99 protein-coding genes, 1 tRNA gene, 1 other RNA gene, 4 pseudogenes, 1 CRISPR repeat array and 1 riboswitch (2 of these 107 running past the window's edge) are annotated in these 114878 nt (G+C 59.2%); of the genes and pseudogenes, 40 read left to right on the top strand and 65 right to left on the bottom strand.

Features of this window, described 5'->3' with window-relative positions; all coding sequences use genetic code 11:
- From DMR_RS23240 to DMR_RS06935, 3 genes are all read right to left on the bottom strand, one after another.
- Window positions 1-1939, bottom strand: the 5' portion of a protein-coding gene (locus tag DMR_RS23240; protein ID WP_081429587.1) for a TOTE conflict system archaeo-eukaryotic primase domain-containing protein. 458 nt of this gene lie to the left of the window's left edge; only the first 1939 of its 2397 coding nucleotides appear in the window; its start codon is at window positions 1937-1939; its stop codon lies off the left edge, out of view.
- Window positions 1940-2027: 88 nt separating this feature from the next.
- A complete protein-coding gene (locus DMR_RS06940; RefSeq protein WP_043600228.1) occupies window positions 2028-2336 on the bottom strand; it encodes a helix-turn-helix domain-containing protein in 309 nt (102 codons plus the stop codon).
- A gap of 1 nt (window position 2337) precedes the next feature.
- Window positions 2338-2664 carry a type II toxin-antitoxin system RelE/ParE family toxin gene (locus tag DMR_RS06935; protein ID WP_043601562.1) on the bottom strand — a complete coding sequence of 109 codons (327 nt, stop codon included), beginning with the start codon at window positions 2662-2664 and terminating at the stop codon, window positions 2338-2340.
- 675 nt (window positions 2665-3339) lie between these two features.
- Between DMR_RS06935 and DMR_RS24375 the strand changes: the two genes are divergently transcribed.
- Window positions 3340-3951, top strand: coding sequence for a hypothetical protein (locus tag DMR_RS24375; protein ID WP_015860195.1), 612 nt, complete (start codon window positions 3340-3342; stop codon window positions 3949-3951).
- A gap of 359 nt (window positions 3952-4310) precedes the next feature.
- Here the strand turns inward: DMR_RS24375 and DMR_RS06925 are convergent, their stop codons facing one another.
- From DMR_RS06925 to DMR_RS06875, 11 genes are all read right to left on the bottom strand, one after another.
- Window positions 4311-4571, bottom strand: a complete 261-nt coding sequence (locus DMR_RS06925) for a hypothetical protein (RefSeq protein WP_043600224.1) — start codon at window positions 4569-4571, stop codon at window positions 4311-4313.
- A 103-nt stretch (window positions 4572-4674) separates the two neighbouring features.
- Window positions 4675-5616, bottom strand: a complete 942-nt coding sequence (locus DMR_RS25130) for a hypothetical protein (protein ID WP_043600222.1) — start codon at window positions 5614-5616, stop codon at window positions 4675-4677.
- Window positions 5600-6259: an isoamylase early set domain-containing protein gene (locus tag DMR_RS06915; RefSeq protein WP_015860193.1), complete on the bottom strand. Its 660-nt coding sequence runs from the start codon at window positions 6257-6259 to the stop codon at window positions 5600-5602. Before DMR_RS06915 ends, DMR_RS25130 begins: the two co-directional genes overlap by 17 nt.
- Window positions 6256-6822 (bottom strand): RNA polymerase sigma factor, encoded by a 567-nt coding sequence (locus DMR_RS06910; RefSeq protein WP_015860192.1) that lies wholly within the window; start codon window positions 6820-6822, stop codon window positions 6256-6258. Before DMR_RS06910 ends, DMR_RS06915 begins: the two co-directional genes overlap by 4 nt.
- 650 nt (window positions 6823-7472) lie before the next feature.
- Window positions 7473-8732 (bottom strand): serine hydroxymethyltransferase, encoded by a 1260-nt coding sequence (gene glyA / locus DMR_RS06905; RefSeq protein ID WP_015860191.1) that lies wholly within the window; start codon window positions 8730-8732, stop codon window positions 7473-7475.
- Window positions 8733-8767: 35 nt separating this feature from the next.
- Window positions 8768-8850: riboswitch (ZMP/ZTP riboswitch) on the bottom strand.
- A gap of 53 nt (window positions 8851-8903) precedes the next feature.
- A complete protein-coding gene (gene cyoE, locus DMR_RS06900) occupies window positions 8904-9809 on the bottom strand; it encodes a heme o synthase (protein ID WP_015860190.1) in 906 nt (301 codons plus the stop codon).
- An 11-nt stretch (window positions 9810-9820) separates the two neighbouring features.
- The gene (gene cyoD / locus DMR_RS06895) at window positions 9821-10144 is read right to left on the bottom strand and encodes a cytochrome o ubiquinol oxidase subunit IV (RefSeq protein ID WP_015860189.1); all 324 of its coding nucleotides are present in this window, start codon (window positions 10142-10144) and stop codon (window positions 9821-9823) included.
- Window positions 10141-10773, bottom strand: a complete 633-nt coding sequence (gene cyoC, locus DMR_RS06890; protein ID WP_015860188.1) for a cytochrome o ubiquinol oxidase subunit III — start codon at window positions 10771-10773, stop codon at window positions 10141-10143. The genes cyoD and cyoC overlap by 4 nt, the downstream gene beginning before the upstream one ends.
- Before the next feature lie 40 nt (window positions 10774-10813).
- A complete protein-coding gene (gene cyoB, locus DMR_RS06885) occupies window positions 10814-12799 on the bottom strand; it encodes a cytochrome o ubiquinol oxidase subunit I (RefSeq protein WP_015860187.1) in 1986 nt (661 codons plus the stop codon).
- 18 nt (window positions 12800-12817) lie between these two features.
- Entirely contained in the window at window positions 12818-13777 is a 960-nt protein-coding gene (cyoA, locus tag DMR_RS06880; RefSeq protein ID WP_015860186.1) for a ubiquinol oxidase subunit II, read from the bottom strand.
- Window positions 13778-13840: 63 nt separating this feature from the next.
- A complete protein-coding gene (locus DMR_RS06875; RefSeq protein ID WP_015860185.1) occupies window positions 13841-14470 on the bottom strand; it encodes a hypothetical protein in 630 nt (209 codons plus the stop codon).
- Window positions 14471-14732: 262 nt separating this feature from the next.
- Between DMR_RS06875 and DMR_RS06870 the strand changes: the two genes are divergently transcribed.
- Window positions 14733-15737 carry a zinc-binding alcohol dehydrogenase family protein gene (locus DMR_RS06870; protein ID WP_015860184.1) on the top strand — a complete coding sequence of 335 codons (1005 nt, stop codon included), beginning with the start codon at window positions 14733-14735 and terminating at the stop codon, window positions 15735-15737.
- 197 nt (window positions 15738-15934) lie between these two features.
- On the opposite strand, the gene DMR_RS06865 is transcribed toward DMR_RS06870, so the two are convergent.
- On the bottom strand, window positions 15935-17047 hold the full coding sequence (locus tag DMR_RS06865) for a glycosyltransferase family 2 protein (protein WP_043600219.1): 1113 nt from the start codon (window positions 17045-17047) through the stop codon (window positions 15935-15937).
- A 219-nt stretch (window positions 17048-17266) separates the two neighbouring features.
- Between DMR_RS06865 and DMR_RS06860 the strand changes: the two genes are divergently transcribed.
- The gene (locus tag DMR_RS06860) at window positions 17267-18643 is read left to right on the top strand and encodes a LysM peptidoglycan-binding domain-containing protein (RefSeq protein WP_015860182.1); all 1377 of its coding nucleotides are present in this window, start codon (window positions 17267-17269) and stop codon (window positions 18641-18643) included.
- Between the two features lie 73 nt (window positions 18644-18716).
- On the opposite strand, the gene DMR_RS06855 is transcribed toward DMR_RS06860, so the two are convergent.
- From DMR_RS06855 to DMR_RS06825, 7 genes and pseudogenes are all read right to left on the bottom strand, one after another.
- A complete protein-coding gene (locus DMR_RS06855) occupies window positions 18717-19613 on the bottom strand; it encodes a DMT family transporter (RefSeq protein ID WP_015860181.1) in 897 nt (298 codons plus the stop codon).
- Between the two features lie 409 nt (window positions 19614-20022).
- Window positions 20023-21123, bottom strand: a complete 1101-nt coding sequence (locus DMR_RS06850; protein ID WP_015860180.1) for a protein jag — start codon at window positions 21121-21123, stop codon at window positions 20023-20025.
- Between the two features lie 58 nt (window positions 21124-21181).
- Entirely contained in the window at window positions 21182-22780 is a 1599-nt protein-coding gene (gene yidC / locus DMR_RS06845) for a membrane protein insertase YidC (protein WP_015860179.1), read from the bottom strand.
- 35 nt (window positions 22781-22815) lie between these two features.
- Window positions 22816-23070 carry a membrane protein insertion efficiency factor YidD gene (yidD, locus tag DMR_RS06840; RefSeq protein ID WP_052278965.1) on the bottom strand — a complete coding sequence of 85 codons (255 nt, stop codon included), beginning with the start codon at window positions 23068-23070 and terminating at the stop codon, window positions 22816-22818.
- Window positions 23055-23435, bottom strand: a pseudogene (rnpA, locus tag DMR_RS06835) (ribonuclease P protein component); the annotation flags it as partial. The pseudogene rnpA and the gene yidD, both read right to left, overlap by 16 nt.
- 14 nt (window positions 23436-23449) lie before the next feature.
- Window positions 23450-23587 (bottom strand): 50S ribosomal protein L34, encoded by a 138-nt coding sequence (rpmH, locus tag DMR_RS06830; RefSeq protein ID WP_006918232.1) that lies wholly within the window; start codon window positions 23585-23587, stop codon window positions 23450-23452.
- Between the two features lie 58 nt (window positions 23588-23645).
- Window positions 23646-23915, bottom strand: a complete 270-nt coding sequence (locus DMR_RS06825; protein ID WP_052279058.1) for a hypothetical protein — start codon at window positions 23913-23915, stop codon at window positions 23646-23648.
- A 119-nt stretch (window positions 23916-24034) separates the two neighbouring features.
- Here DMR_RS06825 and DMR_RS06820 point away from each other — a divergent pair.
- The 4 genes from DMR_RS06820 (at window position 24035) to DMR_RS22350 (ending at window position 27338) form a co-directional block, all read left to right on the top strand.
- Window positions 24035-24111 (top strand) — tRNA-Met (locus DMR_RS06820).
- 231 nt (window positions 24112-24342) lie between these two features.
- Window positions 24343-25047, top strand: a complete 705-nt coding sequence (locus tag DMR_RS24365; protein WP_148208379.1) for a hypothetical protein — start codon at window positions 24343-24345, stop codon at window positions 25045-25047.
- 189 nt (window positions 25048-25236) lie between these two features.
- Window positions 25237-25443 (top strand): helix-turn-helix transcriptional regulator, encoded by a 207-nt coding sequence (locus DMR_RS06815; protein ID WP_015860176.1) that lies wholly within the window; start codon window positions 25237-25239, stop codon window positions 25441-25443.
- Between the two features lie 11 nt (window positions 25444-25454).
- A complete protein-coding gene (locus tag DMR_RS22350; RefSeq protein WP_015860175.1) occupies window positions 25455-27338 on the top strand; it encodes an AAA family ATPase in 1884 nt (627 codons plus the stop codon).
- Here DMR_RS22350 and DMR_RS23230 read toward each other — a convergent pair.
- A complete protein-coding gene (locus tag DMR_RS23230) occupies window positions 27248-27625 on the bottom strand; it encodes a hypothetical protein (RefSeq protein ID WP_015860174.1) in 378 nt (125 codons plus the stop codon). The genes DMR_RS22350 and DMR_RS23230 overlap by 91 nt on opposite strands.
- Before the next feature lie 1058 nt (window positions 27626-28683).
- Here DMR_RS23230 and DMR_RS06790 point away from each other — a divergent pair.
- Window positions 28684-29571: a helicase RepA family protein gene (locus DMR_RS06790; RefSeq protein WP_015860171.1), complete on the top strand. Its 888-nt coding sequence runs from the start codon at window positions 28684-28686 to the stop codon at window positions 29569-29571.
- A 42-nt stretch (window positions 29572-29613) separates the two neighbouring features.
- Entirely contained in the window at window positions 29614-30459 is an 846-nt protein-coding gene (gene repC, locus DMR_RS23225) for a replication protein C, IncQ-type (RefSeq protein ID WP_268741128.1), read from the top strand.
- Between the two features lie 1114 nt (window positions 30460-31573).
- Here repC and DMR_RS06785 read toward each other — a convergent pair.
- The 3 genes and pseudogenes from DMR_RS06785 to DMR_RS24360 all read right to left on the bottom strand — a co-directional run bounded on the left by DMR_RS06785 (window position 31574) and on the right by DMR_RS24360 (window position 33802).
- The gene (locus tag DMR_RS06785) at window positions 31574-32626 is read right to left on the bottom strand and encodes a TOPRIM nucleotidyl transferase/hydrolase domain-containing protein (RefSeq protein WP_015860168.1); all 1053 of its coding nucleotides are present in this window, start codon (window positions 32624-32626) and stop codon (window positions 31574-31576) included.
- A 53-nt stretch (window positions 32627-32679) separates the two neighbouring features.
- Window positions 32680-32894, bottom strand: a pseudogene (locus DMR_RS25755) (hypothetical protein); the annotation flags it as partial.
- 98 nt (window positions 32895-32992) lie between these two features.
- Window positions 32993-33802, bottom strand: a complete 810-nt coding sequence (locus DMR_RS24360; protein WP_015860167.1) for a DUF5677 domain-containing protein — start codon at window positions 33800-33802, stop codon at window positions 32993-32995.
- 180 nt (window positions 33803-33982) lie between these two features.
- Between DMR_RS24360 and DMR_RS06780 the strand changes: the two genes are divergently transcribed.
- The 5 genes from DMR_RS06780 (at window position 33983) to DMR_RS23215 (ending at window position 38566) form a co-directional block, all read left to right on the top strand.
- Window positions 33983-34534: a tyrosine-type recombinase/integrase gene (locus DMR_RS06780; RefSeq protein ID WP_015860166.1), complete on the top strand. Its 552-nt coding sequence runs from the start codon at window positions 33983-33985 to the stop codon at window positions 34532-34534.
- Window positions 34525-36261: an Eco57I restriction-modification methylase domain-containing protein gene (locus DMR_RS06775; RefSeq protein WP_232502889.1), complete on the top strand. Its 1737-nt coding sequence runs from the start codon at window positions 34525-34527 to the stop codon at window positions 36259-36261. The genes DMR_RS06780 and DMR_RS06775 overlap by 10 nt, the downstream gene beginning before the upstream one ends.
- Entirely contained in the window at window positions 36251-36991 is a 741-nt protein-coding gene (locus DMR_RS06770; RefSeq protein ID WP_015860164.1) for a PaeR7I family type II restriction endonuclease, read from the top strand. Before DMR_RS06775 ends, DMR_RS06770 begins: the two co-directional genes overlap by 11 nt.
- A gap of 85 nt (window positions 36992-37076) precedes the next feature.
- Complete coding sequence (locus tag DMR_RS06765) at window positions 37077-37835, top strand: hypothetical protein (RefSeq protein WP_015860163.1); 759 nt, start codon at window positions 37077-37079, stop codon at window positions 37833-37835.
- Window positions 37832-38566, top strand: coding sequence for a DUF6602 domain-containing protein (locus DMR_RS23215; RefSeq protein WP_015860162.1), 735 nt, complete (start codon window positions 37832-37834; stop codon window positions 38564-38566). Before DMR_RS06765 ends, DMR_RS23215 begins: the two co-directional genes overlap by 4 nt.
- A gap of 530 nt (window positions 38567-39096) precedes the next feature.
- Here the strand turns inward: DMR_RS23215 and DMR_RS24355 are convergent.
- A complete protein-coding gene (locus DMR_RS24355) occupies window positions 39097-40986 on the bottom strand; it encodes a type IV secretory system conjugative DNA transfer family protein (protein ID WP_015860161.1) in 1890 nt (629 codons plus the stop codon).
- 141 nt (window positions 40987-41127) lie between these two features.
- Here DMR_RS24355 and DMR_RS24350 point away from each other — a divergent pair, with 141 nt between their 5' ends.
- Complete coding sequence (locus DMR_RS24350) at window positions 41128-41694, top strand: restriction endonuclease subunit S (RefSeq protein WP_015860160.1); 567 nt, start codon at window positions 41128-41130, stop codon at window positions 41692-41694.
- A 262-nt stretch (window positions 41695-41956) separates the two neighbouring features.
- Here the strand turns inward: DMR_RS24350 and DMR_RS06755 are convergent, their stop codons facing one another.
- Window positions 41957-44800 (bottom strand): AAA family ATPase, encoded by a 2844-nt coding sequence (locus DMR_RS06755; protein ID WP_015860159.1) that lies wholly within the window; start codon window positions 44798-44800, stop codon window positions 41957-41959.
- Window positions 44801-45121: 321 nt separating this feature from the next.
- Here DMR_RS06755 and traD point away from each other — a divergent pair, with 321 nt between their 5' ends.
- Window positions 45122-45619, top strand: a complete 498-nt coding sequence (gene traD, locus DMR_RS22345; protein ID WP_015860158.1) for a conjugal transfer protein TraD — start codon at window positions 45122-45124, stop codon at window positions 45617-45619.
- A 33-nt stretch (window positions 45620-45652) separates the two neighbouring features.
- Here traD and DMR_RS24345 read toward each other — a convergent pair whose 3' ends face one another.
- The 11 genes from DMR_RS24345 to DMR_RS06710 all read right to left on the bottom strand — a co-directional run bounded on the left by DMR_RS24345 (window position 45653) and on the right by DMR_RS06710 (window position 54592).
- Window positions 45653-47770: a hypothetical protein gene (locus DMR_RS24345; RefSeq protein ID WP_148208378.1), complete on the bottom strand. Its 2118-nt coding sequence runs from the start codon at window positions 47768-47770 to the stop codon at window positions 45653-45655.
- 61 nt (window positions 47771-47831) lie between these two features.
- On the bottom strand, window positions 47832-48839 hold the full coding sequence (locus tag DMR_RS06745) for a site-specific integrase (RefSeq protein ID WP_043600211.1): 1008 nt from the start codon (window positions 48837-48839) through the stop codon (window positions 47832-47834).
- A 127-nt stretch (window positions 48840-48966) separates the two neighbouring features.
- Window positions 48967-49308, bottom strand: a complete 342-nt coding sequence (locus tag DMR_RS06740; RefSeq protein WP_015860155.1) for a hypothetical protein — start codon at window positions 49306-49308, stop codon at window positions 48967-48969.
- A 3-nt stretch (window positions 49309-49311) separates the two neighbouring features.
- The gene (locus DMR_RS06735) at window positions 49312-49890 is read right to left on the bottom strand and encodes a phage protein GemA/Gp16 family protein (protein WP_015860154.1); all 579 of its coding nucleotides are present in this window, start codon (window positions 49888-49890) and stop codon (window positions 49312-49314) included.
- A 64-nt stretch (window positions 49891-49954) separates the two neighbouring features.
- Window positions 49955-50020: hammerhead ribozyme type II (locus tag DMR_RS22770), an RNA gene on the bottom strand.
- A 3-nt stretch (window positions 50021-50023) separates the two neighbouring features.
- Window positions 50024-50557, bottom strand: a complete 534-nt coding sequence (locus DMR_RS06730) for a host-nuclease inhibitor Gam family protein (protein ID WP_015860153.1) — start codon at window positions 50555-50557, stop codon at window positions 50024-50026.
- Window positions 50550-51173 carry a hypothetical protein gene (locus DMR_RS06725; protein WP_015860152.1) on the bottom strand — a complete coding sequence of 208 codons (624 nt, stop codon included), beginning with the start codon at window positions 51171-51173 and terminating at the stop codon, window positions 50550-50552. The genes DMR_RS06730 and DMR_RS06725 overlap by 8 nt, the downstream gene beginning before the upstream one ends.
- Complete coding sequence (locus tag DMR_RS06720; RefSeq protein WP_015860151.1) at window positions 51170-51892, bottom strand: AAA family ATPase; 723 nt, start codon at window positions 51890-51892, stop codon at window positions 51170-51172. The genes DMR_RS06725 and DMR_RS06720 overlap by 4 nt, the downstream gene beginning before the upstream one ends.
- Window positions 51889-53988, bottom strand: a complete 2100-nt coding sequence (locus tag DMR_RS06715; RefSeq protein WP_015860150.1) for a Mu transposase C-terminal domain-containing protein — start codon at window positions 53986-53988, stop codon at window positions 51889-51891. The genes DMR_RS06720 and DMR_RS06715 overlap by 4 nt, the downstream gene beginning before the upstream one ends.
- Window positions 53989-54017: 29 nt before the next feature.
- Window positions 54018-54236: a DNA-binding protein gene (locus tag DMR_RS23210; protein WP_081429585.1), complete on the bottom strand. Its 219-nt coding sequence runs from the start codon at window positions 54234-54236 to the stop codon at window positions 54018-54020.
- On the bottom strand, window positions 54233-54592 hold the full coding sequence (locus DMR_RS06710; RefSeq protein ID WP_232502888.1) for a hypothetical protein: 360 nt from the start codon (window positions 54590-54592) through the stop codon (window positions 54233-54235). Before DMR_RS06710 ends, DMR_RS23210 begins: the two co-directional genes overlap by 4 nt.
- Window positions 54593-54897: 305 nt before the next feature.
- Between DMR_RS06710 and DMR_RS06705 the strand changes: the two genes are divergently transcribed.
- From DMR_RS06705 to istB, 4 genes and pseudogenes are all read left to right on the top strand, one after another.
- Window positions 54898-55671 (top strand): phage repressor protein, encoded by a 774-nt coding sequence (locus DMR_RS06705; RefSeq protein ID WP_070098049.1) that lies wholly within the window; start codon window positions 54898-54900, stop codon window positions 55669-55671.
- Between the two features lie 1245 nt (window positions 55672-56916).
- Window positions 56917-58647, top strand: coding sequence for a hypothetical protein (locus tag DMR_RS06700; RefSeq protein WP_015860147.1), 1731 nt, complete (start codon window positions 56917-56919; stop codon window positions 58645-58647).
- Between the two features lie 246 nt (window positions 58648-58893).
- A pseudogene (gene istA / locus DMR_RS22765) lies at window positions 58894-60409 on the top strand (IS21 family transposase).
- Window positions 60410-60422: 13 nt separating this feature from the next.
- Window positions 60423-61199, top strand: coding sequence for an IS21-like element helper ATPase IstB (gene istB / locus DMR_RS06685; protein ID WP_015860144.1), 777 nt, complete (start codon window positions 60423-60425; stop codon window positions 61197-61199).
- Window positions 61200-61324: 125 nt separating this feature from the next.
- Here istB and DMR_RS06680 read toward each other — a convergent pair whose 3' ends face one another.
- The 13 genes and pseudogenes from DMR_RS06680 to DMR_RS06625 form a co-directional block, all read right to left on the bottom strand.
- Window positions 61325-62680, bottom strand: a complete 1356-nt coding sequence (locus tag DMR_RS06680; RefSeq protein WP_015860143.1) for a transposase — start codon at window positions 62678-62680, stop codon at window positions 61325-61327.
- A 79-nt stretch (window positions 62681-62759) separates the two neighbouring features.
- A CRISPR array of direct repeats spans window positions 62760-64803; the repeat unit is 32 nt; unit sequence GTTTCAATCCACGCCCCCGCGCAGGGGGCGAC.
- Between the two features lie 178 nt (window positions 64804-64981).
- A complete protein-coding gene (gene cas2, locus DMR_RS06675; RefSeq protein WP_015860142.1) occupies window positions 64982-65272 on the bottom strand; it encodes a CRISPR-associated endonuclease Cas2 in 291 nt (96 codons plus the stop codon).
- A 3-nt stretch (window positions 65273-65275) separates the two neighbouring features.
- Window positions 65276-66307, bottom strand: coding sequence for a type I-C CRISPR-associated endonuclease Cas1c (gene cas1c / locus DMR_RS06670; protein ID WP_015860141.1), 1032 nt, complete (start codon window positions 66305-66307; stop codon window positions 65276-65278).
- Window positions 66304-66936 carry a CRISPR-associated protein Cas4 gene (cas4, locus tag DMR_RS06665; protein ID WP_015860140.1) on the bottom strand — a complete coding sequence of 211 codons (633 nt, stop codon included), beginning with the start codon at window positions 66934-66936 and terminating at the stop codon, window positions 66304-66306. The genes cas1c and cas4 overlap by 4 nt, the downstream gene beginning before the upstream one ends.
- A gap of 14 nt (window positions 66937-66950) precedes the next feature.
- Window positions 66951-67820 (bottom strand): type I-C CRISPR-associated protein Cas7/Csd2, encoded by an 870-nt coding sequence (cas7c, locus tag DMR_RS06660; RefSeq protein ID WP_015860139.1) that lies wholly within the window; start codon window positions 67818-67820, stop codon window positions 66951-66953.
- A gap of 3 nt (window positions 67821-67823) precedes the next feature.
- Window positions 67824-69533 carry a type I-C CRISPR-associated protein Cas8c/Csd1 gene (cas8c, locus tag DMR_RS06655; protein WP_015860138.1) on the bottom strand — a complete coding sequence of 570 codons (1710 nt, stop codon included), beginning with the start codon at window positions 69531-69533 and terminating at the stop codon, window positions 67824-67826.
- Window positions 69530-70186, bottom strand: coding sequence for a type I-C CRISPR-associated protein Cas5c (cas5c, locus tag DMR_RS06650; RefSeq protein ID WP_015860137.1), 657 nt, complete (start codon window positions 70184-70186; stop codon window positions 69530-69532). The genes cas8c and cas5c overlap by 4 nt, the downstream gene beginning before the upstream one ends.
- A 309-nt stretch (window positions 70187-70495) precedes the next feature.
- Window positions 70496-72721 carry a CRISPR-associated helicase Cas3' gene (gene cas3 / locus DMR_RS06645; protein ID WP_268741124.1) on the bottom strand — a complete coding sequence of 742 codons (2226 nt, stop codon included), beginning with the start codon at window positions 72719-72721 and terminating at the stop codon, window positions 70496-70498.
- Between the two features lie 247 nt (window positions 72722-72968).
- A complete protein-coding gene (locus DMR_RS06640; protein WP_015860135.1) occupies window positions 72969-73229 on the bottom strand; it encodes a DUF2442 domain-containing protein in 261 nt (86 codons plus the stop codon).
- A gap of 3 nt (window positions 73230-73232) precedes the next feature.
- Window positions 73233-73493, bottom strand: coding sequence for a DUF4160 domain-containing protein (locus DMR_RS06635; RefSeq protein WP_015860134.1), 261 nt, complete (start codon window positions 73491-73493; stop codon window positions 73233-73235).
- A gap of 3 nt (window positions 73494-73496) precedes the next feature.
- Window positions 73497-74693, bottom strand: coding sequence for a tyrosine-type recombinase/integrase (locus tag DMR_RS06630; RefSeq protein WP_015860133.1), 1197 nt, complete (start codon window positions 74691-74693; stop codon window positions 73497-73499).
- A gap of 580 nt (window positions 74694-75273) precedes the next feature.
- The gene (locus DMR_RS25280) at window positions 75274-75546 is read right to left on the bottom strand and encodes a transposase (protein ID WP_232502919.1); all 273 of its coding nucleotides are present in this window, start codon (window positions 75544-75546) and stop codon (window positions 75274-75276) included.
- A 265-nt stretch (window positions 75547-75811) separates the two neighbouring features.
- Window positions 75812-75946 (bottom strand): annotated as a pseudogene (locus tag DMR_RS06625) (helix-turn-helix domain-containing protein); the annotation flags it as partial.
- A gap of 227 nt (window positions 75947-76173) precedes the next feature.
- Here DMR_RS06625 and DMR_RS06620 point away from each other — a divergent pair.
- Window positions 76174-76791 carry a tetratricopeptide repeat protein gene (locus DMR_RS06620; protein ID WP_148208376.1) on the top strand — a complete coding sequence of 206 codons (618 nt, stop codon included), beginning with the start codon at window positions 76174-76176 and terminating at the stop codon, window positions 76789-76791.
- Window positions 76792-76802: 11 nt separating this feature from the next.
- Window positions 76803-77192, top strand: a complete 390-nt coding sequence (locus tag DMR_RS06615; RefSeq protein WP_015860130.1) for a hypothetical protein — start codon at window positions 76803-76805, stop codon at window positions 77190-77192.
- A gap of 262 nt (window positions 77193-77454) precedes the next feature.
- Here the strand turns inward: DMR_RS06615 and DMR_RS06610 are convergent, their stop codons facing one another.
- The 3 genes from DMR_RS06610 to DMR_RS06600 all read right to left on the bottom strand — a co-directional run bounded on the left by DMR_RS06610 (window position 77455) and on the right by DMR_RS06600 (window position 81325).
- A complete protein-coding gene (locus DMR_RS06610) occupies window positions 77455-78417 on the bottom strand; it encodes a glycyl-radical enzyme activating protein (RefSeq protein WP_015860129.1) in 963 nt (320 codons plus the stop codon).
- A 65-nt stretch (window positions 78418-78482) separates the two neighbouring features.
- Complete coding sequence (locus DMR_RS06605) at window positions 78483-80873, bottom strand: glycyl radical protein (RefSeq protein ID WP_043600201.1); 2391 nt, start codon at window positions 80871-80873, stop codon at window positions 78483-78485.
- Between the two features lie 53 nt (window positions 80874-80926).
- Complete coding sequence (locus DMR_RS06600; protein ID WP_015860127.1) at window positions 80927-81325, bottom strand: GlcG/HbpS family heme-binding protein; 399 nt, start codon at window positions 81323-81325, stop codon at window positions 80927-80929.
- Between the two features lie 507 nt (window positions 81326-81832).
- Between DMR_RS06600 and DMR_RS06595 the strand changes: the two genes are divergently transcribed.
- Window positions 81833-83809 carry a PocR ligand-binding domain-containing protein gene (locus DMR_RS06595; protein WP_148208375.1) on the top strand — a complete coding sequence of 659 codons (1977 nt, stop codon included), beginning with the start codon at window positions 81833-81835 and terminating at the stop codon, window positions 83807-83809.
- A complete protein-coding gene (locus tag DMR_RS06590) occupies window positions 83799-85259 on the top strand; it encodes a sigma-54-dependent transcriptional regulator (protein WP_015860125.1) in 1461 nt (486 codons plus the stop codon). Before DMR_RS06595 ends, DMR_RS06590 begins: the two co-directional genes overlap by 11 nt.
- A gap of 422 nt (window positions 85260-85681) precedes the next feature.
- On the opposite strand, the gene DMR_RS25670 is transcribed toward DMR_RS06590, so the two are convergent.
- Complete coding sequence (locus DMR_RS25670) at window positions 85682-85957, bottom strand: zinc finger domain-containing protein (RefSeq protein WP_148208521.1); 276 nt, start codon at window positions 85955-85957, stop codon at window positions 85682-85684.
- Between the two features lie 208 nt (window positions 85958-86165).
- Here DMR_RS25670 and DMR_RS06580 point away from each other — a divergent pair, with 208 nt between their 5' ends.
- The 9 genes from DMR_RS06580 to DMR_RS22760 all read left to right on the top strand — a co-directional run bounded on the left by DMR_RS06580 (window position 86166) and on the right by DMR_RS22760 (window position 96170).
- Window positions 86166-87104: an IS630 family transposase gene (locus DMR_RS06580; protein ID WP_015860123.1), complete on the top strand. Its 939-nt coding sequence runs from the start codon at window positions 86166-86168 to the stop codon at window positions 87102-87104.
- A 268-nt stretch (window positions 87105-87372) separates the two neighbouring features.
- Window positions 87373-89637, top strand: a complete 2265-nt coding sequence (locus DMR_RS23195) for a glycosyltransferase family 39 protein (protein ID WP_015860122.1) — start codon at window positions 87373-87375, stop codon at window positions 89635-89637.
- A 709-nt stretch (window positions 89638-90346) separates the two neighbouring features.
- The gene (locus DMR_RS06575; RefSeq protein WP_015860121.1) at window positions 90347-90589 is read left to right on the top strand and encodes a hypothetical protein; all 243 of its coding nucleotides are present in this window, start codon (window positions 90347-90349) and stop codon (window positions 90587-90589) included.
- Window positions 90590-90772: 183 nt separating this feature from the next.
- Complete coding sequence (locus DMR_RS06570) at window positions 90773-92887, top strand: sensor histidine kinase (protein WP_015860120.1); 2115 nt, start codon at window positions 90773-90775, stop codon at window positions 92885-92887.
- Window positions 92859-93515: a response regulator gene (locus tag DMR_RS06565; protein WP_015860119.1), complete on the top strand. Its 657-nt coding sequence runs from the start codon at window positions 92859-92861 to the stop codon at window positions 93513-93515. Before DMR_RS06570 ends, DMR_RS06565 begins: the two co-directional genes overlap by 29 nt.
- Window positions 93516-93698: 183 nt before the next feature.
- On the top strand, window positions 93699-94112 hold the full coding sequence (locus DMR_RS06560) for a TadE/TadG family type IV pilus assembly protein (RefSeq protein WP_015860118.1): 414 nt from the start codon (window positions 93699-93701) through the stop codon (window positions 94110-94112).
- Complete coding sequence (locus DMR_RS06555) at window positions 94109-94510, top strand: TadE/TadG family type IV pilus assembly protein (protein WP_015860117.1); 402 nt, start codon at window positions 94109-94111, stop codon at window positions 94508-94510. Before DMR_RS06560 ends, DMR_RS06555 begins: the two co-directional genes overlap by 4 nt.
- Window positions 94511-94520: 10 nt before the next feature.
- Complete coding sequence (locus tag DMR_RS06550) at window positions 94521-95696, top strand: pilus assembly protein TadG-related protein (protein WP_015860116.1); 1176 nt, start codon at window positions 94521-94523, stop codon at window positions 95694-95696.
- Between the two features lie 36 nt (window positions 95697-95732).
- Window positions 95733-96170, top strand: a complete 438-nt coding sequence (locus DMR_RS22760) for a PilZ domain-containing protein (protein ID WP_043600199.1) — start codon at window positions 95733-95735, stop codon at window positions 96168-96170.
- Between the two features lie 156 nt (window positions 96171-96326).
- Here the strand turns inward: DMR_RS22760 and DMR_RS06540 are convergent, their stop codons facing one another.
- On the bottom strand, window positions 96327-96827 hold the full coding sequence (locus DMR_RS06540) for a C-GCAxxG-C-C family protein (RefSeq protein ID WP_015860115.1): 501 nt from the start codon (window positions 96825-96827) through the stop codon (window positions 96327-96329).
- A 135-nt stretch (window positions 96828-96962) separates the two neighbouring features.
- On the opposite strand from DMR_RS06540, the gene DMR_RS06535 reads away from it, so the two are divergent.
- From DMR_RS06535 to DMR_RS06525, 3 genes are all read left to right on the top strand, one after another.
- Complete coding sequence (locus tag DMR_RS06535) at window positions 96963-97961, top strand: LysR family transcriptional regulator (protein ID WP_232502886.1); 999 nt, start codon at window positions 96963-96965, stop codon at window positions 97959-97961.
- Between the two features lie 311 nt (window positions 97962-98272).
- Window positions 98273-99073: a L,D-transpeptidase family protein gene (locus tag DMR_RS06530; RefSeq protein ID WP_015860113.1), complete on the top strand. Its 801-nt coding sequence runs from the start codon at window positions 98273-98275 to the stop codon at window positions 99071-99073.
- A gap of 171 nt (window positions 99074-99244) precedes the next feature.
- A complete protein-coding gene (locus DMR_RS06525; RefSeq protein ID WP_015860112.1) occupies window positions 99245-100804 on the top strand; it encodes an MFS transporter in 1560 nt (519 codons plus the stop codon).
- Window positions 100805-100919: 115 nt separating this feature from the next.
- Here DMR_RS06525 and DMR_RS06520 read toward each other — a convergent pair whose 3' ends face one another.
- The 5 genes from DMR_RS06520 to DMR_RS06495 form a co-directional block, all read right to left on the bottom strand.
- Window positions 100920-102446, bottom strand: a complete 1527-nt coding sequence (locus DMR_RS06520) for a class I adenylate-forming enzyme family protein (protein WP_015860111.1) — start codon at window positions 102444-102446, stop codon at window positions 100920-100922.
- A 79-nt stretch (window positions 102447-102525) separates the two neighbouring features.
- Window positions 102526-103020 carry a hypothetical protein gene (locus tag DMR_RS06515; RefSeq protein ID WP_015860110.1) on the bottom strand — a complete coding sequence of 165 codons (495 nt, stop codon included), beginning with the start codon at window positions 103018-103020 and terminating at the stop codon, window positions 102526-102528.
- Window positions 103021-103304: 284 nt separating this feature from the next.
- Window positions 103305-104678 (bottom strand): glycosyltransferase, encoded by a 1374-nt coding sequence (locus tag DMR_RS06510; protein WP_015860109.1) that lies wholly within the window; start codon window positions 104676-104678, stop codon window positions 103305-103307.
- Complete coding sequence (locus DMR_RS24335; protein ID WP_052278960.1) at window positions 104675-107644, bottom strand: methyltransferase domain-containing protein; 2970 nt, start codon at window positions 107642-107644, stop codon at window positions 104675-104677. Before DMR_RS24335 ends, DMR_RS06510 begins: the two co-directional genes overlap by 4 nt.
- A gap of 69 nt (window positions 107645-107713) precedes the next feature.
- Complete coding sequence (locus tag DMR_RS06495; protein ID WP_043600192.1) at window positions 107714-108559, bottom strand: DMT family transporter; 846 nt, start codon at window positions 108557-108559, stop codon at window positions 107714-107716.
- Window positions 108560-108702: 143 nt separating this feature from the next.
- Between DMR_RS06495 and DMR_RS06490 the strand changes: the two genes are divergently transcribed.
- The 4 genes from DMR_RS06490 (at window position 108703) to DMR_RS06480 (ending at window position 111666) form a co-directional block, all read left to right on the top strand.
- Window positions 108703-109248 carry a class IV adenylate cyclase gene (locus tag DMR_RS06490; protein ID WP_015860106.1) on the top strand — a complete coding sequence of 182 codons (546 nt, stop codon included), beginning with the start codon at window positions 108703-108705 and terminating at the stop codon, window positions 109246-109248.
- Window positions 109245-109367, top strand: coding sequence for a hypothetical protein (locus DMR_RS25575; RefSeq protein WP_268741123.1), 123 nt, complete (start codon window positions 109245-109247; stop codon window positions 109365-109367). Before DMR_RS06490 ends, DMR_RS25575 begins: the two co-directional genes overlap by 4 nt.
- A 349-nt stretch (window positions 109368-109716) precedes the next feature.
- A complete protein-coding gene (locus DMR_RS06485; protein WP_015860105.1) occupies window positions 109717-110034 on the top strand; it encodes a hypothetical protein in 318 nt (105 codons plus the stop codon).
- 114 nt (window positions 110035-110148) lie between these two features.
- On the top strand, window positions 110149-111666 hold the full coding sequence (locus DMR_RS06480; RefSeq protein ID WP_015860104.1) for a sigma-54-dependent Fis family transcriptional regulator: 1518 nt from the start codon (window positions 110149-110151) through the stop codon (window positions 111664-111666).
- A gap of 99 nt (window positions 111667-111765) precedes the next feature.
- On the opposite strand, the gene DMR_RS06475 is transcribed toward DMR_RS06480, so the two are convergent.
- The 3 genes from DMR_RS06475 to DMR_RS06465 all read right to left on the bottom strand — a co-directional run.
- Window positions 111766-112518, bottom strand: coding sequence for a DUF6125 family protein (locus DMR_RS06475; protein ID WP_015860103.1), 753 nt, complete (start codon window positions 112516-112518; stop codon window positions 111766-111768).
- A 198-nt stretch (window positions 112519-112716) separates the two neighbouring features.
- Window positions 112717-114525: a methyl-accepting chemotaxis protein gene (locus tag DMR_RS06470; RefSeq protein ID WP_043600190.1), complete on the bottom strand. Its 1809-nt coding sequence runs from the start codon at window positions 114523-114525 to the stop codon at window positions 112717-112719.
- A 124-nt stretch (window positions 114526-114649) separates the two neighbouring features.
- A protein-coding gene (locus DMR_RS06465) for a hypothetical protein (protein WP_006921294.1) crosses the window boundary here: on the bottom strand, window positions 114650-114878 show its 3' portion. 65 nt of this gene lie beyond the right edge of the window; 229 of the gene's 294 nt are visible here — the last part of the coding sequence; its start codon lies beyond the right edge, outside the window; its stop codon occupies window positions 114650-114652.

Raw genomic sequence — 114878 nt, 5'->3', positions numbered from 1 at the left:
CTTTAACGATAAATCTATTTCTCTTGCCATCACTAACTAATCTCCGAAAAACTTCTTGAATAGGCACCCCCTCTTGAACATCTGGCGCAGCAAGAAACCGTGGAAATACTTCAAGTCGTGAAGGTGCATTCTCAGATCGAGCGGCGGTGTACCTTATTGGCCCACACTGCATAAAAATAATCGGATCCTGGCCATCGCGTCTGATCGGAGTGGCGGTCAACCCGACAATGTATTTTGACTTTGCTTGCTTAAGTATGCTTTCAAATGAAAAAGCAGAAATATGATGACACTCGTCGACGATGATCTGGCCATAATTATCGAGCAATTCGCCAAGGCCATCTTGCCGAACAAGAGATTGCATAACTGCGATATCAATTTCACCTGAGAACTTTTTCTTTCCTCCTCCAATGAGCCCAATCCCCCCCGTTGGGATATTAAGAAATCCCGTCAACCGTTCAGACCACTGCCTCAACAATTCCGTGCGGTGAACCAAAACGAGGGTGCGAAGCTTTCGCCGAGCAATCAACGCCGCAGCCGTAATTGTTTTACCGAAAGCCGTTGGAGCGCACAAAACGCCAATGTCATGCCGAAGCATCGCGCGAACAGCCAATATCTGCTCTTTTCTCAGCGTCCCAAGAAATTTTACCGATATTTTACTCCCCTGGATGCGCTCCTCTTGCAAATGAGGTTCGATGCCATTTTTCTGTAATAGATCGAGCACCGACTCAAGGCACCCCCTTGGAAGACCAATATGCTGTGGAAAATTCTCAGCACAACCAATGACACGAGGCTTATCCCACACAGGAAGGCGCATTGCCTGTGCCTTATAAAATTCTGGATTTTGGAAAGCGGCCAACCGTATCAGGCGATTTGCGAGTTGCTGCGGCAGATCAGACTTGGAAATAAAAATCTGGTTCGCGAGCACCAGTGCCAACGATTTAGGAAGTGGACCGGCAACCTGGCGAACCTCCCGATTCGGCCTCTGCCATGGCAATACATCATTTTCCTCAGATGTGTACGCGACATCCAATGGATGTCTACCGCCACATGCCCGTAAAATAGCGGCCTCTAATTCCGCTGCCGACATCTGACGAACGGAGGCAAGAAGAGCCCACTGATCAACAAAAGGAATAAGGTTCTCATCAACAAAGACACTGCGCCCAGCATTACGAGGCACTTTCTGCAATGGCAACGCGATCAGATTCCCAAATCCGCCTTTGGGCATGATATCTTGATTGGGAAATAACCGGTCGTAGCTTGAAAGGGAAAGTTGACGTGTGCGATCACAGGTATGGCTGATCAAAGCCGCGCCAAGTTGTCGTGCCTCACGCGCCGAAACTGCTTCGAGGAAGAAAATCCATACATGCGCCCCTTTCCCGGATCGAGATATTTCCAGGTAAGCAGGGACATTGAGTTCCTGACAAGATTGCATGAAAGCTTTGGAGTCCTCTTGCCAAGAATCATCATCAAAATCAGCGGCTAAAAAATAGCACGTATCATCTGACAACAGAGGATACACACCGATGGTGCACTTCCCAGAAAGATGAGCATAGAGCACTTGATCCGTTATGGGCAACAACACACGATGACTACATTCCCCGCATTTCAGCCGAGGTTTTTGACAGACTCCGCGCCGCCATTCATTTTCACAGACTGGAGAATATCCTGACTTCCCCTTGGCGGACTCCCAACGCTGTGGATAAACATCATTTCGTCCACGAAACAGCTTTCGAAAAAGGGAAATCTTATCTGCAGAACTTTGTGGGACCGGCAAGGAGCGTTGCCCTACAGGGGATAGCGCAATTTCAGTAGCAGAAGATCCTTCCGATGAGATATTGTGACGCGCAAGCAATTCTCTAAGGCGAGCATTTTCCTCTCGTAGCTTTCGCAACTCCTCAAGTTCGGACGTGTGAGAAGAGTCGCTACCACTTGTGATCATGACATACAAACCGCCAAAGCATTTTCAACTCGCCAACGCTCCACCCGAGCTCGGAGGGTTGTGAAAAAGCATGGGGAATACGGTTGAATCATTTCCGCAGTTGGCGCTGTTCCGCTTTGCCCGGTTCAATGACGATCTTGAGTCTGCCGCCGGTCGCCTTGGCGTAACGCCGCAACGTCTCCAGGGAGACATTCTTTCCGGATTCGATGCGAGCGACACGAGGCTGACTCACCCCCATGGCCTTGGCCACGTCCGCCTGGGTCATATTCGCCTGCGTGCGCGCCTCGATCATCGCCTCGATGAGGGCGAACTCTTCGCCCAACGCGCCGTATTCTTTCCGAAACTCAGGGTCGGCCATCATTCGTTCGCGAACCCTGCTGAAAGGAACGGTAGCCATATCACTCGACCTCACTAAGCCGCTTCAATGCTATTTCGATTTCCACGCGCGGAGTTTTTTGTGTTTTCTTGATAAATGACCGCAGGATCAGGAGACGCCGCCCCGACGCAGCCACATAGAGGCTTCGCCCGATACCGTCTCGTCCCGTAGCCCGAAGCTCCCAAACCTTCCCTTCCACATGCCGAGCCAAGGGCATCGCCAACACCGTAATCCCCTTTGCCCGCAGCAAATCCAAGGCACGGGTCAGTTTCGCCCGGATATCGATAGGGAGGGCCTCAAACTCGGCCTCTGCCAACTCATTGATGAAATGCGCGTCCCATTCGCTCATGGCACCCGTCATATAATATTTATATTATAACCTGGCAAGGGGGCGCTCCCCCAACCTGGGTGGCCGTCTACCGACTCTCGTGCCCCAATCCCAGACAGTCTTTTTTAAGTCCGTCCCCACCCCTGTATGACTAACCTCCGGATAACCGCCAGGGGCCGGGTGTCTAGCAGCCTGGCAAAATCGTAGCTTTCTCAAAAGGGTGCGGGAACACGTCCCATGCGTCCCAACCTGTCCGCAGCGCCAAGCCACCGAGGGTAAAGCCAGCCTGTTTCCGTGCTTTGAAAACGCACCTTGTCGCCATGGAGAAAGGGCGAGGATCACATCATCCAGCCAACACCCCCCATAAATCTCAACTTTCCGGACCCGGCAAAGCGGGGTTCCGTGCCCTAATTTCTTATAGTTGACAGTGTATCAGCTTTGGGGCGTTGCTGGGCCTCATTGGCCGAGGCAGCTTTGTCTCTACTCGATGACAGACTCCACTGGTTCGCCCTTGGTCAGTCTATCAAACGACTGGCCTCCCCCCATTTAGAGTGGACATTTTTTCCGAATCGCGGGTATAAGAGAATCGCTTCCGGTCTAGAGAGGGCCGAAGTTCAAAATGTAACTTTATGTCTATAACTACAGAAAGCGACATACATATTGCACGCAACAGGCAAACAATTACACGATGAAACAATGATTAATCTAGAAGGCTTGCTTGTAGTACTACTTTTGGGGTGTTTTTATGTTTATATCTATAGAAAGATAAAAAATGAACGGCTAGAACTGTTTGAGAAAAAAAAGAGAACAATAAAACGATCGTACGACTTCGACCCTAGAGATGTTATTTTACATGAGACCCTAAGGCATGATTCAATAGATAGCTATGAAGTTAAATGCAGTATTGGAAGAAGAAAGCTTAGGCTTTTCCAGAAAAATATCCAAAAAATGTCGATGTACTTAAACAACGACATTCAGTTTAGTTCTTTTATAAATAGCGAGCACAACTCGATTGAGGTTCAAGTCAACAGAGAGCAGTACTACTTGCTTGTTAAGCCGCAGACATTTTTTCGCAGAAAGAACGTATTCGCAAAATCAATCAAGACAAGATTTGTTCTTGTGCTCAAGCATCGCGCAGTCGTATTATTTGAAGACGAAGATGTTTATTTGGTTTTCAAGATGTTTATTAGGTCGATAGTCAAAGAAATAGGACACAGGAGATTGTTTAAGGAGAGAAAAATAATCAAAGGAATGACTCGGGAAGACTTTTTGGCACAAAAAGCGTTGGCACTTTATGTCAAAAAATAACTTAAAACGAAAACAACAGGGCTATGCCACACTCTCAAACCAAGCCATGGGCAAAGCTGCACTTGTCAGAGGAGGCGTACCTTTCAAGAAAACCTTGGCGTAGCTTTGGGATGAACCGGGAACAGTTTGAGGCAAAGCTCATGAGCGGCACTGTTGAATATCTCGACCGCATCCGCATCCAATCGATAGCGACGTGGACTTTGTCAGATTGTCCACCCGGTGATAGCTGAACTGTCACGTCTCAGAGTAGCCACTTTGCCCGGCAACGAGAAAGCGGCCCACCTCACCCGGAGACAGGCCGCCCATGATCCGATTGCCGAAATAACGACTGCGGGGGCTAGTTCTTTCGTAGTAAGATATTATCGGTTTGTCGGCGCGCCAAAACCCGTTCCATCTTGAGGCCTCGGCTCCGTACCATCCCCAAAACCAAACATGAGGCCAAGTTCAAGGCCCGTACCGTTGCCCAACTGGCAGGTTCCGTTGCCACCAACCCCTGCACCTCCGGCAAGCTGCCCCTGATAACCACCTGCATTAAAGCCGAAACCATTTTGTGCAAAGACGTTTGTGGCCATGAATCCAAAACAACACATTGCGACAACAATCATCATTTTTCTCAGCATAACTTCCTCCTTTTCGCTATTTATATTGATATACGAGGGAGACGAGAATTTGGTCACCTAGGTTTCATTTTTTTTGCGCGAAAATCACTTGCCATATTAACTTTCAATTTCGGCCACCACCGCCCCCTCTTCCTCCGCCGCTACCCGAACCACCGCCGCCCCCGCCACTGCCGCCGGAGCCGCTTCCTCTCGAACCGCCCCCAGAGCTATTTCCGCCACCGTTCCCACTCCCCTGCCCATACCCTTTACCCGAACCAACACCTGCGCCAGCAGACTTGCCCTGGCCACTGCCGGCGATTGATGCCCCGTCTGCTGAAGCCAAGCCCAGTGCTCGTCGCGCCTGAGCAACGCTCATATCTCCCGTGATCACCTTGGCAGCATCTTCCGCCACCAAGGCATCGAGATTGCCACCCTGCTTCGCATCGCGAACGAACCTTGCTATATCCAAAAGCCCAGAGGGAAAATTTTTGGCTTCAAGCACTTGTGCAACCAAACTGTTCCCTAGGGCGGGAGGGAGTCCGGCTTGACGCACGGCCGCCATAAATTCCGCAGTCAAAACGACTTGCTGCGCCGAATGATCGGGGTGGGAGAGACAGATATCAATATCGCCCCGTGAGAGCCCCATGCGTAACGTCTGGGCCAAACGCTCGTTCAAAGCTGCTGTCACTCCAGGACGGTTTGCCAGCTGCCACTGAGCGAAGGCAAAATCCTCAAGCTGGTTCCGTACGGCCTCTTCAATGCGAGAAATCGGGACATGCTTGGCCAACCCCTCTTCAATCTTGTCCATCACGAAGGCCGTGTTGCCTCCTGAGGACGAAGCCTTGCCCCCGATCATAAGAAAAACCGCCGTATCAGATTCGCTTAACCCAAAACGGTAGCCAAACCCCAAGACGCGATCGATATCGACTCGCGAGAGGCCGGCGGTCCTCGCGGCCTCCATCGCTTCAACGAGTCCCACGCGGTCTTCTGATAAGCCCGCAGAGGGCCAGATACAGGTCATGGCAAGGACAACTCCCGCAATCAAAAGATTAAAGCGGACGAGCATGACGTTCCCCTGCCTGCTGGCGGCCGTTGTCATCCTCAATGATAAGGACAGAGTTGGTATGGCCAAACCCGTCGTCTTCCTGAAGCAAAGCGCTGGAATCCGTCTCCAGGAGCGTGCCGTCCACGAGGAAAGCATAAACATACCGCCCGGAAGGCAAGTTGACTGTCAGTGAGAAGACATCACTTCCCAGGGCCTTGTGCATGACGTGACGCCCAGGCATCCAGTCATTAAAGGAGCCGATCACGGCCACTTGCTGCGCGCCGGGGAACCGCGCCACAAAAGTGACTTCCTTTGCCTGTCCGGCTCCGCTGCCGGCAAGTCGCCATCCAGTCGATTCCGATGCGACCTCCTTCCCAGTAGGCGAAGTGGGTTGGGAAGTATGACGCATGGAGGTGCTTGCCGACCAAATCAGCATTGCCACGGCAAAAGCTGTCGCGCCACCAATGGCGACTCCCCGGGAGCGACGCAACCACCGCTGCACCCATCTCCAGCATCGACGCGAAGGAGATGGTTCTTTGGGGCCAATGCGGGCCATGATCTGCGGCAAAAGCCGTTCCGGGAGATCCGATCGCGGCAGGCCAGCAATGGCACCGGCCAAGCGTTGTAAGTCCCGCGCCGCTTGTTCCTCATTTTTCTTGTTCATGCTTCTTGCCCACCGATGGAATCCACAAATATTACGCGCAATCGTTCAAGCCCCCGGGAAATGCGCATTTTGACGGCGCTCACCGATATTTTCAGGGCATCCGCGATATCTTGAATGGACAAGCCCTCTTGGTAGCGCAGGATCAACACTTCCCTCGTTTCCAGGCCGAGCGCGTCCATTGCAGCGAAAAGCTTTTCACTATCGATCTTTTCGATCAGAGCATCATCCGCTGTTTCATCCTGTATGTTCTCCATGAAACCATCATGTAACGCAGACGCCGGTATTTCCACGCGCCCCTGCTTGCGGAGATGGTCGCGCGCAATATTGAGACTGAGCGTGTAAAGCCAGGGGAAAAACCGCGCCCCAACCTTGAACTTTTCGAGTTTTTCGTAAGCCACGACAAAGGCTTCCTGGGTCAGGTCGCTGGCATCTTCGGGATTGCGGCACATGCGCGACATGAGTCCATGAATCGGCGACTGGTAACGACGAACCAACACGGCGTACGCGGCGGCCTCCCCATCAAGGATGTCTTCGATAAGCTGTGTTTCGTCATCGTAGTTCATAAATTGCCTGGAGCTCTTTTATTCCTATACGTTTGCCAGAGGCTTTTTGTCACAAGGATCGCGCGAACAATTTACACAGAATAAAATTTGGGTTCCATGTGTCCCCTGGGGATCCGACCAGCTCACCGCCCCCAGCCCCGCTCCTTTTCTGCAGAGGATGCGAAAAATGCGTCCCATATGTCCCTGTTCCTCTGGCCCAATATTTCCTACCTGATAACGCGGAAATATGGTTCTCCAGCCCGGATAACCGCTGGATTTGGATAACTTTTGGAGAATCGGGAATGTCCTGGAGAAGATCGCTTTTGTCCGACGGGGCTTATCCCACACCAAGAAATCATCAATCATTTCAAAGGATACAGACGGCCAGTGCGGCTTTGGGAGCAGGATGCCGGGTGTTCAAATCACCTCGCCCCGACCATATATTTCAAGGGGATAGGCCGTATTCGACCTATCCCCTTTTTCATTTGGACAACCGGGTTGGAGAACCTCTTGGCCAACCCTACAGGATAACGAGGGAATTTTGAATCACATTCGGGCAGGATGCGGCCCGCAAAAGGACAGGGTGCGGGCTGTCCTACCCAAGGCCCTGTGAAATGGGATCAGCAGGCCCGCCTCCGGCCTCGCCCGCTGCCGTTATTCCGCCCTCTCCCCTACTCCAGCCCCGGCACCGGAAACCGTCCGCACAGCTGCGCCACTTCCGCCCGCACGGCGGCGCGCTTGGCCGCGTCGGTCGGGCTGGCCAAAACCTCGGCGATCCAGCCGGCGAGCTTGACCATCTCCGCCTCGCCCATGCCGCGCGTGGTGGCCGCCGGCGTGCCCAGGCGGATGCCCGAGGGCCTAAGCGGCGGGTTGGGATCGTCCGGGATGATCTGCTTGTTGGTGGTCAGCCCGGCCTCGTCGAGCAACTCCTCGGCCGTGCGCCCGTCCAGGCCGAAGCTCGCCTGGGTGTTGGCCACCAGCATGTGGTTGTCCGTGCCGCCCGTGATAAGCGACACGCCGCGCCCAGCCAGCTCCGCGCCCAGACGGCGGGCGTTGGCCAGCACCTGGGCGGCGTAAACCTTGAACTCCGGGGCGAGCGCCTTGCCCAGGGTGATGGCGATGCCGGCGATGACGTTCATGTGCGGCCCGCCCTGCAAGCCCGGGAACACCGACTTGTCGATGGCCGGACCAAGCGCCTTGCGGCACAGGATCATGCCGCCGCGCGGACCGCGCAAGGATTTGTGGGAGGTGGTGGTCACCACGTCGAAGCCCGCGTCAAAGGGATTGCGCATGACGCCGCCGGCCACCAGCCCGGCATAGTGCGAGGCGTCGCACATGGTGTAGGCCCCGACCTCGTCGGCGATGGCCTTAAACGCCGCGTAGTCGAGGTCGCGGGGGTAGGAGGTGTAGCCGCACAGCACGAGCCGGGGTTTATGCTCCCGGGCCAGGGCGCGCACCACGTCGAAGTCGATGGCCCCGTCGCCGGGATTGGTCTTGTAGCGCACGAAGTTGAAAAGCCGCCCCATGTGGGAGACCGGCGCGCCGTGGGTGAGATGGCCGCCGTGGGACAGGTCCATGGCGAGAATCGTGTCGCCCGGCTCCAGCAGACCGAGGTATACGGCCTGGTTCATGGGCGAGCCGGACAGGGGCTGGACGTTGGCGTGCTCGCAGCCAAAGACCGCGCAAGCCCGCTGCCGGGCCAGATTCTCGATCTGGTCCGTGAACTCCTGGCCGCCGTAGTAGCGCCGACCGGGGTAGCCTTCGGAGTACTTGTTGGTAAACACGCTGCCGAGGGCGGCCAGCACTTCGGGATAGGTGTAGTTCTCGGACGGAATGAGTTCGATGCCCAAGCGTTGGCGGTTTTCCTCGCCGGCAAGGGTGGCGAACACTTCGGGATCGGTGGCGGAAAGGAGATCGTAGAACGCGCGCATGGGCTCCTCCTGGTCGGGAAGGTTGGCGTCGGTGACGACGCAGCCCAGGCGAGCGGCTATGGCAGGTTTCGCGCTTCCTCGTGGTGTCCCACTGTTCTCGCCAGTCACGCGAAACGGATTATTAAGGCGGTTTCTCTCTAGCGCCGGGACGGGCGGGCCGTCAAGGGGCGATCAGCTTTGGGCGGTCGGGGCGTCGGCCAGACTGTCGCCCGCATCACCGCGCTTGGCCGGGTCCAGGGCCAGGGCCAGGGCCAGCAGGCAGACCACCACGATGGAGGCGAGATAGACCCGCCGGCCCCAGCCACGGGCCAAGGCGTCACTGTAGCCGTGCAGGGCCACGGCCAGCCAGCACGCGCCCGAAACCGTAGCCACGGCCAGATAGGCCTGGCCGGCGTAGCCGAGCACACCCAACAACACGGCGGCCAGGACAAAGGCGGCGATGTGCCAGACGATGTGGCGGCGCGTGGCGTCAAAGCCTTGCCTGACCGGCAGCACCGGCAGGCCGGCGGCGGCATAGTCGTCAAAGCGGTGCAGGGTCACGGCGTAGGAATGGGGCACCTGCCACAGGCAAAAAAGGGTCAGCACCATGACCGCGCCAAGGTCCAAGTCTCCCCCGGCAGCGCAATAGGCGGCGAGCGGCGGGGCCGCGCCGGCCAGGCTGCCGACCACGGTGCTGGCCGGCGAGCGGCGCTTGAGCCAGGCGCTGTAGACCCCGACATAGACCACGAAGCCGCCCAGGGTGACGGCGACCGTGGCCGGCGTCGTCCAAACGGCCAGCACGGCCGTGCCGAAAAAACCCAGAACGGCGGCGTAGGCCAGGCCGACCCAAAGCGGCATCCGGCCGGCGGCCATGGCCCGGCCGCGCGTGCGGGCCATGGCCCGGTCCAGGCGGCTGTCGATGCCGTTGTTGGCGACGCAACCCGAGGCCACCACCAGCCCGATGCCGGCCAGGGCCGCGAAAAACGTGCCCCAGGCCACGGCCCCGCCGCAACCCAGGAAAAACCCGGCCCCGGCCGTGACCAGATTAGCCGCCGTCAGCCACGGCTTGGCCACGCCGACAAAATCCCGAAAACCCACCCCGCCTCCGCTTACATCCGCTCGTGCAGGCCGTACATGATCCAGATGGAACCGCCGATGAACAGGAACATGAGGAAGAAGGTGAAAAGCAGCGCCATGAGGTTCCAGTACATGGCCGACGACCGGTCCACGTGCAGGAAATAGCGCAGCTGCACGAAAAGCTGGATCACGGCCAGGGCGAAAAGGGCCAGGATCAGCGGCAGGCGCGGCAAGGCCCCGCCCATGACCAGGCCAAAGGACACAAGCGTCAAGACGACGGAAGCGGCGAATCCCAGGGCGTAGGACTTGACCGTGCCCACGGCCGCGCCGGCGTTGTCGGTTGGCGAGTGGCTCATTGCACGACCCCCAGCAGGTAGACGACGGTGAAAACGCCGATCCAGACGATGTCGAGAAAATGCCAGAACATGCCCAGGCGGGTAAGCCGCCCCTTGACCGGGGCGGTGAGGCCCTTGGACGCAAGCTGGGCCAGCATGACCACGATCCACAGCAGGCCAAAGGTCACGTGCAGGCCGTGGGTGCCGACCAGGGTGAAAAAGGCCGAGAGAAAGCCGCTACGGTCCGGGCCGGCCCCGATCCCGATAAAATGGTGGAACTCGGCCAGTTCCATGACCAGAAACCCCAGCCCCAGGGCAAAAGCGGCCACAAGCCCCAGGCGCACGGAGCGCAGGTCGCCCTTGTGCATGGCGACCATGGCCAGGCCGTAGGCCGCGCTGCTGGTTAAAAGCAGCATGGTTTCCACGAGCACGGCCGGCAGCTCGAAGAGGTCCTTGGGCGTGGGTCCGCCGGCGTAGTTGTGGGCCATGACCACATAGGTGGCGAAAAGGGCCGAGAAGACGATGAGATCGCTCATCAGGTAGAGCCAGAACCCGAAGGCCTGGATCTCGCCCATGTCATGGCTGCCATTGCCGCCATGGGCCTCGTGGCCGGGCGCGCCCGGGAGATGGGCCGTTTGCGCTGTCGTCATGCGTTCCTCCAACAAGGCTTTGGGCCGTTGGCTTGGGTCTTTATGAGCCGGTCGATCCGGGCAGCGCCGGCCGGACGCGCGCGTCCTCGATGCGGGCCACTTCCTCGGCCGGGATGACCATGAACAGGTCGTCGGCGCAGCCCCGGGCCGTGACCACGGCGATCATGCCCAGGGTCGTTACCGCCGCCAGCCACCAGATGTGCCAGATGACGGCGAAGCCGAAGACAAAGGCGACCACGCCCAGGACAAAGCCGTGCCAGGAGTTTTTCGGCATGACGATGTCCTCGTAATGATCGGGGCGGGCGTAGGCCACGCCGCGCTCCTTCATGTCCCAGAAGGCGTCGATGTCGTGCACCTCGGGGATGACGGCGAAGTTGTACACGGCCGGGGGCGAGGCCGTGGCCCATTCCAGGGTGCGGCCGTCCCAGGGGTCGCCGGTCGTGTCGGCGTTGGCCTTGCGCTTCATGAAGCTCACGAACAACTGCATGAGCATGCAGCCGATGCCGGCGGCGATAATGAGCGTACCCACGGCGGCGATAATCAGCGGCAGCTGCCAGGCCGGGTTGTCATAGTGCTGCATCCGCCGGGGCATGCCCATGAAGCCCAGCACGTAGAGCGGCACGAAGGACATGTAAAAGCCGATGAGCCAGCACCAAAACGAGCGCTTGCCCCAGGTTTCGTCCAGTTTGAAGCCCGTGGCCTTGGGGAACCAGTAGGCGAAACCGGCCAGGAACCCGAAAAGCGTCCCGGGAATCAGCATGTTGTGGAAGTGGGCGATGAGAAACAGGCTGTTGTGCAGCACGTAGTCGGCAGGCGGGATGGACATGAGCACGCCGGTAAGGCCGCCGAGCACAAAGGTGGTCAAAAAGCCGATGGTCCAGAGCATGGGCGTGGTCATGCGCACCCGGCCCTTGTACATGGTGAAAAGCCAGTTGAAGACTTTCACGCCCGTGGGGATGGCGATGACCATGGTGGAAATGCCGAAGAAGATGTTGACGTTGGCGCTGGTGCCCATGGTGAAGAAATGGTGAGCCCAGACGGCAAACGACAGGAACATGATGACGGCCGTGGCGTAGACCAGGGAGGTGTAGCCGAAGATGCGCTTTCTGGAGAAGGTGGCCACCACTTCGGAGTAGATGCCAAAGGCCGGCAGGATGACGATGTAGACTTCCGGATGGCCCCAGGTCCAGAAGAGGTTGATGTACATCATCGTGTTGCCGCCAAGATCGTTGGTGAAAAAGTGCATCCCGAGATAGCGGTCCAGGGACAGCATGAACAGCGCGGCGGTGAGCATGGGGAAGGCGAAGATAATCAGGATGTTGGTGAGAAGCGCCGTCCAGGTGAACAGCGGCATGCGCATGAGCGTCATGCCCGGGGCGCGCATCTTGATGATGGTCACCAGGAAGTTGATGCCGGTTAACAGCGTGCCGACGCCGGATATCTGGATGGACCACAGCCAGTAGTCCACGCCGGTGTCCGGGCTGTAGGCCAGTTCGGTCAGCGGCGTATAGCCCGACCAGCCGGCCTTGGAGAATTCGCCCACGCCAAGGGAGACCATGACCAAAAGCGCCCCGGCCACGGACAGCCACAGGCTCACGGCGTTGAGAAAGGGAAAGGCGACGTCGCGCGCGCCGATCTGCTGGGGGATGACGATGTTCATCAGGCCCGAGAGAAACGGCATGGCCATGAACAGGATCATGATGGTGCCGTGGGCCGAAAACACCTGGTTGAAGTGGTCAGGCGGCAAAAAGCCCGGGGACGCCCCCACGGCCATGGCCTGCTGGGCCCGCATCATGATGGCGTCAGAAAAACCGCGCAGCAGCATGATCAGCGACAAGATGATGTACATGATGCCGATTTTCTTGTGGTCCACGCTGGTGAGCCACTCGCACCAGAGGTACGGCCATTTCTTCAGGTAGGTGATGAGCCCCAGAACGGCCAGCGCGCCTAAAAGCGAACCGACCACCGCGCCCATGACGATGGGATCATGGTAGGGGACGGCGGCGAGGGTGAGTTTTCCGAACATGTGACTGGTCCTCCTGGCCTATTGGCCGTGTCCCTGGGAGCCGGCTTGGCCGCCGTGCCCGCCTTGTCCGCCATGGCCGCCATGGCCGCCGTAGCCGCCGGGCCCGGCCGGCTGGGGCGAGCCCTGCTTGGTCATGGGGTCGTATTTGCCGAGTATGGCCTCGAAGATGCCCGGCTCAATCTTGGAGAAATAGACCGGGGCGGCCGCGACGCCGGGTTTGCGCAGTTCGTCGAACCGGGTCATGTTCAGGGTCTCGGGCGAGGCTTTGACCTTTTGCAGCCAGGCGTCGAACCCCGCCTGGGAGACGGCCCGGGCCGGGAAGAACATGTCGGGGTAGCCCGCGCCGCTGAACTGCTGGTTCTGGCCGACGTACTCGCCTTCGGTGTCGGCCAGCAGATGCAGCTTGGTGCGCATGCCGCCCATGGCGTAGATCTGGCTGCCCAGGCGCGGGATGAAAAACGAGGTCATGACCGTGTCGGAGGTGATGTCAAAGGCCAGGGGCATCCCGGCCGGGAAGACCAGCTCGTTGACCACGGCCACGCCCTGCCGGGGATAGATGAAAAGCCATTTCCAATCGAGGCTCACCACCTCGACGGGCAGTTGCTTGTCCGGCGCGGCCAGGGGCTTGTAGGGGTCCAGGCGATGGGTCTCGATCCACAGCAGCGTGGAGAGCAGGATGACGATGACCATGGGGATCAGCCACATGACCAGCTCGATCTTGCCCGAATGGCTCCACTTGGGCGCATACTCGGCCTCGGTGTTGGACTCCCGGTACTTGTGGGGAAACCACACGGCCATGACGATGACCGGGATGACCACGATGAGCATGAGCCCGAAGGCGATGAAGATGAGCCGGCGCTCGGCCTCGCCGATGGGTCCCTTGGGATCGAGCAGCGCCAGTTCGCTGCATCCCGAAAGGGCGGCCAGGGCGCACAGCCCCAGGACGGCGGCGAAGGCGGAAGCGGTGTTGCGTTTCATGGTCTCTCCCACGTTGCGCGGTGCAAGAGGATCAGGGCTACAGGGACAGCGGCAGGGACATGGTCACCCCGCCTTGCGGCCAAGCACGCACAAATCGCCGGTCTCCACGCCGCAGCGCCCGCCAAGGGCTCCGGCGGACATGGCCTCGGTCATGTAGATGACGAGATTGACGAAGCGGCAGCCGGTGAAGGTCGAGCGCTGAAAATAGGCCGCCGTGTTCACCCGCTCGTCGGCGGCCACCACCACGATGTCGCACAGATGGAAGGAACAATCCTCCAGCGTGCTCGAATCCTGGAGAAAGATGGAACCCGGGCCGGTGAGTTCGCATTTGACGAAGCTTTTCCCCTCATGGACCCGAAAATAGGGCGAGTAGAGATCGGCCGCGCCGATCTTTTCCAGTTCGAAGCGCTCCCGCAGGGCCAGGCTTTGCTTGTCTTGGTAGGTGATGAGTTTCAGGTGGCGCGCCTTGTCCACGGCGGCCATGGCCAGCACCACCACCAGGGCCACGCCGGAAAACAGCAGCGAGGTGAGGATGCCGACAAGCAGCCACGCCCCGACCACATGGGGCTTCAGCACGCTCGTCAGCGAAGCGACCAGCAGCAGGCAGACCAGGGTGGCGACCAGGAAAATCGCCAGCGCGTGCTTGATGAAAAAATTGGCCACGGCCCCGAGCCGTCCGTCGCTTGTGCCCATGCTCGCCTCCTGACATGGAGATATGCTTGAGCTTATTGCGGTTTCCCGGGAGCAAGTCAATGCGCCAGCGGCGAAAATGTCGCGGCGGGGTCCGTGGGGCGGCAGCGTCCGGCCCAGAGGGAGGGACCGGAAATTCCATGGCAGACTCGGAAGACGCCCCCAAATCCGTTTCCCATCCCGGCCAATCGTGCCACAGTGGCCTCAAACCCGGGGCGGCCGCAGCGTCGGCCCGCCCCTGTTGCCCGCAACCCCAGGAGCACCCATGAAAGCCATCATCGCCACGGGCGGCTTCGATCCCGAAGCGCCCCAGGCCTTTACGGAAAAGGAACTGCCCGAGCCCGAACCCCGAGCGCACGATATTGTCGTGCGCCTGCAAGCCGTGGGTGTAAACCCCGTGGACACCAAGGTCTTTGATCGGCTGGCCCCTGGTCAGGAACGGATCCTGGGCTGGGACGCCCAGGGCATGGTGGAGGCCGTGGGCGTGAAGGCCGGCCGCTTCACGCCAGGGCAGACCGTCTACTACGCCGGCTCCATCACCCGCGACGGCTGCAACGCCGACTATCAGGCCGTGGACGAACGCCTTGTCGCCCCGGCTCCGGCAAGCCTGTCCCCGGAGCAGGCCGCCGCCCTGCCGCTGACCAGCCTCACGGCCTGGGAAGGGTTGTTCGACCGGCTGGGCTTCACCGCGGCCGAGGGAGCCAATGCCGGCCGCGGCCTGCTGGTCGTCGGCGGGGCCGGCGGAGTCGGGTCCATGGTCATCCAGCTGGCCGCCTGGGCCGGCCTTGACGTCACGGCCACGGCCGGCCGGCCGGAATCGGCCGCCTGGTGTCTGGAAATCGGGGCAAAAAATGTCCTTGGCCGGGGCGATCTGGCGGCCGAGGCCGAGGCGGCCGGGCTGGGCGATTTCGACGCCATCTACTGCACCACCCACATGGAGGAGCACTGGACGGCCATGGCCCGGGTCATCGCGCCACAAGGCTCGGTCTGCCTCATCGACGATCCGTCCGGGCCGCTGGACATCACGGCATTCAAGCAAAAAGCCGTGCGCCTGTGCTGGGAATTCATGTTCACCCGTTCGATGTTCGCCACCCCGGACATGGCCCGCCAAGGGGAAATTTTGCAGCAGATAGCCGGACTCCTCGACGCCGGGCGTTTGCGCCCCACCCTGGCCCTGACCGCCAAGGGCCTCACCGTCGAGAACGTACGCCAGGCACACCAGCGCCAGCGCAGCGGCACCATGGTCGGCAAGCAGGTCATCACGGTCTAGCGGAGCATCCCTTAAAAAATACGATCATATTTTCAAGAAAAACAGGTTGTTTCAATACATTGTCCACGAAACGCTCTATGCGCTTTTCGTGGACCCGACACGAGGCCGCGTCGGCGGACTTGGCCTATACCCACGGTCCGGGCCGGGGCGTTCCCATAACGCTCCGGCCCGGCATCGCCCCAGGCTGCGGCCGGGCTCTATTTCGACCCGGGCGGCAAGCCGTCGTAGAAGGAAAAATCCCAATCCTCCCGGGCGTCCTCGGCAGCCAGCTCGGGCAGGGCGGCGGCCAGGGCCGCCCCCGCGTCCGGCGGCAGCAGGGAGGCCAGTCCCTGGCCCAGGGCGGCGGCCAGGGGAAACGCCTGTCCGGCCGATTCGTCCGGCGCATTCCCATGGCCCAGCCGGGCCAAGTCGGCCAGCAGATACGCGCCGGCACGGGGTTCGGGCAATATCGCCGCCAGGGCCGCCGGCAGGGCTGCCGCCTCGTCGCCGTAGCCGGCCCGGGTCAGGATTTCGACCAGGGCGTGGGCCAGATACAGGCAGTCATAGTAGACAAAGGCAGGATTGACGGCCCGGTGGCGTTCCATGCGCCGGCCCACGGCCACAAGCAGGGCGTTGGCCGGATCAATGGGATTGGCCTTGGCCGCCTCCAGAAACTCCGGCCCCTGCCAGGTCCAGCCGCGCCGGGCCATGGTGGTGCGGGACAGCCGCCGGATCTGTCGGGCCGGTGGGCCGGGCAGGACGCGCAGGGCCAGGCCGGCGGCGCGCAGGGTACGGCTGAAAAGCACGTCTTCATGGAGCCGGCCGGCAAAGTCGTGGAAGCCATGGCGCTGCCAGACCTCGCGGCGCATGAGCCATACGCCGGCCGGCGCGACCTGGGCGTCGCCGGAAAAGCCGTTGGCCAGGCTGTAGCGCAGTCTTTGGTAGTCGGCCAAAAGACCCTCTCCAGCGTCGTTGACGATGGGCGTGGCCACGATGCCGACCTCGGGCCGGGCCGCTTCGGGCAGGCAGCGGACCAGCCAGTCCGGCGGCAGGCGGATGTCGGCGTCGAGCGACAGCACGAACCGGCTCCCGGCCGCGCCGATGCCGGCGGCCTTGGCCCGGGCCGGCCCCTGGTTGGGGGACAGGCGCACCACCCGGGGAACCGGGACCGCGTCCGGCGCGGCAAAGGGCACGGCCGAACCGTCGTCCACCACCACGCATTCCCGGGGCACGCCCTCCCAGGACGCGGCTTCGGCCAGCAGCCCGGCCGCCAGGGCGTGGTCGTTGTAGGTGTAGGTGACGAGCGTCACGGCCAGACTCGGGCGCTTCATGCCTATTTCCCCTCCCACTGGCGGCGTGTCACCGCGATGAACAACGTGCGCGGCCGATCAAAGACTGCCCCGGCCAACATGAACAACATTTTCATTTTCCTGTAATCTTTCGTATTTGGAAAAACGTTGCCCCTTGGGCCGAGGTAGTCTAGAACGAACACTTCAAACTTGTTCACCTTCGATGACTCATGACCCGTAAGATCGTACCAAGGTGGTGCCATGCCTCGAATTTCAGCTTTTCTTTCCGCCCTTATCTGCCTGGGCCTGGCCGTGGCAAGCCTCCCCCCCCAGGCGGACGCCTATACCGTCCAGGCCGGGGACACGCCGCAGTCCATCGCCAAAAAGCATAACATTTCCGTGGACGAGCTGCTCAAGGCCAACAAGAACCTCAAGCCGAACAAAATGCTCATCGGCGACAGCCTGACCATCCCCGGCAGCTCCGCTCCGGCCAAGGCCGACAAGAAAGCCCCGGACAAAGAGCCTGCCCACAAGGACAAGGCGAAAGCTGAGCCGACCTCGCCCAAGGAACGCGCCGCCGAAGCCCGGGACCGGGAGAAAGAGAAAAAATCCGCCACCTCCAGCACCGGTGCCCCGGCTCCTGCCCCGTCCGGCCACGGCGGCAGCTACACCGTTAAAAAAGGCGACTCCCTGGGCGGCATCGCCGCCAAACATGGCGTCAGCGTTGACGACCTCTTAAAGGCCAATAAGAATCTTAAGCCGAACAAGATGCTCATCGGCGATGTCCTGGTACTGCCGGGCGGCGCGCCGGCCAAGGCCGATCACGCCAAGCCCGAACCGGGCGAAAAACCTTCGGCCAAATCGGCCAAGTCCACTGAAAGCCACGACGCCACCATCAGCCACACCGTGCGCAAAAACGAAACGCCCGATTCCGTGGCCAAGCGCTACCACATCAGCGTAAAAGAACTTGCCCGGCTCAACCCCGACATGGGCAAGAAGCTCCACGCTGGCCAGAAGCTGACCATCCCGGCGGCGGCGGCGGCCAAGGCGGCCGAAGCCGAATTGCCCGGGCGGGGCCTGCCCGAGGCCGAACCCGAGGCCGTGCCCGAACGGGCTCCGGCCAAGCCGTCCCGCGCCGCGGAAACGGCCGACCCGACCCCGGCCCTGCCCGAAAGCCGGGATTCTGCCGATGCCGAAGCAGCCTTTGAAAAGGGTATCGAATTCGGCAAGCAAAACAAATTCCAAAAGGCCATCGAATTTTTTGACAAGGCCATCAAGCTCAATCCCAACCGGGCCGATTTCTTCGCCAGCCGGGGCCACGCCCACTACTACCTGGCCCAGTATCCCAAGGCCATCGACGACTATACCAAGGCCATCGAGAAAAACCCCAGCTTCGCCCTGGCCTATTCCATGCGGGGATTGAGCCGCGCCCGGTCCGACAAGTACCAGCAGGCCGTTGAGGACTTCAACAAGGCCATCAGCCTTGGCCCCACCGAAGCCGACTACTACAAGGGCCGGGGATTCACCTACCTGCGCCTCAAGCAGTACGGCCCCATGTGCCAGGACTACCAGAAGGCCTGTTCGCTGGGCGACTGCGAACTCCTCGAAAGCGTCAAGAAGGAAAAACTCTGCCAGTAGGCAGCGTTCACTAGCCCATAAAAAAAGCCCGGCTCCGGCCGGGCTTTTTTTATGGGGAGTGTCCGCCTCACCCTCAGGCCGAGGCAGGCTTGCGCGGCCACAGCTGGGCGGCCAACATGCCGGCGAACATCAGGCAGCAGCCAAAAAGCCCGCGCCCGCCCAGACTCTCGTCCAGAAACAGCGCCCCGCCCACGGCCGCGAACACCGTCTCGAAGCTGAGCAGCACAGCGGCATGGGTGGGGTTGGCGTCGCGCTGGGCCACCACCTGCAGGGTGTAGGCCACGCCCACGGACAGCACGCCGCCGTAGAGGATGGCCCAGCCCGCGCCGGCAACGCCGGCCCAAGTGGTGTCCTCGAAGATCACCGCCGCCGTCAGGCTCAGGATGGAGCACACGCCATACTGGGCCAAGGCCAGGGGCAGCGCCCGGGTGCGCGGGGAAAGCCAGCCGATGACCAGCACATGGCCGGCCCAGAACACCGCGCCGATCAGTTCCAGGCCGTCGCCCGGGGCCAGGGTGAAATCCTCGGTGACGGACAGGAAATACAAGCCCACGGCGGCGGCCACCGCCCCGATGACGTCGCCCCGAGCCGCCTTCTGGCCGAAGAAGAGACCCAAAAGCGGTACCAGCACCACATACAGCCCGGTAATAAAGCCGGCTTTGCCGGCCGTGGTATAGAGCATCCCCACCTGCTGCAGGGTCGCGCCGGCAAAGAGCACGCCGCCGGCCGCGAGTCCCCCGAGCCAGGGAAAGCCGTCCTTGGCCCCGGGCAAAAATGGGGCCGGCGGCGGATAGCGCAGGGAGCGAATGGCCAAGGGGGCAAGCACCATGGCCCCCAGAGCAAAGCGGATGCCGTTAAAGGCCATGGGGCCGATATGGTCCATGCCCATCCGCTGGGCCACGAAGGCAAAACCCCAGATAAGCGCGGTGACAAGACACAGGATGTCGGCCCGAAGCGAAGCCTTGCGCATGGTTCCTCCTTGCCGCCCTGCCCTCGGCCCGGCCTGAAACAGCCGACCGCACAGGACGGCCGCCGGATACGGCGCGGCCTGTGCCCCGGGGCCGCCAGCGCGGCGCATCCAGGCAACATCCCGGTCATGGGCGTGGCGGAAACCGGGCTTGTATAGGAAATGCGCTGCAAGGTCGAGGGGAATGCGGCCCTGATCGCGCCTGGAAGCCTCTCCCTGCAAGATGGTTCCCGAGAATGCCGAAGACATTGCTGCCCGTCGCCCTGTCCACAACCAAGCTTCGCGCTGTTGGGTGGTGGGCGTCCGATAAAGCCCCGCCCTTCACCGAACAGTAGCGCAGCCGCCGCAAACAACAACGGCGGGGCATGATACCCCGCCGCTTGCGAACATGATTGGTGCGCCGCCGGCGCGCTTAGGAACGCTGGCTGGACTGGGACTCGCCCCGGCCGCCGCGTGGCAGGATGAGCACGCGCTTGAGCGGCCCTTCGCCCTTGGAACGGGTGGAGATGCCCTCGTCTTCCTGCAAGGCCAGATGCACCACCCGGCGGTGGTAGGAGGACAGGGGCTTGGTGGACTGGGGACGGCCCAGGGTCTTGGCCTTGTCGGCCAGGAAAATGGCCATCTTGCGCAGGTTGTCGTCCTGGCGCTCGCGGTACTCGCCGGTGTTGATCTGGACCTTGACCGGGCTGCCGTGGCGACGGATGACGATGCGGTTGACGATGTACTGGATGGCGGCCAGGGTCTGGCCTTCGCGGCCAATGAGCAGGCCGGAATTTTCTTCGTCAAAGATCAGCACGGAAACGCGTTCGCTGTGGCCGGAGATCTCGAATTCGGGACGCTGGCCAAGGATGCCGTCGAGCATGTGCTCCATGGCCTCACGCACGATGGCCGAGAGTTCGGGCGTCAGCGGCTGCGGCTCGGCAGCTGGCGCTGCTCGACGGGATTCGCGGCCGGACCGGCCGGAATCGGCCTCGCTCTGGTCGCGGGCGTCGTCGAAGTCATCCTCAAAAGGTTCGTCGTCGCCGGAAAGGTCCGACATAGCGGGCGCGGCCTGGCGGGGCGGAGGCGGCGGTGTTTCGGCCTTGGGGGCCGGAGCGCTCGGCGCGGCCGGTGCAGTCGGCGCGGCGCTCTGGACAGGGGCCGGCCGTTCTTCAACCGGCGCGGGCGTGGGCGCGGCCTTAGGGGCCGGCTTGGGTTCGGCCTTGGGCGCGGCCTTGGCCTGCCCGTCCTGGCGCGGGGCATCGGCCTGGCGCTGGTTGCCCCGCCGGCCGCCGTCACGGCGGTCATTGTCCCGGCGCTCGCCCTTGCCGCCCATGTCGGAGAGGAGATTGACCTCTTCGCGCAGCCGGGCCCGGACCTGGGCCTTTTTCTTGCCGACAAGGCCAAAGATGCCCGACGAGCCGCCGGAGAGGATTTCGACCTCGAGCTTTTCCCGGGGCGCGCTCAGGCTGCGGCAGGCTTCTTCCATGGCCTCGTCCACGGATTTGCCGCTGTAGGTCTTCCATTCGCTCATAGTTGCTCCTTGCGTTGCGCTTCCATCTGTTCGCGGCCGGATGCTCGCTGACGAGGCGTCAGGACTTCTTGTTGAGCATCCATCCCTGCTGGGCGATGGAAATGACGTTGTTGACCAGCCAGTACACGACCAGTCCGGAGGGGAAGTTGAGGAACATGAAAGTGAAGATGACGGGCATAAAAAGCATGACCTTGGCCTGGGTGGGATCGCCCGGAGCCGGGGTCATCTTCTGCTGGAGGAACATGGTCGCGCCCATGATCAGCGGCGTGATGTAGAATGGGTCCTTGGCCGAGAGGTCGGCCAGCCAGATCATATTGGTGAAGGGCAGATGGGTGATGAACGAGGCGTGGCGCAGTTCGATGGAATGCAGCAGCGCCTGGTACAACCCGAAAAAGACGGGGATCTGCACGATCATGGGCAGACAGCCGCCGGCCGGATTGACCTTGTAGGTCTTGTACAGCTGCATCATCTCTTCATTCATCTTCTGCCGGTCATCCTTGTACTTCTCGCGAAGCTGGGTGAGCAGCGGCTGCAGCTTCTTCATCTGATCCATGGACTTGTAGGACTTCTGGGACAGGGGCCAGAAGATGAGCTTGATGAGGATGGTCAGCAAAATGATGGCCACGCCGTAGTTGCCGACATAGTCATAAAAGAAGTGCAGGAGCTTGATAAGCGGCTTGGCCACGAAGTCGAACCAGCCGTAGTCGATGGAGGCGACCAGCTTGTGCGGGGCCATTTCCAGGTACTTGGGCACCTTGGGACCGAGGAAATAGGCAATGGAGAGATCGGAGCGACCACCGGCCGGGACCTCCAGGCCGTCCTTGTCCAGGGCCACGCGGAACACGCCGTCCTCAAGCTTGGCCTTGCCACGCAGATCGGCGGCCTCGGGCACGATGCCGACGAGGAAGTAGTTGCTCATGACCGCGCCCCACTCCATGGGCTTTTCCGGAGCCACGCCCTCGGCCAGCTTCTTGTCGCCGCTTTCGAGGTCAAGGCCCGACGCGCCGTAGAAGGCGGCCTGGGTGGGGTTGTAGGAGTCGTCCGCAGCCGAGAGGCGGTCCACGGCCACGGTCAGGGACAGACGGTTGCGCAGGGGCGCGCCGCCATTGTTGGACAGGGAGAACTTTTCATCAATAATATAGGAGTCGCCGGAAAACGTCAGTTCGCGTTTGACGACCACGTCGCCCATGCGGCCGGCCAGGACCACCGTTCCGGCCGCGCCGGCTTCGAGCTTGAGATCCCCGCCTTCGGCCGACCAATCGACGTTTTGCCAGGTGGGGGAGCCGTTTAAGATGATGCCCAGCGGGGCTTTGGCTTTGGCCTTGTCGTCGATGAGGTTGACCAGGGGCGAATCGGGCTTGATGGTCTCGCGGTAGTTCTTGAGGGCGAACTGTTCGAGGACGCCGCCGGTGGAGTTGAGGACGGCGGTATACAGCGGCGTGTCGATGGTGATTCTCTTGCCCGGGGTGGGGGCGAAGGCGGCCAGGGTTTCGGCCTTGGCGGCGGGCGCGGCCGGGCTGGACTGGGCCGGAGCGTCCTGCTGGCTGACGGCGGCGTCAGGCTTGGGCGCCTGCTTTGCGGGGGGGAAGAGGAAATTCCAGCCGACCAGGACGGCAAGAGAAAGGGCCACGGCCAAAATTACGCGTTTGTTTTCCATTGTCCTTCATATCCCGTCGAAGTGTGGATGCGCCGTCATGGCGAAGCGCGCCAGGGAGCGCGCAGGAGATGCGGAAATACGGCAGGCACGGGATCGTACCCGCCACGGGCCAGGGGGTGGCAGCGCAGAAGCCGCCAGAGGGTGAGCAGACCGCCGCGAGCCACGCCGAAGCGCTCCACGGCTTCGACGGCGTAGGCGGAACAGGAGGGCGCAAACCGGCAACACGCGGGCTTAAGCGGCGAGATGGCCAGCTGATAGCATTTGAGAGCCCAGATCACGGCGCGTCGCATGGGTCCACGCTTCCCGGCCGAGCCGGGCGGTCGAGGTCCTTGGCCATCCTGATAAGGAGCGGGCGCAAATCGCTTATGGCCTGATGCAGGTCCAACCGGCGCGGGTCGAGGCATTTCTTGGCAACGACGACGACGTCCAGGCCGGCCACGGCCTGGGGGGCGCACAAACGAAAACATTCGCGCACCACCCGCTTGACGCGGTTACGCGCGACGGCGTTGCCGACTTTTTTGCTGATGGCCATGCCAAGCCGCCAGGGCGCGTTCGCCTCCGCTCGCGGCAGGACAAAGAGCAGGAAAGCCTTGCCATGGTAACGGCGGCCTGCTTCGAAGCAGGCCGCGAATTCCCTACCCGTCCGGAGCCTGTGCGCCGGAGGAAAGACTAGACGGCCAGGCGCTTGCGGCCCTTGGCCCGACGACGGCGCAGGATGGCCTGTCCGTTTTTGGTCCGGGAACGCACCAGAAAGCCGTGGCTGCGGTTTCTGCGAATCTTGCTCGGCTGGTATGTCTTCTTGCTCATGCATAATCTCCAAAGAATTGTGGTGAACGTTTTTCAATAGCCGTCTTCCCCCCGCTCGTCAAGGAAGTTTGCGGAACGTCTCCGCCATAGGGGTATCGGGGCGCGGCTCCAGGCCCCGGGCTCCCCGCCGCGAACCGGCACGTTGGCCGAACCAGACGGTCAGCGCGGCGGCCAGCCCGCCGAGGCCCAAAACGGGATCGGCCTCGGCCCAGGCGGCCAGGGTGACAAGCCCACCCCCGCCCAGGGCCAGCCACCTTGCCCGTTTTTGGCCAAACAGGGAAGCCCCGAAGCAGGCCAAGCCCGCGCCAACCAGAACTTGTGTTTCCATTTTATCGCCAACCATTTGTTTTTTCAGTCTATCACAAAACACCGCACAAAGAAATGCCAGTTTTTCAAAATTTCTGCTTGACGGTGAGCGCCGTTTTGCCTAGATACATTTCTCCACGACGCGGGGTGGAGCAGACCGGTAGCTCATCGGGCTCATAACCCGAAGACCGTGGGTTCAAATCCCACCCCCGCAACCAGGAAGTCCAAGGGCTTACAGCAAAAACGCTGTAGGCCCTTTTTCTTTTTCCTAACCTATTCCTAACCACGAGCGAACAACCCCCTGGAAAGCCTGCGATCCCCCGCCCCCCATCACCTCCCAGTTCATTTTCAAGCAACAGTATAGTAAGCGTCACCTCAAGCCCGCTCCAAGGCCGAGTTCGCGCCGACATCCCTATGCGTTGTCAATTTTCAAGATGCGAGAGTGCGACATGAGCAGATGGATACCAGTCAAAGCCCTTGAATCGTACGAGGTCAGCTTATTCGAACAAGCGCTGTTTATTGCAAAAGGACTTCCGGCATATAACAGAGATGGGAAGCGAGTAATTGAACGACAAGACGAAGAAGATCTTCCCATCGGATGCGTCTATCTAACGGGCGATCTTGGTCCATTTGGAGAAGGCGATACAATTTATTATCGGTGGCTTGACGCCCCTGATGAATTGCGCGACCTGAAATTCAAAAAAGATGAGCTCGTTGCATTCCTGACCAGCGAGCAGGACAAGCCCGGGATAAAGAGAATCATCGATACACTGCCAATCTCATCATGGGACAGCAGCATTGTTGATTACAAAAAGCTACTCATTTCATCTCAAGAAGAAATATCAAGGCTGAGGAATGAACTTGAAACACTCAAACAAAAGACAAATAAGTCTTCACAAGGAACTCAGCAACTAAAGACTGACCGTGCAACACAATCTCGCCAAGACAGGGCAATAGCCGACTGGACCATCACTGTTGAAAAGGCTGTATCTTTAGCCGTCACGTGTACTCGTAACGGCAAGCCTAAATCGATAGAGCAGCATAAAAACATGTGGCGTGTTCTTTGGGCTGCAGACAACGACACTCTGCCCAGGAGTGCAGGCTTCGAAGCTTTCCGACGTGGCTTGCCCGATGATTTAAAAGGAACATCATAAAATCGCCTGCGCGTTTCCCCCTCCCTCTCAAACGACGTCAGCTTGGCTGCACGTCGCTTGACCCCCTATTTCACGTCGCTGGATACCTTCCTCACGTCGCTGGAGACCTTTACGTTGCTGGAGACCTTCCTTCTTTTCCCTCCCCCGGGCATCCCATGGGCAGTTTAACTGCCTTCAAGGAGATGCCATATGCCTCGAAGCCTTCGTACCCGTGAAGCCGCCGAATACCTGGGCGTCTCGCCCGGAACCCTCGAAGTCTGGCGCTGCAAGGGCCGTGGCCCGCGCTACTACAAGCTCGGCAAAGTGGTGGTCTACGATCCGACAGACCTCGACGCCTTCCGCGAGGCGCGCAAGGTCTTCACCGCAGATGCCATGCCCCCGTCATCCGTTCGTTGAGGTCCGTGAGCATGGCGACAGAGCTTTGGAGCGAATTCCGGGCGTTCCTCGAAAGCGCAGGCCTGCGCCCAGTCGATATCATTGCTGACGGCGCGATCCACCGATGCGGCACAGCCGGCAAAGAGCGCGGCGCAGACGGTGCCTACCTGCTCTATCCCGATTCTCCCGCCTACGGGCATTGCTGGAATTTCCGAACCGGCGAGGAAGGCGTCTGGAGAGACAAGTCCTCCACCCCTCTCTCAAAAGAAGCACAAGCCCGCATCGAGAAAACCCGAAGAGCCCGACAGCAAGCTGACGATGCACGGCACGCTACCGCCTGCCGCACAGCCCAAAACATCTTAAAGACGGCCCGCCCCGCCCCAGACGATCACCCCTATCTTGTTCGCAAGGGCGTCAGACCACATGACAAGATTTACGTCACCAGGGACGGACGGCTGGCAGTTCCCATCTGTGATGCCAACGGCACCCCCATGTCCCTGCAGTTCATCACCGCGAAGGGAGAGAAGAGGTTCCTTGCCGGCGGGAAAATCCGTGGCGGCTTCTTCCGGATCGAGGGCAATGACGGCCCGCTTTACCTTGTCGAAGGGTATGCGATCGGTGCGACCATCCACGCAGCCGCCAAGGGGACCGTGCTTGTCTGTTTCACCTGCCACAACTTGCGGTCCGTCGCCGAGACGGCCCGCCAAGCCTTCCCCGGCCGTCCGATGGTTATCTGTGCAGACAACGACCACGAGACGGCCGCCAGATACGGGAAAAACCCCGGCATCGACCACGCCGTCGCAGCCGCCCTGGCTGTCCAAGCCCGGGTTGCCGCGCCTGACTTCAAGGAACCAGCCGGGAAGACGGACTTCAATGACCTGGCGGCCTCGGAAGGACTGGACGCGGTCAAGGTCAGCCTGGCCAAGGCCGAGCCCCCCGCTACGCCTCCAGTTGCAGGCGGCCAGACAACCGGAGCCAAGGCCCCGATTGTCGTGCTCTCCGCGTCTGACTTTCTTGCTTACGGCTTTCCCAAGCGCGAACACATCCTGGACCCGATTCTGCCGAGCCAGGGCTTGGCCTTGCTCTACGCCCCCCGGGGGCTGGGCAAAACCTTTCTGGCCCTGACCTTGGCCTATGGCGTGGCCGCTGGGCAGGCCGTGTTGCGCTGGAAGACGCCCCGCCCTCGAAATGTGCTCTTCGTGGACGGCGAAATGCCAGGCTGGATGCTGCAGGAACGACTGTCCGGCATCGTCAAAGGATACGGCGGCCCCGTCCCGGAGCAGTTGCGGATCATCACGCCGGACTGCCAGCCCGATTTCCTGGCAAACCTCGCCACGCCGGAAGGCCAAGCGGCCCTTGACCCTGCGCTTGCCGGGGTGGAATTGCTCATTCTCGACAATCTGGCGACGCTTTGCCGGATCGGCAAGGAAAACGAGGCCGAAAGCTGGCTGCCGGTCCAGGCCTGGCTTTTATCCTTAAGAAGATGCGGCATCGCTGTCGTCGTGGTGCACCATGCCAACAAAAACGGCGGCCAACGCGGCACCTCGTCCCGCGAAGACGTTATGGACACCGTGATCGCGCTGTTGCCCGTCAAAGACCACACTCCAGCCGATGGCGCGCGTTTCGAGGTGCATCTTCAAAAAGCCAGAGGCTTGGCCGGCAGCGGAGCCGATCCTTTCGTCGCCAGACTGGTCGCCAAGGACGGCACGTTCCAATGGACGACGCACCCCCTTTCAGAAAATGTCGACAAGATCCTCAGTCTCGCCGACCAGGGCAAAAGCGTACGAGAGATAGCGAAGCTCACAGACATTCCCAAAAGCACGGTTCAGCGGACCCTCGACAAACATTTGCCCACAAAAAGCAGCACCTCCCCTCGCCCCAGGATCGGCGGGCCGGACACAAAGGTCTTGTCGTAAGCGCCTGTCCCGTTTGGGACGCGTACCCGGTCGCCTCGGCGAAGCCCGGGGCATTCCTCGGGCTGCACCGAAGCGCCGCAGACCAGCGCGACAACGAGCCCGGCGACGCCGGCCGGCGCGAAGAATTCGTGCTTGCCGCCGCCGGGGCTGTGCCAGCAGCCGTCAAGGCGCAGGCGGTAACAGCCTGCCGGGCCTCCCCAGGCCGTTGCCGGGAACAGTTCCAGCTTGACGCTTTTGCCCTGGTTGCGGAGCAAAATGGTAGTTTCCTTGGCGCGCTTTTCGCTCATGCCGCTATCGCTTCCTTCAGCCAAGTTGAGAAAGACATCGGTTGGCCCTGGCCCGGTTTCGCCTGCTGATTACGAATCACAATCATGGCCTAGCATTGGTCCCGCCCAGTTTTAAAAAATTCCATAATTCCATCATTTGCAAAGGGCCTGACCGGTCATGACGGGTCGGGGCTGGTTGATTGAGTGGAGCAAAATTGGAGCAAGTGGAGCATGGCCGGGGCAAGCCCGGTCTTGACAGGTCTGAAAAAATAAGGCAACATGCGCCCTGGAATTCGAAGATTGACGACCGTTTCCGGCCAAGGCCGGAAACGGAGAAGAACGGCAAGCCCGGCGAAACAGATAGAGGCAAGGAAACGCCGGGGGTACGCAATCACTCCTCCCAATTTTGCGAGGAATCGTGATTAATCTCATGTGATTGCGTATTGCGCTGCATTCAGGCCCCATGCCGGGCCGAAGATGCCGAAACCCTCCGGGGTGGAAAAAGCGCCAGTCCAGAGGCCACCAGTCAAAAGCGGCGCGTATCGCCGGCACCGAAGTAAGGCCTGAATTCCGAACCCTGTGCCAAAAGACAACAAACTAGGCTGGTTAGCCTAGGTCTTTTGGCATAGCGTTCGGGATTCGGGCCTTTTCCCGTTTCCCTGCGCGCCTCGCCCCGAGGCCACCATGACCATCCCCGCCCCCTTGTTGTTAAAAAAAGAGCAAGTCGCTGTAATAATCGGGAGTTCTCCGGACGCTGTTGCTTGTGCCGTTAAGCGCCACCGCCCAGACCTCGCCCCGACTCCGATCAAAATCGGCAGGCGCAACTACTGGACGCCCGAAAGCGTCCAGGCCTGGGTTGCGGCCCAAGCCGCCGCCCAAGGTCAAGCCGCTGCTCAAGCTTCGGCCCAAGCCCAGGACACCGCCAGCAAGTCCTCCCAGGCCTCTTCTGCCGCTTCCACGGCCTCTACGCCTCCACGCCGTAGTGGCCGGCCCACGAAAGCCGAAGCTCGCGCCAAGGCCGCCGTCTCTGCTGCCCAGGCCGCCGCCAAAGCGGCTCTTGCAAAGGAAGGAGAATAATCATGAAGCCCATTGATTTCGATAAAATCACGCGTTCTGACGATTTAATCAACGCGGATTATTCTGATCTTGATTACGTCGTCGAAGGCCTTCCTTTGGGCCTCGTAGGCTCGCTTATCGCTGCTGGCGCAAGCGGCAAATCATTTTTCGCTATGCAGCAAGCTTTTGGCATTGCAATTGGCCGAGATGGACAAAAACGCGGTCAAGTAATTTATTTTGCAGCCGAAGACCCCGAAGAGGAATTCGGCAAACGAATTCAATCCATTTCTAAAGCGTGGGGGCTTAACGAAGAAGACAAAGTTTATGCAAGAAAAAATCTCTGGATGATCTCACTTTTGGCAAAAGAGCCAAATCTCACTGCCAAAAAAAATGAAACCGATGATGTTTACGAATTTATCGAGATCATCAAGCCGTTGTGTCGAAAAATTGCATCTGAAGGAGACGACCCGCTTCGATTGATTTATTTTGATACATTACGACGTTTTCATTTTTTAGATGAGAATGAAGGCGGAGCTATGTCGATGGTCTTGAGCGTTATGGAACAAATATGCCACGAGCTTCACTGTTCGTGCATATTTTTGCATCACATTAACAAAAGCTCTGCTCTTAACAACAACTCCGACATGCAACAAGCCGCACGAGGGTCGTCAGTGTTATCTGACAATATCAGATTTCAGCAATTTCTTGCCCCAATGTCAAAAGATGAAGCGGAAAATTTCGCCCGTCCGAAGACGCCAAAAATGGCTATCGGCGAAGATGGCCGGCGATTCTTTGTTCGTTTTGGCGTGTCAAAGCAAAACTATGGCTCTCCAATCCCTGAACGCTGGTATGAACGCGACGAGAATGGCGTTCTTATGCCTGCCGACATCATCAAAATTGAAGGAAAATAGCCCTTGGCTAGGTCTTCTTCATATTCAAAAGCAGCAAATGCAGTGGTTAGAATTGATCACATGCATTTGCTGCTTCGGAGGCTGTTTCGATCTGTTTCTAAGCATGAAATGGAAAAAAGGATGCATTTCATAGAAAACTATGGACACCTTGAAATTGAGGTTCGAGGATTTTGTCAGTTAAGTGTTTTTGATTTCAAGATATTTCAAGCAATTTTATTATTGTCATGCCAAAAAAGAAGAGGAACACTTGTTAAAGAGCAGGCGACTTCAGAAAGATACCATCTCTTGCGAATGAATTTGAAATTAAAAGATGAATCAGTAAAGGATATTTCGTGCGCTATTGAAACCTCTGCCTATGAATTGGCTCATGTATTAAGCAAACAACGGCACGGGAAATGGCCAGGAATGGTTTTGAATTCTTTGAAAAATTTGACAGGAGTCGCGTTCCATATAAAAGATACCAATTCGAGAAAAACATATGGTTTTAATATTCTGTCGTATTCCAACGAAGACAATGGGAGAATACAAATTCTAATCAACCCTTTTCTGGCCTTAGCAATCCTCGGGAAGAGAAACTATACAAAAATAGACATAAACGAATCTCGCCAGCTTGAATCAGAGCCTGCTTGCCTTTTGCATAGCTATCTGTGTGCAGTTATCAATCCTGGCAAAACAAGGAGCTTTTTGCTTACTACGTTGATGAATTATGTTTGGGATGAAGATAAAAGTCCAGCAGTCGTGCGAAAGAGACTGTCTCGATTGGTAAAGGATGTGCTCCCTTGTTTTGAGCGGATCAATTGGAACGTCCGATTTGAAAATGACGTTGTGTTTATTGGTCGTCCCGAGCGCCGTGACGGAACTGCTCAGGGGCAGATTGAGGGCGGGTAAATTGGTCCGGAATATTCGATGGTTCACAGGGCTGACTATGGAGAGTTTGGTCACAGACTATGGAGATTTCGGTCACGGACTATGGAGATTTTGGTCACAAGGGGTGAGATTTTGGTCACAAGGTGTGTCTGTAACTATTAGAATTTTTAAATTAATTTGCAGAAATGCTGTTGCGCCTATCTCTTCCTAGTCATCCCTAAGGATGACTAGGAAGAGATACGAACCAAAAATTGGCATCACAATGCCCGGCCGTTCCTGGCCGGGCAATTACGATCATGGATGGCATTCGATCCGGCCGTGACCGGCCGGAAATCCGCCATCGGGGAAGGGGGAGGGAGGCCCAAAACCACCCGATCTAAGTCCGGTCAGGCGGGGTGCCCCTGCCCCGCCAGACCTCCATGCCCGGCCGTTCCTGGCCGGGCAATTACGAGCATGGCACCCTGGCCGGCCGTATCCGGCCGGATGCGCTTCGCGCCGGATAGACATCTGGTTTGGAGGTTCCGCGCGAAGCGCTCCGGGGAAATGGATCGAGGGATGAGCCGCGAAGCGCCAGCCCCGTCGCCAGTCGCGAGGGGCTGGAGACGGGTCGAAAATTGTGCCGTCCGGGCTGTTGGGTTTTTTCCCCTTCCCCGCCGGCTGGTTTTCTGCTGTTAGAAAATGATTCGAATGCAAAACTTCCCAAGAAATGGGTAATTAAAGAATTTTTTCAAAAAATCATGGCAATAGGAGCTTTTTAGCATTCCCGAGCAAGGACACGTTCAACCTGAGCATTCCCGAGCAAGGACACGCTCAACCTGAGCATTCCCGAGCAAGGGCACGTTCAACCTGAGCCGTCCCGAGCAAGGGCACGTTCAACCTGAGCAGTTCTGAGCAAAGCCAAGCATTCCTACGTTCAGACTACGTTCTAAAAAAGCATTTATAGCACAAAAAAACAAACTATTAATTTTCTTGAATTATTTCTAAATCCGTAGTCGCGATGGATGCCCTTGGATAAGAATTGAACGGCCTGAATAATCCCGACGGATCAATGACAAAAGTGCGCTCCGCTCCAGTGTTGGGGGGACCAAAGCGCATCTTTGGCGCGTGTGGGCTTTTGCGTGGAGCATGGAAACGATCAGGCTCCAAGGATCGCGTTGTAGAATTGTGCGAACTGCGTATCCCGCAGACGAACCGCATCGATGTCCAAGGATTCTGAGGCCTTGCGGTATTGCTTGATCCGCGATTTACCGCCTCGGCGTCGCAATGTCTCAAAATCGAGGTCGAGCCAGGTCTCGATCGATGGATTGGCGATCGCGGCAATCCAGTCTGGGAATTCCATACCGTTGCGGAGCATTGAGGCCGTGCCGGTTGGGTCGTTATCGCCATCTACGACGATTAACACCTTCGATTCCGAATTGAAGGTACTCCACATGGCGTTGGCGACGCGCGGAATGGCCATTTTCCCCATCGCGGTCATGATCTTGATCGAGCGTCTTGAGCCGGCGGCCGCAAGGATGCGTTCGGCGAGCGTGGCGATTACCACGCGATCGGAGTCGCCTTCGCAAACGATCAGCAGATCCGCTGCCGCAGGCTGTGCAGGCTGGGTCGCCATGATGCCGCCGGTGGCGTGATCGTAGCGCAGGAGGTCGATCTCGACCGCGCTGGTCTTATCAGCTGTGACGAGATCTCCTTCCATCGGGAAGTAGATCGCACCTTCCTCGGCGGCCTTCCGAAGCTTGAATTTCAGCACGCTCTTGAAGCCGCTTCCCCGCACGATCGATGCGTCCATGTCGCGCTGGTCGAGCAGGACGATGTTGAGCTCCTTGCCGAGAATGAGCGCATCGACAGCATCTTCGGCATAGCCTGACATCGAAATAAAGATGCCTATGGTTCCGGCGAGCTTGCCGTCGACCTTTCCCTTGAACTGATAGAGCGTCGATGCGGGCAGCGGGTCGGCATGCCATTTCGCCTCAAGGAGGTAAATGCGCCCGTCGAGGTATAAGGAGCCATCGATCTGCTCGCCCGCCGGACGAAAGCCGGTGCGGGGTTCAAGTCCGTTCAGGGCGAAGAGCTTGTTCAACAGTCTTTCGAAAGCAAAGCCTCGTTTTCGTTTCGCGTTTCCGTCAGCATCGGACGGCAAACTCGCAAGCTCTTCGTATTCTTTTCTGATGTCTTCCAAACTGCTCATCTTACCTCGCCGGGCATTGTGTTGAGTGCAAGGGCATGGCCATCGGCAGGTATTTATAGCTTTATCGCTTCTGGCTGACAAGAGGCGGGCCCGAACCGGAAGACTAGAACTCCGAGCTTGCGTAGCTTGTCTGCCAGATTGCCCTTGTATCCCCCGAGTCGGGGAAGATGATGACGCCAATGGGCATGACGGCCAGCATTAGGTCGTTGCGCATGAACGGCGCGGCCTTGGCATGTTTTACCCAGTCAGGCTTGAAGGCGATTTGTGGCTGAAAAAGGAGTGTCGAGCCGCGACGGCGAGGAAGCGTGCGACCGGTGGCGGCATGTCCTCAAGTGCGGCAATGGATGAAAGGCTTAACTTGGCCTCCTACTCATCAAATATGGATTTTTTGCTTTCAGATGTTAGTCCTCTAGCTGCATGAGGGAACAATACTAAGTGGCTTCTCGCGGCTTTTTTTGCTAAATCTGTGCAAAAATCAAGAGCAACTACCATGTGTCTTTTGTCGGATATGTTTTCAAGACCGGTTCCACGATTATTTTCTCCTGTTTTATAAAACCCCATGGGGAAAGTGTGCGTATGGCATGACCACAAAATGTAAAACGCCCTAAAAGCATCAGAGTTAATTCCAGCCCTGTTCATAATCGCGTCTTGAGAGTCCATGTATAGGTCTTTTGCCTTTAGATATCGAGATTGCTTTTCCTTGGAGATTCTTGAAAAAAAAGTATTATTTTTAAGGTGTTGTTTGATTTCGTTGGCCTGTTCCGCGAACTCATTCAGTTCATCGGATGGGGTTTTTAGGTGCTCAAACATTTTTCTTCTTCTTAAGCAGTCGTGAAGATTGAATATGTTCCAGCGGCATTGCCATTCTTCTTCGCTAGTTTCTTCTATTGCTAGATAAAAGTAAGCGATGAAACATTCACTGAAGTTTCTTGCTAATGATGTCATTGGAGAACAGTCCCAGTTTTGAAGAAATATGGTTGAAAATCTGCTTCTAGGCAAAAGCTGTAATATACTTAATCCCCAAGCGCTCAGACGGGTAAAAAGAACTGATGCCCAATAATGCCGCGATGATGCGGAGGGAAAACCAGCCGAGTGATGAGATAAGGCGCTCACAGCTGATATGGTAGTGTCAAACTTCTTAAGTAGGTCGTTGTATTCTGAATCTAGGTTTTCCATGTTGGTCGCTCTTTGTGTTTTGCAGAAGAGGTGGTCTTTATGTGGCAAATGGGCTTGCCGCGCAAGTGTTCTGGCGGATTTATCATTAGACAAAATATTGTATTTTGTCTAATGTCTGCCGCGATGAAGGCCGGAAAGCCGCGATTTTCCTAGGTTCCCAAAACGCCAACACTAGACAAAATGATGCAAGAACGAAAACACCTCGTTTCCGCCGAGGTCGATAAGCTCATAGCTGCCACCAAGGGGACACGGAACGAGGCCCGCGACCGGTGCTTTCTCCTCCTCATGTTCCGGCATGGCCTGCGGGTATCGGAGGCTTGCGGCCTGGTTCTTTCCCAGGTGGACACCGAAAGCCGCGTCCTGCACGTCGCCCGGCTCAAGAAGGGCCTATCCACCACCCAACCGTTGCGGGCCGACGAGCTGCGGGCTATCAAGGCGTGGCTCACAGATCGGGCCAAGATGAAGCCGGACACGGACTCATTTTTTGTGAGTGAGAGGCGGACAGCCTGGAGCCGCAAGACGGCATGGCTTGCGATCCGGCACTATGGCGAGGTGGCAGGCCTTCCCCTGCCCGCCCACCCTCACATGCTCCGCCACGCCTGCGGTTTCGCCCTCGCTGATCAAGGCGCAGACACGCGCTTGATTCAGGACTATCTTGGGCACCGGAACATTCAACACACGGTCAGATATACAGCGACCAACCCAGCCCGATTCGAAAAATTGTGGAGGTAACGGCCATTCTTCAAAACACGCTCATAGCCACGCCCACGCCCTTGGTCTCTGCTGCCGTGGAAGCTTTGGCTTCGCAAGGCGGCATCGAGGCCCGTGGCGCTATTTTTACGCGCGAAGAGGTCGTTGATTTTATCCTTGATCTTGCGGGGTACAAAGAGGACCAGCCGCTTTATCAAAAGCGGATTTTGGAACCTTCCTTTGGGGGGGGCGATTTTTTGCTTCCCATCGTTGGAAGGCTTCTCCGCTCTTGGCGCGCCTCCGGACGTGCTGGCAACGTCCTTGACGATCTAGGGGATTCCATCCGTGCGGTTGAGCTGCATCGGGTGACCTTCTCCGCAACACGTCAGGCCGTCATTCGTCGGATCGAGCAAGAAGGCTTTTCCGTTCAGTCCGCAACGGCTCTTGTGGGTCGGTGGCTAACTCAAACGGATTTTCTCCTCTCCTCGACTGAAGGACGCTTTGATTTTGTTGTCGGCAATCCGCCGTATGTCCGGCAAGAGCTGATTCCCTACCCCTTGTTGTTCGAGTATCGAAGCCGCTATCATACGATGTATGATAGGGCCGATCTTTATATCCCGTTCATTGAGAAGTCGCTTTCGTTGCTTGCTCCAAAAGGGAGCTTGGCCTTCATATGTGCTGATCGCTGGATGAAGAATCGTTACGGCGGCCCATTGCGTAAGCTCGTTGCCAAAGAGTTCAATCTGAAAGTATATGTTGACATGGTGGATACACCGGCCTTTCATAGCGACGTAATTGCCTACCCTGCGATTACTGTTATTTGCCGCGAAAAGTCAGGCGTTACACGTGTTGCCCACCGTCCTAAAATTGATCGTGGCAATTTGAATGCGCTTGCGGCCGAGCTGACCGCACGGAAGCTGTCGCAGGAATCGGCCGGAAAAGTGCGCGAGTTAACACGCATCACGAACGGGTCCGAGCCATGGCTTTTAGAGTCTGCCGATCAAACCGCTCTCATCCGTCGCCTTGAGCTGGAATATCCGACCTTGGAAGAGACCGGCTGCAAAGTGGGCATCGGGGTTGCAACCGGAGCTGACAAGGCTTTCATCGGCAACTTGAATTCCCTCGACGTGGAGCCGGATAGGAAGCTTCCTCTCGTCACAACCAAAGACATTGTATCCGGTGAAGTGAAATGGCATGGCCTGGGGGTTATCAACCCGTTCACAGACAAAGGCCCCCTTGTTGATCTTCGAGATTATCCTCGTTTGCGGCGCTATCTTGAAGAGAGGAAGGAGGTCATCGCCGGTCGTCATGTCGCACAAAAGAATCCTTTAAGGTGGTATCGCACCATTGACAGGATTACGCCATCAATCGCAAAGCAGAAAAAGCTACTCATCCCGGACATAAAGGGAGAGGCGCACGTTGTCTTTGAGGATGGCGAGCTATATCCTCATCATAACTTGTACTATGTGACAGCCGAGCAATGGGATATTCGCGCCCTGCAAGCTGTTCTTTTGTCAGAAGTCACCAAACTTTTTGTGGCGACATACTCAACAAAAATGCGCGGCGGATTTTTACGGTTTCAAGCACAATATCTAAGACGGATTCGCCTTCCCTATTGGAACAACGTAAGCAATGAGCTACGAAACGAGTTGGCGTCTGCTGCCATAAGTAGAGACCTGTACGCCTGTAACAAGGCTGCGTTCCGGCTGTACGGGTTGAGTCATGACGAGCGATCTTCAATTGGAGGGAACGGGGATAATGGCACTTGATCTTGTTGACTATGAGCGCAAGGCCTGCGAGGCTGTGCAAGCCTTTTGGGGAAACCGTGTTGCCGCGCGCCAAAAGCAGATAGAATCTGGGAAAGCCGACCAAGGCGAACGGGCCGGTGTCACTGGCGGCAAGAACATGGACGGCTTTATTGCCTTGGTTCTCGACATCGTACGAGCCAACGGCCTTGCCCATGCTGAGATTCATCAGAGCCGCGCCGTGTTGACCCTGCCTGGTTATTTCAGACCTACGAAATTATGGGATCTTCTTGTTATTTTCAAAGGCGAGTTAATCGCGGCCATTGAGCTAAAAAGCCACGTAGGCCCGTCTTTCGGAAACAACTTTAATAATCGGACCGAAGAAGCCATCGGCACGGCGCATGATTTATGGACCGCTTACAGAGAAGAGGCCTTTGGCAAGCAGCCTCGTCCCTTTGTTGGCTGGCTCATGCTGGTTGAAGATGCTCCCGAGTCGCGTTCTCCCGTTAGGGATAGTTCACCCCACTTCCCTGTTTTCCCTGAGTTCAAAGGCGCTTCTTACCTGAAGCGCTACGATATTCTTTGTCAGCGTCTTGTGCAGGAGCAGCTTTACACGACGGCAGCCGTCCTAACGTCCCCGCGCAGTGCCGCAGAAACAGGGGAAGTCTCCGATATGTCTTCTATGACAAGCTTAAAGACGTTTGTAACATCCCTCGCAGGGCATATAGCGGCGGAGGCAGCTAGGCTTTCTTAGTTGATGCACGCGCCCCAATATCGGCGGGCGCTTTTGATTCACATGGGCAGTTAAGGCGGTGGATTCTTTATTAAAGGGGAAACACATGACCGCTGATGAATACCTTCGTTCCATTCTCGCGCGCGAAGCCGTCGATACGAGCCAAACCTCTCCTGTTATACGAGCGGCAAACGCACTCTATCCTATTATTAACGGATGGGCAGGAATTTATCTGAATGGGATTCAGCCGAGTGGTTCTTTTGCTAAAGGAACAGCAAACCACAGCGGGACAGACATTGATTTGTTTATTTCTTTGTTAAGCAATACCCCGGACACTCTTAAAGAAATTTATAATACTTTGTTTAACGCGTTGAGCCAGAACGGGCATTCTCCAAGAAAACAGAATGTTTCCATTAATGTGAAAGTCAATGGATATAGCGTTGATCTTGTGCCTGGACGCCTACAAGACCCAAGTGGATTAGATCATAGCTTGTATCGCAGGAAAGCCGACACGTGGACGAAGACCAATATACACACACATATCAATTACGTCGCTTCGTGTGGTAGGACTCAAGAAACTAGGGTGCTCAAACTTTGGCGCAATCAAAACGCGCTAGATTTTCCATCGTTTTACCTAGAAATGACTGTGATAAATGCCCTGGCAGGAAAAAACATGGGCTTGTCTGCTAATGTCCTGCATGTGCTCGATTATATAAAAGAAAGTTTTATGTCCGCACGCGTTGTTGACCCCGCCAACACAAATAACATTGTGTCAGACGATCTGACAGATACCGAGAAAAGGATAATAAAATCGAAGGCCGAACAAGCTTTGACGGCTTCAAACTGGGGGCAAATCGTAATATGAGCACTTGGTCTTTAAGCACAATTCTGGCCGGGTTGCATGATGATATTGAAAACCGCTTGAGGATTGCCCGACAATCGTTCAATCATCCAGGCACAAAAGGCGATGCTAGTGAATGTGTCTGGCTTGAGCTGCTAAACTCTTATTTGCCACAACGCTATAAGGCCGCCTCTGCTCACGTTGTAGACTGCAACGGCCAATTTAGCGATCAAATTGATATTGTCGTTTTTGATCGTCAATATTCGCCATTTATATTTAATTTCCAGGGTCAGGCCATCATACCGGCAGAAAGTGTCTATGCAGTTTTTGAGGCCAAGCAATCAATCAACGCCGTTCAAGTTGGGTATGCCAAGGAAAAGGCGGCCACAGTCAGGAAGTTGCACCGGACAAGCTTGCCCATTCCACATGCAGGAGGAACATATCCGGCCAAGACGCCCCAACATATTCTTGCTGGGCTTTTAACATTTGAAAGTGATTGGAAACCTGGGCTTGGAAAGCCTTTGCTTGATGTTCTCAAAACCGAAGACCAAAATTCTGTATTGGATTTTGGATGTGTTGCCGCACATGGAATTTACGGTAGCGATGTGGATGGTGATTTTTCTTTTGTGCCTCAAGGTAAACCTGCGACGGCTTTTTTGTTTGAGCTGATTGCAAGACTTCAAATGATTGCAACCGTTCCTATGATAGATGTGCGGGCTTACGCTAAATGGCTTGAAGCTCCTAGTGCACCGTAGCAATTGTTTATGTTTAGCAGTGGCTTTTCCATAATGCCAAGCCTTTCAAAATTTGTCTTCATGGGATCCCCTCAGAATCCGGAAAATTTCGTACGTTTACTTAAAAAATATATAATAAATTAAGTCAGATACAAGGCACTTGTCTCCCGTTCAAAGTCTGAGCCCAGGCGCTGAAAAACTAGTTGTAATAATTGATATTTTTCCCATTGGCGTGCTTTAAAATCCGTATTCTGAAGGCGACCCCTTCCTGGAGCCTGTGCTTTGCCGTCAAGGTGCTCTTGCCTGAGCCGTTTGGCCCTGCGATGACCCACAGTTGCGGCCGAGGGGGCACTCCCACCCCCTCTCGATGTCATTGACCGCCATAATGGAGCCAGCGATGTGCCCCCCCTAATGGAGCCACCTTGGGTGGAGATTCCGGGGTTCAGACGCATCGAAAAGTTAGGTGTTTTCCCCCGCACCGGCAACGCGATTTTTCAGCGCCGCCTCCTCTCAGGAGCTTCGATAGCTCCTTCCTTCTCCTCCTTTTCATTTTAAGGGGTATAAAAATTGAATTCTAGGGCGCATTGTTCGCAAACTTTAGTCTTGTTTTTTAATTCATTCCCACAAATAGGACACAATCTATGTGTATTTTTCAAAAAACTATCCAAAATATTAACACCACAAGAATTTGTTGCTCCGAGAGTCAAATTTCCATCGCTACCAATAAAGATGTTGCAAATATCAACCTCAAGTCCGGTACGTGCAAAGGCATCCAAAGCATTTTCAAATGCCTGAACCCATCCATTGGGGATTTGAATTGAAATTCGACCTCCTTTCATAGCTGTTTTGAAAAAATGCGGGAATCGTTCAACGATTTGCTGCATGTTGTTTGGAATTTTGCTTTTCGGTTCTTCTTCTTCATCATCGTCTTCGTTAAAGCGCATTCTATGCGGGATTCTTCCGGGAATTCTTCCCGGAATTCTTGGACCCTCGTCCTTTTTGACCTCTTCTTGTTTTTCTTTGTCTTTGGATTCAAGAATTTCAAAGATCATTTCGAGCGAAGGCGCTTCTTTGGCTTCTTCCATAACTGTCTCGACATTGGATGGGGCTTCAGCTAATTCCATTTGTAATTCATCGTGCGAAATTTGTAAATTTTCAACATATTGAAGCCGGCGACGTGATTGAGCGTCAAATTTAACGACAAAAGCCCTTCCTGGCTCAAGCTCGTTCAGAAATACCGCTTCGTTGTACCGTCTTGCGACTTCTTGTGAAACGGGGTCATCACAGTACATGAAAATGCGGTTATTGACATTGTTTAGAAATTCCAGAACGGAAGCGCCGGACGCTCCACGACTTTGCAAAGATGAAACCGACTGTGTGCCGACAATGGTCACGTTTTTATACTCACGCGATTTTGCAGCAAAAGAATTATCATTATACCTGTTGCTCGGGTGAAAATCAGAAAGTTCCTGAAATTCGTCACCGACAAAGAAAGTATACTCTTCTTTGTTCAACTTGAGACCATTTTCAAAAACAGCTCGATAATACTCCGTCAGAACATAGCGAGATAGCCATGCTCCTACTTGCCCAGAAGTCCCGTCAAACCTTAAAAGAACAATCTTTCTTTGTTTATAAATCAAATCGGCAAGATTGAGTCCGCTTCCAGAAGTTGCAAAATTCTGGGCAATACTTGAATTCTGCAAAAATTCGGTCAACCCATTCCGAACAGCTCCGAGTCTCCAGGTAGTTTGTTCGTTAAAAGTGTTGCTTGAGCTTTTTCTGTTGTCATAAACAAGAGGGTTGAAATTATCCGATTGAACACGGCTCAAGAAATCCTTTTGATCTTTAGAATTTGTGTCTAAAACATGTTTTTTGAAATACTGGAACAATCGCGCAGCCAAAGGCCAGTCATTCAAAATATCAACTAAATTTTTTAAGTTCGTTTGAATTTCATTGTTCTTTTCATTCAAATATCTTAATAGTGTTACGCATTCAGTCGCAATCGTAACACCTTTTGTATGCCAGTCCAGGTTCGATGTCATGTTTCCGAATTGGAACGTGGCAATAACAGTTAAAAGCTCTCTGACTTGAGAGATTGAAAGTCCGCTTAATAAATCCACCTTTGAAGCATTTTTTGATGATCCGAATTCAACAACGTCATCAATCCGACCTCTCTTTGTGGCTAAAATCCGCACTTGCTCGGAAAGGTTTCCTTTAATGTCAATGATAAGGCCGGAATGACCCTTTTCGATCAAAGCTCCAATGGCTGGCAAAATGACCGAAGTCGTTTTCCCGGTGCCAGTCGATCCCAAAACAAGGGTATTGTAACACGCTTCTTCCCGAGAAATCGAAATCCCGGAGTCAAATTTGATAATAGCATCCTTGGCGGGTTCAATCTGGGGCCGAACAGGGGTTTTGGCGCAAAATCCGATAGATGCCATGACGGACCTCGTATTTTTGGGAAGAATGGATTTCCAGGGCGTATGCGCCCTGGAAATTTGTTTTAGGGCACAATTTCTCTAAAAGCAAGGCTAGAGAACATGTTCATTGATTTTTATTATTTGGTATTTTAGGAATCCCGTATGGAAACGAAATTGGGCGAGGTTGCGGACGTGATCCGCTGCCAGTTGCCGAGGACTCGCACTGGCGGAAAAGATGGGTGGATTTTGTGCCGCGAGGTGACGCAGGCCGATTTTGAACCAATTTCGGGCATCGTAAGTGGCGGGAGTGGAGATATTTGGGTCGAACTTGACCCAAGTGGAAAACAGAAAAAGTATTTGATCCGGAACAACGACGTACTTTTCTCTTTTCGCGGGACCGGAGAAACACTTGGACAGGCCGGGCTTTATATTGGTCAAAATGAAGAAAGGGTTGTTTGTGGGCAAAGTCTTTGCATTATTCGTCCCAAAGCCATAGACGGGCTTTGGCTCTATTATTTCATGAGGAGGAGAGCGGCTAGAGAAAGCTTGCTGGCAAAGTCATGTGGAAATCGACTTATGACAATCAATTTAAACGATTTAAGAGATGTTTTGGTAGAAATGTCTTCCGATGAAGAAGTTGATAAAATTCATGCAAAACACAAGCGCATCTCTTCTATTTACACGGAAATACAAGAATTGAGTGCTGAAATGATTCGTTTAATGGAATAAAAAAGCCCCCAAATGGGGGCTTTATGTTTGGCTACTTCCATGGCTACGTTATTCTTGGCGCGGTTCGTACATTGCGCAACATCGCGGATGGGGGACGAGGAACGTGGGTTCAGGCGGGCGCGCAAAAGAGCGCGTATCATTACTCTCTGTCTCGTAAAATACCAAAAACTTCATTTTGTGCGCCAGACATGTCACATGCGTAGCGACGTACCATTTGTCAGTATGACAATCCTGTCCCTGGCCGGTACACGGCAAGCCGTTGTTACATCCGAGGCAAATACTGGTCGGATTGTTCTGCTCCGGGTTCAATTGTTTGTTGATCTGTTCCGTGATCCACGCTTGTTGGTTCTGTGTCTGCTGCGACATATGCTTTGGCTCCTGTTTCTGGATGCATTGAGCTATCCAAGATAGTCATTGTTGGTTCGTAATCACGCATCTGTTCAAGCCAACGTTGTCTCCAGCTCTTATGTTCTTGCCTTCTTTTTTTAATAAGCTGTTTCTTTGCAATAGAAAATGTTTGAGTGATCCGCTTAGACCATTTGCTTATCTTGATATGACTCGGTCCAGCAATAATATTCTGCGCTTGGAGTGACGCGGCCAAGGTCTTCGCCTCTTGACTGTCCAGGTAGGCCAGGATTTTTTTGACCTGGGTCGGATCGATGTCGTGTTCCAGGCAGTGGGCAATATCCTTCTTGGACAGTCCATAATTGCTAAGTTCTAAGGCAACAATAGCTAAACGAGGAAGCTTTTCTTTGTGCTTGATTTCGACATCATGCTTTGTTTTAAGCATGGAGTATAAGCCAAACTTCTCGAACTCTTTTCCATTCATCTTCTCAACGCGTTGTTGCCGGTCCAAAATCTGATTCGCATCATAATACGATTGAGTAGTCCCAGACGATTTTGACCGGCTCATGCCTTTAACGAGACTTTCCAATGATTTTACTTTGTTCTTGTCAACATACAGACGAAAATTCCCTTTATGCCTAGTCGCTCCAACATACGTTGTCCGGTTGTCCCAAGTGCTGCCGTGCAAGGCGTACACGTCCGTTTGGGTTTTCCCCTGGCCCTTGTAGACGGTCCCGGCATAGCCCAGGGCAAACCCATTGAACTCGGAAGGTTTCCAAGTAACAATCTGCCCAGTGTCAAATAAAACAGTTATTTCGTCATCACTGATATTTTGAACGGTGCCAAAACTTCCATTTATCAAATCAGAGTTAATATTTTTTGCAGTAGCATTGATCTGGAGTCGATCACCAACGCCAAATGTTTGTTGAAATGCCAAGTCGCCTTTTTTGCAAATAAACTCAAAAGCGCCGATAACGTGTCCGGCTTCTCTCATCGCTTCGGAACATGCATCATTGATTGCATTGACTTCTGCATTTGTGCCAGCGTAGACAAATCTATTGACACTTGGATTGTTAAGCGCGTCCGTTTTCCATTGTTCTAAAAGTTCTTTAATTGGGTCGTTTGAAGGGATGATGTGTCCATTCTTATTATATGCTTCGATGGCTTCACCGATTCTTCCGTCCGCCAAATTCATGCTTGCCTTTATCATCCATTCTTCTTTTTGACGTCTTACCTGGGAAATCAGAGATTCACTTGTCCTGGTCCGAATCTCTGAATACATTCCTCCTCGCTGAACACTGGAAAGCTGTGCATCGTCGCCGATAAGAACCAGTTTTGCGCCTGTTCTTTCTGCATGATCGGTTAATCGCAGTAAAATTGAATTGTCCATCATCGCCGCTTCATCGACAAATACAACCGTTGTTTCATCCCATGGCACGGTCTTTTTCTTGGGGTTTTCTTGCTTCAGAAGTTCGGAATGCAATGTGGAAGCTTCTTTGAACCCGTCTTTCGCCATGTCCCTCGACACCGCGTTCGTCGGGGCCAGTCCCACCACCCGCCACCCGTCAGCCTCGAAAGCCTCCCGAGCCGCGCCCATGGTGTAGCTCTTGCCGGCCCCAGCCCGGCCCTGGATGACGCAGAGCCGGTTCTCGGCCGTCATCACGTCAAAAGCCTCGCGCTGCTCCGTATCGAGCGTTTTAGAGGCCAATGCGGCGGCCCTGGACTTGGCGCTTGCCGCGCCGCCCTTGCCCTCTAGGATTTTTCCCACGTTGCCCAGGATCGCGGCTTCCTCGGCTCGGACCTTTCGGCTCGTGTAGACATTGGCCTCTTCGCCGAAGGCATTGAACAGCGGAACACATTCGGCGTTTTTTAGGATCGCCTCTACCAATACTTCGCGTTCATCATCGTCTTCAATACCATGCTTTTTGAGAGTTTTGTTGAGATCACGGACATTGAAAGTGGTTTGGCGATAAACAAGGGCTTCAAGAATAGCCGGGTGGTCATTTCTGGCGATGTTTTGCAACTCTTCTAAACGAGTTTGATTTTCAGCAACTTTTGCAGAGTTCTTAATATGACGAGCTTTGCCTTCGTGGACTTGAGAAATAGCGGCAGTCGGATCGACTTTGATGTCTAAACCATTTGACACGAAATATTGGTTTTGGAAATCGGCCCACTGCATATGAAGACCGTCTTTTTCAGAGACAAAGCCTTTTCCTGTTTTTGATGAAAATGATTGTTTGACATCAAGATCACGAGCTTTATGTGAATCAAAGCCGTTTCTGTGAAGACGTCGCGTTGCAGCTAGGATATGAATATGAGGATTCCCTTCCTCCAGGTGGATACTGTACTCGCATGGAATATTTTGATCGGTGAAGTTTTTTTGAATGTATTGTAAGGTCATTTCTATATACATTTTGTGCGTAACTTCGGAATTAGAAGGCAAAGCAAGAATATAATGTTTGGCGAATTGAGCGTTTTTACGAAAACGGATTTCACCCCTTGCAAGGGGTTTCTTGGCAATCTCGGCCTTTTCTACTTCGTTCCAAAGCTGTGTTGCGTCCCAAGAAGGGGAGCCGGGCGGAAGGATAACGCCGGTTGAGAGGACGGCCGCTTCACCATCTTTATATGTCGAAAAATCAACCCCTTGGCTTTCCCAGAACTTCAATTCTTCTGCCGAGCGGCGGATGTAGGCGGACAGGGCAACGGCGGATTTGCCATTGCTGATGCCGATATATTCCAAGCGGGCGAACGCGATTGCCATTTCCCCTGCCTCCTACTCCCACCGCAATCAAACCTTTAAAACTCTACCCCCCCATCCTCGTCAAATCACTTAACTCCTCACTCCCCCCATATTCTCATTGTGTCAAAGTCCCCCCGGGAGGGCGCACGCAAACGGACCTTGTCCGTTTGCATATTGCGTATGCTCAAAATCCTACTCAAAACTATCAAACTAATCCACTGAAATTTACCCAATCCTCCTCCCCCTGCGGGTGAGGCCAAGCGTTCTCGTCCCCTATCGGGGCCGAAACCGCTTGATACGACCATGGAGTAGGGTTATCTTGAAGTCAATCCAGGAGGCGTTATGACGACTGACACCCAGGCCCTGACCAAGGCCCTGACCGCCCACGCGGCGGCGGAACCCAAGGCGGCGGAACCGCAGGTGCCGGCGGCGGAACCGGAACCGCAGGAGTCTCAGGCAGCGGAACCGCAGGAGTCCAAGGCGGCGGAACCCGAATCGCAGGCAGCGTTGGAACCGCCTTTGGCGGCGGAACCACAGGAACCGAAAAAACGAAAGAAGCTCACCCCCGAGGAGGAATTGGAGAAAATCCGCCAGTCCCAAAGCAAGCTCGGCATTCGTGCCGCGCGCCTCCGCGACAAGCTTCGCCGCGAAGCGGACAGGCGGAAATATGAAATTGGCGGTTTGGCTGTTAAGGCGGGGATCGAGGATTGGGATAACGATGTGATTCTAGGCGTTTTAGTCTACGCGTATGGTGCTGGCAAACAGGCTGCTCAAATCGAGAAATGGCGGAAGATTGGGCAGGAAAAGGTCGCAGCGGATGAACAGAGAAAGAAGGGCTAGTTTTTCAAAGGGGGGGCCTAATGTTTCGTGGGCTCATTGAAGTTCATACTTTTTTTGGGCTGCTTCATTATTATATAGGTATCGTTGTTGAATTAATTTCTTGTCAACATAACTAATGGAAGCTTCTTGCAGTTCGAAAAAACTAAAATTTTCGTCATATAAGCTATCCTCTTGGATAAATTTTGCTAAGTCATCTATAGAAATATTTGATCCTTTCCATGTAGAAACAGGTTTGTCGCCGAGTGTAATTTGTCCTGTGTTTATTAAATTTAACAATTCATGAATGTAGCGAACTGCAACAGAATTGTGTCTATACCCGTACAGCGCCCTGTTTCCAGTGGCAATGCATGGAACTATATGATAGGTTCCGGTGCTGGCTAGTCCAAGTCTATTTAGTATAGACGTTCGAAGTTTTTCGTCCGAAAAAAATAATCTTGTGAAATCGTTTAATCGTTTTGCCCCGTAAGTAATATAGTCAAAGCTAGTCCTTAACTCGGCGATATTGCAAGGATGTAGTGAGTTTTTAATTTCAAATACGATTAAATACCCATCTTTGGCTAATATGACGTCGAGTTCGCCTTCCTCATTGTTGGAGCGATATTTTAAGTTTTTACAAACATTTTCAAACTTATTGACAAGCGAACTATACAACATGTTAACTGTTGGTTCGTATTCATTCGTTTCGTAAAATCGTTTCTTCTTTAGGCTGAGTGAATTTCTTACCGTGTTTGAGTTGTAAAAAAGATTAAATGGCACAACTAACTCACTTTCGATTTCAATAAATGGCGTGTACTGCAAGTCCAATGCGTTGCTTTCTTTTGACACCCAGGACAACAATTTGACAATAGACTGGACTTTGTTTTTAGGCATCAAAATTGACACAGCGTTAATGAAGTCGGTTTTCTTAAAAACAGGAATCAGCGATCTAAACGCCATGGCTTTTTCTTTAGCATTCCCTTTTTGAATCTTTTCTTTTAAAAAAGACATCATTATAGAACTTAGGAAAACAATGAAACGCTTGAATTTAAAAACATCAGTTATTGTCACGTCATCTTCGATTTTATAATTAAAAAAAGTATTTTCAGATACAAAGTGATTGTGGTTCAGGTTTTTAATTTCTGCTAATTCCTCGTAAAAATATTTGTCTTTGAGGAATTCGTCTTTGAAAGTTTCAAGAATTTTCTCTGAAATTTTCAAAACCCACCGTTCAACAGGGTGGTCAAGTTTGACTATAAGACTATCATACAGGCGTGGAGCAGAATAAAAAAAAGTTCCAAATGAGGCTGCTTTGTTTTTATAGGCCTGTTCTGTGGCCTCTATGATTTTGTAATTGGCCAAATCCTGCATTAAAAATCCTAAATGACGTGATTTTTCGAACAATTCATCCTGGCAAACAAGGCAAACTCCACTTTCTTTTTTATCCATTGTATAGGGAAATCTTTCTATGCGAATTTCAGAATACATATACTCTTTGAGACTGTATGTATCTATTATGGCGCACAAATATTCTGGATCAAACAGCGCATTTTCATCAATTTCATTTACGTTATTGAAACCGAGATGACACTGGTCTTTGTGTATGTAGAGCAAATACGAAGCGCCTTCAGACAAAGCTTCACGGGTATATAATTTGCGTGGCCGTCTTGGGTCTTGGATTGCTTTTGAGGTGTCATGCATAAAAAACATGTCTATAATAGCTACTACAGTTTTGAACAATTTATCATCGTTTTTATGAGTGAAATGTATGATTTTTTCGTATAATTTTTTCACATCACGAGTTATGCTCAAGAAATTATCCACTGACTTGATATATTTTGCTGTTCTGTCATCTACTTTTGTATTTAGTGAAGTTAAGAAAAATCCTTTTAAAAAAGCTCGAATCACCGGCGGCATTGAGAAATCATATTTTGACGCTCTAAAAAACCCGATTTTTTTAATCTCTTCAGAAAACAGCAAGGAATCATACAGAAACCCTAAAACTAATAGCTTGACAACATCCTTGGGATTGTTCTTGAACAACAATTTGTTCACTTCTTTTACGAGGGACTTGATAAATTTTTTTTTGTTTGTAGTGATCTTAATTGGGAAATACTCAAAATTTCCATTTCCAAATTCATTTATCGAATCAGAAATGCACAATACTGCTTTCATAGAAAATCTCCACTCGGAAAATAAAAAAGCCCTCAGTTTGACTGTAAGGGCTTTATTATATCTAGGCGTGGGCCTCTCCCCGCCGCGCTCCATTAAGCCGCTTTACTAGCCGCGCTGTTCGCAAATGAGCGTACCGCTTGAGCGATTGCAGCGATTTATGGCCGGTAATCTCGGAAATTTCGAGATCACTTAAATCCGTACTCTCAAAAAGTCTTGACGTTGCTTCGTGCCGAAGATCATGAAAACGCAGTCCAACAATTCCGGCAGCGGTACACGCCTTAGTCATCCATTTGTCAATTGTATCTTCGTGAATATCCCAAATCTTTCCAGAAATATTTCTTGGCAAATCACTTAGGATTTCGACAGCCCTTTCATCAAGCGGCACAGTACGAGCGGAACTGTTTTTTGTGTCTGCTAAATGAATCGTTTGCTGTTTTAAATTGACACTATCCCACTCAACACCAAGAATTTCGCTCCGACGCATTGCCGTTGCAATAGCCAACTCGACAATTGCGCGGAATTCCGGCGGCTGGCACGCTGCCAACAGCCTTTTTTCTTCGTCGCCCACGAGTCGGCGGGTACGCCCGCCGGGCAACTTGGGCTTTGTCGCGTGTTCGACGGGATTTGACAACGATTCCATGCCCCAATCGGATTTAGCAATGACAAACACCCGAGAAATAAGGGAAAAGTCAAGCCGCACGGTATCAGGACCAGCCCCGCCTTCCTCCCGGACCTTCCGAAATTCGGCAATGTCCTTGGTGCGGATTGTTGACATAATCCGCTTAACCAATGGATATTTTTTAAGATTTGAGATACGCCGAACTTCCCGAGCATGAGATTTCATAGCGGGAAGATAGTCTTTGGCGTAGCGGTCAAGGCATTCTTCGAGCGTCGTAGAGTCGGCTTCTTTACTCGATACCCACGCCCCACGAAACATTTCCGATTCCCGGGCCGCCGCCCAGGCTTCGGCCTCGGCCTTGGTGTCAAAGGTCTTGCACGTCGTCGGATAGCCCTTCCGCCGAATCCGGGCTTCCCACTGAAGATTCCCACGACTGCGAAATGTTGCCATTGCTTCACCTCTTTGTTGGAGGAAGTGGAGCATATTTGGAGCAATAAATCAAGAAGGGGCTAGGCTTTTGGCCTAACCACTTGAAATACTGGAGCCAGCATGGAGACTCGAACTCCAGACCTGCTGATTACGAATCAGCTGGCCCAAACAGGCCGGTCAGCGCCTCGGCCTGCTTCTCCCAGAGGGTGCGGCAACTGCGGCAGCGGCGCTTGTCCGTAGCCCGGCAACGGGCGCAGCCTATGCGCTCGAGCACTGCAAACACCGCCCCGGGCGTCACGTCCAAAACCGGGGCATCGGCCAGCGCGGCCCGGATGCGGGCCGTCTGGCGTTCCACGTTGCCGGGATAGCGCCCGGCCAGAAGCTGGAGCACGACGCTTTTGGTGATGCCGGTGGCCTTGCAGAAAGCGTAGAGGGTCCGATGGCGGGCCAGGATGGCGGCCCGCAACGCCTCGCGTTCGTCCGGCCCCATGCGTCATGCCGCGCCGCGCCGGCCGCTTCCGGCCTTGCCGTTGCCGGTAATGCCTTCGTGGGGCTCGGGATCGATGCCGGCCTTGCGGCAGCGGCTCCACAGGTCCTTGGCCAGGGTGGCCAGGGCGGCCGGATCGGTCAGCCAGACGAACCGCTCGACGCCGAACTGCTTGGACACCCGGCCGTCGAGGCTCTTGGGTTCGTAGCCAAGCAGCAGCCACAGGGTCACGATGTAGCGCTTCTGGCGCGCCAGCGGCCCGGCGGGAATGTCCAGACGCTCGTAGCCGTCGGCCTTGTCGCCTTTCTTCCAGCCCCGGAGCCGCTTGGGCAAAAGCGGGATGTCCACGGCCGCATGATCGGGCAGCCACTGCGCCGCCAAGGCGTCCAGGACCTGGTTGCGCTCCCCGAGGGAAAGCTTCGACCAGGAAGCGCCTTCGCCGCCCAGGATGCGGCCGAAGAGCTCCACAAGAAGCGCCTTGTCGGTCTCGTAGGAAAGCGACGTGGCCGGCAGCAGCGTGCCGAAGAACACCTTGCTTTGCATGTTGTAGATGGCCGCGCAGGAGACAAACGGTCGCGTTGCCATGGGATACCTCGTTTGGTTGTAAGCGCCCCGGACCTCCTGCTTAGAAGACAGATGGTCCCAAGCGCCTCGGCTGCTCGTCAGGCCCGGGCCGCCACGCCCGGACGACCGCCCGCATGGGGCGGTTTCGCAGGGATCAGGCGGCCGCGTTTTCGAGCGCTTCGGCCTTGAGCTCGTAGAAGAACTCGTCTTCCGCCACCTTGCGGACGCCGACCGTCGCCAGTCGTTCTTCCGGCCAGTCGCGCATGGCTTCCTTGTCCACCTCGACCTTGGTTCGCAGCGCTTCGCGGAAAGGCTTGCCCGCATCGCCTTCGGCCAGCTCCTGGAGCCGTTCCAGCACCAGTTTCCAGGTCCACTTCACCAGGGTCTTGAGCTTGGTGGACTGCCGGAAGCCCAGGACGCCGAAAGTCATTTCCAGGGACTTCTTTTTCGGGAACAGATCGTCCTTGCGGGCCGTGGCGAAATTGGCCAGGGCCGCTTCCAGGTCTTTCTTGCGGGTCAGCAACGGTTCCGACTGCGCCTTGGCCTCGGCCTTGATTCGGTCGATGGAGTCGTTCATGACGCACTCCAGGGCGGCCACGTCGCGCTGGATGCCGGCCAGTTCGGCCAGGGCCGCGTCCACGTCCTTGACGTCGGCCAATACGGCGACCTTCGGTTTCGTTCTAGCCATGGGACACCTCCTCTTCCTCCTTCTCGAACCGGGCCAGGATGGTCCGGCAGTTGTCGACGATCTTGGCGCGCACTGCGGGCTGGTAGGGGTCATGCAGCAAAAACAAGCGGACCAGCTCCAACGCCGAACGCTTTTCGGCTTCAAAAGGATCGTTGATGCGCCGGGGGGGATAGGGCGTTTCGATCTGCTGCCGGGCTTTCTCCGTCGCCCGGAAGAGTTGCGCCGCGCCGCGCATGCCATGGCGGCCGACATAGCCTTCCTCGGCAAGCCACAGGCAGTAGCGGCGCACGTGGTCGTAGGAAACGCGAGTGACCGAGGCCAAGTCCTGATAGGAGAAGCCCGACTTGGCCGAGCGGATAGCCCGCCAGACCCGTTGCAGGAATTCGCCTTGCTGCTTGCCAACGGCATGCGGGTTGAAGCGGAAAACACCGTCTTCCACTCGGATAAGCTCCTGGCGGCGCGCCATGTCGTTGACTTGGCGGCGTACTCGGGACTTTGCAGGCTCATCCGAACAACCGAGAGCCTCAAACAATAGTTGATGGGTTACAGTTTGCTTGCCGCCAACAGACAAGCCTTGGATGACCAAGCGCACACGATCGGCTTCCGGGGTTCTCATGCCCGCCTCCAGCTCTTTTGCTTCTGGATTGCCGCCACCATGGCCGCGTCGGCCTTGTCGGTCTCGCGGGCCTTGGCCGCCTGTTCCAGCAACTGCACCATGTTGCGAACCAGCCGCATGTCGCCGTCCGAAGTGGCCCGGACCATGGCGCAAGCTTCGGGCGTCAGGTCGAGGCTGGCAGCTTCAAAGGCAAAGGCTGCGATGTCGGCTTCATCCACAGGCCCGAAGGCAACTTCCTGGGTCACACGGGACCAGATGCGGCGGCGCTCAGATAAGAGCCCAATAAGTTCTTCTTCGCCGATCAGGATCACGGCCGCGCCAGTCGACTCGTGGATGTCGCGCAAGTCCTCAATGCGCCCGAAGTGCAAGCGGTCGGCCTCGTCCATGTAGATGGTGACGGTCTGCCCTTGGTCTCGCCGCTTTCCCAAGGTTTCGATAATGCGTACCTTGCAGGCATGGGCGGATCGCGGCGTGGTCTTATCTCCCGTCGTCTCCTTGCAAAGCCGTCCCAGGAAGGCGGCTTGCGTCATCCCCTCCCAGGCTGAGATGAAGACTCCGCCGCGTTCGGAATGAGAGTTGCGCGCGGTGAAGGTCTTGCCCCGGCCGGCCTGTCCCCAGGCCACGACAATGCCGGGCTGTCCGCGCTGGGTGTCCTCGACGGTCAGCACGGCCCGCCGAAAGGCGGTCACATTGCCCGTCTCCACAAAAACCGATTTCATGCGTCTCCTCCCCCGTTGGCGGCCTTGCGGCGGCGTTCGTAGACCGTGCGCAAGCGCGCGTAACGTCCAGCCGCGCAGGCCGCGTATTCCTCGGTTTGCTCGTAGCGGGCCATCCAGTCGGCGTCGGCCTCACGCAGGGCCACGCCGTCCCTAACGGCCAAGTTGAAAAGGTATTCGTAGCGGTCGAGTTCGCTGACGATGGCGGGCATCTGCGCCGGCGGCACGTAGGCCGGCACGGCTTCGAGCTTGGCCCTGGCCGCGATCTTGGCGGCCTCGATGCTTTTGACGTCCGGCGTGCGGGCTTCCGGCAAAGCCTGGGGTTCCGCCTTGTCGGACGTGACAAGGCGCATTCGGCTTTGCGTCTCGGGCAGCACCACGCTGTTGAGGAACTCCCGGGCATTGGCCGTGACCTGGTTTTCGAGCGCCTTCTTGTAGGCGATTTCCTGGGTCAAAGCGGCCTGGTCTTCGGCCGTACCCAGGAGGCGGGCGGCGGGATGTACCTTGGGCGCGGGCGTGGCCTCGCAGATCAGGTTTTTGCCGGACTGGTCATAGATCAGCACCGAGCGACGATCCTGGTCATCGAAACGCACCAGCACGGGATGCCGCAGGCTGTGCAGGAAGGGGTGACGGTAATATGTCCCGAAGAGACTCACGCCGTTGCGGTCAATGGTGCGCACGGCCTTGGAGAGCATGCACAGCCGCAGGCGCACCAGTTCGGCATCGGTAAGTCCCGGACCCATGCCGGCGGCAAACGCTTCGGCCGGGCTCTTGCCGCCGAGGTGGCCACGTTGGGGCCGTTCGGCATAAGCGTCGAACCACGTGGCGATGGCGGTGTGGGCCTCTTCCAGGGTCAGCGGCCGGCCGCCGGAAGCCTCGTAGACCTTGCGGTGCAGCTTTTCCCCGCGCATGAGACGCGGCGGCTTGGATTCGATGGACGTCCCGACATAAGAGGGAATCCAGCGTTCCAGTTCGCCAAATGTCCTGAAAAACCGTTCGATGGTCTTGGATTGGCCATGGTAGGGCCAAGCGAACAGCGGGGCGACGCCGAGCTCTTGAAAGACGCCGCCGAGACCGCTTTGACTGAGGTCGACGCCGTTAAAAAACTTGCTCCGAAAGGCCTTGCCGTTGTCCAAGTAGGCGACCTTGGGAAACTTGCCGAGCCGCAGGCAGGCGCGACGCAGGGCCGAGGCAATAGCCTGGGTGTTTTCCGTGGGCAGGATTTCCCAGCCGAGCGGGTAACTGGACGCCATGTCAAACCACAGCACCAGTTCCATGCGCGCGCCCTTGCCGGTCTCGGGGTCAAGAATCTCGAAATTCAGGGCGTGGCCGTCGGCCACCAGGATGTCGCCGACGCCGATCCGGGAGTAGTCGCGCTCAATGAAGGGACAGCACAGGTCGTTCCAGGCCTTCTTGCCCTGTCTGGCATAGACCCATTCCCCATAATTGAGGGTCATCCACTTCTTGAGGTAGCGGTACAGCGTGATGTCGGCGCAGTCGGGGAGTCCGGCGGCCTTGAAGGCTTCCCGGGCCATGCGGCAGACTTCGGCCAGACGCGGCTTGTTGGGATGCCGAGCCAGGGCAAGCAGGATTTGGGCGTGCCTTTCGGTCACCACCGGCTCGACGCGAACGCCGCCACGCGTGTCGGCCAGCTTCAGGACCGAGCCGGTCCGACGCATGGCCAGCTTCCAACGCTCCACCGACTTCCAGGAGACGTCGCCGAGCACCTCCCGGATGGCCGGCCAGACGCCGGCCGTGTAGGCGGCAATGAATTCTTCCCGCGCGCGGCCCTTGTTGGAAGCCTTGGCCAAGGCGTCGATGTAAAGGCGAACCAGATCGGCCTTGGCCAGGGCCTTGCGGCGCTGCGCTTCGGTCAAAGGTGTTTCGCTCGAGTCAGCAGGAAGATGAACCCCTTCGTGGGCGATCAGCGCGGTGCGGACGTCTTCGGGGAGCGAAGCAGCCAAATACAGGCGACGTCTGCCGCCACGGCAACTTTCCTCTTGAAACGCCCAGCCGTCCTTTTTGGCCCGTGCTTCGATTGCTTGCCGTGAGACATCGAATGCCTTGGCAATGTCCTTGGCTGTGTAGTTTTCCCGCATGGCGATGCCGTAAACCGTAGGCGTTCGACCTAAGCCGCTTGCTCGCCCTGCATGTCTTCGGGCAGCGCCAGCAGTTTTTCCGGACAACCGACGGCAACAAGCGCACGGAGCGCGCGCCTGTTGTTTCTTCTGCCGTGGATGGTTTCCGAAACCATCGATCGCGCAATGCCTGCCGAGCGAGCAACGTCAGACACAGAAATGCGTCTTTCCACGAGCCACGCGCGAATCTTGTTTCCTTCGCGTTTCATAGTTCAGCCTCAATTTTTCGTTTGCGCTCGCGCAGTGCCTTGATCTCCCGTTCGGTGCGCGCAAGCTCCAGAAGCTTGGCATCGGCGGCTCCGATCACTCTCCAGCCCATTCCATGCGAACGCGCCAATACGTCGAGGGGTTCAGGAGTTCCAAACACATGACAGAAAAGATTCAGGGCTCGGATTGTGGGCACGTAGTCGACCTCTTTGGGGTTGAGCCACTTTTCAAAGGTGGCCAAGCCAAGCTCCCTGGCGTTTCCCGAGGTCAACCGCACGCCAAAGCGCCTGGCTGCGGCATTAAGCCTGTCCACGGCTTCTGCCCGTGACACTCCCGCTGCCTGGATAATCCGGTCCATGGACAGGGCCAGACCCTCGTCCGGGCAGAGCTCGACCAGTTCGAGCAGGCTGAGTCGTCGGGACTGAGGGGCCAATGTTGATTTCTCCAATCCGAAAAAAACCGAATGGCGGACATTGAGTAAAACCTTTGGCCCTGCTAGCTACGTTCGTAACGGGCCAACCGTCGCCGTTCTGGGATCATGATTAACGGCTAGGCATTTAATCGTCAACGGAAAAATTGCTTGCAGCTTAATTAAACAGTTTAAACACCAGTTGAGCCGCTATCTCCTTGGTTTTGTTGGGGGTGCTGCTAAAAGGAAAAGTTATGACCCTTGCAGGTTCCCTTGCACCTTCGGACGAAAAAGCTGCAACCGCTGAATTTCAGGAGATATTTACCCGTCTCAAACTGGCCACAGGGGCAGGGACGGACACCGAGCTCGCCAAGGCTTTAGGCATAAAGCAAGGAGCGGTCTCGGCCGCCAAGCGCAGCCTGCAAATCCCTCCTGTCTGGATAGCGAAGGTTTCTAAAGGTTTTTCCGTTTCTGCGGACTGGCTTTTTTACGGTACCGGCCCGATGGAACGCGGAGGGGCTGCGGTTGCCTCAGGACCAGGGCAAACGACGGGCGCAATTCCGGCAGACGCGCCCCCCTGGATGGCTCCGGAAGCCGCTCCCAGCATGGGGTATACGCTTGTCCCGAAGGTGCAGGCCCGGTTGGCGGCAGGCTCCGGCAGTCTGGAGACGGAAGGCGAGGTGATCGGCTATTATGCGTTCAAGACGGATTTTCTGCGGCGAAAAGGTCGTCCTCAGAAAATGGTCTTGATGGACGTGGCTGGCGACAGCATGGAACCTATCCTGCTGGATAGGGATACCGTGCTTATCGATGAAAGCCAGAATGCAATTATCTCTGGCGGGCTTTTCGCGGTGGGAGTGGAGCAGGAAGTCTTTGTGAAATACCTGGATCGTATTCCAGGCAAGCTGGTGCTGCGAAGCAAGAACTCCGACTACCAGCCCATAGAAGTGGACATGAACGGCGATCTGGCCGCGTCAGTACGGATTATCGGGCGGGTCGTCTGGAGTTGCCGGGAGTACGTGCGATAAGCACACTATACGAATTGGAGTAGAGCGCTTTGATTCCTGACATTGGCTTGATGATCGGTTTTTATATTATCACGAGAATGTTGACGTTGCTTAAAGGCAAGGATTCCGGCGTCGTCAGGTTTTTTGGAGTGGTTACAATAATTGTAGCTGTCCTTTGTATGGCTGATTTCTTGCGGGGAGGCTTTTCCGGCGGTATAAAATAGCTTTTCACAGGGGATTTAAATGAGTGGCATTGGCTCCGTAGCGTTTGCCTCAGCTGGATTTGCCTTCAACAGATCGGTCGGGGCTGCAGGTGACGTGCCTTCTCAATTTGCCTGAAACGCTTTCCGCCTTTTAGCCGCTTTTCCCATCTTGCCCTATTGCCCTCTCGCGATCCGGGCAGACACCCCAAAGTCCACGTCAGTCCTACGTTTAGCCCACGCCCGTCCTACCCGATTCAGCCCCCACGCCACTTCTCACTTTGCCTGACTCCCCATAGTTGGCGGACCCGATTTGGCCACTATTTGATCCTCTTTCTCTTTTGTCTTTTCTGTGGTAAAGATTCAGCGGATAGCTGTTTTCTATAGATTATTGTTTAAGGGTCTTGAAATGATTCGAGTGACTTTGGCAGAGCGGACTGCGTAGATGATTATTGATTAAAAATATATACGATAAGCGCTGCGGAATGTGCGGAGTCTGTCGGAGTGAAACTGGTGAACCGAGCGAACATGACACTGCTAATGAGTGTAGACGATGCGCCAGATCGTGTATGAACTCTGTGCATGGGCGCAGATGATACTGAGGAGTTTGTCATGACGAGACTTTCAGCGCTGTAATACACTCGATATTTGTTTTTTATTTGTCAAACAATGATGATGGGTTTTTGACGGGCTGATTATTCTAGGCGACTTGTGGTATTTTGCAATACAATCCACGCATAAAAAAATTATTCCGATTTGTTGTGGAAATGATGAAGAAGCTTAATTCCAACAGATAAACCACCGCCTCTGGCGGTGTGACCCGAATCGGTTCGACCGTTCCGGGAATCTGGCCTTCGGTAATCAATCCGACAAGTGATTCATAATGGCATGATACCGGAAGTTTCTTATTCTTGAGTCGTTAGCCCCCTTCGAGGGGGCATCATCATACCACCGGCTATGCCGGTGGTAGCTGATTTGGCTATGAAACCAGCTCGCAATTGGTTGCTTGTTTGTTGAGGACAGGCTTTAAACCGTTTTCGGATAAAAAAAGGAATATATTTTTAAAATGTTAACTGTCATTGGACCCGGGCAACAAGTCCGCGATGTTTGCTGTCTTTATAATTTTAAAAAAATACAATCGTGGTATAGTCTTGCCTTCTATTCGTTCTTTTCTTTTGGGATTGTATATTTTTTTTACGGAGAATTTATTTTTTCAGATCGAGTTGGTGCGTTGGATTGGAGGAAAGATCTTTTTTATTTTCATTTTTTATACGACTCTTTGCATAAGTTTGGAGTAATTCCAGTCTCGTTTTTAGCTATACCGTCGGATATAGCATGGTTTTCTACTCTCCAGGATCTGTCTTACTGGTCTAATCCTGAAGTCATTAGCTTGTCTCCTTTTCTTCCTCTAGCCTACGTAATGTCTTTCATGGCCTTTATGAAAGCCTATTTTGCCGCACACATTTTTGTGGCTGTCTGGGGGGTGCGGTTCTTGGCCGCGCGAACGGGCCTCGGCACTGTACAGACTATGGCGTTGTTGGTTCTTTTTTTATTAAACCCCTGGCTGGTCCAGCACTTGGCTATTGGTTACACGCCCCAGATAAGCCTGTGCCTAGTGCCGCTTTTGGTCGCCCTGTTGATTTCAGAGCAGTTTCGGCCGATTCAATTGGCCGGTGCGTCGCTCGTCGCCGCTTGGATATTCTACCAAGGTGCGCTGCATTTATTTGTTTGGCTTTGCATGGCTATGGGGGTGACTATTGCTATGATCGCGCTGCTTGGTCGCCGGGCCGATGTATTGTGGCGGGCAGCCTTTTTTTTCATGGGTACGCTCATACTTGTTTTGCCGAAAGTCTATGCGGTGTCAAAGGTCTACGGCGTCTGGGAGCGTTTCCCCGCCGTCGGGTATGCCTCGTTGACAGACGTCTGGGGGCTTTTGACTGACGACTCTTTTCCGATGTTTCTCTTTCCCGAGACTTACACAAAATATAACGTGGCCTTTTACGACGGTTCGCTTTTGGTTGGATCGGTATTTGTTTTGCTCGTCGTTTGGCTTGTTTTTGAATATCTCAGCCAGCTTCGCATCGTTAATGCCCTCCGTCTTCGCGACGGAGTTTGCTTGCTCGCCGCATCAGTATTTTTTCTCCTAGGCTGGAACACGATCTGGCGCACCGTCTCTGGCTATTTACTCCTGTCTTCGTCCGAGATATATCCCTTTCGTTTTCTTTTTGTCGCCTACAACTTCATGATTTTTTTTGTGGTCGATCGCATTGGTCGTTGCCACGCCAGATTCTCCGGGCGCATCCGGAATGCTGTGATTTATGCTGCGCTGACGATGACCTGTCTGACATTTTATGACCGAAACCGTGAACTTATGCCTTATCTTACAGAAAATCCGAATTTTTACGGTGATTTTTCTATCTCGGAATTCTACAGCAACCGCATCGTCGCTCAGTCTGGCCAGACGCTGTTGCCTGTTACGGCAACTCCAACAAGCGTAACCATCATTCCCGCTGGTGTTGCTGGCCACCACATCCTTTTGCCCTGGCTTCCCTGGGGCGCTGTTGGGCATCATATGTTCCATGGAGCCAGGCCCCTGCGAGAATCTCCCTATGGCGGGACAGTCATCGAGGTCACGTCTGCGGCCAGTCCTGTGGTTATTGAGCCAGACTCCAGCAGTCGCGGCATGCTGCTGACTGGAGTGTCTCTTTTTTTTGCCGGGTTCGTTGTCGTAACAACTTTTGTTCATCGCAAATGGGTTGTTGGCAGTCGGCCTACAAAGCGCCAAGAATCTAGATGATCTCCGTTTTCGCGTCATGTGCCTGTCGGCGACCGCTCCTATGGATCCACTGGGTGCTCAGCTAATGGAGCCACGGCGTGCTCCCATAATGGAGCCATTTGGTGATCAGGCAATGGAGCCATTCCGTGATCATCTAATGGAGCCAGGGCAGCCGTAAGCGACCGGGTTTCGGACCTTCGAGACGCCGCGTACTTTTTCCCGATTCACAAACGGGAGGAGCGCGGGATGTCTAATCGGAGGTTCGAGATGTACGAGTATCGTCAAGCCCTTGTCCGGATGCGCCTTGGCGAGTCCGACAGGCAGATCGCAAAGACCGGCCTGATGGGGCGCAGAAAACTCGCCCACGTCCGTGAGACAGCCGAATCGCAAGGATGGCTCAATCCAGCGGCGTCCGTGCCCGCTGACGCGGACCTTGCTTCGTTTTTTCCTGGCCGGGCATCGAAGCAGCCATCCACTTCCAGTATCATCCCCTTCCAAGACGACGTCCGGGACTGGGTCAAGCAGGGCGTTGCCGGCTGCACGATCCACCAAGCCCTGATTCGCAAGCACGGTTTCACGGGTGCGTATTCAAGTGTCAGGCGCTTCATTGCCAAGATCAAAGAGGTCACTCCGGCGGCCACGGTGATGCTGGATTTTGCCCCGGGCGACGCGGTGCAGGTGGATTTTGGTGCCGGACCGGAGATCACTGACGCTTTCACAAGGCGAAGTTATCAAGACCCATTTCTTCGTGATGACGCTGGCTTGGAGCCGGCATCAGTATGCGGAGATCGTGCGCGACCAGAAAATCGAGACCTGGCTTGGGTGCCACCGTAGAGCGTTTGAGTTTTTCGGCGGCGTCCCGGCCAGGGTCATCATCGACAATCCCAAGTGCGCCATCACCAAGGCCTGCTACCATGACCCCGTGGTACAGCGTTCTTATGCCGAATTTGCAGAGAGTTACGGATTCCTGGTGTCGCCTTGTCCGCCGCGTGATCCCCAGAAAAAAGGCCGGGTGGAGGCTGGCGTTAAATATATCAAGAACAACTTCATGCCGTTACGCGACTTCCGCAGCTTACGGGACGCCAATGACCAGCTGCTGGACTGGGTCATGAGCATGGCGGGCAACCGTATCCATGGCACCACCAAGGAACAGCCCTTAGCGATGTTCGTCGAAACAGAGAAGCATGTCTTGCGATCTCTGCCGGATGTGCCGTTGGAGCTGGCCGTCTGGGCCAAGGTGAAGCTGCACGGCAATTGCCACGTCGAGTTCCGCCGCTGCTACTACTCCGCCCCGCACCGTCTGGTGCGTCAAACCCTGTGGCTGCGCGCCACGGAAACAACCGTCCAGATCTTCCACGACAACGAACTGGTCGCCATCCACTCTCGGCTGTCACGCCCCGGGAGCAAAGCCACTGTCCAGGAGCATCAGCCACCTGAAGCCCAAGCCTACATCATGCACGATCCGCAATGGTGTCTGGCCCAGGCCGAGAAGGTCGGCCTGGCCTGTCGGGAGTGCATCGACGCGCTGTTTTCCCACAAGGTCCTGGACAATCTCCGGGCCGCCCAAGGAACACTCCAGCTTAAGAAGAAGTATGGGGCCAAACGCCTGGAAGCCGCCTGCCGCCGCGCCTTGGACCATCACGATCCTCGCTACAACACCGTCAAACGCATCCTGGAAAAAGGGCTGGATGTCCTGCCGCGTCCCGTTTTCCATGAGGAGGTGAAAGAGGTCTACAGAGGAAAGTCGAAATATTGCCGTGAACTGCGAGGAATACTGCAATGAAAAGGAGGAACTCATGAACCCTATGCCAGCGCTCGAACCCGCGCTCAAGCAACTCCGGCTCTCCGGCATCCTGGATTCCATGGAGATCCGCAACAAACAGGCCATCGAGAACGGCCTGTCACACGTGGAGTTCCTGGCCATGCTGATCCAGGACGAGGTGGCCCGCCGGGAACAGAAGAAGTTCTCACTGCGCGTCCGCCGTGCCGGTTTTCGTAGCGAAAAGACCTTGGAAAGCTTCGACTTCAGCTACAATCCGTCCGTCAACAAGGCGCTCATCCTGGACCTGGCCACCTGCCGCTTCCTGGAGGAAAAGGCCCCGGTACTCATCGTCGGTCCCTGTGGCACCGGCAAGAGCCATACCGCCCAGGCCCTTGGCCATGCCGCCGCCAGAAACGGCTACGAGGTGCTCTTTACGCCTATCGGCAAGCTCCTGGGGATGCTCCAGGCGGCCAAGGCGACCAACACCTATGACAGAAAACTGTCCACCCTGGCCAAGACGGACCTGCTCATCATCGACGATTTTGGTCTGAAACCCTTTAAATCCTCTGAGAATGAGGATTTTCACGACCTGATCGCCGAGCGCTATGAGCGCTGCGCAACGGTCATCACCAGCAACCTGGACTTCGCCGAATGGGGGGAGGCTTTCAACAATAAACTGCTGGGGGCGGCGACCTTGGACCGGATTCGGCATGGAGCCTACAAGGTCATTCTTGAAGGAAGGAGCTATCGAAGCTCCCGAGAGGAAGCGGCGCTCAAAAACCTCGTTGCCGGTGCGGAGGAAAACACCTAACTTTTCGATGCGTCCGAACCCCGGAATCGCCACCCAAGGTGGCTCCATTAGGGGTGAACATCGCTGGCTCCATTAGGGCGGTCAATGACACCGCCTATCAGGCCGTTGCAAAAAGCTGTTTCCGGCTATTCTCCCCCGCAGATGATGGCGATGGGGATGATCCCGCAGCATCGTCCCTTGACCACCATGACGATGGCCAAATAGGCCATTGAGGGATGCTGGTCAGGCCAAATGAGCGCAAGCCAGGCACTGGCCCAGCCCCTGGGGGTGCCATGGCCGGTCTTGACCCGCATCAGCAGGCCGAGATTGAAACCAGCCACATGGACCAGATAGCGTTTCCGGATGTTCTCTCGTCCTCTGAGCCAGACCCGGCGCATGCCGCCGCACCGGTCCAGCGTATGCTCGAAGCTTCTTTCGACCAGTTCCGTCCGCTGTTTTCCCATGGCCTTCCCGACCATCGAGGATATCCGGATTCGGTTGTTGTACACGGCGCGTCGCGCCTCTTGGTCGCCACGCCAGGAGTTCAGACCGTTGCGTTTGGGTTCGGCGATTCTCGTCCGCCATGGTCCACCGTCCAGAACCTTGAGGACATCCCGGGAGAAATAGCCTTTATCCGCGACCAGTTCCGCAGGGTCGTCCGGGCATGGCGGTGTGGAAGTGACCCGCCGCAGACTTTCTTGAGCGGCTTTCAGCGTCGTTTGCAGAGTCGAGGTGTCCCCTTTGTCCGCTTCATGCACCTCGGCCGCCACCACCGCGCCGGTGTCCAGGTCCACCGCGTGCTCGGGCTTGTACGCCAGATGCGTTCGGCCATCCTTCATCTTGGCGATCTTCGCCTCGGGATCGACCGGTGACCGCCAGTCCTTGTTCGAAAGCGTCTTGCCGACGCGCTTGCGGTCCATGCGAGCCAGATCCTCATCTATCGGAGAGTCGATGCCGCTCTCCTTGGTCATGCGCAGGAGCATCTTGCGGTAGCTCTCACTCGTGTCCCGGCGCACGATGGTTTTGAGCGCCGCGTTGGCCTCCATGGTCGAAGCGTCCACGCCAATGCGGCCTCCAAGGACCAAGCCATCCTTGCTGAGCAGCTTGAGAACCCAGGTGAAAACCTCTTGGTGGGTCGCCAGTGGCAGACGGGACCGTGTCCGGCTGAGCGAGGAATGATCCGGCACAGACTCCTTGGGCGAAAGCTGGAGAAAATTCCGGAGGGAAAGCGAATCAGCGCAGCGCCACTCAATGCCGCGCTCGCTGTCGATGCCCTCGAAATACCCCACGAGGTGCATCCGAAAATACCGGCCAGGCGGAATGGAGGGACGCCCCTTGTCGGAATAGAAGGGCTTGCACAGCTTCTCGGCGAAACCATCGAAGCCGGCTTTCCGGAGAATCTGCTGGAGACGATCGTAAAAAGCGTGCCCACGAGACCGAGGGATCTCATCCCAGGCCAGATACATCGTCCCCTGCTGATCACCCTGACGGCCAAGCCCCATCAGATCACCTCCGGAACCCCGATGGCTGGATTCTCGGTCACTTGGCGGAGTTTTTCAACACGCTGTTATACGCCTTGTCGTTTCAATCCACGCCCCCGCGCAGGGGGCGACCGGCTCACGAAAGGCTTGCCGACGTGCTGGTTCTCGTTTCAATCCACGCCCCCGCGCAGGGGGCGACGCCACCAACCAGGACGTGGACGCGTCTTTGACGTAGTTTCAATCCACGCCCCCGCGCAGGGGGCGACCGCCCTCCACCTCAACAGGCAACGTAAATACGCAGTTTCAATCCACGCCCCCGCGCAGGGGGCGACGGTGGACGGGGACCACGAGAGTGGCGCATCCCGGGTTTCAATCCACGCCCCCGCGCAGGGGGCGACGCCTGCAATTTCGACGACGAGGCCGTGGACACGTTTGTTTCAATCCACGCCCCCGCGCAGGGGGCGACTTGCGGCCGACAGCCTCCTGGACGAGTTGGATAGGTTTCAATCCACGCCCCCGCGCAGGGGGCGACGCGAGTTTGTTGGCGTGGACACAACCCTGGCCGCGTTTCAATCCACGCCCCCGCGCAGGGGGCGACCCAAAAGCGTTTGCCGACCTGTTGTACATCCTGATGTTTCAATCCACGCCCCCGCGCAGGGGGCGACACGAGCTTCGGTAGGTGACAGAGATTGCGTCGGAGGTTTCAATCCACGCCCCCGCGCAGGGGGCGACATGTGGTGCGCCACCACCAGCGTCAACGACTTTAAGGTTTCAATCCACGCCCCCGCGCAGGGGGCGACACGCACAATTTTTCCGGCACCAAGCAAATCGTTTGGTTTCAATCCACGCCCCCGCGCAGGGGGCGACTCCTGGAGATGGTCATTGTGGGCCATCGTCAGGATGTTTCAATCCACGCCCCCGCGCAGGGGGCGACTACGGGGCCAGGGCGGCCTTGACGGGGGTCATATCGTTTCAATCCACGCCCCCGCGCAGGGGGCGACGGGCGTATTGGCCCCGGCGGCGGCACTGTGCGACTGATTTCAATCCACGCCCCCGCGCAGGGGGCGACTGCGACAGCCCCGGCGGCGTGGTCACCGGCATCCAGGTTTCAATCCACGCCCCCGCGCAGGGGGCGACCGGTCATCAAGGGTCGGCTGCTGCTCAAGGGCAAGTTTCAATCCACGCCCCCGCGCAGGGGGCGACGGCGGCTGGGTCTACAAGTACCAGGGCAGGGGAAAGTTTCAATCCACGCCCCCGCGCAGGGGGCGACGGAAAGTCAGACTCTTCATTGGCTTGGGTTGGCCCAGTTTCAATCCACGCCCCCGCGCAGGGGGCGACAACTCCTGGCCTCGCCCGATCCGGCCGGGGAGCCGGTTTCAATCCACGCCCCCGCGCAGGGGGCGACTAAAGCCAAGGGGGCTACAGTTCCAAACGTCAAAAGCCGGTTTCAATCCACGCCCCCGCGCAGGGGGCGACGAATCCTGCCCCGGGACGCTGCCGGGCACGGCCGGTTTCAATCCACGCCCCCGCGCAGGGGGCGACCCGCCGGCTCGGTCGGTTCCGGCGAGCTGCCCTTGGTTTCAATCCACGCCCCCGCGCAGGGGGCGACAGGGGTCCACGCCGCTGGGGGCCGGCCAGCTCATGGTTTCAATCCACGCCCCCGCGCAGGGGGCGACTGGCATGGTCTGGAGACCGGAATTACCGTTCGTGGTTTCAATCCACGCCCCCGCGCAGGGGGCGACGTGATCTGGTCAAGGAGGCGCGGCGGCATGGGGGGTTTCAATCCACGCCCCCGCGCAGGGGGCGACCCCCGATCATTTCGTAATCCTGGTACTCGTCCAGGTCGTTTCAATCCACGCCCCCGCGCAGGGGGCGACATGTCCATTTACGCCACCACCTCCGTGGCCGCCTGGTTTCAATCCACGCCCCCGCGCAGGGGGCGACTGGTGCCGGCGGCGACCTGCTTGGCCCAGTCGTCGTTTCAATCCACGCCCCCGCGCAGGGGGCGACCGCGGATTGCCCGTCGGTGCTGCTGGAGTTCCCGGTTTCAATCCACGCCCCCGCGCAGGGGGCGACCGATGTCTGGATCAATGGCGTGTGGGTGGGCAAGACGTTTCAATCCACGCCCCCGCGCAGGGGGCGACTGTCGCTTACGCGACCTAGCGGTTGCGCGGCCTGAGAACCACGCTGCCGCGAACCTTCCGACTCTTACCAACACGTGCTCTGTTGTCAAAGAGCCTGACAAGCTATCCGACTGTTATCACTACAATTAGCACCATCGCGATCCGGCCGGGGTTTTGCCGGGCGCTGGCGGTTCGCGATTCAGATGATAAGCGGCCCTTCCTGGTCCACGCCGGGCTTGACGCCGACATGCTCTACCCTCCCCCGCCAGTTCGACCCAAGGTAATAAAAACGCAGACTGTCCTTGTCCGGGTCAATCAAACCAAGCAGACGATGCTTCAAACGCTCCCATTGGCCAGGATCAACCAGGCACTCGAACACCGAGTACTGCACGCGCTGGCCATAATCCTTGCACGCCTTGGCCACACGGCGCAGCCGACCAGATCCTCCGTCATCAGCCGTCGCCACGTCGTAGCTCACCAGCACCAACATGGCCTACTTCCACAAAAGCGGCGGATAGCCGTCCAGATCACCCCGAACATAGCGGGCGAAAAGCGTCGCCTGCATGTGAAAAAGCAGGCCGAGCGGCATCTTCTCCCGCAAAAACGGATGTTCCACCACATCCTGCTTGCGCTCCTGATAGGCTATAAGCACCTCCTTGCGCGTGGCCTCGTCCATGAGCACGGCCCCGGTCTCCGCCGTGATAAACCCCTTGGGCCGCACACGCCCCAGGTTGATCAGCGTCAAGGCCAGCCGGTCCGCGAAAAACGGCCGGAACTCCTCCATCATGTCCAAGGCCAGGCCCGGGCGGCCCGGACGGTCGCGGTGCAGAAAACCCACCGCCGGATCAAGACCCGTCGTCTCCAGGGCCGAGCGCACGTCATGGGCCAGCAGCGTGTAGAGAAACGACAGCAGACAATTGACCGGGTCCAGGGGCGGCCGCCTGTTGCGGCCGGCAAACCGGAACGCCTCATGGCACGAGACGATAAGCTGATCAAACACGCCGTAATAGGCGTGGGCCGCGTCGCCTTCCAAACCGCGCAGGGCGTCCAGGTCGCTTCGGGCCTCAAGACCCGTCAGATGCTGGCTCAGCCGGTCGACGACCCGGCGCACGGCCGAAGCGTCGATCTTCTCGCCATGGTCGCGAAGCGCCCGCAACAGCACGGTGCGCGCGTTGGCCAGTTTGCCGGTGAGGAAAAAGCGCGCCGTCGCGGCGCAGGTCGCCGTATCGTCGGCCATGCGGTATTGCTGCCTGCGCAACAGCACATTACCCGAGGCCGGCCCCTGCACCTTGGCCAGAAACTTGCCGTTTACTGTCAGGAAACTCACGGCCACGTTGTTCTCGGCGCAGTGACCGAGCAGAAACGGACTGACCGACACCTGGCCGAAGCACACCACCCCGGCCACGGTGTGGATGGGCAGGCGCAACCGCACCGTCTCCTCGACCTTGACGGCCAACGTCTCGCCGTCCTTGAACAGATACGCGCCCTGAGTGGTCACATACAGCGTATTGAGGTGACGTTTCATGGCGTCTCCAGCGCCTGGCGCAGATAGGTCCGAACCGAGCGTTTGCCGCCGCAGGCGCGCGGCAGGCAGGCCCCTTCCATGGAACAGGAGGCGCAGCGGGAGTCGTACATAGCCTCGGGCGTGAGCCCGGCCCGGATGAAGGCGTGCAAATCCTGGCAGGCCGCCTGCGTCGTCTCCCGCAAGGCGGCGTCGAAGGCCACGCCCAGACGACGACGGGTACGTCCGTAAAAAAGCGCGCCCGCCGGCACGGGCCTTCCCAGCATTTCTTCCAGGCACAAGGCCTGGGCGCACAACTGCACCGTGTCGCAGGCCTCGGCCTTGGGCCTGCCGCGCTTGTATTCCACGGGGAAGGCCGTCTCCAGGCCATCGCTGGCCGGGTGGAACTCCACCACGTCGGCCACGCCCGTCAGGCCAAGTTGCAAGGAGCGCAGGGATACGGCCCGGGCGACGCGTATGCCATCGTGGGACTCGTACCCCTGCTCATGGGCCCGTTCGTGGAGGATGCCGCCCTGGACCGTGAAGACGTTTTCGGCCCAGGCCCGCTCAATGTGGATCAGCGCACATTGCCGCCGGCAAAAGAGCAGATGTTGCAAGGCCGAAATCGGGAGCAGCGCCTCCTCGCTGAACATGGCTTTTTCCCCTGCTAGAGCTTTTCGATCAGCTCCACACCGACCGGCAGGTTGGCGGCATCGACCGCCACGGCGTAATCGCTGTAGGCCCGGGCCGGCGAGCTTTTGTCGGTCGCCCGGGACACGCCGACCAGATCGAAAAGCTTCTGGGCCGGTGCGTTGCCGAGCATCGACTCGTGCTTGAAGACGACGAGCTTGCGAGCGTTCATCTTGCCGCGCGCGGCAGAATGGTCGTGATCGAACATGACCAAAAGCGCCTGCCACAGCAATTCCAGGTCGTCCTCGGAAAAGCCGGTCTGGGCGGCCAGATGAGCCGAGATGAAGCCTTCGGCCCGATACAGGCCATAGGGCACGATATGTTTGCGGCCCATGGTGCGGTTGTCGCCGGACTGGCTTTCGGCCTCTTTCTCGGTGGCCACGGCCATGCGGGTGATGCTGATTTCCAGGGGCACGACGGGTTCGATGCTGCGGGCGAAGTTGAGCTGCACCGGGCCGCGCACCTGGCCGCAGTTGTTGTCCTTAAGCGACATCACCGCGCCAAAGGCGCGCACGTCGAAGAAATTGGCGCACATCCAGTCCCGGGCTTCCTTGATGGCGTCGGCCTTCTTGCCGCCCTCCTTGGCCACGGCGGCGTGGGCGCGGCCTTGCACCGTGCCGAGCACCGCTTTTTCGCGGATATAGATCTCGAAGGGGCTGACGTTGCCCTTGGCCAGTTCCACAAAATTGCGGATCTTGCGCTTGAGGCACACGTCCGTGACCAGGCCATGGCTGGTTTCCGGGTCCAGGCGCGGCATGTTGCCGGCGTCGGGGTCGCCGTTGGGGTTGCCGTTTTCCACGTCAAAGAGGAACACGAACTCGTAGCGGTTGGCGATGGGCTGGCTCATGGTCTAGTCCTCCCCCTTGGTCTTGGCGGTCTTTTTGTAGTTCTCGCGGCGCTGATGGTAGTAGCCGATGGCGAACATGCCCTGCTCGTCCAGGGACAGATGCTTGGGGAAGGTCTGGACGGTTTCCAGGATTTCCTCGATGCGCCGGTCGGAGACGCCGCCGTATTCGGCTTTTTCGATATGGTGTTGGGCCAGCCGCATGAGTTGCGGAAACACCGCCGCCGGGGTGGCCGAGGCCGAGCCGTAGTAACGGTCGCGGATGGTGGTATTGGCTCCGGGGATGGCCTCCTGCTGGGCTTTTTCGAGCACGGCGAACAGCCGTCCCAGGCGATAGCCGACGTCGGTGCAGTTGGGATCGAGACTCACGGACACCTCCTTTTGACGGTTGCGGACGAGATAGGCCTTGAGCATGGCCGCGCGCGGGTAATTGACGGTCTGATCGGCCCGTATGCGGGTGATGACGGCGCGCGGCAGGCTGGCCGGATAGGGCGCGTCGGTCAGTATGGAACGCATGAGCGCTCCGGCCAGGGCCGGATTGACGTTTTTGAGTTCCCCTTGGGCGGCAATTTCCCGCAGCAGTTGCCATAGCCCCGGGAATTCGGGCTCGTTGTCAAAGGCCCGGTCCATGGCCAGATCGGCGAAGTGGCGGCCGACGGCGGCGCACACGCCGGCCACGGTGTCCACATGCCAAAAGCGCACGGACAGGCGGGCGGCGTTGGGGGCCAGGCCCAGGATGAAAAAGCCGCTTTGCAGTTCCTCCGGGTCGTCTCGCGGCTTTTTGCCGTCGCGCACGGCTTCCAGAAACCGCCGGACGGCGTCTTCGGTGCCGTCGTCGGCCGTGGGGTCGAACAGGAAGCCGAGGAGTCCCTCGACTTCGCTGGCGCGTTCGGTCCAAAACACCGTGGTGGCGTCGCCGATCTGGACCCGCTGGCGGCTGCCCTTGCGCAGCAGATGATTGAGCGCCGTGGTGTAGGCGAAAACGGCCGGCTCGCCCACGGGCGCGTTGTAGCTTTGCTCCTTGCCGTAGGAGGTGAACGACTCCTGGTTGTAGGAAACGAGCGCCGCGCCTGACGACTGGGCGTCGCGCACGCCCTTTATGCTCGGATGCAGGCGGGCGATGGGCGCGTCCTGGCCGGTGACCAGGCACATGCCCCGCCGCTCCCTGGACGCGCCGGCCAGGTGATCCAGCCAGGCCTGGCGCACGGCCGGGCGCTCATGGACATAGCCCAATCCGCCGCCGGCCAGCCGGAAAACGAGGTTGCAGCCCTTGACCATCTCTTCCCAGCCCGGCAGGTCCGGCGCGTCGGCCGGGTTCCAGGCGTCGAGGAAAGACAGCACGGCGGCCATGCCGGCGTCGTCCAGGCCGTCGCCGATTTCGTGGCACCGGGCCTTAAACGCCTCGAAGGTCTTGGCCGTGCGCTCGGGCTTGCCCTTGTCGTCGGCCCCGAGCACATAGCCGGTGTTGTCCCACAGGAAGTTGGCGGCAACGCCCACCGACCGTTTGACGGCCTCGGGCACGACCAGTTCCTGGGGCGCGGTTTTCTTGCCTTCGGTCTGGCGCAGATCGAAGACCGGCGGCTCGGCCAGCTTGCCGTCGGCGTCGATGTGCAGGGCGAAGTGGATTTTTTGTCGCGAAAACCCGGACAGCGGCACGGCCGGTTCCGGCTCTTGGCTCAGGCGGTCGTAGTAGACGGCCAGGGAGGTGAGGATCATGTCCGCACCTCCGCCGCGTCGAACCGGGGCACGTCGATGACGCCGCCGGCCAGCTGGGCCCGGAAAAACCTCGGCGTCATGTCGTGGGCGAAATCGATGTCGTGGAGCATGAAACCCAGATCCTTGTCGCGGTCCTGGGCTGGCAAGTCCGAGTCCGGCCAGGGACCGTCCACCCACTCGAAAAAGGCCGGGAATTCGCGGCAGCCCAGGTACGGCTGGTTGAAGCACTGGCCGTTTCGCGCCCGGCGCTTGAACATTTCCGCATGCTTGGCGGCGTTGTCGTCCTGGCCGGTCAATTCGAAATGGGCCTCTATGCCGTAGGCCACGTCGCGCAGCACCAGCGCGGCGCGCTGCTGCCGGTCGTCTTCAATGAACAGCGGCTGGGGCGCGCCGCCCTTCATGGCGGATCTGACGTTGCCGTAGGGGATCTTGCCGCCGAGTTCGTTGCGGCGAATGGCGGTGAAACGGATGGGGCTCAAAACGTGGATGCGGTCGATGACCCAGGTAATGCCGGGTTTCCAATAGATCGCCTCCAGAATGCCGCGCGCGGCCGACGGCGTGACGACATCATAGGAGACGCGCTCGGATTTCATCTCGGGGCGCGTGAAGCAGGCGAAATCGCCCCAGACCTTGAGTCTGACGCCAAAGGACATGCCAACCTCCTTGCTGGTGTGCGCTGGAGCATGGTCACTGCCGAGGGTGTTTTTCCTGATTCGCGGCCCTCCTTTTCCCTCCCCCCAGGGCAAGATCATTGACAAGCCTCTACAAAAAACTGTTTCAATCCACTCCCCGGCCCCCCCAGCCAAACCTCGGGGCTGCAGAGAAGTCGTTTAGCCTTTACGATAAACTGAATTTAGTATCAAACAAAAAATATATTTCATGCGACATATAAATAGACAAACGGAATCAAACACCTATAGGGCTTCCTCCGCCAACCGCCCGGCCGGAGAAAACCCGCGTTGCTACTGTATCCAGTCCTCAGCCCGAAAAACCCCGGCCCCCTCCCCTGACAAACCCTCTTCGTCGTCATAGCGCGACATGCGGCGCAACACGAAAAACCGTTCCTGAACGCATTCCACGTCGCCGTCCGCGACCAACGCCGCCCGCACCCGGGCCGGTACCTGAACCGTATACCGCTGGGCGCGCCGGGCCAGGCGTCCCGTGTGCTCGGCATGCTCCAGCCCACGGACAAGGTCCTCCCCTTCCTCGCCCCAGGGGATGATGACCGGCTCGCACAAGTGTTCGATCATCCGGAATTCCTGGGAGACCGTGCGAAACGGAAAATCGAGGGTGTTGGCTCCTGCCTGCAGGGCGGCGAAAATCCCGGCGATTCGGTCCGTTCGTTTGTCCAGCGCTTCCGGGCCGACGCGCCAGTAAAGCGCCTCGAAATAGGCAGTCACCGCCTGGGGCGACAGCGGATCGGCAAAGGCCCGCAGCACCACCTGGCCCTCCTCGGCCGCCCGGCGCAACTCCCCGGCCGGCGGCGCTTTCTCGGCGGCAAACACGTACACCGCGCCCTGGGGCAACTCCCCCTCGCGGTTGCAACGCCCGGCCGCCTGGGCCACGCTGTCCACCCCGGCCTCGGCCCGGTAGACCACCGGAAAGCTCACATCCACGCCGCACTCGATGAGCTGGGTGCTGACCACCCGGCACGGCTCCCCGGCCGTTAGCGCCGCCCGGATGTGCTTGAGCTTTTCCGTGCGATGGGCCGGGCACATGCTGGCGCTCAGATGAAAAACTCCCGCTCCCTTGCCAAGCAGGCCATGGAGCCGCCGGGCGTGGGCCCGGGTGTTGACCACGCACAACACCTGCTCGTGCCCACGCAGACGCAGCGCCAGCTCGTCGTCGGCAAGCTGGCCCAGATGCGTCACCCGCGTGCGCTTGAGTTCCTTGAACAGACCGGACCTGTCGCGCACGATCTCACGCACGAGTCCCGGCTCGAAGCCGAAGGCAAACCCGTCGCGCCGGGTCAGCGCCGGTTGGGTGGCCGTGCACAGCACCACTGTCGCGCCATAGCTCTCGTGCAGCTCGCGAAGAGCCTCCAGGCACGGCCGCAAGAGCGAGGGCGGCAGCATCTGCGCCTCGTCCAGAATGACCACGCTGCGCGCGATATTGTGCAGTTTGCGGCAGCGCGATGCACGGTGGGCGAAAAGCGACTCGAAAAACTGCACGCTGGTGGTGACGACCAAGGGCGCGTCCCAGTTCTCGGCAGCAAGTTCATGGCGCTTGGCCAGCCCCTCGTCGCCGGCCGGCTCGGACTCGGAAGCGCCGCTGTCGCGCTCCTTCCAGGGATCAAAATTGCTGTGATGCTCCACCACAGCGTCGTCACCCACAGCTCGCCGAAAAACGTCGGCGTTCTGCTCGATGATGCTGGTGTAGGGAATGACGTAGATGACCCGGTCCAGGCCGTGGGCCAGGGCGTGCTTGAGGGCAAAGGCCAGGGACGACAGCGTCTTGCCGCCCCCTGTCGGCACGGTGAGGGCGAAAAGCCCCGGTTTCTCGCCGGCCGCCTCCCGGCACCAGTCCAGCACCTTGGCCCGCCAGGGATCGATGGGCGAAGGCGCGGCCTTGTTGGAAAACCCGGCAAGATGGGCGGTCAGACGCTCCGTCATGCTTCCCAGCGTCGGATAGCCGCCGCGCCGGGCGCTTTTCTCTTTATCGAGGAAGGCTTCCGTATCAAGGAAATCGGCATCCACCAGACAGGAATAGAGCATGCGGATGAAAAAGGCGCACTGAAAGCCGGTGCGCCCCAGGGCCTGGGCAAAAGGCAACGCTGCGGGCGCTGGTCCGACGGCCAGGGCCAGGGCCGGCTCGGGCACGACAGCGGCCTGGAGCCGGGCCGAGAGGCAAGCCAGATCATTGTCGCGGCCGTTCGGCAACCCGGCATGATGGCCGGCAATGGCGTAGGCGAGGAACTTGCCCGCCCCCTTGAAGCGGTCCACGGCCAGCTTTCCGCCGGCCGAGGAATGGTCGACCCGGACGCCAGCTCCGGCCAGACGTCGCTGAAAAGCCTCGGTATATTTGCCGACGTCGTGAAGCAATCCGGCTAGCGCGCCCCACTCGCCCGCCATGAAACGGCTGGCGAACTCCCGGGCCTGCCTGCTCACACCGCCCAGATGCGCTTCAAGCGTCTGCCACGTCTCCTTGGGCTCCCCCACCATGCTGTGAGCAAACCACTGCCCAGCCACCCTTCCCGACTCCGCCATCGCGCATCCTCTGCGCCAGCCGGAACCAGCCAATACAGACAACCTATTTTTCTTATCATACAAGACATCATCAGATAGGGCGACAAGAAAAACAAGTCTTTCCGGGTGGCCTGTGCCATGGCAACGTCACGAATGAGCCCTCTGCTTCTCCTCCCTTACAGGCCGTAAGAAGACGCGGGGGAACCTGGCCATCTCTCGTCATCCCCTCATGCGATAGCGCAGACCAATATCACACGGCGGACGCACGCTGCCGTTTCACCTCTTCGTACATGGCGTCAGGGGCGACGTCCGCGCCGCTTGGCCAGCACACCGTCCCGGTTTCGGCGTCGACGCGCACTTGCTCGAAATAGCCGGGCTCATCCCACAAGGCGAACACCCCCTTGTGCGGCACGTCCGAGAGGTCTACGACGCCATGCACACCATCCGCGAACGTCACTTCCAGACGGTAGCCAGGCAGAGGCTTGGCGGCCTTCACTTCCCAAGGGATCATATCTCACTCCAACGGGGCTATGGGTTTCGGACTCGCCCACTCCTGACACAGACGCCAGTTTTCCATGAGCTCCGCCCTGTGCTCGAAAGCCCATTCAAGAACCATGAGCCGCGCACGGCCGGGCAGTTCTCCCGTCAGTATCGCCAAGGTCTCGATATCGAACGTGGCTCCGTGCTCACCATATTTGGCGTGAAAATGTGGACGGCCATGCTCCCGCCAATACATCGTGATGACGATGCCAAAAAACACGCTGACGGTAGGCATCGGTTACTTCCCTCCCCCGATCCCGACCACCTTCTTGTCCGTGGCCGCCGGCTTGCCCAGCCCGGCATGGTTGGTCAAAAGCTCGGCCGCCTTGTCGCTGGCCCGCTTCTTGGCGTCCGGGAGGAACTGGCCGTAGCGGCGGGTCATGGCCGTGCTCTTGTGGGTCAGGAGCTCGCCGATCATATCCAAGGTGAATTCCCCAGAATTGGCCAGGGTCACGGCGAAATGATGGCGCAGGCCATGAAAGATGCGAAACCGGGCCGGGATGCCGGCGGCCTGCTTGATGCGGCTGGCTGCACTGCACGCCACCCGCTGGGCACCATCCTTTCCCGGGAACACGTAGGAGCTGTCGGGGAAGGCTTCCTCCTTCCAGGCAAGCTGATCTTCCAGGGCCGCGCGGGTGATGGGGTTCATGGGGACGCTCACCGTCTTGCCACCCTTGGGATCCCTGATGCTGATGAGACCGGCCCGAAAGTCCAGGTCGCGAATCCGCAGCTTGAACACCTCGCCGCGCCGCATGCCCGAAAACATGGCGACTTCGAGCATCCTGGCCGCATCCCGGGAAGGCCATTCGTCCAGCACGGCCTTGAGGCGGGCGGCCTGCTCTGGCTCAAGGTACTCCACCACCTCATTGTCCTTCTTGGGCATTTCGATGGTGAACGTGAGCGCCGGGCACAGGCCGGCCTTGGTCCCGAAATTGACGATGCGCCGGACGAGTTCCAGGACGTTCCAGACGGTGGCCGCCGCCCGGCCTTCCATGGTTTTCCGCAGCCGGGCCATGTCCAAGGGCGAAAGCTTGCTGGCCCGAAATCCGCCAAGGAGCGGACGAACATGCTTCTCGTAGCGGTTGCGGTCCGTCACGACGCCTTTGAGGGCATCGCCCTTGGCTTCGAAATACGCGTCGGCCAGTTCGGCAATGGTGCGGTCGGTCATGGCCCGGTCGCGGGCGATTTCCTTGGCGGTCTTGACATCTTCGCCGTGCCGGGCCTTCTTGACTCGATCCGCCCGGACCTCCGCCGCCACCTGCGGCGTATAGCCTTCGGACTTGAGCCCGACCTTTTCCCAGCGCAGCTTGCCCGCCACTTTGTAGGCGACCATGTAGCAGAGGTCGGGCTTTCCCTGGAACGTGCGCTCGGTCATTTCGTACACATAGACGCCCGGCCATTTGTCCTTGTGCGCCCTGGTGTATTTTGCCGCCATGGCTTGGCCTCCAAAGGTTAGGAATAGGTTAGGACGAACAACCCGCTAGGAAGCCTTGTGCGGCGGCCGTTTCGTCCTAACCTATTCCTAACCTGAAGGCTAAAAACCGTCAAATATCATCAAAGATCGATCAAATTTTCACCCGAAAACTTTACCAGCAATAGTTTGTTTTTTAATGATAATTAGACATAGTTAAAGAGGTTAGGAAATTGCGGTCGACGGGCTCATAACCCGAAGACCGTGGGTTCAAATCCCACCCCCGCAACCAGGAAGTCCAAGGGCTGACGCCAAAAGCGTCGGCCCTTTTTCTTTTCCCAGGCTATTATTTTGAATTAAATGGGCATTAGTGGTGGCAAATTGGTGGCAATCGCCCCGAGGAAAGGGGTTGGCCGCTCTCCACGGGGCGGCAGGCCGGATCGCGGGAGGTGGCAAGCAAAGGTGGTGGTGGCCCCGCCCCCCCTCCCCCCCCCCCGCTTCCGACGAGCAACCTTCTAAAGACATCGGAGAGTCGAGTCCGCTCTCCTTGGCCATCAGCAGGAGCATCTTCCGGTAGCTCTCGCCCGTGTCCCGGAGATGGTCTTCAGCGCTGCGTTGGCCTCCATGGTCGAAGCGTCCACGCCGATCCGGCTTCCAAGAACCAAGCCATCCTTGCTGAGCACTTTGAGAACCCAGGTGAAAACCTCTTGGGGGGTCGCCAGCGGCAGACGGGACCGTGTCCGGCTGAGCGAGGAATGATCCGGGACCAACTCTTTGGTCGAAGCTGGAGAAAATCCCGAAGGGAAAGCGAATCGGCGCACCTCCACTCAATGCCGCGCTCGCTGTCGATGCCCTCGAAATACCCCACGAGGTGCATCCGAAAATACCGACCAGACCGAATCGAGGGACGCCCCTTGTCGGCATAGAAGGTCTTGTACAGCTTCTCGGCGAAGGCGTCGAAGCCGCATTTCCTGAGAATTTGCTGGAGACGGCCGTAAAAGGCATGCCCACGGGACCGGGGAATCTCATCCCAGGCCAGAGACATCGCCCCTCTGCCGATCGCCCTGACGGCCAAGCCCCATCGACTTACCCCACCATCCCGATGGCTGGAGTCTCGGTCACTTAGCAGTGTTTTTCAACACGCTGTTAAGACCCGATTCCCCGGCCTCCAGGAAGGTGTCGCGCCACTGGGACAGCGTCGCGGCGGTCACCCCCAGCTCCCGGCTCACCAAGTCAATGTCCTCGCCTCGAAGCAGCCGCAGCACGGCCTGGGTCTTGTGACGCGCCCAGAATCGCTTGGGCGCTCCTTCCTCTCTCTGCATACGACACCTCCCGAGCGGCAGAGACATACCGCCAAGTTGGTGTCCAAGAAAACCCTAGGCCAATCCATTTTGGCGAAAGGCCGTCGGAAGTGGCAGCGGTGTTGGTGCGGTGCGTGCAAAATTTTGCGCCGCGAGCTGAAAGCGATGCCTCCGGCCGGGCCAGGGCAGCCGGCCAACGGGCCATGGTTTGGCTTCGCGCCCTGGGAGACAGGCCGGATTTACTGCTGGAGACGCTTCTTGTGCTGACGGGGGCATTGCCGGAGAGCACTGCGGCTCTGCGCGAACTGGCTGTGGAATGGCAATCACGTGTCGTAGAGCACCTACGGCAGCAACAGGATGGTTCCATTGCTCAGAGAGTCATCCTCGCCACAAGCCTCAACAACTTCGCCAACAGGCTCAGTGAGGCCGGCCAGCGCACGGAGGCGTTGGAAAACGCCCAAAAATCGACCGCACTCTACAGCCAACTCACCCAGGCCAACCCAGACGCCTTCCTGCCAGACCTCGCCAGGAGTCTCAACAATCTCGCCAACAGGCTCAGCGACCTGGGTCAACGCGAAGAGGCGCTCCCCATCGCTCGCAAGTCTGCTCAGTTATATGTTACTTTGGCCAACCAGTTACCTGAAGCTTTCGAGCAGAAAGCCATCAATACCCTGCTCACCTGGCTCTCTCTCCGCCATGCCATCTCCAGAGAGGAAGCCGTCGCCCTGCTCAAACAAAACCCCCAAGCCCAGTTCCACGCCCTCTTCAACGACGGCGACTCGGACGAACCTTCCCCTTCCGACAAACCCAGCCCACAGTAAGGAGCAACGCCATGGACCTGTCCTCCCTGACCGATCTCGCCTTAAGCGCGCTGGTCGCCGCCCAGTCCGGGGCGACTGCAGCCATCACCGACGTCGCGACCAAACTCGGCAAGGCCGGCGTGGAAAAAGTTTGCGCCCTGGTCAAAGACCGTTTTGCCAAGGACGGCGAAGGAGCGACCAAAGCCCTCGCCACTCTGGAAAACAATCCCACCGATGCCGTGGCGCAGAAAGCCGTGCGCCGACGCCTGGAAGGACTCCTCGACGAAGACCGGGACTTTGCCGCCGACATCAAGGCCGTCATCGGGACGGTCTCCATCGACAAATCCCAACATCAGACCGCAACAGCCGGCGACAACAGCACGGTCATCCAAATCCAGGGCAGCGGCAAAACGGTCGGCTGAGAAACACCGGCCTGGGCCACGCCGCCAACACCCAACACCCCGGGACACGCCAGGCGCCGCTATTGGCGCAATGGAGCACGGGCTTGGCGGAGGTAGCCCCCTTAATGTCATGAGGGAAAGAGGGGTTACCGTGCCTTCCCCGCTCGCGCGGGTGGAGTCCGCCCTTTTCCGCAGCCGCGCCGATGCCAAGAATTCCACGCTGCCATCAGACTCGGCGAACGGCCTACACGTTGGCCGGCAGCAGAAAATGCCACGCCCCGGATCAGCCTCCGATGCCGACGCCTCCAACATGCTGCCCGGCCAGACAGGCCTTGGCCAGAACATCCTCGCGCGTGTGCGGCGCAACGTCGTGCATGGGATAGACCCGCCCCAGCTGTCGCCACTTCGCTTCACCGAGGCGGTGGTAGGGCAGGATGTCAAACCCCTCAAGGGTCGGCAGCGCTGCGGCGAATTGCGCGCTGGCAACGATATTGGCCTCGCTGTCGTTGACGCCGGGCACAAGAGGCAGACGCAGGCGCAGGGCGCTGCCGGCCTGGCTCAGACGGGCGATGTTGTCCAGGATGCGTTCGTTAGGCATCCCCGTCAGTTCCCGGTGGCGCGCCGTGTCCATGTGTTTGATGTCGCACAAAAACAGGTCAACGACGTCGCGCAAGGCGGCCAACGTCTCCCAGGGCGCGTGTCCGCAGGTCTCCACGGCCGTGTGCAGCCCCCGGGCCTTGGCCGCGCGCAGGCAGGACAGCAAGAAGTCCGGCTGGGACGTCGGCTCCCCGCCGGAAAAGGTCACCCCGCCGCCGGACTCAGCGTAGAACTTCCGGTCCCGATCCACCTCCTCCATGACTTCCCCGGCCGTCAGATAGCGGCCCACAATAGTCATGGAGCCGGCATAGCAGGACGTCACGCAGTCCCCGCACAGATCGCACCGGACACGGTCGATGCCGATTTCGCCGCCGCCATCGTAGCAAATGGCCTTCTGGGGACACAGAGTCATGCACTTCACGCACGAGATGCAGTTGTGCGGAATGCGCAGGATTTCCGGGCCGAGAAACATGGATTCCGGATTCTGGCACCACTGGCAACGCAGCGGACAGCCCTTGAGAAACACCAGGGTGCGGATGCCGCCGCCGTCATGCACGGCGAAACGCTGGATGTCGAAAACAAGCCCGGTGGGACCGGGGCGATCCCGGTCGGACAATCGAAACGTGTGCTGACGCTGTTTCCAGTTCATGCAAGGCCTTGGGCCGGGGGACGTCTTGCGTCCCCCGGCCGTGGGTTGGCGTGGGTTGACGTGGGTTAGAAGGTCTGTTCGGTCCGGGCGATGATGTCGTCCTGCAGGGACTTGTCCAGCGCCGTGAAAAAGGCGCTGTAGCCGGCAACGCGCACCACCAGGTTCTTGTAGGCCTCGGGCTGGGCCTGGGCTTCCAGGAGGGTTTCCCGGCTGATGACGTTGTACTGGACGTGGAAACCGCCGTTTTGGAAGTAGGTTTCGGTCACGGCCTTGAGGTTGTTGAGTCCCTGGTCGCCTTCCAGGGCCGTGGGGTGGAACTTCTGGTTGAGCAAGGTGCCGTTGGAAGCGATTTCATGGTCGAGCTTGGCCACGGACAGCACCGAGGCCGTGGGACCGCAGGTGTCGCAACCGGAGATGGGCGAGACGCCGTCGGCAAGCGGGCTCCAGGCCTTGCGACCGTCGGGCGTGGCGGCCACCACCGAACCCAGGGGCACGTTGGCCGAGGCCGGATACAGGCCCGGCTGGAAGCGGCCGCCGCGCGGGTTGGTGTAGCGGTTGACCTCTTCGCAATAGATGCGCGCCGCTTCCTTTGCCACGGCGTCGGCATAGTCGTCGTCGTTGCCGTACTTGGGGGCGCGGTTGAGAAGCATCTGGCGCACATCCTCGCGGCCCTCGAAATCGCTGTCGAGGGCCTGGCGCAGTTCGGCCAGGGTGAGCAGGCGGTCGTCGAAGACCAGCTTCTTGATGGCGGTCAGGCAGTCGCCGGCGTTGGCCACGCCCACGCCCTGGGGACCGGTGAAGTTGTAGTGGGCGCCGCCTTCCTGGAGGGATTTGCCGGCGGCGATGCAGTCATCGACCAGGGAGGAAAGAAACGGCAGCGGGCAACGCACGCCGTGGGCCATGTCCACGGCGTTGTCGGCCGCGGCCATGAGACGGACAAAGTAGGCGGTCTGGGTCTTGTAGGAGGCCATCACGTCGTCAAAGGTCTGGAATGTTTCCAGGCTGCCGGACTTGGGGCCGATCTGCTTGCCGGTGCGCTTGTCCACGCCGTCGTTTAGGGCCAGTTCCATGACCTTGCCCATGTTGAAGAAGGCGGCGTCGTGCCAGCCCTCGGTCTTGCCGCCCACCTGCGGCTCCACGCAGCCGATGATGCCGTAGTCCCGGGCATCCTCGCGGGTCAGGCCCCGGGCCAGCAGGGCCGGAATGATCACCCGGTCGTTGTAGTAGGCCGGGTAGCCCATGCCCAGGCGGCTTATTTCGCCGGCCTTTTTGTACAGCGCCGGAGGCGTGCCCTCGTGGATGCGGATGGACAGCGAGGGGGCGTAGAGCTTGGTGTTGGCGGCGGCCTGCAGGCACATAAACGACAGATCGTTGGTGGCGTCGGAACCGTCGCGCTTCTGGCCGCCGACGATGAGGTTCATGAACATGGGATAGCCGGCGAAGGCCATGGTGGAATTTTCGTCCCGCACCTTGTTGAGTTCGGCAAACTTGATCCAGAGCAGATCCAGGAGTTCCTGGGCTTTTTCCGGCAACACCCGGCCCTTGTCCCGGGCATAGTAGGGTTCCATGTACTGGTCGAAGCGCATGGGCGAGATGGAATGCCCGTTGGACTCGATCTGGATGACCAGATGGACGAACCAGAAGGCCTGGATCGCCTCGTGGAAGGTTTCGGCCGGCTGGGCCGGAACCTTGCGGCAGATGCGGGCGATTTCCTGCAGCTCGTCGCGCCGGATCGGATCGGCGCAGTCGGCGGCCAGGGCGGCGGCCAGGGTGGCGAAGCGGCCGGCGAAATCGACGACAGCCTGATTGGCGATGATGACCGCTTCGAGGAAATGGCGCTTTTTGAGCTGTTCGGCGTCGGCATAGTCCAGGGCTTCAAGGGCCTGGCGGGCGTTGGCGATGACACCGGACAGGCCCTGGCCGATCGCCTTGGCGTAATCCACGGATATGTGGCCCACGCCGTTGTAGAAGTAGTTGCCCACGGTATAGACCACGTCGTTGTGGGCTTCCAGGGCTTGGGGCGGCATCATGGCGGCGGCGAACTCGTTGGTGGTTTTGCCGTCCCAGTAGGCGAAGGCTTGGCGCAGCTTGGCCTTGGTGTTCTCGGAGATCAAAAAGACGTCGGCCGTGCGGTTGGCCAGACGGTCGAGCTCGGCCTCGACCCATTTGCACGAAAATTCCGGAAAGATGGGGGCGCTTCTGGGCTTGCTGGCCTGGTTGCCCACGATGAGTTCCCCGTCCTGGATGAAAATCGGCATCCCGGCCAGGATCTTCTCCAGGGCCTTGGCCCGGCGAAGGACCATGGGCAGGGCCTCGGTCTCCTTGTAGGATTCGGTGATGAGCATTGCCCGTTCGGGACAGATGGTCGGCGTGGTGTCGACAAACCGGGCCAGGGCGGCAGTGGTGCGTTGGGTGGGGCCATGGAGATCGGGCGCTTGAACCTGATGCTGGGACATTGCTTCCTCCGGATGGTTATGTGTCGTTGCGACGTGCCGCCGCAAAAAGCGACTCAATAGGCGGCCAGGCCGGCTTCGGCGCAGGCCGTGTCCTGGGCCACGCTGCCGCCGCTGACGCCGATGCCACCGACGACCCGGCCGTTTTCCACGATGGGCAGGCCGCCGCCAAAGGTGACGATACGTCCGCCGCAGGCCCGGCCAAGGCCGAACAGTTCGGCTCCGGGCTGGGACAGGCTGCCGATGGTGGCGGTGTCGGCCTTGACGGCCACGGCCGAATAGGCCTTGTCCCGGGCCAGATCGATGCTGACCAGCAGGGCGTCGTCCTGGCGGTCCAGGGCGGCCAGGTTGCCGCCGGCATCGACCACGGCCACGACCATGGGGACGCCCAGGGTGTCGGCCTTGGCCTTGGCCGCCTCGATCATGCGGCGGGCGGCTTGGAGGGTGACGGGCATGACGGGGCTCCTTGTCGTTGCCGGAGGCGGCTTAAGCGTCCGGGCCAAGAGTGGACGTTGCTCTGGACAGGACTTTATTCAAACGCTGTTCCAAACCATAAAATACATTTTATTTTAGTATGTTAACATAAAATTTGACGCTTCAGGAACGGCCTCGCCCCGCCCTCCCCCGCAACCAAGGTTGACAAAAATAGGCTGACCGGACAGGCCAAAGGCCCCGGCCCCAGGCCGGACGGGCCTTAGAGGCCGTCAACCGTGGTTGTCGCCAGCCAAGGGTGGTTGTCACGATCACGCAAGCGCGGGCAAAGACGCCGGGCTGGCGGCCGGCAAGAGGCTTTCCCAGGACAAAAACGGGGCATTTCTCCGGAAAAAGCGCGGGGAACCGTCTGCCAAAGCCCGTATCCGGCTCGGGCTGGGCGAGACCGGGAAGGGCTGCGGCGGCACGGATCTGGCAAAGCTGCCCAGGACTTGGGAGGGCGCGGCCAGAGCGCGCCGGGAGGGAGCGACATGGAGCCACGGGAGCATGGGCCGGCGCAGCAGCGCCCGGCCAGGGGGACGCTGCTGCGGGAACTCGAAAGCCTGCGCGCCCGCATTCGCGAACTGGAAACAGGCTATGGCCTGTGCCTCCTGCGCGATCCGACGCGGCCGGGATTTCGCTGGCCGGCCGAAGCACCGGCCGACAGCCAGCTGGCCTTCCGCGACATTTTCAATCTTGAGGCCATCCAGGAAATCCAGGACGCCTTTGCCGCCGCCACCAACGTCGCCTCCATCATCACCGAGGTCGACGGCCGCCCCATCACCCGCCCGAGCCGTTTCTGCCGCCTGTGCCGGGAAGTGGTGCGCCGCACCCCGACCGGCCTTGCCAACTGCATCCGTTCCGACGCGGCCTTCGGGTCCAACGATCCTCTGGAGCCGATCATGCGTCCGTGCCTGAGCAGCGGCCTGTGGGACGGCGGCACGAGCATCTATGTGGGCGAGCGCCATGTGGCCAATTGGGTGGTGGGACAGGTGCGCATCGAATGCGGCGACGACGACCGGATGCGCGCCTATGCGGCCGAGATCGGGGCCGACGAAGAACAATACCGGACCGCCCTGGCCGAAGTCCCGGTCATGACCCGCGAGCAATTTCTCAATGTGTGCCAGGCGCTTTGCCTGATCGCCTACCAGATCTCGACCCTCGCGGAAAACAATTACCTGCAGGCCCAGGCCATCGAACGGCTGCGGCAGGCGGAACTGGCTTTGCGGGAAAGCGAAGAACGTTTCCGACAGCTTTCCGGGGCCACGTTCGAAGGCATCTTCATTCACCAGGGCGGCAGGATTCTGGACGTCAACAAGGCCGGCTGCGCCATGTTCGGCCGCACGCGCCAGGCCCTGCTGGGCCGCGACGTCGAAAGCCTGGTTTCCTTAGCCGACCGGCCCTTGGCGACGGCCTGTCCCGACGCCGACGACGGGGACGCCTGTCTGGCGAAATTCCTGGGGCCGGGGGGCGAGGAACGGGTCTGCGAAATCCGGGAACGCGACATGGCCTATCAGGGCCGCGCCGCCCGGGTGCTGGCCGTACGCGACATCACCGAGCAGGTGTTGGCCGATCAGGTGGCCAAGGAAAAACAGCAGCAGCTGATCCAGGCCGACAAAATGGTTTCCCTTGGGGTGCTCGTGGCCGGCATGGCCCACGAGATCAACAACCCCAACAGCGTGATCACGCTGAACCTGCCGCTGCTTCAGGAGGTCTGGGAAGACGTTGCGCCCATCCTGGACGCCTATTATCGGGACAACGGCGATTTTCTGGCCGGGGGCCTGGAGTATTCCGAACTGCGCGACCAGATGCCCGATCTCCTGGCCCGCATGTTTGAAGGAGCCGCCCGCATCCGCGGCATTGTCGGCAGTCTCAAGAATTTCTCGCGCCACTCGCCCGAGGATTTCAAATGGGACATCGACATCAATGCCGTCGTGCGCAGTTCCTTGGAACTTGTCGGCAATCTTGTGGCCAAGAGCACCCGCCGCTTCACCGTGTCCCTGGCCGAGGGCCTGCCGCCGGTGACCGCCAATCCGCAAAAGCTCTCCCAGGTCGTCATCAATCTCGTGGTCAACGCCTGCGAGGCCCTGTCCGAACCCAGTCAGGCCATTGGCGTGAAGACCTTTTATGATGCCGCCGCGGATTGCCTGGTCGTCCGGGTGACGGACGGGGGCATTGGCATATCGCCGGACGTGCTCTCCAAGATCATGGACCCGTTTTTCACCACCAAGCGGGAAACCGGCGGCACGGGGCTTGGGCTTTCCGTCTCGGCCACCATCGTCGAGGAACATGGCGGGCGTTTGACCTTTGCTTCCGATCCCGGCGTCATGACCACGGTGGAGCTGCGGCTGCCGGCCTGCGCGGCCGGCCTGGCCAAGACAACAGATCGGCCCGCCCCCAATGGGTCAGGCCGATCAATCCCGGCGCCAGCCGGTTCCAGGGGCCAGGGTGACAGGGATGGAGCGTAACAAGCCAAAACCGGTTTCGCCCCGCTATCCGGTGTTGCTCGTGGACAACGAAGAGGCGTGGCTGCGCAGCTTTCAAAACGCCCTGCGCGCCTCGGGCGTGGACAACGTCATGACGCTCTCCGACAGCCGGTTGGTGCTCGAAACCCTCGGGCGGCAGCAATACTGCGCCGTGGCCGTGGACCTCATGATGCCCCATATCGCCGGCGAGGAACTCATCCCGCTTATTTTGGCCGAGCATCCGGAATTGCCGGTGCTTGTCATCTCCGGGCTCAATCAGATCAAGACCGCCATCAACTGCATCCGCCTTGGGGCCTTTGATTTCATCGTCAAGACCGAATCGCGCAACACCTTGATCGCCGGCATCAAGCACGCCATCGAGATCTTCGAGTTGCGCCGGGAAAACTCCACCCTGCGCCAGCGCCTGTTCCAGGAGGAGCTGGACTGTCCGGAACATTTCGCGGCCATCGTCACCGCCGACAAAACCATGCGGGCGGTGTTCCACTATGTCGAGGCCGTAGCGGAGACGTCCTGGCCGGTGCTGCTGATCGGGGAAAGCGGCGCCGGCAAGGAGCTGATCGCCCAGGCCATGCACCGGGCCAGCCGGCGGACGGGGAAATTCGTGGCCGTCAACATGGCCGGGCTGGATGATAATATCGTGGCCGACACCCTTTTTGGCCACACCAAGGGAGCCTTTACCGGGGCGTCCCAGGTTCGGGCGGGGCTGGTCGAGACGGCCCGGGGCGGCACGCTGTTCCTGGATGAAATCGGCGATTTGAGCCCGCAGTCCCAAAAAAAGCTGCTGCGCCTGCTCCAGGAGGCGGAATACGCGCCCCTTGGTTCGGATGTTTCGCGCAAGTCCACGGCCCGCATCATCGCCGCGACGCACCAGGATCTCAACGCCCTGCAGGAACAGGGGCTTTTCCGGCGCGACCTGTATTTCCGGCTGCGCGGCCACATGGTGACCCTGCCGCCGCTGCGGGAGCGGATCGGCGATCTGCCGCTGCTCATCGACTATTTCGCGGCCCAGGCGGCCCGGGAGATGGGGGTTGTGCTGCGTCCGGACGTCCCGGGCATCGCGGCCCTGCTGGGCCGGTATGCCTTCCCGGGCAATGTCCGCGAATTGTGCCATCTCGTGCACGACGCGGCCCGTCTGGCCGACGGCGAAGAGCTTGGACCAAAACAGTTCCGCCTGGTCCTACCCTTCGACCCTGCGGCCGGGCAGGGCCTCCCCGGCCCAACGTCGGACACGGGACTTCTGGGCTTTGGTCCCAGGCTGCCCACGCTTAATCAAGCGCGTACACTGTTGTTTGAAGAAGCGTTGCGCCGGGCGGGCGGCAACCAGTCCGTTGCCGCCCAACTCCTTGGCGTATCGCGCCAGGCGGTCAGCAAATACCGGCAATCGCTCCAGGATCACGAAGAAGAACGACCCCGGCCTGCATCGAAAACGTGATCAAGCTCTCGGTAGACACGCAAGGAGATGGCCTTATCCCGGTCGGTACGGACTTCAATAGCGGGTCGACTGAAATAGCCTCTACCGCCCTAGATAACCGGGACATTGGAGAACATCTGGAAAACTGGGGACGTCCTGTAGAAGGTCCATGTTGCCCAAGCAAATTATTGCGGACGACCAAAGTCACACGGCGGACGCACGTTGCCGTCACGCGGCCTCACGCTTGGGGTATGGTTGGACTGACAGGCGGAGGTGTTTGCGCCAGGGGTGCTTCAAAAAGAGCACATAGCGGAACTGCCGGAACTGGTGGCGTGTAGCCCGGCTGAGGTTCTCCCGGAGGAATTGGGCGCGGCCTCCTTGCTTGCGGTGCGCGGTCAGCATCAGGACATGGAACCAATCCCCATCCAGGTGCCAGAAGGTCGTCAGGTGACTGCCGCAGTACAAGAAGTTGCTGGCTTGGTAGACCACCCCCAACCCGCCGCAGCGTTCATCGGCGAAGCTCTGGCCTCAGGCCACGGTCGGACAGGCCCGGCGGATGATACGGTCTGGCCATTGGCGCGCTCCCTGGGGGAGGCTCCATGGCCTTCTGTGATGGGGCTCGCGGCCCTCACGTGGTTGATGGTGCGGCAGCGGGGGCATTTGATTTCGATGGTCCCGGTGCCTTTGGCCAGTAAACGTCCGCATTGTCCGCAACGTATCTCAATGCTTGCCTTTACAGGTTGAGCCGGAAGCGGTAGCCCTCTAACGCCCGCGCGGGCTGGAGCGCGGCTTCGGCCGTGGCGCGATGTTCACGCATCGCGTCGGTGGTGCGGTGGCCGCCGCCCTGCCGCTCCTCTTCTTATTCTCTCCTAATACTCAGAGCATAAAACATTTAACATTTTAGGCGACATTTGATAGATTTCTTGCATGGATTCCGGTGACGCAAGAAAACTGACTCCTTCGGCCCAGGACGCCATTCGGCGCAAAGCCGTGAAGGCTGTCGTCGAGGGAGGAATGAGCCAGACCATGGCCGCAGAGGTATTTAGAGCATCGCGTACCTCAGTGTGTCTGTGGGTCAAGGCCTACCGGCTTGGCGGCGAAGAGGGCCTTACAAGCAAGCCCAAGGGGCGACCAAAGGGTGGGAAACTCACATCAAAACAGATGGAGTCCATAAAAAAGTCCGTCCTGGGCAAGAATCCCGAGCAATTGCGCCTCCCAGGCTTGCTTTGGACCCGTGATCTGGTTGGATTTCTTACTGAGCGGCGTTTCGGAATCCGTTTGTCTCGTTGGACCGTGAGCCGGTACCTCAAGGATTGGGGACTGACACCTCAAAAACCGGCAAAACGCGCTCTGGAGCAGAATTCTGCCCAGGTAAAGCACTGGCTTGAGCACAAATACATCGCCATCCAGCAGCAGGCCAAGGCCGAAAAGGCCAAAATCTGGTGGGGCGACGAAACCGGACTCCGCTCGGATCATCAAGCAGGAACCACCTGGAGTCAAAAGGGTGTGACGCCAGTCGTCAAATGCTGCGGCAAACGCTTTGGATACAACGCGATCACCACCATCACCAACCAAGGAGACCTCAGTTTCATGGTGTTCGATGGTCGATTCACCGTGAAGATTTTCTTGGAATTCCTGACTCGGATGGTGAAGCAGCTGGAAGGGCGAAAAGTGTTCCTGATTGTGGAGCGGCATTCGGTTCACAAAGCAAAGAAGGTCCAAGAGTGGCTGGCCGAACATGAGGACAAAATCAGGCTGTTCTTTCTGCCGCCCTACAGCCCGGAATTGAATCCTGACGATCTTGCGAATCAGGACATCAAGCGCAATATTTTCGTGATGGAAAGGCCAAAGACAAGCCAGAGCTAATGGGCAAGCTGAGAGGCTTTCTGCGCAGTCGGCAGCGTCGTCCGCACAAGGTGAAGAAGTATTTTGAAGGGAAATACGTTGCCTATGCCAAGGCCGCATAGTTAAATTTTTTACGCTCTGAGCAATAAGTCGCAAATAGATCACTTGGATCGCCGCGATGCAGCTAGACTTTCAGTTCGCAGGTCTTAAACCCACCAGCTTCAGCTGGTGGGTGTTTAGTAAGATATTGTTTAGCTCAGATTTTTCAAATCTGTAGGAAGATTGGTTTATGAGCTCAAAGAATAGATTTTCGATAGTGTGTATTACATTTGTTGCGCTGGCATTGCGTGTGTATCATTTGGACAACTCGTCGCTGTGGTGGGATGAAATAATTGCAATAAATAGTTCTGGGTTCCCTGCTGAGTCTATATTGCAATGGACATTGTTTCATGAGGTCCATCCGCCGCTTTTTTATTTTTTATTAAAGGGCGCGTCGCTTTTCGGAAATTCAGAAATTGCATTTCGTAGTATTTCGGTCTTCGCAGGAATTGTTGGTGTTGTTTTGATGTTTTTTTTGGTCCGCCGTATGTTTGGCGTACGGATGGCTTTGTTGGCTGCTGTTGCCTTGTCTGTTTTTCCATATCATATATTATTATCAAGAACTCCTCGTCCATACGCATTGATGGTTGATTTTGAGATAATTTGCATGCTTTTTATTGTAAACTATATAAAAAGTGACAAAGTATTTTGGTTGGTTTTATTATCATTTGTAAATGGAATAATGTGCTTTATTCATTATCAGGGGTTTTTTATTGTAGGTGCGCAAGGTGTTTTTCTAGTGGTTTATCTGTTTATGCAGAGGAGGATGTCCTGGAAAGTTTTGGCGTGGTTCATTCTGTCGAGTGCACTATTCCTCATTCCGTCACTATTTTATATTGTAAAAATGCTTTTAGCAAAAGATCCGATGGTTATCCAGGCGACGTTTCGATGGTTTTTGGAAAAGTTTTGTAGCAATATGTATGTTTTTTTCATGGAACAGTGGGCTCTTATTATTGTTGCTGCATGTCTTTGTATATTTGGCTGTCTTATGTCGATGAAGATCGACAACACCCTATCGCTGTTGTTGTTGACGTTTGTGGTGGTGCCGGTGCTTATGATGATTTCTGTAAGGTACGGCCCTTTTTTTAATGCATGGCATTTGTTTTTCATAATTCCTATACTGTGCATCTTTGCTTCTGTAGGGTTTTCTTATTTGTTGCGTGACTTTAGTCCGGAATTTATTGCTTCTTCTTTGGCGATTTTGGTTGTTTTCGTATATAGTGACAAAATGTATGGCAAAAACGTCGAATTGGGTCCAAATATTATACCTATGTCATACAGAAAAGTAGCCACGTCTCTTGGAGAATACGGATTAAATAATAAGATTGTTGTTGTCCTTAATTCTGCGCCAAAAGTGGCGTTGAACTGGTACTTTCGAAATGCAATGAAAGATTGTTGCGGCGAGATTGGCAAGTTGACTGCTTCGGATTCTGCGGCAGTTATTAATGTAGTGTCTACATATGACTCTAGAGAAAGAAACTCGCCCATAATAAAAACAGCATTGGCTCAGCATCCTGTACTGATTACTGACACTATATCTTCTTATGAAGTGTCATTGCCTCGTCATCCATATGTAACTGTTCAGGGTTCCCCATATTTTCTAGATGTGCATGCTTCAGACGGGTCCATTTTTCAGTATGCTTATTCTTCTGAAGGCCTGACATTGGATGCTACCAGCGAGGGGAGGGCTGTACCAGTCTCTTTTGATGTCAAAGGTGTCCAGGAATATATTGTTGTTCCTGGCAAAGGTGTCCGTTTTGATTCAATAGTTTTTGCTTTTGATTATGTCAACCAGATGCCTGGTGGCATAATCAAGGTGTACATCGCAGAGAATGATGGCCCCTTTGTCCCGCTGAAAACTAGTGTCGGTCCTGATGTCGATAGTGGTTTTGCCTGCAAATTCATTTCGAATATTCCATTTGAAAAGCTGAGATTTAAAATTGTTATTGAACCTGTAGCCAAGCCATTAACATATTATGGCCCAGATGTATCCGTAATTGGTTTGCATAATATTCATTTTTCAGCATGGGAAAATGATAAATTAGGATGCCAAGAAAAGTATATCAGCCTGCTTCCTGTTTCGAAGATTGGCGGATCTACGATTAGTCAAGAGGTTATTGCCTTAGATAATGTAAAAAAGACTATGGAAAATGGTTTGGAAGTTTTTTCACCGCTCGACAGTGCAAAGGCGGGGGTTATTCGAATTGCCATGCCCAACCCAGGTCGGGATATTGGTTTTTTCCCACGGTCGTCAACCCCACAAAATCATATCAATATTATTCAAAATGGATCTACAATAGCTAATTTCTACGGAGGAGGCAGTGGCTGGTCTCCCATTGGGGGAAAAGTCTCTTTTATTCCGCTTCCAGAAAATTCAAAGAATATACTTTTGGACATTGTATTGCATGGGGCTGATGCGCAGGTTTGGGCAGCAGAGGGTATGTTCTTTTATTAAGATCCTTTTATTCTAGTCCTTCAACCGTTGATTGAATTGGTCGATATGGCGGATAATTTTAATGCATTTTACATATCGCGTGTTTAGTCTTCTGAGGTGGAGTTGTAGACGTAGATTTTGGTTCAAATTATTTATTGATGCCAATTCTCAGCGAGGCAAGCAAGCCAAGCATTGGTAACGTATTCCTTGAGAGAGCTGGAGACTTCAAAGATGGGAAAGCCTTGTTAAAGTGCAAAAACCAGTTATTCTATTGACAAGACAGGTTTTGCGTTGCCTGCCGAGGCCCACCACCCCAATATCCTCCCCAGGATCGACGCCAGCCCCACCCATAGCACTTTTCCCAGGCCGACCGACTGACTGCAGTGTGCGGGTGCTACCGACCTCGGCGCTCCCCATAGACAGCACCCTGGGCAAGCGGTACTGGGAATAGGTTCGCTTGTGGGGTGGAATTCTCCCGGCTCAAGCCAGGAATTGAGGCCAGCCAGTTCCCTGCGGGTATTCTGTAGGCCGCCTGGCGAGAGGTTGCTGTTCCTGCCCGCCAGGAAGGGACGTCTCTTGGTGCTTGGCGGCCTTCGGCTTGATGACCAAGCGCCATGACGCCGGCAGCGTGGCCGGCCGCTTCGACTTCGACGGCTACAAGGAAGGCGAAATGTCACAGCGTGGAAATGTCTAAAGATGTTCGCAACAAGATAGACTTAAAAGGAATTGCATGAAAATTGGCGATGCGAAGCGGGCAACCCTGGCGGACAAGATGGCCGAGGCAAAAGAGCTGTGCATGACCCGCCTTCGGGCCGTGCCACGCGAAAAAAGGGACGCCGTCGCCGACTCGATTCTCGCCCTTGCCGATCCCGAATGGTGGGACCGGCGACCAAAGGGCTCAGATGTTTTCCTGCTCATCCTGGAGTCGCGCAAGGCAAAGGCCATGAAGATCATCCAAGAGGCCACCAGATAGATCGAGAGGCCAAGCCCAAGGCCGCACATACTTATCCGACAAAGGGTCACCTCTGAAACTTCCCGGCGCAAGCCCGCTCTTGCCTTTTGCTCCCTCTCCGGCTACCAGCAAACTGGGGGGAACAGGCTGTTTGCAGAACGTCTGAGGGGGTCAGGTCAAACCGTCCTTGCCTGTTTTGTCGTCATGAGCCTTCGCAAAACCGCCGCTGTCATCGTCTGCGCCGTCTTTTTCGGCCTGCTGCTCCTGCTCTACGCCATGTTTCGGGGCAATATCCAGAGCGGCTTCGACGGCCTGGAACGTCAGGCCGTGACGGAGAATCTCCGTCGGGTCCAAAACGCCCTCAACCGCGACCTCAAAAACCTGGAAGGCATGGCGGCGGATTGGGGACTGTGGGACGACACCTACCACTACCTCCAGACCGGGGACGACGCCTATGTGGAGGCCAACCTCACGGCTCAAAGCTTCGGCGAATTGCGTCTCGACGTGCTGGCCCTTTATGACGCGTCCGGCCGGCTGCAGGCAGCCAGACAGTACGACGCCACCGAAGGCGTGTTGTTTGACGCCGCAAAACCGGTGTCGGCCATGACGGAAGCCGCGCCCGGGCTGCTGCGTCTCGACGCCTTTGAGGGACGCAAATCCGGACTCGCCTTTTACGAGGGACAACCCTGCCTCATCGTGGCCCAGACCGTGCTGACCAGCGCCCGACAAGGGCCCGCGGCCGGAACCCTCATCATGGCCCAGATGCTTGACGTCGCCAAGGTTGCCGCCATTGCGGAGCTGACACTCCTGGATGTGAAGCTGCTTCCCCTCACCAGCCAGGAGCTGCCTCCCGGCCTGACCGACGCCCTCGCCGCCGACCCGGACGGCGGCTACGCCATCCGGACTCCCGATGCCACCACGGTGAGCGGCTATGCCCTGCTGCGCGACATCGCGAGAGGACCGGCCCTGGTTCTGGCAGTCAGCATGCCCCGCAGTATCCACCAGCAAGGACGTTTGCTCGAACGGGCCATGGTCGGCAGCCTCACGACCATCGGCATCATGTTCGGTCTGGCCATGCTCTATTTCGTGGAGCGCTTCATCCTGTCGCGGGTGACGGGCCTGGGCCAGGAGATCGCCCAACTGGGCCAGGGCAGCCGTAAGCGGGTCACGCCCCTTGCCGGCAACGACGAGGTCTCGGCTCTTTCCCGGGCCGTCAACCTCATGCTGGACGAACTTGACGCCGCCCGAGCCCACTATGTGATGGCGACACGGGCAGCCAAGGTTGGAGTGTGGGAACTCCAGCCCGATGCGGGGCTGATTGTGGTCGATCCGGTCATCGCCGGCCTGCTCGGCTATGACAGCCCGGGACAGCCTGAGGCGCTGGCCTTGTGGCTGGACCGGCTTGCCCCCGAGGACCGGGACAGCCTCGTGCGCCCAGGGCAGCACCTGTTCGACAAGCCGACTTTTGAGCGGGAACTGCGCGTCGTGGCTGCCCAGGGCGGCGTTCTGTGCTTTTTGTGCCGGGGCCAGTTCGTGCCTGGGGCGGACGGCTCGCCGTCCCGACTAGTGGCCACGGCGGTGGACATCACCGAACTCAAGCAGGCCGCCGAAAGCATCCGGGCTCTGTCAGGCCGGCTCATGCAGGCCCAGGAATCGGAGAGGGCGAGCATCGCCCGGGATCTGCACGACAACGTGGCCCAGGACCTGTCCTCGCTCAAGATCGCCTATGAAACCCTTCTCGACGGCCTGGCCGACGTCGACGCGGCCCTGCGCCAACGCCTGGAAGCCGCCTCCGGGCTTTTGGCCCGCACCATCGCCTCGGTGCGCGAACTGGCCTACGGCCTGCGGCCGCCCAACCTGGAGCACCTGGGCCTTGACCAGGCCCTGCGGCGACTGAGCCAGGAAATGGGCCAGGCCTCGGGGCTGGCCGTCTCCTATGCCGGGGTTGGCCTGGAGGGACTGGACGTCGATGCCGATGTGGCCATAAACCTCTTTCGCATCGCCCAGGAAGCCTTGGCCAACGTCCGCAAACACGCCGGGGCCAGCCGCGTCGAGATGCGCCTGATCGAGTCCTATCCCAAGCTGATCCTGCGGATTCGCGACGACGGCCGGGGCTTCGACGCCGTCCGGGAACATGGTGACTGCCCGGGCGAGGCCAGCCGGCCCTGTATGGGGTTGATCAACATGCGGGAGCGCGCCGGGCTTTTTGGCGGCAGCCTGCGCGTCATTTCGTCCCCGGGACACGGCACGACCGTGGTGGCGGAAGTCCCTTACGCCGGAGAAGTGAGCCATGCCCAGCAAACGCCTGCTCATCGTTGACGACCATCCGCTGTTTCGTGAAGGCCTCAAGGCCATCCTGCGCCGGGACCCATCTTATGCCGTAGCCGGCGAAGCCGGCAGTTACGCCGAGGCCCTGCGCACGGCCAAGGACTGCCGCCCCGACCTGGCCGTGTTGGACATCTCCCTGCCCGATCGTTCCGGCATCCAACTCGCCCGGGAGCTCCGCCAGATGCTCCCGAGCCTTGGCATCCTCATGGTGAGCATGCACGCCAAGGTGGATTACGTGGCCGAGGCCCTGAAAGTCGGAGCCCTGGGCTATCTGACCAAGGACGCCGCCACCGACAACCTGCTGTCGGGCCTGCGCGCCGTGGCCGCCGGCCAGCCCTGGCTCGATCCAACCTTGTCCGTGGAAATCTCCCGCTCGCTTTTGGCCAAAACTCCCCGGGCCGAGGAGGAATCCCATTCGGCCTACGACTCGCTGACCCCCCGCGAGCGCGAAGTGATGCGGCTGGTGGTGGAGGGCCTTTCCAACAAGGAAGTGGCCGCAGCCCTGGAGATCAGCGTCAAGACCGCCGAGCATCACCGGGGCAGCCTCATGCGCAAGCTTGGCATGCAGAATTCCGTGGAGTTGGTCCGTTACGCCACAAAGCTCGGGTTGATCGATTAAGTCGTCAAAAAGGGGAATGCCCCGTTCGTATCCTAGGCCCCGGCCGCCCGAGCAGACGACGGCATAGGGGTTTTCCCCCATGGCCTGCGGAATCAATCCCATCGACCCTCTCCCTCCTTAGCGTTACTTGGGAACTGGACAGAAGGCCGGCCCCCGCCTGCCATCCAAACACCAGGAACGCCCATGCCCGTCCCCACCTCATCTCCAGACCAACGCGGAGCCAGCGCCGTGGAAATGGCGCTCATTTTGCCCCTGCTGCTGACCGTGGTTTTCGCCATCATTGATTACAGCCGGTTTTTCTTCCTCCGCTCCACGGTCACGGCCGCCGTGGCCGACGCGACGCGTCTGGCCGTCCTGCCCGGAACCACCGACGCCATGATCGCCGCCGCGATCAGCCAAGCCCTGCTCGACCCCATCAATCAGGCCGATGGACAAACACCCAACGTCAGCGTGACCCCGTCCCAGCGCAGCGCCGGCCAGCCGGTGACCGTGACGGCCAGCCTCCCCTTCAGCCCGCTCATTTTGCCCCAATTCCTGGGAATGTCGCTGTTTCCCCAAAACATCAACGCTGCCGCGACAATGGTGGTGGAACCATGAACACGCCGCAACCCAGTGCCCGGATCGACCGGCAAGACGGTTCGATCAGTGTGGAATTCGCCTTGATGCTCGTCTTGTTCTTCATGCCGCTGCTGATCGGCATCGTCGATTTCGGCCAGATCCTGCATGCTCAGAGCGTGGTCACAAGAGCCGCCAGGGAAGGCGTGGTGGCGGCAGCCAGGAATCAGGACATTCCCACGGCCGTGGACGCCTACATCCAAAACGCCGGCTACGACACCAGCCTGGCCCATATCGCCACGGCCGGGTCCCGGGTTGCCGGCGAGCCGGTCATGGTCACGGTGCGTTACGACACCTCGGCCATGGTCATCATCCCCTGGCAAGGCATCAGCCCCAACATGACCCAGGTCGTGGCCACGGCCACGGCCCAACAATTCTAAGGGGGCCGTCATGCCCGACCATCAAGTTCCTGCCGCGCGCCTGGCCGAGAGCGGTTCTGTTGTGGTCTTCTCCGCTCTGATCATGATCGTTCTGGCCGGTCTGGCCACCCTGGCCGTGGACTACGGCTTTTTACAATATAAACGCAGCCAATTGCAGACGGCGGCCGATGCCGCCGCCCTGGCCGGCGCGGCCGATCTGTTGCGCAACGGCGACGATTTCGACGCGGTCCGCGCCACGGCCGTGGATTTCGGTCAGCGCAACCTGGGTGAGCAGGACACGGTCGCCAGCGCCGTGACCACCGGCGACGTGGAACTGCTCAAGGGCGAAACCCCGGCCGCCGGAGCCACCCCGGACACCGTCCGGGTGACCGCCGGACGCACCGCCCAGCGCGGCAACCCCGTGGACATGTTCCTTGGCCCCGTGCTCGGCTGGAACACCCAGGATCTGACCGCCACGGCCAGCGCCTCGCTTTTCTGCTCGGACCAGACCAAGTGCCTCAAGCCCTTCTCGCCGCCGGCCAAATTCACCTGGGACGACAGCTGCGATACGAACAAGAAGTTTAAGAACAACGACGCATTCGATCCCGGCAGCAGTTGCGAGTTGTCCTCGGTCAACGTCCTTGGCTACGATGCCGGCGACCTTGGCACACCCATCGTGCTCAAGCTCAGCGACAGCCACGACACCGTGGTTCCCGGCCACTTCCAGGCCGTGGACTATCCTCCGGCCAACACCGGTAACCCCGAATCCGGCGCCGCCGTCTATCGCCTTAACATCGCCGGCTGCACCGCCTCCAACAACACCGTGGTCCGCGAGGGCGACGAGCTGGTCATCGAACCCGGCAACATGGTCGGCCCCACCAACCAAGGGCTAGCCGACCTGATCGCCACGGACCCGGGCGCATCCTGGGACAGCGCCACCAATTCCATCACCGGCAGCGCCTACGCCGATCCCATGAAGAGTCCCCGGGTCGCGCTCATTCCGTTCTATGACCCTTCCCGGCCGCAGAACTCCGGCCGTAATTCCATCTACGTCTATCAACTGGGGGCGGTTTTCATCGAAAACACCAACGCCAAGGGTGAAGTGGTCGGCCGTTTCATGCGCGGCATGGCCGTCGAGCCGAAGCGTACGACAGGGGCCTGCGACACGGCATCCGTGTCCCTCTACAGCGTGGGGCTGGTCAAGTAAGCCCCACGCTGTGCGAAGAACCAATGCGTTGTTCTCATGCCCCTTGTCGAACTCAAGAAATGCCCACAATGCGGCACCACGGCATGGCACGAACTCGTCGACTACGGTCCGCCGACGCCATGCTACTGGCGTTGCCGGACCTGTGGCGAACGCCGGTCCGCCAGACGCATCCACCTCAGCCAGGAACATGCCCTGCACCGGGGCTCTGTGCAAAAACCGACAAGCGCCACCCAAGTCCAGATTCTCGACCTCAGCGTCCTGGGAGCCCGGCTGCGCCTGACCGGGGAAGAGGACTTCCCCGTTGAACCAAAGGACAGGCTGTTGTTCAATGCCAAACTGCAGCCTGTGGGACCGCTGGGCGTTTTTCACCAAGCGACAGTGCGCTGGGTGAAGGGCGACGAATTCGGCATAGCCTTCCAAAAGCCCTTGTACGCCAGTGCTGCCGATTTCTTATGCATGCTTAAAGGGTGTTGATCCTGAGTTTTCCCACCGACCCCCTGTTTTATCCAATCGAAACACAGTGTATCCAGACAAACCGTCTGCATGCTCACCCTGCTCCGATTTTGTGCACCATTTCGAAGTTATTACGACAAAAAGGCTTGATGGCGGGCCTGGACGACCACCCAAGGGCTACCCGCAACAGCTTCCGGTCGTGGCTTGTCCCGCCGGCCGCACGGTGCAGCCGCAGGCCACGGACGGCGCCTTGACGGAGTCAGGGTTGCGCAGCGCCTCGTGGAAAAGGCCTGCGGTCACGGCCGACAAGGCCACGCACTTGTCCATGTCTTCCTGAGGCCCCAACCGGGCCAGCAAGGCGGAACAGGACGTGCACCCGTGAAGGGCCTTGAAGCGGTTACGGACACCGGCCGCGAGGCTGGCCAGCCCGTCCCACTGCACGCTTCCCCGGTCGCGCCCCTGAAGATAGCCCAGGGCGATGAGGCCACCCGAAAGCGCCCCGCACAGTTCTTCCTTGCTGCGCCCCACGCCCGCGCCAAAAGCCGTGCCCAGTCGCGTGGCCTCGGCGCAATCCATGACTCCTTGTCCGGCCAGGACAGCCGTCAACACCGCTTCCGCGCAGTTCAGTCCGCTCTCAAACAACGCCTGGGCTCTTTGCTCCACTTCTCGAGTTTCCATGACTTTCGCCCTCCGTTTGCGGCCTGCCGGCACGGGGCCGGCGGCGTGGTTGCTTCGATCTTTATTTCTGCTTAATCATGGCTTTCGATCGAATCCAGCGAATATATCCGAAGGGGTTGATCGGAAAATCCGAACATGCCCCATCCAGGAGCGCTCATGGAACTGCGTGATCTCCGGACGTTCGTGGCCGTGGCCCGCCACCTCAGCTTTCACCGGGCGGCCCAGGAAGTGCATGCGGCCCAATCCACGATTTCCACGCGAATCGCCTCTCTGGAGGACGAATTGCAGGCCCGCCTCTTCGAACGCCTCGGCCGGCGCGTGGTGCTCACCGAAGCCGGGAAACGCCTGCAGCACATGGCCATCAAGCTCCTGGACCTGGAAGACGAGGCCAGGGCCTGGGTGGCCGGGGCGTCACAGGCGCGGGGCATGCTCACCATCCGCGTGCCCGAGTCGCTTTGCGCCTGGCGGATGGGACGGGCCATCCGCCAGTACCGCGAGACCTATCCCCATGTGCAGCTGCGCTTCATCTCCTGCACCGTCGAGGGGTTGGAGGACGATTTGCGCCAGGGCGTCACTGATCTCGCTTTTCTCATGGCGGACAGCGTTCGGGCCGGCGATCTCCTGGTGGAGGCCCTTGGCGTGGAGGAACTGGTTCTGGTGGCCGCGCCGACGCATCGGCTGGCGCAAAGGGGGGAGCCCTTCGGTCTGGACGCCCTGTCTGGAGAGACCTTGTTGCTTTGCACGGCCGACTGCGCCTACCGCAGGCTCTTTGAGGCCATGCTGGCCCAGGCCGAGGTGGAAACCGGGGCTTGCCTGGAATTTTCCAGCGCGGCCTCGATGCGGGGATGTCTGCGAAACGGGACAGGGGTGAGCATCCTGCCGACTTCGGCCGTCCAGGAAGACCTCGCCGCCGGCAACCTGGCCGTTCTTCCCTTGGACCTTCCCACCTTTGAAGTGGCCCTCCTGATGTTGCACCATAAGAACAAATGGATCTCGCCCCAGCTCGCGGCATTCATGGCCTTGATGCGCGAGGAACTGGCGACGCCGTCTTCGGCCTCGGCCGCAAGGCAACGGCTTGATCAACAGATGCCAACAACCCTTAACGTCAAAGATACACCATGTTGCAGCAAATAATGGCCTGCGAAAGTGCATTGCATCGGCGCAGGCTCCCCCTTTTTGAGACTGCTGCACAGTTCTTTGCCGTATCCGAGTTTCTTTTTTCTGGGCATGTTCCCTAACAAGCGACCCGCCCGGAAGACAGGCCGCTCATGCCTCGGTTGTTGGGGCAGGGCGGCACGCCGGACCTGGCCCCCAGCGTCCACCATGGCCGAGGCTCTCCAGCCAATAGCCGTCAACGCCCCTTCCCGGCTTGGAAATATCCGGCTATACCGGCGCGGTCGCCCAACAATGCACCCCTGACGCCGGCCGGGGAGAGAGAGCTAGACATGAGACACTTTACCGCGTTGTCGCTTCTTATGGTCCTTGTCCTGGGCCTGGGCCTGGAGTGCCAGGCCGCCAGCACCTCTCCGGCGCAAACCGATGCGGCCATGAGGCCGGCGTCCCCTGTGGCGGGAGCCGGCCAGATGGTGCTGGTGGTGGCCGAGGACTGGAACACGACCCAAGCCCGGCTGCGGCGGTTCGAACGCTCCAGCCCCAATGGCCCGTGGCGTCCTGTGGGCGACGCCGTGCCCGTGAGCCTGGGGCGAAGCGGCCTGGCCTGGGGCCGGGGACTGCACGGTGAGGGTCTCTCCGCCGCGCCGGTCAAGGCCGAAGGGGACGGGCGCGCGCCGGCCGGCGTTTTTCGCCTGCCGCGCGCCTTTATCGGCCCCAGCGAATCCAGCGGCGCGTCGCCCCACTTCCCCGTGCATCAGGTCACCGCGCAAACCGTTTGCGTGGATGGCGTTGCGTCAAAGCATTACAATCAGCTGTTCGAGGAAAACACCGTCGCCAAGGACTGGGACAGCGAGGAGCGGATGCTGCGGCCCGACGGCCTGTACCGTTTAGGACTGTTCGTGGATCACAATGCCCCAAGCGCCCAGCCGGGAGCCGGTTCGTGCATCTTCCTGCATTTGTGGCGGGGTCCCGGCGCGCCCACGGCGGGCTGCACGGCCATGGCCGAACCGGACATGCTCGCCGTGTTGGGCTGGCTCGACGCCGCGAAAAACCCGGTACTGGTGCAATTGCCGCGCGAGGAACTGGTCCGGCTGGCCCCGGCCTGGGGCGCGCCGGAACTTGCCGCCAAATAAGTTCGCCAAGGACGCGGGAAAACTCTCGCCATTGACGGAGCACAGCCTCGCCGCCTTCTCCCGTCGCGACGCCTCGGAACAAATCCGCCGATATTGCCGCTGGGCCGAGGCTCTGTTACCAAGCGGCATGCTCCAAGCGCCCTGTCGCCGCCGGCCCTGTCCGGCCTGTCCGTGATCGCCCCGCCTAGGCCGCTGGGGCTGACGGCCCGGGAGTGGCTCGTTTGCGCCGTGGCCGCCTGGGGCTTTCTCTTTGACAGCTACGAACTGCTGATGCTGCCGCTCATCGTGCGGCCGGCGCTTATGGAACTGGGCGGCATCCGCCCCAGCACGCCGGAATTCACCTTCTGGTTCGGGATGCTCTTCTATGTCCCGGCCGTGGCCGGCGGCGCGTTCGGCCTGCTTGGCGGCTGGCTCGCCGACCGTTTCGGGCGGCAACGCCTGCTGACGGCCAGCATCGTGCTGTACGCGGTCTCCTCCTTCCTGTCCGGATTCGCCACGTCCCTGACCATGTTGCTCGTCCTGCGCTGTCTCGTGTTCATTGGCGTGTGCGTGGAATTCGTGGCGGCCATTGCCTGGCTGGCCGAATTTTTTCCCGAACCACGCCGGCGGGAAGCCGTATTGGGAACGACCCAGGCTTTTTCCTCGGTCGGCGGTCTGCTGGTGGCCGTGGTCGGCGGCCTGGCCTCCGCCTTGGCCGGCGGACGCCCCGTCACGCTGCTGGGCTGGCTCGCCTTGCCGCCGATGCCCGCGCCATCCATCGCCCTGCCCGAGGTGTTGTCGTTTCTCGGGCACATCGACAATCCCCAAGCCGACTGGCGCTACACGCTCATGTCCGGCCTGCTGCCGGCCCTGCCGCTGCTGCTGGTGCGGCCGTTTTTGCCGGAATCCCCGCCTTGGCTGGCCAAGCGCCGGGCCGGCCAGTTGGGCCGGCCAAGCCTGGGCGCCTTGTTCTCCCCGGAGCTGCGGCGCACCACCTGTCTTGTCACCGCCATGTTCACCCTGAGCTTCGCCGCCGCCTTTGGGGCCATCCAACAAGCCCCACAGATCGTGCCGGGCCTGCCCGAGACCCGGGCCGCCGTGGCCGAAGCCCTGGACAAACGCCTGCCCGAAGAGAAACAGGCGGCGTTGCGTGCCCAGTGGACGCAGGAAGGACGTTCGGAAAATGAAATCAAACAGCGCCTAGACGCCGAGCGCCGCCGGATCGCCGGCCCGGTAGAACAGGGATTCGCGGCGCGGGCGACCACGTTTCAGGAATTTGGAGGGATTGCCGGCCGCTGCGCCCTGGCCGTGCTGGCGGTGTGGATTGTCAGCCGCAGGAAGCTGCTGCGATTTTTCCTGATTCCGGCGACGGTTATATTGCCGGTGACCTTCGCCTGGGCCGGGACCACAAGCCTGCCCGCCTTTGAACGCGGCCTCTTCCTGGCGGGATTCGTGATCATCGGCCAGTTCAGTTTCTGGGGAAACTACCTCCCCCGCGCCTATCCGCTGCATTTGCGGGGCACGGGCGAGAGTTTTTCGGCCAACGTCGGCGGCCGGATGCTCGGATCGTGTTTCGCCGCTCTGACCCAATGGTTGGCCGCCGCCCTGCCCATCGCCGCCGCCCACCCCGCCCGGGTGGCTTACGCCGCCGCCGGGGTCGCTTTTCTGGTCACCCTGGCCAATCTGCTCGCCTCGCGCTTTCTGCCCGAACCCGCCTCGCAAGCCCTGCCCGAAGACGCGCCGCCCTCGTAAGGACGCGGCAGCCGCCCACTTGGCAAGGTCCGGGACGTTTCGGAGCCAACCGGCCAAGCGCCGCACCAGCCGCCCTGTTCGGCCAGCTCCGGGAGCGCCCGGGGCCGGAGCTTGCTCAGTCGTTCCCGCTCACCCGGCCAAGATGTTCCAGGGCCATGGCCCGCAGCTTTTGCCGGTCGGTCTTGTCCCGAGGCGTCACCGGCCACTGCATCACGGCCAGGCAGGCCACGGGCACGGACACGGCTTCCACCCGCTGCGCGAGGTAGGCGATAAGCGCTTCGCCGCCGGGATCGGGGCCGGTCGTTCGATAGAACGCCACGGGGACTTGCCCGGCCTCGGCATCGGCCACCCCCACCACCACGGCCTCGGCCACGCCGGGATGCCCGGCCAGGACGTCGGCCACCAGGGCGGCGGCCACCTGGGCGGCATGGCGCACGATGACGTCTTCGCCACGGCCGATATACCAGTAGTCGCCCTGGGCGTCGCGGCGCAGGAGATCACCGGTGTCGTACCAGCCGGTCCCGATGGCCCGGTGCGTGGCCAGGGTGTCGTTGAAATAGCCGACCATCATGTTCGCTGAGGCGACGAGAAGGCGGCCGGGACTGCCTTGGGCGACGTCGCGCCCGGCGTCGTCCACAAGCCGCATGACCACGTCGCCCACGGGCTGGCCGATGCAGCCGGGCTTGTCCGTTTCACTTGGCGCGACCACGGCCACCAAGCCGGTTTCGGTGAGGCCGTAGAGATTGCATAACGGCCGTCCGGCAATGCGCCGGGCCGCTTCGTACAGGGCCGGTCCCGGCGCGTCGCCGCCGCTTATCCAAAACCGCAGCCGTGAGTGGTCCGCCCGGGCGGCGGCCGGATCGGCAAAAATCTTACGGGCGTAACTGGGCATCAGCAGGCAATATCCCGGTCGATGCTCCCCGTAGAGACGCCAGAACGCGGCCGGGTCCGGACTGTCGGCCAGCACGACGGTTCCACCCAGGCGCAGCATGGCCAGGACCTGGAACACCAGGACCACCGGCCGCCAGGCTTGAAAGACGGCCAGGGTCGTGTCCTGGGCCGTGATGTCCAGAGCCTGGATAAAGGCGTCCACGCGGCGCGCCAACCGCTCCTGGCTGTGAGCCACGGCCTTGGGCCGGCCGGTGGAGCCGGAGGTGTACACGAGCAGGCAGATCGGGTCGGGCACGCCGCTTCGGGGCGGCGGGGCAACGTCGGCCTGGGCGCGAAAGGCGTCGTAGGCGATGGTTCCGGGCTCGGGCGGCCCCAGGCAGATCGTCACGGCCACCCCCTGCCGCGCCTTTGCCGGGACGGCGGCGGCCATCTCGGCGGCCAGGACCAGCCCCCTGGCCCCTGTTTGCTTGAGTATCTCGGTCTGCCGGGCCGGCGGCGCGTCCGGCGCAAGCGGCACAAGGACCAGCTCGGCCCGGCAGGCGGCCAGGATGACGGCCACAAGCTCGATGGAATTCGGGAGCAGCACGGCCAGCCGGTCGCCCGGGACCAGACCAAGGCTGGAAAGCCAGGCGGCCAGCCGGCCCGCATCTTCCGCCAGCTGGGCATAGGTGACGCGGCCCGCCCCGCAACAAAGGGCCACGGCCTCGGGCCGCCGCGCCGCCGTGGCGGCCACCAGGCGATACAGGGGCATGGAACGCTCCTTGGCATGTTCCCATGCCTTTGGACCGTCGTCTCGCTGCGTAAGCCCTGACGACGATTTCACCGAGGGGCTACTGCTCCGGGAACTCCGCCAGATCGGCCTTGCCGATGCTTTTGCGCAAGGCCTTGCTGTACGCGGCGGTCCGCGCCTCGCCGGTCTTGTTGTTGTACTTGAACTTGAACTCGATGTCGTTTGGCAAATCACATTGATACAAGCTCACGTCCCCTTCGCTTTTCACGGAAACCGGCTTGCAAAAGCTTTTCTCCATGTCGGCGAGAATATCCTTTTTCTCCCGACCGGCGACACGGATAATTCTGGCGTAGTATTTTCCGTCAACAAAAGCATACGCAATAGCCGGAGAGGCCTTCTGATGGACCGGAAGACGGCACGCCCCGACATAATTATAATAGGTGACACCGTCTTTCTCCATATAGAGCACAAAATTGCCGTCGTCCATGTCGCCGAGTTTGGCTCCAAATTCCAGCTTGCCGCATTCAAAGGCTTGAGCCTGATGCACATACAACGCGCTAAACACCATAATCGCAACAAGCATGAACGAACGCATAATCCCTCCAGTGTTTGTTGGACCGCACAGACGCATCACACCAAGACACAAGCACAGAACCCTCTGCGGCACCGACAAAAGGCCGAACAACAACAACGCCAATACAGTCGATGCCGACAGAAATACACGACTGCGCCCGATGTCGCAGCGCGCCGCTGCCGCATAGCCGCAACGACGTGCGATGCAGTGATAGTGTTGAAAAATTCGCATAGTTTGCGGCGACAGTCAACTTACGGAAGTGATACGCTGCTGGCCGGGAGGTCATGGTGGCGGGATCTCAACGATTATGCGCGCCGAATGCTTTGCTCCCAGTCAGACGCCGCAAACAGGCTCCGGCTTTGCCGCGCATTGTCAGCCAAATCCGCCCCCAGCCCGGGATCTTCCGCCAGGGAACGGGCCGTTTCGGCGGCGCACAGCCACGCGGCGTAGGCCTCGACATGGCGTTGCGGCGAAAAAGCCGCCATGGCGAACTCCCGGGCGGCCCGCCGCATGGGGGCCAGCTGCCCGGGGTTGGCCACAATGCCGGCAAGGGCCGCATACAGGGCGTCCTCGCTGACTGGTTCCACGCAAAATCCGGTGACGCCGGGCCGGTAGGCCTCGGGACAACCGCCCACGTTGAAGCTGACCACCGGCGTGCCGCAACACTGGGCCTCGCACAGGGTGTTGCCCAAAGCCTCGGCCACGGCCGGATGCACGAACAGATCGGCCGCGCCGTAGAGCTCCCCCATGGCGCTGTTGTCGACAAAGCCGACATGCCGGATAGGGAATGCGGCAGGCGGAGGCGAGCCGTAGCCGTAGGTTACCAGTTCCACGGCCCTGCCCGGCCAGGAGGTGCGCAGGCGCTCCACGGCCCGGACCAGGGCGGTGATGTTCTTGCGGCCGCAGTCCAGGCCATAGGCCCCGGCCAGGATGACCAGGGCCTGAGGCGGAATGCCCAATCGCCGCAACACGGCTTGCCGTTCGTCAGGGCCAAGGGGCCTGAAGACGTCCAACGGATAGGTGTACCGCAGATGCGTGATGGGACGATGGCCGAGCAGGCTGCTGGCCCGGGCTTCGTCGGCCAGCCAGCGGCTCAGGGCGACCACGCTTGGCCGCAGCAGCCCGTACACGCGTCTTTTAAGCCCATGGTTGCGCCGGCTGGCGTCCTGCGCGCCGGAGCGCCGCAGAACCGGGCAGCGGCCGCAGGCCGCCTCGAACCGGCGGCAGGCGAGATGATAATGGCAGCCGCCGGTGAGGGGTCCGAGATCGGCCAGGGTCAGCACGATGTTCTTGCCGGCCAGGGCGGCCAAGAAATCCGGAGACAGCAGTATGCCGGCGTTCCAGTGGATGTTGACGACATCCGCCTCGGACAGGGCTTCCCGGGCCGCGTCGCCAAGGCGGAACAGCCCCGTGGCGGCGTCGCTGAAAAGCTCCGACGCCCCCTGCGCAAGCGCCTGGGGATCGCTTAAGGCCTGCCAGTGGCGAAACAACCGCCCAACCGGCCGCGGGCCCTGGCTTGAAGGGAACGCGTCGGCCAAGGGCAGGAACCCCTTGGCGGCCTGGCCTTCCAGGGTCAGGAACGACGCCGCATGGCCGGCCGCCAGAAAGGCCCGAAAGGTGTTCTCCGCGCCCTGGGCCGCGCCGCCCGCGGCCAGGGTGGAGACAAAGGCGATGTTCACGCGATGCCCTCCATATAGAGCAGCCCGGGACATGCCGCCTCCTCGTCGGCCGCAGCATCGCCTTGCTGGCGGACAAAGTCCTGTATCGCGGAATGCCCGGCGCTTTGGCGCAGCACGGACGCAAAGCCGCACTGTCGCAGCAGGCGGCCCAGGGACAGCTCGTCGTGCACCATCTGGCCCGCCCGGCCGCCGAGCCGTTCGTGGCGGGCCACGGCTTCGGCATCGCCCGGGGCGCGACGCGCCGCGTCCAGGCTGTCCAGGTAGGCCCGGGCCTGCCCCTCCCCATCGGCCACGGCCAGCCGCAACACGCCGCCCGGGCGCAGCGCCCGACGGCATTGCGCCAGGAACCGGCGCGCCTGGTCCCCCGAAAGATGCTCCAGGCAACGACAGGCGTACAGCGCGTCGCAGCTCCGCTCCGGCAAGGCGAGGCCGCCAAGGCCTTCCCAAACCATGGTCTCGGGCACATCGCCGGCCAGGGCCACGGTCATCGGCTCGACCAGGCCTTGGCCGGCGCAATCCAGCTTGACCAGCACGGGCCGGCCCTGCCGCGCCAGGCCGGCGACGCGCTGGGCCAGACGGCGGCCCACGGCGGCGGCGCGTTCCTCGGCTCCAGGCTCAAGGCTTGGAGAAGCGGCCTCTTCCGGAGCAAACGGCAGGGCTGGTTCGACCGACGGCGGCGCGAAGCCTTGGCGGCGCGGGGCGCCTTCAGGACCGGACAGACAGGCGCTGGCCTGTTTGGGCGCCACGCACAAAGCGCCCTCCTCGGCGCAAAGGGCGGCAATGAGGCGTTGCAGGCCGGGGCGGCGGGCATCGCCGTTATCCCCCCCGCCCAACTCGGCCAGGACCGCCGGGGCCAGCGCGGCCCACCGGTCGCGCCACACGCCCAGGCCCAAGGCGTTTGCCCGAGGCGCGAACACCGCGTCCCCGGGCTGCTGCGACAAGGCCGCCGCAACGGGGCCGGACGGCCCGGCGCTGACGCAGCCGACTATGCGGCGATAGCGGTAGCGGTGCAGGGCGTTGTTGTAAAATGCCAGCGTATGCGGAGCGCAGTAGAGGGCATCGTCCAGGGCAATCGCCGATTCATGGGTCTGCAAGACCGACGACAAGGCCCGGACGGTCATGGCGCACAGCCCCAGGCCGGCGGGAGCCGTTTCCAGGCTGACCGAGCGGAAGGCCGCGGCGGGGCCGGGCAGATCGGCAATCTCCCGCCAGGCGTGGCCGTTGGCGCAAACGACATGCAGGTCGGTTTCGGCCGCCATGACGTTTTGCGACAAGGCCTCAAGGGCCCAGGCCGATTGCCGGGCCGTACCCGAGGCCACGAAAATCAGGGGGACCGGAAGGTATCGGGGTCCGGGCGCTTCCTGGGTGACGACGCCCGCTTCCTTGCAGGCCGCTGCGGCGTCGCAGCGCAAAAAACGCTCCTCATCGGCCGCCCCCCGGGCCAGGTCGTCCGATTCGGGCAAAATCTGGGGCCGGCGACCGGCGAACATGGCCTCGCACAGCAGATCCAGGTGTTTGTGGACGCCGGGCCTCAGGGCGTCCGGGCTAAACCAAGCGTAACGCCCTTCCAAGAGGTTGGGGGAGTGGACAAAGGGAAATTCAAAGCCGTATCGGAACAACAGCGTATACCAAATCCGGTAGGCCATGCGGCGCAATTCCTGGTCCCGCCAGCCGGGCGCCAGGGCGGCGTAACGGGCGAACACCCGGTCCATTGCTGCTGCGTCGTAGGTTTTGTCCAGACCGGGAAGTTCCTTGTAGAACGGGTTGGCGGCGATGGCCACGGGCTTGCCCAGCATGGCGCTTTCCAGCCCGCAGGTCGATACGTAGCACAGTGATGCGCTGGCGATATCCATCAGGTCGTACGAGGAGACGTCTTCCTCGGGCTCGATGACCACGGCGGCGTCGCCAACCGAACGTTTGAGATCGGCAAAATAGCGCAGTTCGCGCTCGGACCGGCGCGGAAACACCAGATTGGACAGGTTTGGATGGGCCCTTATCACGAGCTTGACGCCGGGATAGGCCGCCGCCTTGGCCACGGCCGCTTCGATCCAGTCCTGTTGCGTGGCAAACCCTTCGTGCGCGATATCGTCCCGGCCAAGCAGTTCATGGTTGGACGACGAAAAAAGCGCCCAAACGGCCTTGTCCTCGGGAATGCCCAGCCGTTGGCGCAACGCTTCGCTGTGCCCCGGCTTGGTGGTGTAGGCGAACCAATTGAGGGCGTTGACGTCTCCCTGTCGTCGACCGTCCAGATAGCGGGTCATGCGGACAAGTTGCGCCGTCGAAAGCGGAACATCCTTCCAGGCGCTCCACAACCGGTCCCAATTTTCCTGATTGAACGGGAGGCCGTTTAAGGCAACCCAGCAATGGCCCGGCTGGCCGGCCCGTTCGTGGGTGTACACGGCAAGGCCCCGGCTACGGGCCAGCTCAAAGGGAATTTTCACGTAGGCCATGCGGGCGTTGTAGACAACGACACGATCATAGCGCCCGGCATCCAGCAGCTTCTCCATGCCCAGCACCAGGCGCAGCCCCTGCTCCAGCAGGGCTCGATACCAGGCCTTGGCCTGGGTGTCCTGCGGGGAAAGGTTGGGCACGCGCCAATACGTGTAGACCGAAGACAGACACCAGCGCCCAAGGGGATAGCCGTTGTATTCGGCCTGCGTAAGCGCGTCGTCGGCCAGGGAGGCAGCCCACTGCGCGGCCTGGTGACGCTCGGCCGCCGTCTCGTCGGCCAAAAGGAGGCGCGGCGCAAGCCCGGCCTCCAGGGCCTGTTGCTCGGCTCTGTCCCGGCACAGGCGGCAATCCTTGGGGGAAATGTCGCGCAACCCGTCGCATACGCCATCCATCCCCCCGCAGTAGACGTAATCAATGGCCGCGCCCCGCTCCCGCAACGCCTGAAGAAGCGTCATCTCACGCTTGTGATGCAGCGAGCCGACGTTGGTGAGGGTGGAAACGCACAGCACTTGCATACTCATCTCCAGCGCAGCGGCCATTTGCCGTTGCCAATGTTCGCCAGGACGGCCCGCTTCAAGGATGCGTCAAGCATCCGTACCCGACCCGCCGCGACCGAAAATCCCCCGCAAGGTCACGGCTGCCACCACCACCGCCCCGCCAAGGACCGACCAGAATCCCGGCCATTCGCCGTAGCCCACGGCCACCAGCAGCGGATTGACGATGGGTTCCAGGGTCATGAGCAGCATGGCCGACAGGGCCGGCAGCCGTGTGATGCACCAGACGTAGAGCGAAAGCGACAGGCCCTGCTGGATGACACCGAGATAGGCCAGCCCCAGGGCCGCGCCCAGGGTTTGCGGCGCGGCGGAAAACAAAAACGGCAGCGCAGCCAGCACCGTCAGCCCATGGCCGGCGATGACCGCCGACACCGGCGAATCCTCGCGCCCGGCCCGCATGCACAAGGTAAACGCGGCGTAGCTCAGTCCCGTGCCCACGGCCAGGAGATTGCCCCACAAGCCCTGGGCCGAGAGCCGGTCCAGGAAAAACAGCGCCATGCCGCCAAGGCTCGCCACCACGAACAGCCAATCGGCCCGCTTGGTCTTTTCGCCGAGAACCATCGGCGCGAAAAGGGCCACGTAGACCGGGGCGGTGTAGGCCAGGAGGATGGCGTTGGCGGCGGTGGTGAGCTTGGTGGCGGCCACGTTGGTAACGAGCAGGGCCGCGTAGGCCACTGCCGCGCCGCACCTGGCCCGGGTCGGGCGGAAGTCGAGACGGCCCCGAAAAACGAGCAGCAGCGTCGCCGCCGAAAGCAGGCTGCGCCAACCGGCCACGGCCATGGGGGTCAGCGGCACGAGCTTGATGGCCAGGCCCCCGGTGCTCCACAGTACCGCCGTCGCGGCCATGCCCCAGGCGGCCCGGGCGTTTTCGCGCATGTTTTCTCCTGTACCGACGCCGTGGCGGCCCATGAACCGACAGCGGCCGGCCGATTAACTTGTCATCGCCGCAAAGGCGTCGTAACAGCCCGGGACCATGAACCAATCCACAAGTGCTTGCAATCCCGTCCAAGGGGAAAAACGTGTTTGAGGCCGAGGTCAAATTCGTGGCCGGGCCGGACTTCCGGCTGCCGGACGAACCTGGGAAGGCAGTCGTCTGCGAGGACGTCTATTTCGACGCCCCGGACGGCCGCCTGGCCGCCTCGGGCCGGGAGCTGCGCCTTCGCCGGGAGGCCGGGCGGACGGTGCTGACGGCCAAGGCCCCGCCCTTTGACGCCGCCACCGCCTCCAAGCCCGAACACGAGACGGCCGTGTCCGATGCCGAGGCTGTCGCCGCCCTGCTCGGCGTGCTCGGGTTTCAGCCGGTCCTGGCCTATGCCAAGCGTTGCCGCCGAGCGCGGCTTCGGGTCGGCGGCCTCGACGTCGAATTGACCGCCGTGACCGTGGATTTCGACCCGCGCCTTTTCGTGGAGATCGAGCATCTGGCCGCGACCAGGGAGCAGGCCATGGCCGCCCTGCCCGCCATCCGCGCCCTGGCCGCCGGTCTGGGACTGGCCGAGGAATGCGCCGTGGCCTACACCGACCTGGCCCAGGCCGCCGGGTTGGGAGCACCGCCAGCTGCTCCATGAGGCTCGACAAGCGAAAGCTTCCCGCCGCCGCCGCCCTGGCTCCCTTTCTTGCCGCCTCGGCGTACCTCGACCACCACCATCCGGCCGTGGCCGCCTGGGCCGCCGGCCCGGAGGCATAATCCCGACGCCGGCCGACGCCCTGGCGGCAGGGCCTTGACGCCGGCCGGTCCCGGACAGCAAGCCAGGGCCATTGCTCCACAACCAGGCGATAAAACGCCGGCGCGGATCCCGAAAAGCGACATTTTCGTGGGCCGGACCTGCATTTTTGCACCTCCGGATCGCCCGCTCCCCGGGACAACCTGACGCGGCCCCAGATCTGATTCCATATTTCCTCTGAAATTCTAAAGTTATAAAAAAGAAGCGCGAATTCTCCACAATCGCGGTGTACTTTGCACGAGTATTGCTTATAGTGACAGACAGCGTGCCCGGCTCTGTCGGGCAGCGCCCAAACCACTCGAGGAGGTCGCCATGGAAACTGCCCTGACGCTGCGAACGACAGTTCCGCCGGAACTCAACGACGATTCCCTCGTCCTGCACCACGTCTCCGTGCTCGAAGTGGAATTCGGCAATGCGGCCATGGCCACCATGCGGCGGGCCATGAAGGAAGTCGCTTCCCAGACGGGAATCGCTTTCGACGAAGTCATGCACGAACTGGCCGGCCACATGTACTGGGTGGCGGACACGGGCAAGCTCGTGTGCGTCATTCCCCTGCCGGAAAAAGACCTGTACCTGGAAGTCCCCGAGGACTTGTGGCGCATCCGGGAACGCTCCTACGCCATCCATTGACCCTCTGGCCTTTTTCCCGGCCGGCGGTCCGCACCCCGGACCGCCGGCCGGCCCCAAGCCTTGCCCCGCTTGCGCTTTTGCGGCATGGTCCGGCAAATTCACCGGGATAAAGCCATGTCGCCAAGTATTTCCGATTTTCCCAAGGCGCTCTTCGAGGTTCTCGACACCGACAAACTCCAACGCCGCTTCCTGGAGGCGTTGGTGGAATTCCAGAACGTCGAGCGCGGTTCGCTGTGGATCAAGCGCCCCGACGGCTATCAGTGCATCGAAGCCACCGGCGACGAGGCCGACCGCCTCGTCGGATTCGTCGTGCCCAAGGGCAAGCCAAGCATCGTCGGCTGGGTCATCGAAAACGGCCAGATGACCATCGCCGAACCCGGCAAGGACAAACGGCATTTCAAGGAGGCGGAATCGGGCATGGACGTCAAGTCCACGCTGATTCTGTGCTATCCGCTGGTGCTCAAGTCCGGCGAGGTCTACGGCGCGGTGGAGATCATCGACACCGCCCACGCCGGCAGCCGGCTCAACCTCACCAAGGAATACCTCGAACTCCTGGAAGAATTCGTGGCCATCGGCTCCATCGCCCTGGGCAACGCCCTGGCCTTTGCCGACCAGAAAAAAGAAACCCAGAAGCTCAAGCGCATCATCGGCGAATTTCGCGGCGAAACGCCGCTCGTCGGCAAAAGCCCGGCCTTTCGCACCGCCCTGGAGTCCGCCGGCAACTACGCCCGCACCGATTTTCCGGTCCTGGTGACCGGCGAATCCGGCACCGGCAAGGAACTCTTCGCCCGCGAAATCCACCGCCTAAGCTCCCGCAAAGACAAGCCGTTTCTGGTCCAAAACGTCTCGGCCATCCCGGATACGCTGCTGGAATCCGAACTCTTCGGCTACAAGAAAGGCGCCTTTACCGGAGCCGACCGCGACAAGGTCGGGCTTTTCGAGGCGGCCCACGGCGGCACGGTCTTCCTCGACGAGATCGGCGACATGCCCCTTGGGCTGCAGGCCCGCATCCTGCGCGTGCTCCAGGAAAACGAGGTCAAGCCCCTGGGCGGCACGCAAACCCGGCAGGTGGACGTGCGCGTCATCGCCGCCACCAACCGCGACCTTCCACGGGCCATCGCCGACGGAACCTTTCGCGAGGACCTCTTCTACCGCATAAACGTCCTACCCCTGCGCCTGCCGGCTCTGCGCGAACGCACCGAGGACATCCCGGAGCTCCTCGACTATTTCCTGGCCCGCGACGCCGCCCGCCTGGGCCTGCCCCAAAAGGCCTTCTCGGCCTCGGCCCGGCGCGCCCTGGGCCAGCGGCCCTTCAAGGGCAACGTGCGCGAACTCGAAAACCTCGTGCGCTTTCTGTTGGCCACCGTGCCCGGCGAAACCATCGAGGCCGAAGACATCCCCTCGCCCAGCGAGCACGGCGAAGCCCGGCCCGCGCCGGCCGCCACGCCCCTGGCCGCGCCCGGCCTGACCCACGACCTCACCGCCTACACCTGGGAAGCCCTGGAACACGCCTACGCCCTGGCCCTGCTCGAAAAGTGCAAGTGGAACGTGACCAAGGCCGCCCGCGCCGCCGGCGTCAACCGCTCCACCTTCGATTCGAGGCTGCGAAAGCTTGGGATTACGAAGGAATAGAGAGAGAAGAGGGAAGAGGAAGATGCCTCCGGCGGCCGGGGGCCTCAGGCCCCCGGACCCCCCGAAAGGTTTTCAAGCGGGGTGCCCCCGTCGCGAAGATTACAAGGCGAAGCGCCAGGCGCAAGCGCAGTCATCCCGGGTCGTCTGGGGCGGACAGCTCACGCAGGCCATTTTGAGGCGCGGGTCCACGCCGGCGGCAAAGGACGTGAATTCCACCGTGCCGCCGGACACGCACGGATAGGGCGGCAAGCCCTGGCGCGCCCGGGCCGACTGCACCCGGCACTCGACCATCCGTAAAGTAAATCCCTCGGGCGTCTCGTCCACAAAATCGAATTTGTTGATGCGGGAAACCAGCCGCGCCTCCAGGCAGGCCCGGGCGGCCGCCAGGCCGCCGCCTTCGCCGATGCCCAGGGCCTCCCTGGCCCGCAACGCCTCGTAATAGCCCAGCCGCGACCAGCACGTGTCATTGACGCGCTTGGCGTCGTGCATGCCGCGCTCGTCCTCCACCGTGCGAAACCACACCCCGTCGGCGGCCAGCCACGACACCGACAAGGCGTCGGCCAGGGCTTCCAGGCGTTCCTGTCCCAGGCCGGCCAGCAGCTCCTCCACCGTGCCCGGAAGCTTCAGCGCCCGCTCGATGCGCCGCGTCAGCAGCGGCAAATAGGCCTCGCCCACTTTCGACTCCATCCGGCAGGCCGCTTCCGGGCCGAACTGGTGGGCCGCCTCGGCCAGCCACAAGCCGTAATGCACCCCGATCTGCCGCGCCGCCTGCACCACCTGGCGCGCCAGGAGCGCCTCCGGCGGCCCAGAGAGGCGCTGCCTCTCCGGGACCTCTCCGCCGGGGGGGATCATCCCCCCCGGACCCCCTGGAACATCGGGCTTGTCACTGTCGCGAGTCATGGCGGTTCCTCATCGTGGCTGGCGGTAGCCCGCCAGGATTCTTGTCACAGCAGCCGGCAACGCAACGGTCTCGCCGCCCCATATAAACCCTTTCGGGGGGTCCGGGGGCCTCAGGCCCCCGGCCGCCGGAGGCCTCTTACTCTAAATTTATCACCCCTGCCGCGTGTTCAATTGCCGTATCAAACCCGTCAACGCGCCGGTCTGGTTGGCGAGGTTGTCGAAGTGGCGCGAGGCGTCGTCGGCCCGGTCGGCGTTTTCGCGGGCGATGTCGCTGACGTCGTCCATGCTGTCCATGATGGAGCGGGCGGACTCGGCCTGTTGATCGGCGGCGGCGGCGATGGCCCGGACCTGGGCGGCGGCCTCTTCGGCCACGGTCTGGATCTGGCGCAGCTTGTCGCCCGAGGCCTCGGCCAGCCCGGCCACATGGTCCACGGCGGCCAGGGTCTTGTCCACGCTGTCGCGGTTGTCGCGGGTCATGGCCTGGATGGCCTGGATGGACTGTCCCACTTCACCGGTGGCGGCCATGGTTTTTTCGGCCAGCTTGCGCACTTCGTCGGCCACCACAGCAAACCCGCGCCCGGCGTCGCCGGCCCGGGCCGCCTCGATGGCGGCATTGAGCGCCAGGAGGTTGGTCTGGTCGGCGATGTCGGAGATGACCTGGATGACCGCGCCGATGCCTTCGGACTGGCTGCCCAGCCGCCCCATGTCGGCCTTGAGGGAGTCGGCCATGGCCTTGAGGCTGACGGTGGCGGTTTTGGCCTGGCTGACCAGCGTCGCGCCTTCGGTGGCGGTTTCGCGGGTCAGCGCCGTGGAGCGGGAGGCTTCGGCGGCGTTTTGGGCCACTTCGCCCACGGCGTCGCGCATCTGGCCCATGGCCTGGGCCGTGGATTCGAGACGCTGCCGCTGGCCGGATGCGCCGGAACGGATGCCGTCGCCGATGGCGGTCAGGTCGCGGGTGGCGCTGCCGAGTTCGCCGACGACCCCGGTGAGCCCCTGGACCGTGGCCAGCATGGCCGCGCCGGCGGCCTCGGCCTGGCGCATGGCCTGGCGGGCTTCCTCGGCGGCCTGCTCGGAACGCTGGGCCTGGGCGCGGGCCTCGTGCTCCTTGTCGGCCAGGGCGGCGAGATTGGCCCGCAGGGACACGGCCATGGCTTCCAGGGCCTGCTTGAGCTGGCTGGCTTCGTCGCGGCCCGAGGCTTCGAGGTGGACGTCGAGGTCGCCAGCGGCGATGCGCCGGGCGGCCTCGGTGGTTTCGCGGATGGGCCGCACGATCCCCCGGGAAACGACCAAGCTCAAGGGCAACAGCACGGCCAGGAACATGACGCCAAAGACAAGGGAATCAATGAGCGTGGCCCGGTTGGCCGTTTCCCGCATCCGCGCCGCCATGGCTGCGGCGGCTTCGTCCACATTGTCCACATAGACGCCGGTGCCGATCCAGTAGGGCGTGCCCGGGATGGGCGCGGCATAGCCGATCTTGGGCATTTCGCCCTTGCCGGGCTTGGCCCAGGAGAAATTGACGAATCCGCCGCCGGAAGCGGCGGCCCGGGCCAGTTCGCGCACGGAATAGACGCCGTCCGCGCCCTTGAGGTCGCCCAGGTCCTTGCCGTGCAGGGCCGGATTGACGGCGTGGGCCACGCTGGTGGTGCCGGAATACACAAAGAAATAGCCCGAGCGATCGGTTTCGAAAATGGCGTCCTTGATGGCCTCGCGCAGATGCGACACTTTGGCGGCCTCGTCGGGCAGGCCGGCCAGGGCCTTGGACAGGGCGGCAGCCATGACGTCGGTGGCGACCTTGATTTTGGCGCGCTGGCCGTCGAGCATGTCGCTTCGGGCTTCGTTAGCCCCGGCCTTGGCCAGGCTATAGGACGAATACGCGCCAACGGCGAAAATGACGGCGGCGGACAGAGCCGAGACAAAAAACAGAATCAGCAAACGGGTGGCGATGGGGAGATGTTTCAAGACGAAACTCCTTGTCTTGAGGGAAAAACGCAAGACCGACCCTGGAAACGGCCGGGGCGGCGGCGGGCTTGGTCCGGCCCGGGACGGGTGATCGGGGTCCTGGGCCGGAACGTGAGGCGGGGGATTAAAGAGCGGCCCGGCCGACCAGGGCCAGGAGATAGGCGACAGTGGAAGCGGCCACGAACTGGCGCGCCCGGCACACGAAGGCTTTGCGTTTGCACAGCATGAACTCGATCATGCCCAGGCGCTCGTCGGGACGGTCGCGAATGTGCGGCAATTTGTCGATGTAGTGGTCCATGTAAGCGTGTTCGGACAGCAGAAGCAGGTAGATGCGCTTGCGGAAATAAAGGCTG

The organism is Solidesulfovibrio magneticus RS-1 (genome assembly GCF_000010665.1).
Taxonomy (GTDB): Bacteria; Desulfobacterota; Desulfovibrionia; order Desulfovibrionales; family Desulfovibrionaceae; genus Solidesulfovibrio; species Solidesulfovibrio magneticus.
The sequence above is the reverse complement of the archived record's forward strand: the minus strand, read 5'-3'. Positions and strand labels throughout refer to the sequence as shown.

What these genes read in the sequence shown, in the direction of transcription:
- DMR_RS06825 (WP_052279058.1), bottom strand. Translation starts at nt 23,915, where the DNA reads ATGGAAACACAAGTTCTGGTTGGCGCGGGCTTGGCCTGCTTCGGGGCT.
- DMR_RS06860 (WP_015860182.1), top strand. Translation starts at nt 17,267, where the DNA reads ATGCCTCGAATTTCAGCTTTTCTTTCCGCCCTTATCTGCCTGGGCCTG.
- DMR_RS06560 (WP_015860118.1), top strand. Translation starts at nt 93,699, where the DNA reads ATGCCCGTCCCCACCTCATCTCCAGACCAACGCGGAGCCAGCGCCGTG.
- DMR_RS06630 (WP_015860133.1), bottom strand. Translation starts at nt 74,693, where the DNA reads ATGGCGGCAAAATACACCAGGGCGCACAAGGACAAATGGCCGGGCGTC.
- cas4 (WP_015860140.1), bottom strand. Translation starts at nt 66,936, where the DNA reads ATGTTCAGCGAGGAGGCGCTGCTCCCGATTTCGGCCTTGCAACATCTG.
- DMR_RS23195 (WP_015860122.1), top strand. Translation starts at nt 87,373, where the DNA reads ATGAGCTCAAAGAATAGATTTTCGATAGTGTGTATTACATTTGTTGCG.
- cas5c (WP_015860137.1), bottom strand. Translation starts at nt 70,186, where the DNA reads ATGTCCTTTGGCGTCAGACTCAAGGTCTGGGGCGATTTCGCCTGCTTC.
- DMR_RS24365 (WP_148208379.1), top strand. Translation starts at nt 24,343, where the DNA reads ATGAGCAGATGGATACCAGTCAAAGCCCTTGAATCGTACGAGGTCAGC.
- DMR_RS06730 (WP_015860153.1), bottom strand. Translation starts at nt 50,557, where the DNA reads ATGGCTAGAACGAAACCGAAGGTCGCCGTATTGGCCGACGTCAAGGAC.
- DMR_RS06815 (WP_015860176.1), top strand. Translation starts at nt 25,237, where the DNA reads ATGCCTCGAAGCCTTCGTACCCGTGAAGCCGCCGAATACCTGGGCGTC.
- DMR_RS06555 (WP_015860117.1), top strand. Translation starts at nt 94,109, where the DNA reads ATGAACACGCCGCAACCCAGTGCCCGGATCGACCGGCAAGACGGTTCG.
- glyA (WP_015860191.1), bottom strand. Translation starts at nt 8,732, where the DNA reads ATGCGCGCGTTCTACGATCTCCTTTCCGCCACCGATCCCGAAGTGTTC.
- DMR_RS06765 (WP_015860163.1), top strand. Translation starts at nt 37,077, where the DNA reads ATGACCGCTGATGAATACCTTCGTTCCATTCTCGCGCGCGAAGCCGTC.
- DMR_RS06590 (WP_015860125.1), top strand. Translation starts at nt 83,799, where the DNA reads ATGGAGCGTAACAAGCCAAAACCGGTTTCGCCCCGCTATCCGGTGTTG.
- DMR_RS22350 (WP_015860175.1), top strand. Translation starts at nt 25,455, where the DNA reads ATGGCGACAGAGCTTTGGAGCGAATTCCGGGCGTTCCTCGAAAGCGCA.
- DMR_RS06745 (WP_043600211.1), bottom strand. Translation starts at nt 48,839, where the DNA reads ATGGCAACATTTCGCAGTCGTGGGAATCTTCAGTGGGAAGCCCGGATT.
- DMR_RS06540 (WP_015860115.1), bottom strand. Translation starts at nt 96,827, where the DNA reads ATGGAAACTCGAGAAGTGGAGCAAAGAGCCCAGGCGTTGTTTGAGAGC.
- DMR_RS06790 (WP_015860171.1), top strand. Translation starts at nt 28,684, where the DNA reads ATGAAGCCCATTGATTTCGATAAAATCACGCGTTCTGACGATTTAATC.
- DMR_RS23215 (WP_015860162.1), top strand. Translation starts at nt 37,832, where the DNA reads ATGAGCACTTGGTCTTTAAGCACAATTCTGGCCGGGTTGCATGATGAT.
- DMR_RS06620 (WP_148208376.1), top strand. Translation starts at nt 76,174, where the DNA reads ATGGTTTGGCTTCGCGCCCTGGGAGACAGGCCGGATTTACTGCTGGAG.
- DMR_RS25130 (WP_043600222.1), bottom strand. Translation starts at nt 5,616, where the DNA reads ATGCTCGTCCGCTTTAATCTTTTGATTGCGGGAGTTGTCCTTGCCATG.
- DMR_RS06530 (WP_015860113.1), top strand. Translation starts at nt 98,273, where the DNA reads ATGAGACACTTTACCGCGTTGTCGCTTCTTATGGTCCTTGTCCTGGGC.
- DMR_RS06770 (WP_015860164.1), top strand. Translation starts at nt 36,251, where the DNA reads ATGGCACTTGATCTTGTTGACTATGAGCGCAAGGCCTGCGAGGCTGTG.
- istB (WP_015860144.1), top strand. Translation starts at nt 60,423, where the DNA reads ATGAACCCTATGCCAGCGCTCGAACCCGCGCTCAAGCAACTCCGGCTC.
- yidD (WP_052278965.1), bottom strand. Translation starts at nt 23,070, where the DNA reads ATGCGACGCGCCGTGATCTGGGCTCTCAAATGCTATCAGCTGGCCATC.
- DMR_RS24355 (WP_015860161.1), bottom strand. Translation starts at nt 40,986, where the DNA reads ATGGCATCTATCGGATTTTGCGCCAAAACCCCTGTTCGGCCCCAGATT.
- DMR_RS24360 (WP_015860167.1), bottom strand. Translation starts at nt 33,802, where the DNA reads ATGGAAAACCTAGATTCAGAATACAACGACCTACTTAAGAAGTTTGAC.
- DMR_RS06725 (WP_015860152.1), bottom strand. Translation starts at nt 51,173, where the DNA reads ATGAGAACCCCGGAAGCCGATCGTGTGCGCTTGGTCATCCAAGGCTTG.
- DMR_RS06600 (WP_015860127.1), bottom strand. Translation starts at nt 81,325, where the DNA reads ATGCCCGTCACCCTCCAAGCCGCCCGCCGCATGATCGAGGCGGCCAAG.
- DMR_RS06595 (WP_148208375.1), top strand. Translation starts at nt 81,833, where the DNA reads ATGGAGCCACGGGAGCATGGGCCGGCGCAGCAGCGCCCGGCCAGGGGG.
- DMR_RS06865 (WP_043600219.1), bottom strand. Translation starts at nt 17,047, where the DNA reads ATGAAGCGCCCGAGTCTGGCCGTGACGCTCGTCACCTACACCTACAAC.
- DMR_RS06535 (WP_232502886.1), top strand. Translation starts at nt 96,963, where the DNA reads ATGCCCCATCCAGGAGCGCTCATGGAACTGCGTGATCTCCGGACGTTC.
- DMR_RS06610 (WP_015860129.1), bottom strand. Translation starts at nt 78,417, where the DNA reads ATGAACTGGAAACAGCGTCAGCACACGTTTCGATTGTCCGACCGGGAT.
- DMR_RS06870 (WP_015860184.1), top strand. Translation starts at nt 14,733, where the DNA reads ATGAAAGCCATCATCGCCACGGGCGGCTTCGATCCCGAAGCGCCCCAG.
- DMR_RS06520 (WP_015860111.1), bottom strand. Translation starts at nt 102,446, where the DNA reads ATGCCCCTGTATCGCCTGGTGGCCGCCACGGCGGCGCGGCGGCCCGAG.
- DMR_RS06515 (WP_015860110.1), bottom strand. Translation starts at nt 103,020, where the DNA reads ATGCGTTCGTTCATGCTTGTTGCGATTATGGTGTTTAGCGCGTTGTAT.
- DMR_RS06570 (WP_015860120.1), top strand. Translation starts at nt 90,773, where the DNA reads ATGAGCCTTCGCAAAACCGCCGCTGTCATCGTCTGCGCCGTCTTTTTC.
- cyoA (WP_015860186.1), bottom strand. Translation starts at nt 13,777, where the DNA reads ATGAAACGCAACACCGCTTCCGCCTTCGCCGCCGTCCTGGGGCTGTGC.
- DMR_RS06740 (WP_015860155.1), bottom strand. Translation starts at nt 49,308, where the DNA reads ATGGGGCCGGACGAACGCGAGGCGTTGCGGGCCGCCATCCTGGCCCGC.
- DMR_RS06575 (WP_015860121.1), top strand. Translation starts at nt 90,347, where the DNA reads ATGAAAATTGGCGATGCGAAGCGGGCAACCCTGGCGGACAAGATGGCC.
- DMR_RS06925 (WP_043600224.1), bottom strand. Translation starts at nt 4,571, where the DNA reads ATGCTGAGAAAAATGATGATTGTTGTCGCAATGTGTTGTTTTGGATTC.
- DMR_RS06935 (WP_043601562.1), bottom strand. Translation starts at nt 2,664, where the DNA reads ATGAGCGAATGGGACGCGCATTTCATCAATGAGTTGGCAGAGGCCGAG.
- DMR_RS06735 (WP_015860154.1), bottom strand. Translation starts at nt 49,890, where the DNA reads ATGGCAACGCGACCGTTTGTCTCCTGCGCGGCCATCTACAACATGCAA.
- DMR_RS25575 (WP_268741123.1), top strand. Translation starts at nt 109,245, where the DNA reads ATGAGGCTCGACAAGCGAAAGCTTCCCGCCGCCGCCGCCCTGGCTCCC.
- DMR_RS06640 (WP_015860135.1), bottom strand. Translation starts at nt 73,229, where the DNA reads ATGATCCCTTGGGAAGTGAAGGCCGCCAAGCCTCTGCCTGGCTACCGT.
- DMR_RS06680 (WP_015860143.1), bottom strand. Translation starts at nt 62,680, where the DNA reads ATGGGGCTTGGCCGTCAGGGTGATCAGCAGGGGACGATGTATCTGGCC.
- cas7c (WP_015860139.1), bottom strand. Translation starts at nt 67,820, where the DNA reads ATGAGCCAGCCCATCGCCAACCGCTACGAGTTCGTGTTCCTCTTTGAC.
- DMR_RS25280 (WP_232502919.1), bottom strand. Translation starts at nt 75,546, where the DNA reads ATGCACCTCGTGGGGTATTTCGAGGGCATCGACAGCGAGCGCGGCATT.
- DMR_RS06615 (WP_015860130.1), top strand. Translation starts at nt 76,803, where the DNA reads ATGGACCTGTCCTCCCTGACCGATCTCGCCTTAAGCGCGCTGGTCGCC.
- DMR_RS06875 (WP_015860185.1), bottom strand. Translation starts at nt 14,470, where the DNA reads ATGGGCACAAGCGACGGACGGCTCGGGGCCGTGGCCAATTTTTTCATC.
- DMR_RS06850 (WP_015860180.1), bottom strand. Translation starts at nt 21,123, where the DNA reads ATGAGCGAATGGAAGACCTACAGCGGCAAATCCGTGGACGAGGCCATG.
- DMR_RS06580 (WP_015860123.1), top strand. Translation starts at nt 86,166, where the DNA reads ATGGATTCCGGTGACGCAAGAAAACTGACTCCTTCGGCCCAGGACGCC.
- DMR_RS24375 (WP_015860195.1), top strand. Translation starts at nt 3,340, where the DNA reads ATGATTAATCTAGAAGGCTTGCTTGTAGTACTACTTTTGGGGTGTTTT.
- DMR_RS06700 (WP_015860147.1), top strand. Translation starts at nt 56,917, where the DNA reads ATGTTAACTGTCATTGGACCCGGGCAACAAGTCCGCGATGTTTGCTGT.
- DMR_RS06780 (WP_015860166.1), top strand. Translation starts at nt 33,983, where the DNA reads ATGATGCAAGAACGAAAACACCTCGTTTCCGCCGAGGTCGATAAGCTC.
- yidC (WP_015860179.1), bottom strand. Translation starts at nt 22,780, where the DNA reads ATGGAAAACAAACGCGTAATTTTGGCCGTGGCCCTTTCTCTTGCCGTC.
- DMR_RS06755 (WP_015860159.1), bottom strand. Translation starts at nt 44,800, where the DNA reads ATGGCAATCGCGTTCGCCCGCTTGGAATATATCGGCATCAGCAATGGC.
- DMR_RS06605 (WP_043600201.1), bottom strand. Translation starts at nt 80,873, where the DNA reads ATGTCCCAGCATCAGGTTCAAGCGCCCGATCTCCATGGCCCCACCCAA.
- DMR_RS06720 (WP_015860151.1), bottom strand. Translation starts at nt 51,892, where the DNA reads ATGAAATCGGTTTTTGTGGAGACGGGCAATGTGACCGCCTTTCGGCGG.
- cas1c (WP_015860141.1), bottom strand. Translation starts at nt 66,307, where the DNA reads ATGAAACGTCACCTCAATACGCTGTATGTGACCACTCAGGGCGCGTAT.
- DMR_RS06485 (WP_015860105.1), top strand. Translation starts at nt 109,717, where the DNA reads ATGGAAACTGCCCTGACGCTGCGAACGACAGTTCCGCCGGAACTCAAC.
- DMR_RS06855 (WP_015860181.1), bottom strand. Translation starts at nt 19,613, where the DNA reads ATGCGCAAGGCTTCGCTTCGGGCCGACATCCTGTGTCTTGTCACCGCG.
- rpmH (WP_006918232.1), bottom strand. Translation starts at nt 23,587, where the DNA reads ATGAGCAAGAAGACATACCAGCCGAGCAAGATTCGCAGAAACCGCAGC.
- DMR_RS06635 (WP_015860134.1), bottom strand. Translation starts at nt 73,493, where the DNA reads ATGCCTACCGTCAGCGTGTTTTTTGGCATCGTCATCACGATGTATTGG.
- DMR_RS06565 (WP_015860119.1), top strand. Translation starts at nt 92,859, where the DNA reads ATGCCCAGCAAACGCCTGCTCATCGTTGACGACCATCCGCTGTTTCGT.
- cas8c (WP_015860138.1), bottom strand. Translation starts at nt 69,533, where the DNA reads ATGATCCTCACCTCCCTGGCCGTCTACTACGACCGCCTGAGCCAAGAG.
- DMR_RS06785 (WP_015860168.1), bottom strand. Translation starts at nt 32,626, where the DNA reads ATGAGCAGTTTGGAAGACATCAGAAAAGAATACGAAGAGCTTGCGAGT.
- DMR_RS06715 (WP_015860150.1), bottom strand. Translation starts at nt 53,988, where the DNA reads ATGCGGGAAAACTACACAGCCAAGGACATTGCCAAGGCATTCGATGTC.
- cyoD (WP_015860189.1), bottom strand. Translation starts at nt 10,144, where the DNA reads ATGAGCCACTCGCCAACCGACAACGCCGGCGCGGCCGTGGGCACGGTC.
- DMR_RS23210 (WP_081429585.1), bottom strand. Translation starts at nt 54,236, where the DNA reads ATGAAACGCGAAGGAAACAAGATTCGCGCGTGGCTCGTGGAAAGACGC.
- DMR_RS24345 (WP_148208378.1), bottom strand. Translation starts at nt 47,770, where the DNA reads ATGAAAGCAGTATTGTGCATTTCTGATTCGATAAATGAATTTGGAAAT.
- DMR_RS06915 (WP_015860193.1), bottom strand. Translation starts at nt 6,259, where the DNA reads ATGAACAAGAAAAATGAGGAACAAGCGGCGCGGGACTTACAACGCTTG.
- DMR_RS06550 (WP_015860116.1), top strand. Translation starts at nt 94,521, where the DNA reads ATGCCCGACCATCAAGTTCCTGCCGCGCGCCTGGCCGAGAGCGGTTCT.
- cyoC (WP_015860188.1), bottom strand. Translation starts at nt 10,773, where the DNA reads ATGACGACAGCGCAAACGGCCCATCTCCCGGGCGCGCCCGGCCACGAG.
- cyoB (WP_015860187.1), bottom strand. Translation starts at nt 12,799, where the DNA reads ATGTTCGGAAAACTCACCCTCGCCGCCGTCCCCTACCATGATCCCATC.
- DMR_RS24350 (WP_015860160.1), top strand. Translation starts at nt 41,128, where the DNA reads ATGGAAACGAAATTGGGCGAGGTTGCGGACGTGATCCGCTGCCAGTTG.
- DMR_RS06475 (WP_015860103.1), bottom strand. Translation starts at nt 112,518, where the DNA reads ATGATCCCCCCCGGCGGAGAGGTCCCGGAGAGGCAGCGCCTCTCTGGG.
- traD (WP_015860158.1), top strand. Translation starts at nt 45,122, where the DNA reads ATGACGACTGACACCCAGGCCCTGACCAAGGCCCTGACCGCCCACGCG.
- DMR_RS06940 (WP_043600228.1), bottom strand. Translation starts at nt 2,336, where the DNA reads ATGGCTACCGTTCCTTTCAGCAGGGTTCGCGAACGAATGATGGCCGAC.
- DMR_RS06480 (WP_015860104.1), top strand. Translation starts at nt 110,149, where the DNA reads ATGTCGCCAAGTATTTCCGATTTTCCCAAGGCGCTCTTCGAGGTTCTC.
- DMR_RS06910 (WP_015860192.1), bottom strand. Translation starts at nt 6,822, where the DNA reads ATGAACTACGATGACGAAACACAGCTTATCGAAGACATCCTTGATGGG.
- DMR_RS23230 (WP_015860174.1), bottom strand. Translation starts at nt 27,625, where the DNA reads ATGAGCGAAAAGCGCGCCAAGGAAACTACCATTTTGCTCCGCAACCAG.
- DMR_RS22760 (WP_043600199.1), top strand. Translation starts at nt 95,733, where the DNA reads ATGCCCCTTGTCGAACTCAAGAAATGCCCACAATGCGGCACCACGGCA.
- DMR_RS06705 (WP_070098049.1), top strand. Translation starts at nt 54,898, where the DNA reads ATGACCCTTGCAGGTTCCCTTGCACCTTCGGACGAAAAAGCTGCAACC.
- DMR_RS06710 (WP_232502888.1), bottom strand. Translation starts at nt 54,592, where the DNA reads ATGGACCGGATTATCCAGGCAGCGGGAGTGTCACGGGCAGAAGCCGTG.
- DMR_RS24335 (WP_052278960.1), bottom strand. Translation starts at nt 107,644, where the DNA reads ATGCAAGTGCTGTGCGTTTCCACCCTCACCAACGTCGGCTCGCTGCAT.
- cas2 (WP_015860142.1), bottom strand. Translation starts at nt 65,272, where the DNA reads ATGTTGGTGCTGGTGAGCTACGACGTGGCGACGGCTGATGACGGAGGA.
- DMR_RS06495 (WP_043600192.1), bottom strand. Translation starts at nt 108,559, where the DNA reads ATGCGCGAAAACGCCCGGGCCGCCTGGGGCATGGCCGCGACGGCGGTA.